Raw genomic sequence first — 85,093 nt, forward strand, 5'->3', positions numbered from 1 at the left:
CCAGGACGCCAAGAACTGCCTTGCCCATGCCCGATTGCTAGAGCAGATCGGCTGCGGGCGGAAACGCCCGGTTCCGTGACCGCGCCTGCCGGAGGATCATCTTGGCCCGTTACCTCGTCACCGGCGGCGCCGGCTTCGTCGGCAGCCACGTCGTCCTTGCCCTGCTCGACCGCGGGGATGAGGTGGTGGTGCTCGACAATCTCACCCAGGGTCACCGCGCGGCCGTGCCCGCAGGTGCGACGCTGGTGGAAGCCGAACTCGCCGAATCGCAACGCGTGGCGGAAGTCTTCGCCACCTGGCGCTTCGACGCCGTGCTGCATTTCGCCGCGCTGTCCATCGTGGGTGCGAGCATGCGCGAACCGCTGCACTACCTCGCCGAGAACGTTGCGAATTCGCTGCGCCTGGCCGATGCCGCCATCAAGGCCGGCTGCCTGCGCTTCGTGCTCTCATCGACCGCGGCACTGTTCGGCGACCCCGACCGTGTGCCGATCGACGAGGAATGCCGCATCGCGCCGTCCAACCCCTATGGCGACAGCAAGCGCATGGTCGAGGAAGGCCTCGCCTGGGCGGGCCGCATCCATGGGCTGCGCTACGCCGCGCTGCGCTATTTCAACGCCGCCGGATCCGACCCGGCCGGACGCGCCGGGGAGGACCACGACCCCGAGACGCATCTGGTACCGCTGGCGATCGACGCCGCCCTTGGCCGGCGCCCCGCGCTGACTGTGTTCGGGGAGGACTACGCCACACCCGACGGTACCTGCATCCGTGACTACGTTCACGTCACCGACCTCGCCCAGGCGCATCTGGCCGCACTCGCGCGGATCGAGGCGCATGGTTCCTGCCGCTACAACATCGGTAGCGGCAATGGCGCCTCGGTGAAGGAGGTGATCGCCGCGGTGGAACGTGTCGGTGGCCGGCCCGTGCCGCATAGCATCGGCCCGCGCCGCGCCGGTGATCCCGCCGTGCTGGTCGCTGCCAGCGATCGCCTGCGGCAGGAGACAGGCTGGTCGCCGCAGCACGGATCGCTGGACGAGATCGTGCGTACCGCCTGGGCGTGGCGGGAGGCGCATCCGCAGGGCTACGGCGACCGCCCGAGCTGCTGAGATTGCTGCGAATTCCTGCCATTGGAGCGCGATGGATGCGTATTCGTTCACCCACCACGCTCTAACTTGTTGTCTGGACTCACGATTCAGCCCTTCGGTGCAATCGCACCTGCGGCCATCGCACTCGCAACGTTCGTATTCCGCACTTGTCGGGGCTGTGGTCTAGTCTCGCGCGATGCCCGACGCGATCCAACCCGGCAGCCGTATTGCGATGTTCGACGACCCCGAGGCCTTCGGGGCGCATGTCCATCACGCGGTGGCCCGTGTGCTGCCTTTGAGCGCCGGCGGCTACCGGGCTCGGGTCACCCTGGTGCAACTGCCGAGCATCGGTCTTGCGATGGGTGAGGAGAGCCTTCCGCGCCTTTATGAATCCGAGACATCGCCGGACCGCATCTATTTCCGGCTGCGTCAAACCGCCGATCCGACCTCCCGTCTCAATGGCGTGGAACATCAGCCGGGACGCATCCGCATTCGGCGGCCCGGCCAGACGGTCGTCGACGTGTCGCCCGGCCCGGCGGTCATTCGCAGCATGTCTCTGCCCATCGCCGATCTCGCCGCGCGGGCCGATAGGACGTTCGGGAGACCGCCGCCCGTCCTGCTTGATGATTGCGTGCTGATCCGCCCGGCACCGGGCCGATTTGCGAGGCTGGCGGCGCTTCAGCGCGACGTATTCCGTCTCGCTGCTGAACGGCCGGCGGCGTTGGCGCACCGGCCGACCGCGGCAGCGCTTGACGCACAGCTTGGCGAGGCGCTTCTGGCAATACTGTTCGAATCGGCACCGGAACGCGACACGGCGGCCGCGTGCCGCGGCCATGCGATCATGGCGCGCGTGCTGGACCGGATCGGGGCAGAGCCGAACCACGCTTTCACCTTGGCCGAACTTTGCGGGGCTGGCGGCTGTTCGGCCAAGACGCTGGAGGTGCTTTTCCGCGCACGCATGGGCACAACGCCGAACCGCTTTCTTCGATTGCGGCGGCTATGGGCGGTCCGCAGGGCGCTGCTCGCCGCCGATCCGCGGATGGCGACCGTGTCCCAACTCGCGATGGATGGCGGCTTCTGGGAACTCGGGCGCTTCGCCGCGGTCTATCGCGCGCAGTTTGGAGAAAGCCCGTCCCAAACGCTGCAGCGGAGAGTCGATTCAGCGCGTCCCGAACACGTCTCACCCAGCCTGCGAAGGCCTGCGGCCTTGTCCTGATCCCGCCTTCCGTTGTTCTCTCGCCGAGATTAGGTTGATTCCGATGGCCAGGCGGCCTGCTGCTTTTCGAGCGCTGCGAATGCCCCGGCCATGACTTTCGGCCGGGCTGCGCAGCGCGATCCAATGTCGCCCGGTCGTCTCAGGTTTCGCCGGGATGCATCCCTCAACTCTGGAACCGGAACGCCCCCGCTGCCGGCGCGGCCTCACTCGCCGGCGCCGCGCTTGGCTGCTGTGCGACCTGCGCGCGCACCCGTTCCTCGATCTGCTTCAGCAGGTTGCCCATGCCGTTCACCATGCCCGGCAGCTGCGTCACCGGCACGCAGAGCATTCCGCAGGGCACCGCCTTCCCATCCGGCCCGGTCATCGCCAGGGTAATGCGGGCGACGCCGTGGGCCACCTGCGCTTCGATGACGCCGTCGGCGAAGACGGTCGGGCGGTTGTCGGACATGGGTCTGCTGGTTCCTATTGCTCGCGGAAGGCGCGGGTGAAGCTGTCGCGGATCGGCTGCGTGATGTAGCGCAGGAACGACCTTTCGCCGATCTGGATCATCGCTTCAACCGGCATGCCGGGCACCAGCTGCACGCCCTGCATGCGGGCCAGCTGTTCCTGATCGATCAGGATATGCGCGCGATAGTAGGTTGCGCGGGTGCGCTCATCCATCGTCACGTCCTGCGCGACGAAGGTGACATGTCCATGAAGATACGGCACTAGCCGTTGCTTGAAGGCCGGCAGCCGGACCTCGGCCTGCAGCCCGACATGCACCACGTCGATGTCGTAGGGCTGGACATTGACCTCGGCGACCAGCCGATCCTGCAGCGGCACCAGGTCCATCACCGGATCGCCGGGCCGGACCACAGCACCCACGGTGAAGATGCGCAGGTTCAGCACCGTGCCGTCCTCGGGGGCGAGGATGTCGCGTCGCACCGCGACGTCTTGGGCCGCGCGCAGTCGTTCCTCCACCTCGGCCAGCCGGACGCGGATCTCGCGGCGCTCGGCCGCGACCTCCTGCCGGCGCTGGCCAACGATGCTGGCTATGGTGCTGCGCGCCTCGGCGATGACCTGGGCGGCGCGGTCAAGCTGCGCCTGCAGATCCTCCCCCTGGCCCTCCAACGCCGCGGCGTTGCGCTGCAGCGCCAGCAGCGTGGGCAGCCGCTGGAGCCCCTGCTGGACCAGCACGCGGGTCATCTGCTCCTCCTGCCGGATCAGCGCGAGCTGGGCCTGCTGGGCGCGGATCTGGCCATTCGCGCCGGCGGTGATCGCCTCCTGCTGGCCGATGCGCGCTTCCTGCACCGCGACCTGGCTGATCAGCGCTGCGCGGCGCGCCTCGAACACCGCGGTCTGGCCGGCGATCGCGTCCTGCGCGCGCGGTTCGGTCGCGTCGCGCAGGTCGTCGGGGAAGGTAATGGTGCGGTCGTCGGCGAGTTCCGCCGCCAGCCGAACATCCTGTGCCATCAGCGCCCAGCGCTGGCTGCGCAGTGTCTCGACATCCGTGCCGGCGCGGATGTCGTCCAGCCGCATCAGCACCTGCCCGGCACGCACACGGTCGCCGTCGCGCACCAGGATCTCCCGCACGATGCCGCCTTCCAGGTGCTGGACCGTGCGGCGCGTGCCCTCGACCTTGATCATGCCTGGGGCGATGGCGGCCTCCGACAGCGGTGCGAAGGCCGACCACGCGGCGAAGCTGCCGGTGAAGATGGCGATGGCGATGAAGCCGAACAGCACGGTGCCGCGGGTGCGCGGCCGTGTCGCCACCTCGGGCGCCGCCGGCGGCGCGAGGGTCAGCGACGGCAGCGTCGGCCGGCGCGGCACCAGGTCCTGGTTGACCGCGGGCGGCGGCAGGGCGGGCGCGGGCTCGCTCATGCCTGTGCCTCCCGCCCTTCGGCGCCCGTGGCCGGGGCGGGGATCGGTGTCGGCTGGGCGGGCTTCATGATCTTCTTCAGCACCTCGGCGCGCGGACCGAACATCTCGACGGCGCCGTCGCGCATCAGCAGCACCTTCTCCACTCCCTGCACCAGCACCGGGCGGTGGGAGACGAGCACCACCGTGATGCCGCGGCGGCGCAGCTCATGCAGGGCGCGCAGCAGCGCGGCTTCGGAATCGCCGTCGAGATTCGAATTGGGCTCGTCCAGCACGATGAATTTCGGGTCGCCGAACATCGCCCGGGCCAAGCCGATCTGCTGGCGCTGCCCGCCCGACAGATGCTGGCCACCCTCGCCGATCTCGGTCTCATAGCCCTTCGGCAGGCGCAGGATCATCTCATGCGCGCCGGCAAGTTTCGCGGCGTCGTAGACCGCTTCGGTCGGTGCCTCGGCCATGCGGGCGATGTTGTCGAAGATGGTGCCGTCGAACAGTTCGACATCCTGCGGCAGGTAGCCGACATGGCGGCCGAAATCCTCCCGCTGCCATGTATGCACATCTGCGCCGTCCAGCCGCACCGCACCCGAGGCCGCCTGCAGCGTGCCGGTCAGCAGGCGGATCAGCGTGGTCTTGCCGGCCGCCGAGGGCCCGATCACGGCAAGGCTTTCGCCGGGTTCCAGCGCGAAGGCCACGCCCTTGACCACCGCGACATTGGTGCCGGGGAAGCCATAGGTGACGCGTTCGACCGACAGCTTGCCAATGGGCGGGGGCAGCGGCAGGCCGGGCGGGCGCAGCCGCGGCAGAACCAGGAAGGCCTGCAGCCGCTTCCACGATTGCCGCGCCTGCACCAGCTGCTTCCAGCCGCCGATCATCTGTTCCACCGGTGCCAGCGCCCGGCCCATGATGATCGAAGCCGCGATCGACGCGCCCGAGGTCAGTTCCTGCCCCAACACGAGATAGGCGCCGATGCCCAGGATGGCGATCTGCACCGCCAGGCGGAAGAACTTGGTCACGGCCAGCAGCGGCGCGGCGCGGTCCATCGCGCGGTTCATCGGCACCGACATCTCGGCCACGCTCAGCCGCCAGCGCGCCATGACGGCCGGCAGCATGCCCATGCTGTCGATCACCTCCGCGTTGCGCACGATCGATTCCGCCCGCCGCTGCGTGGTCATCGAGGCGGTGTTCGCCTCCCGCAGCAGCTTGGAGGTGGCGACCTCGTTGAACCAGGTCAGCCCCAGCAGCAGCGCCGCGCCGACCAGCGCGACCGTGCCCAGCACCGGATGCAGCAGGAAGATGACGAGCAGGAAGACCGGCACCCAGGGCACATCGTACAGCGACAGCGCACCGGGAGAGGCGATGAAGCTGCGGCACACCGCCAGGTCGCGCAGCGCCTCCATCCGGTAGGCGCGGCCGCGCAGCTGGCTTTCCACTGCGCGGGCGAAGCCCTCGGGGGCGACCTTCTCCTCGACCCAAGCGCCGACGCGTTGCATGACGCGCGACCGCGCGGCCTCGAGCATGGCGAGCAGGCCGACCGCGGTGATGGCGATCAGAGTCAGGTAGAGCAGCGTGTTGAGGTTGCGCGTCGCCAGCACGCGGTCGAACACCTGCATCATATAGAGCGAGACGGTCAGCTGGAGCAGGTTGACCACGCCGCTGAACAGGCCGACCGCGACAAACTGCGCCCGGCATGCCGAAACCGCGCGCGCAAGCGGCGTCTCGGTGGGCTTGCTCTCCCCGAGCAGGACCCTGGGATCAATGGCCATCAGTCAGTGCCTTCGCGCGTCGGTACGGCCCGGCATACCCCGGACCCGGTGTCATGTCTGCCACCATACGGGCCGCGCCGGCCCCCAGCGGAGTCATCGTGCCATGCGTTGGCGTAGGATTTCTCTAATTCATTCGGGCCGGCTAAAAAAGGCGCAGCTTCATGGATCGGGTGCTGGATGAGGTAACAAGCACACCATATCACAGGGTGTCCGGTGTGATGTGGATCACGCAACGAATTTTGCGCCGGACGGTCGTGTCCGGTGCGTGGCAGGGGGTTTTCTCATCGATGGACGTGGCTGAGCTACGGCACAGGGCGGCGGCAAACCCGGCTGATGGCCTGGAACTGACCATCCTGATGCCGTGCCTGAACGAGGCCGAGACGATTGGCGCCTGCGTTGCCAAGGCGATCGGATACCTCGCGCGCAGCGGCGTGGCGGGGGAGGTGCTGATCGCCGACAATGGCAGCACGGATGGCAGCCAGGCGATAGCCGAAGGGCTTGGCGCGCGGGTGGTGGCGGTGCCGGCACGCGGCTACGGCGCTGCGCTGATCGCGGGCATCGCGGCCGCCCGCGGGCGCTTCGTCATCATGGGCGACAGCGACGATTCCTACGATTTCACCGCGCTCGACCCCTTCGTCGCCAAGCTGCGCGAGGGCTACGCCCTTGTCATGGGCAACCGCTTCCTTGGCGGCATCAAGCCCGGCGCCATGCCGCCGCTGCACCGCTACCTCGGCAATCCGGTGCTCTCGACGATCGGCCGGGTCTTCTTCGGCGGCCCGGTGCGCGACTTCCATTGCGGCCTGCGCGGCTTCGACCGCGACGCCATCCGCGCCCTCGACCTGCGCGCGCCGGGCATGGAATTCGCCTCCGAAATGGTGGTCAAGGCGACCGTCCAGGGCCTGCGCGTCACCGAGGTGCCGACCACGCTCTCCCCCGATGGCCGCTCCCGCCCGCCGCATCTGCGCTCCTGGCGCGACGGCTGGCGGCATCTCCGCTTCCTGCTGGTGTTCTGCCCGCGCTGGCTGTTCCTCTACCCCGGCACCGCCCTGTTCCTCGCCGGCCTGCTCGCCATGGCGCTGCTGCTGCCCGGCCCGCTGCACCTGGGCGGCGTGACGCTCGACGTGCACACGCTGCTCTACGCCTCGGGCGCGATGGTCATGGGCTTTCAGGCGGTGCAGTTCTGGGTCTTTGCCCGCATCTACGGCGCCCAGCAGGGGGTGGTGCCTGAAGAAAAGCGCCTGACCGCCGCGCTGGAACGCGTCGGGCTGGAACCGGCGCTGATCGTCGCCGCCCTGCTGGTCGTCGCGGGCTTCGGGCTCGGCGTCGCGGCCGTGGTGGTGTGGGGCGCGCAGAGTTTTGGCCCGCTCGAAGGCATGGGCGCGATGCGGGTGGCGATCGGCTCGGTGACATCGATGATTCTGGGGCTGCAATTGGCCTTCGGGGCGTTCTTCGTCGCGCTGCTGGGGATGATGCGGGCAGGGGGGTAGCGCTGCCCGGCCGCGGGGGAACCGAAGGGGGCTTTGCCCCCTTCTGAACCTCCCCCACCAAGGACCTCAGTGGAGTGGGCACTGTCATGCATAATTACAGCGGTCTTGGGGCCACCATGACGGCACGGATGACAAACGCTCCGAGGCCGATGTGAATCGCATCGCTCGTCGGCGCTTTGGCGCGCCATTCCTCTGCGCAATTGCTGCCAGCCTCACGGTTGGCGCCTGTGCCTCATCTCCAGGTGCCTCGCTTCTTTCGACGCTCAGATCGCTATCTCGCGAATCGATACTCGAAGGCCAGACCGTCATCGAACGTCATCTCGCGGTCGAACTTCGCCAATCAACTAGAAACCCACAGTTCTATACCGCCGAAATAGATCGCCCGGATTTCGTGGGGCGGATAGAATATGAAGTTGGACGATCTAGGATTGATGGTAGTCGATCAGCTAGGTTAGAGATTTTTATTTCACAGCCGTGCGTCAAAATCCAAGAAGTAGATAATTTGTTCGGGAATCGTTTTATAAGAACTAACGATGGTATCCCGAAATCATTCGAAAGTAATTATAATGAAATTTGGTACGCTCTTGCTGAGCGTCCTGCGCGAATGATCTATTTTGGATTTTTAGGATATTCATGCTTGCAAGCGGTAATGATTATCGATGGTGATCCGGAGGCGGATAGAATGCTTGGTGTGTATAGGCAACGAATAAATTCTAGATGATTGTTGTTGAAATGAATAGAGGGGCGCGACTTATCTTTCATTCTAAAATTCAACAAGAAACGATGCGGCGCTTAACTTCCCTCGATCATGGTGCCCGCGCTCACCCCTTGAACACCACCCGCCGCGACAGCGCGAAGTTCGTGAACATCCCCGCGACCGACCCCGCCGCGACCCCCAGCACCGGATGCGCCACCACCACCGGCACCGTCGCCACCAGCACCGCATAGGTCCCGTAGTTCAGCGCGAACCCCACCAGATTAACCGCCACGAACAGCGCCCATTGCCGATGCACCGCCCCGCCGCCCCGCCCGCGAAAGGTCCAGGCTCGGTTCAGCGCCCAGGTCGCCGTCGCCGCCGCGACGTAGGAAATCGCCCGCCCCAGATACAGCCCCGCGCCCAGCCACAGCATCCCGTACAGCACGCCCGAATCGACCACGAAGCCGATCGTGCCGACCACGCCGAAGCGCACGAATTCCTGCGCCACCGCCGCGCGTTCCGCGCCGAGCAACCGAACCAGTACCGGGCCGACCAAGGGGATGTCAGACATGCGCGGCGGTGTAGGGCGGCGGCACGGTCTTGCCCAGCCGCGATGGCGGGTCCTATCTGCGACGACGCGGAGCGGGGGTTGGGCCGATGGTTGCGGTAATCGGACTGGGCAATATGGGCCTGGCGATGGTGCGGTGCCTTTCCGGCGCCGGCAGCCCACCCAAGGGCTGGGACCTCGACCCCGCGAAACGGGCAGCCGCGGCCGCGGCGGGCGCCACCACGCCCGAAACGCTGGCCGAGACGATTGCGCCGGTCACGATCCTGTCCCTGCCTCATGAGGCCGCCGTCGCCGCGGTGCTCGAGGTGCTGCTGCCCGCGCTGCCGCCGGGCGCGGTGATCGTCGATACCTCGACCCTGTCGCCCGGCGCGGTGCGCGGCTTTGCGCGGCAGGCGGCGCAGGCGGGCTGCGCCTATCTCGACGCGCCGGTCTCCGGCGGCCCTGCGGGCGCGGCCGCGGGCACGCTCGCCATGATGATCGGCGGCGATGCCGATGCGCTGGACCGCGCGCGGCCGGCCCTCGCGCTGCTGTCGGCGAAGATTCTGCATATCGGCGCATCGGGGGCCGGCCAGGTGGCGAAGCTGGTGAACAACCTGCTGGTCGCGACGCATCTGGTCGCCGCGGCGGAAGCGCTGCGCCTGGCGGGTGCCGCCGGCGTCAGGGCCGATGCGCTGCTGCCGGTGTTGAACGGCGCGACTGGGCGATCGGCGGCGACCGAGGTGAACTGGCCGCGCTGGATCGCCAGCGGTACCTTCGATTCCGGTTTTTCGGCGGGGCTGATGCGCAAGGATGTGCGCTTGGCCCTCGCCATGGCCGAGGAGGCGGGCGTGCCGCTCGACGTCACGGCACGCGCCGCGGCGGCCTGGGAGGCGCTGACCTCGGTGCCGGATTCCGCCGATTTCAACCGCGTGCCGGCGATGATCGCCGTGGGTGCGACGCCGTGATCGCCTTCGCCGCGCGCGAGGCGCTTCTGCAAGGCCAGGCCAACCTGCTCGGCGGCCGCGCCGGCAGCCTGGTCGATGGCGAGATCATCGAGGGCACCGGCCCGCGCATCGCGCTGACCGACCCGGCGACGGGTGCGGTGCTGCTCGACTACGCCGCCGCCGATGCCGCGACGGTCGCCGCCGCCTGCGCCGGGGCTGCCCGCGCGCAGCGGGACTGGTTCGCGCTGCCCGCCGCCGAGCGCGGCCGCCGCCTGTGGGCGATCGGCGCGCTGATCCGGCGCGACGCCGAGACCCTGGCCCGCATCGAATCCGCACAGTCCGGCAAGCCGTTGCGCGATGCGCGCGGCGAGGCCGCCCGCGTTGCCGAGATGGCCGAATACTGGGCCGGCTGGTGCGACAAGATCGAGGGGCGCACCGTGCCGGTGCCGCCCGGCCATACGGTGATCATCCGCCGCGAGCCCTATGGCGTGGTCCTGGCCGTCACGCCATGGAACGCGCCGCTGTTCACCGCCGGCTGGAACGTGTTTCCCGCGCTCGCCGCCGGCAATGCGGTGGTGCTGAAGCCGTCCGAATTCACGCCACTGACCTCGCTGGCGCTTGGCCTGCTGTGCATCGAGGCCGGGCTGCCGCGCGGCCTGGTGCAGGTGGTCTGCGGGCCGGGGCAGGGGACCGGGGCGGCGCTGCTGGCGGCGCCCGAGGTGGCGCGCGTCACCTTCGTCGGCAGCCCTGTCGGCGGCGCGGCGGTGGCTGCCGCCTGCGCCGCGCGCACCATCCCCTGCGTGCTGGAACTCGGCGGCAAATCCGCCAACATCGTGTTCAACGATGCCGATTTCGCCGCCGCCGTGCAGGGTGCGCAGCAGGCGATCTTCGCCGGATCCGGGCAGTCCTGCGTCGCCGGGTCGCGGCTGCTGGTGCAGCGTTCGGTGCATGACCGCTTCGTCGCGGCCCTGTCCGAGGCCGCCGCGCGCATCCGCATGGGCGATCCGCTGGATGCCGCGACCGAGATGGGGCCGGTCGCCAATGCGCGGCAATTCGCCCATATCCGCGACCTGATCGGCGCCGGTGCCTCCGCCGGCGGCCAGGTGATCGCCGCCGCGCCGCCGCCCGGCCTGCCTGAAACGGGCTTCTGGGTGGCGCCAACGCTGCTCGCCGGCCTGTCCAACGCCGACCGGCCGGCGCAGGAGGAGATCTTCGGCCCGGTCGTCGCCGCCATCCCCTTCGATGACGAAGCGGAGGCCATTGCCCTGGCCAATTCGACCCGCTTCGGTCTGGCCGGCGCGGTCTGGACACGCGATGTCGGGCGCGCCCATCGCGTCGCTGCAGCGGTGCGGGCAGGGACCTTCTGGGTCAATGGATACCGCACCATCCATGTCTCGGTGCCTTTCGGCGGCTTCGGCGCTTCAGGCTACGGGCGGTCATCGGGGGCGGAGGTGCTGGCGGAACTGACGCAGTCCAAGGCGGTATGGATCGACACGGCGGAGGCGCCGGCCCTCGGCTTCGGGCATCGCCCGGCTGGATACTGAACGACATGAACCGGGCGCATGAGGCCCCGCGGCCCGGTTCATTGCGCGATGCTGCGGTGCCGCTGGATCGCCGTCGCGCACCCCGCTAGGCTCCGCGCCAGCTTCACAGACCGGAGAACGTCCGAATGTTTCGACGCGACCTGCTGGCCGGCGCCGCGGCCGGTGCCGCCGCCACCGCCCTGCCGCGCTTCGCCATCGCCCAGCCCGCCGCGCAGCGAGTGATCAAATACGTCCCCCACGCCAACATCCCGAATATCGACCCCTTTACCAACACCGCCTTCATCGCCCGCGACCACGCCTTCCTGGTCTATGACCAACTGTATGGCATGAACGACAAGTTCGAGCCGGTGCCGCAGATGGTGCAGGGCCATGTGGTCGAGAATGGCGGCCTGCTGTGGCGCTTCACCCTGCGCGAAGGGCTGAAGTTCCACGACGGCACGCCGGTGCGCGGGCGGGACTGCATCGCCTCGATCAAGCGCTGGGGGCGTCGCGACGCCTTCGGCCAGGAACTGCTCGCCCGCGTGGCGGACATGACCGAGGACAGCGACCGCGTCTTCACCATCAAGCTGAACCGCACTTTCGCCAAGATGCTCGAGGCCTTCTCGAAGGTCACCACCTCCTGCCTGTTCATCATGCCGGAGCGGCTGGCGAATGTTGATCCGTTCACCAACATCGCCGAGGCCGTCGGTTCCGGCCCGTTCCGCTTCGTGCAGAATGAATGGGTGCCGGGCTCCTCGCTCGCCTATGTGCGCAACGCAGACTACGTGCCGGTGCCGAACGGCACGCCGTCGATGACCGCCGGGCCGAAGGTCGCGCATTTCGACCGCGTCGAGTGGAAGATCATCCCCGATGCTTCGACCGCCGCAGCCGCGCTGCAATCGGGCGAGATCGACTGGTGGGAACAGCCGACCGCCGACCTGTTCCCCCTGGTCGCGCGCAACCGCAACATCCAGGTGGATGTGATCAACGGTACCGGCCTGATCGGCATCTTCCGCCCGAACCACCTGACCGCGCCGTTCAACAATCCCGCGGTGCGCCGCGCGGTCATCACCGCGATCGACCAGATCGACTTCATGACCGCCGTGATCGGCGATTCGACGGTGCCCGGCTACCAGACGCTCAAGCGTGATGGCATCGGCTTCTTCGCGCCGGATTCGCCCTCGGCGTCCACCGTCGGGCTCGACCGCTACAAGAAATCGATTGATGCCGCCCGCGCCGAACTCCAGGCCGCCGGCGCGATGGGGTCCAAGCTGGTGCTGTTGAACGCGACCGATCTCGCCTCGATCAACGCTTCGGCGCTGGTCGGTGCGGATCTGTTCCGCCGCATGGGCTTCGATGTGGACCTGGTCAGCGCCGACTGGGGCACGGTGGTGTCGCGTCGCGCCAGCAAGAATCCGCTCGAGCAGGGAGGCTGGTCGGGCTTCTTCACCTTCTGGTCGGGCGTGGACCACTGGAACCCGGCGAGCCATGCCTCAATCCGTGGCCATGGCGACGCCGCCTGGCCGGGCTGGCCGACCATCCCGGCCATCGAAGCGCAGCGCAACGCCTGGTTCGACGCGCCGGACGAAGCCGCCGCCAAGGCCGCGACGACCGAGATGCAGCGCATCGCCTTCGATCAGGTGCCCTATGTGCCGACCGGCATGTACTACCAGCCGACGGCGTATCGGCGGAACCTGACGGGGATGCTGAAGGGCCAGCCGCCGTTGTTCTGGAACCTGCGGCGCGCGTAGACGCTGGCCCATGGGCGTGAAGTGATGGGAGAGGGGCGCTGCCCCTCTCCAAGCCTCTCCCCGCCAGGATGCCAGGGCACCCTGGACCGCCGGGACCTGGTGTCGGGCAAGGTTGAGGGGCCAATCGGAGAATCCCGGCTGCGGGCACCGAGCCGGTCGAATCCCGCGTTCCGTGCGCGGCGCATCCGCCGTCTCACCGCAAACCCTGACGCGCCCGACACCAAGCAGCGGTTTCCAAAGGGCCACTGCCCTTTGGTGGGGTGGCTTGGAGGGGCAAAGCCCCTCCAACCTTCCCCCCTTGCGCCGCCCCCCATGATGCGGCCAGAACAGCGCGCGCCAATCGGGAGGCCCGGATGCAGCGACGTCACCTACTGGCCGCAACAGCGGCTGCTGCGCTCAGTGGGCGCGCGGCGTTGGGGCAGGAGACGTCCGGTGCATCGCGCACGCTGAAATTCGTGCCGCAGGCCGACCTCGCCTCGCTCGATCCCATTGTCACCACCGCCTATGCCACGCGCAACCATGGCTTCCTGGTGTGGGACACGCTGTACGGCTTCAACCAGGATTACGCGCCTGAACCGCAGATGGCGGAGGGCCACAACGTCGACGCCGAGGGCAAGCGCGTTTCGATCCGCTTGCGTGAGGGCCTGAAGTTCCACGATGGCGAACCGGTGCATGCTGCCGATTGCGTTGCCTCCATCCGCCGCTGGGCGGCGCGCGACGCGATTGGCCAGGTGCTGCTGGCCCGCACCGAGGAGATCTCCGCCCCGGACGAGCGCACCATACTGTTGCGGCTGTCGAAGCCGTTCCCGCTGCTGTTCTACGCCCTGGCGAAGCCGGCCGCGCCGGTCTGCTTCATCATGCCCGAACGCCTGGCCGAGACCGACCCGACGCGGGCGATCACCGAGATCATCGGCTCCGGTCCCTTCCGCTATCTGCCCGATGAGCGCGTGCCTGGCCGCCTGGTGGCCTACGAACGCTTCGCCGACTACGTGCCGCGGCCCGAGGGCGTGCCGACCTGGACTGCCGGCCCCAAGCGCGCATTGTTCGATCGCGTGGAATGGCATGTGAAGCCGGACCCGGCCACCGCCTCGGAATCGCTGATCGCCGGCGATGTCGATTGGTGGGAAAATCCGACCGGCGAACTGCAGCCGGCACTGCGCCGCAACCGCAACATCGTCATGGAAATACCCGACCCGACCGGGCTGATGGGCATGGCCCGCTTCAACCACCTGCATCCGCCCTTCGACAAGCCGGCGATCCGGCGCGCGTTGCTCGGTGCGGTGGATCAGGCAGCCTTCATGACCGCGGTGATCGGTGCCGATCGCAGCCTTTGGCGCGACGATGTCGGCATCTTCCCGCCCGGCACGCCCTTCGCGAATGACGAAGGCCTCGGCGTGCTCGACGGCACGCGGGACTTCGACAAGGTGAAGCGCGAGATCGCCGAGGCCGGCTATGGCGGCGAGAAGGTGGTGCTGCTGGCCGCGACCGATTTCCCGACGCTCGCCGCGCTTGCCGAGGTGGGCGCCGAGACGATCCGCCGCGTGGGCATGGAGGTCGAGGTCGTCTCCGGCCCATGGGCCGAGCTGGTGCAGCGCCGTGCGCGCCGCGTCGCCCCGACCGAGGGCGGCTGGAGCATCTTCTTCACCGCCTGGACCGGGATCGAGACGATGACCCCCGGCGCCAACCAGGCCTTGCGCGGGACCGGGGAACGCGCCTGGTTCGGCTGGCCGACCATGCCGAAGATGGAGGAATTGCGCGCGCAGTGGTTCGACGCGCCGGACCTTGCCGCGCAGCAGGCCCTTGCACGCCAGGTCCAGGCCGAGGCGATGCGCGAGGCGCCCTACCTGCCGCTTGGGCAGTATTTCCAGGCCACTGCCTACCGGCGCGGCATTTCCGGCATGCTGAAAGGGCTGCCGCTGTTCTGGAACATCCACCGGGCCTGATGGATGGGTTGCCCATCGGCCTCGCGTGGTGGTCAGATGCGCCCCGATTGAACGGGCTGGGAGCCGAACATGAACCGTCGTGACCTGCTGAGGACCTCCGCCGCCGCGGGGGCCGCCGCTGCATTGCCGCGCTTCGCCACCGCGCAGCCTGCGCAGAACCGTGTCCTCAGGATGGTGCCGCAGGCGAACCTGACCAGCCTCGATCCGATCTGGACGACGGCGAACATCACCCGCAACCACGGGCACATGATCTATGACAGCCTCTATGGCCTGGACGCGAATTTCGCGCCGCAGCCGCAGATGGCCGAGGGCCATGTGCTCGACGACGGCGGCAAGATCGTCACCATCACGCTGCGCCCGGGGCTGAAATTCCACGACGGCGAACCGGTCCGCGCGCAGGACGTGGTGCCTTCGATCAACCGCTGGATGCGCCGCAATCCGTTCGGCCAGAAGCTCGCGACGGTGACCGACGCGATCGAGGTGGTCGATGACCGGCGCATCCGCTTCAAGCTGAAGAAGCCGTTCCCGTTGCTGTTCAAGGCGCTCGGCCAGGTGTCGAACAGCCCGGCCTTCATCATGCCGCAGCGCCTGGCCGAGACCGACGCGTTCCAGCAGGTGCGCGAGGCGATCGGCTCCGGCCCCTTCAAGTTCAAGGCGGATGAATTCAATTCCGGCAGCCTTGTCGTCTACGAGCGCTTCGCCGACTACAGCCCGACGCCGGTCGGCACGCCGTCGCTGACGGCCGGGCCGAAGGTCGCGCATTTCGACCGCGTCGAATGGAACATCATCGTCGATGCCTCGACCGCCGCGGCCGCGCTGCAGACCGGCGAGATCGACTGGTACGAGCAGCCGCCGCCGGAGATCCAGCAGCTGCTCGCGCGCAACCGCGGCATCGCGATCGAGGCGATCGACCCGCTGCCGCTGACCGGCATCCTGCGCTTCAACCACCTGCATGCGCCCTTCAACGACAAGAAGATGCGCCAGGCGATGCTTCCGGCGATCAGCCAGGAAGACTTCATGCAGTCGGTCGTCGGCACCGATGCGTCGATCTATCGCACCGGCGTCGGGCTGTTCACGCCGGGCACGCCGCTGGCGAACGATGCCGGGCTCGCGCCGCTGATGGGCCCGCGCAGCGTCGATCGCGCCAAGGCGATGATGCGCGAGGCCGGCTACACCAACCAGCCGATGCGTCTGATCGGGCCGACCGACATCCTCGCCCCATCGGCGATGACGCAGGTGGGGGCGGATCTCGTGCGCCGCCTTGGCTTCAACGCCGATATCGCATTGTCGGACTGGGGCACCACGGTGACGCGGCGCGCCTCGCGTGAGCCGGTGGAGCGCAACGGCTGGTCGATGCTGTTCACCTCCTTCTCCTCGGTCGATTTCGTCGATCCGGCGGCCCATTTCCCGATGCGCGGCAATGGCACCAATGCCTGGTTCGGCTGGCCGACCATCCCGCGGCTGGAAGAACTGCGCGACGCCTGGTTCGAGGCACCGGACCTGCCCACCGAGCAGCGCCTGGCGCGCGAGATGCAGACTGTGGCGATGGACGAACTGCCCTATGTGCCGGTCGGTGCCTATCTGTCGATGACGGCGATCAAGCGCAACCTGACGGGACGCGTGCCGGGTCTTGCGCTGTTCTGGAACATCCGGCGGAGCTGAGCGACATGGAACGCAGGACCTTTCTCGGCGCATCCGCCGGCATCGCCGCCGCCGGCGTTTCCGCCCCCGCCTTGGCGCAGGGGGCGGCGGCGCGCACGCTGCGCGTCATTCCGCAGGCGAACCTCACCAGCCTCGATCCGGTCTGGACCACGGCGGTCGTCACCCGCAACAACGCCTTCCTGATCTATGACCAGCTCTGCGCGCAGGACGCGAAGGGCGAGGTCAAGCCGCAGATGGTCGAGGGCTGGGAGACGTCCCAGGACGGCCTGACCTGGACCTTCACGCTGCGCAACAACCTCACCTTCCATGATGGGGAGAAGGTACTGGCGAAGGATTGCGTCGCCTCGATCGACCGCTGGCGCCGGCGCGATCCCTTCATGGGGGTGCTGTGGCCGAATGTCGCGGAGCTCGCCACGCTGGATGACCGCAAGTTCCGCTTCCGGTTGAACAAGCCGACGCCGCTGCTGATCATGGCGCTGGGGCAGACGCAGTTCCCCTGCTTCATCATGCCCGAGCGGATCGCGCAGACCGACGCCTTCCAGCAGATCCGCGAAACCATAGGCTCCGGCCCCTTCCGCTTCCTGCGTGACGAATGGAACCCCGGCCAGCGCGCGGTCTGGGCGAAGAACGAACGCTACGTGCCGCGGGAGGAGGCGGTGGACGGCCTCGCCGGCGGTCGCATCCCGCGCATCGACCGCGTGGAATGGACCATCATCAGCGATCCCGCGACCAGCGCCTCGGCGATGAGCACTGGCGAGCAGGATTACTGGGAATACCCGCTGCACGACCTGCTGCCACTGATGCGCCGGTCGCGCGACCTGGTGGTCGAGCAGCGGCTGATGGACGGCACCTACGGCATCTGCCGCTTCAACACGCTGCAGCCGCCGTTCAACAACCCGGCGATCCGCCGCGCCGTCGCCATGGCGGTCGACCAGCGCGACTACCTGCGCGCGGTCGCCGGCGACGACCCGGCCGGTTGGGGTGCGTGCGAGGGCGTCTTCACCTGCGACACGCCGCTCGCCAACGAGGTCGGCTCCGACCTGCTGAAGGTGCGCAACATCGATCGTGCGAAGCAGGCCTTGCGGGAGGCCGGCTACAATGGCGAGAAGGTCGTGCTGATCGCGCCGGGCGACTATCCGCAGATCAACGCGCTGTCGCTGATGACGGCGGACATCATCCGCCGGCTCGGGATGAACCTTGAGCTGATCTCGGCCGATTGGGGCACGCTGATCCAGCGCCGCACCAGCAAGGAACCTGTCGAGCGCGGCGGCTGGTCCATCATCCACACCACATCCTCCGGCCAGTCGCTCGCATTGCCGGTGATCAACCTGTTCCTGCGCGCCAATGGCGCCAATGCATGGTTCGGCTGGCCCGATGTGCCGGAGGTGGAGCGCCTGCGGGCCGAATGGGTGGAGAAGGGCGGCGACCCCGCCGAGGGGCGGCGCATCGGGGAGGCGCTGAACCGCGAGGCGATGCAGTCGATGTACTACATCCCGCTTGGATACTACTGGCAGCCTTCGGTCTGGCGGCGCAACGTCACCGGCGTTTTCCGAGCTCCGGCGACGGTGTTCTGGAACATCGGCAAGGGCTGACCGACGGGTTGGCACGGGCCATGCTCGGCAATCGCGGCAAGTGGGCCTGGTGACGGTCTGCCGTGGGCAAAGGGCCCGCGGCGACCCTGGTGGCGCGCTTATGAATGATGCAATGTGACCGTGAACCGGGCAGGTGAGGCTCCTGACCGGACGGCTTAAAGGGAGACGGTGAATGGACCGCAGGACGTTCCTCAAGGCCGGGGCCGGCGTGGCCGCCATCGGCGCGTCGGGAGGCGTTTCCGCCCCGGCGCTGTCGCAGGGGGCCAATGCGCGAACCCTGCGGTTCGTGCCGCAGGCGAACCTGGCGAATTTCGACCCGATCTGGGGCACCCAGTACGTGGTGCGCAACGCCGCGGTCCTGGTGTGGGACACGCTCTACGGCTTCGACGAGAACCTTGAGCCGCAGCGCCAGATGATCGAGGGCGAGGAGGTCTCGCAGGACGGCAAGACCTGGACCTTCAAGCTGCGCGACGGGCTGAAGTTCCATGACGGCGAGCCGGTGCGATCGCGCGACGTCGTTGCCTCGCTCACGCGCTGGATGCCGCGCGACCCGATGGGCCAGCTGCTGCGCACGCTGAACGAGGAACTGGTCGCGGTCGACGACCGCACCTTCCGCTGGCAGCTCAAGGCACCCTTCACCAAGATGAAGATGGCGCTGGGCAAGAACGCCACGCCGATGGCCTTCATCATGCCGGAGCGGATCGCCCGGACCGATCCCTTCACCCAGATCAACGAATATATCGGATCCGGTCCGTTCCGCTTCGTGCGTGAGGAATGGGTGCCGGGTGCCAAGGCGGTCTTCGCGAAGTTCGACGGCTACGCGCCGCGCAGCGAGCCCGCCAGCTGGCTGGCCGGCGGCAAGCGCGCGCTGGTCGATCGCGTGGAATGGGTGGTGATGCCCGACCCGGCCACGGCGTCCGCCGCGCTGCAGAACGGCGAGATCGACTGGTGGGAGAACCCAATCACCGACCTGGTGCCGGTGCTGCGCCGCAACCGCAACATCATGGTCGATATCGCGGACCCGCTGGGCAATATCGGGTCGTTCCGCATGAACCACCTGCATCCGCCCTTCAACAACGTGAAGGTGCGCCAAGCGGTGATGACGGCGCTGAGCCAGGAAGACTACATGCGTGCCCTGGTCGGCGACGACGCCGCGCTGTGGAAGACGCTGGGTGGGTTCTTCACGCCCAACACGCCGCTGTACACCGAGGAAGGCGGCGAGATGATGAAGGCCGCGAACCTCGAGCGCGGCAAGCAGTTGCTGCGTGAATCCGGCTACAACAATGAACCGGTGATCTGTGTCGTCGCGCAGGACCAGCCCATCACCAAGGCGTTCGGCGACGTCACGGCCGACCTGCTGAAGCGGCTCGGCATGAATGTCGATTTCGTCGCGACCGATTGGGGTACCGTCGGCCAGCGCCGGGCGATGAAGAACCCGCCGGGGCAGGGCGGCTGGTCGATGTTCCACACCTGGCATGCAGGCGCGGATGCCACCAACCCGATGATCTACAACGCCGTGCGCGCCAATGGCGACGGTGCCTGGTTCGGCTGGCCGAACATCCCGGGCATCGAGGCCGAAGTGCCGAACTGGCTCGCCGCGACGAACCTCGAACAGGAACGCGCGGCGATCGGTCGGCTCAACCGTGCGGCGGTCGAGAATGTGGTCTATTGCCCGACCGGCTTCTTCCTGGGCTACCAGGCGTGGCGGCGCAACGTCTCAGGCATCGTGAAGGGGCCGATTCCCTTCCCCTGGGGCGTCTCGAAGTCCTGATTCACTGACAGGTAACCGCGATCATGTTCGCCTATGTCGTCCGCCGAGTGCTTGCCACGATCCCCGTGATGGCGATCGTGGCGCTGTTCGTCTTCAGTCTGCTCTACATCGCCCCGGGTGACCCCGCGGCGGTGATCGCGGGCGACCAGGCGACCCCCGATGATGTCGAGCGCATCCGCCAGTCCCTCGGTCTCGACCGCCCCTATCTGGTGCGGTTCGGGGCCTGGGTCTGGGATATCGCGCGCGGCGATCTCGGGGTCTCCATCTTCACCAACCTGCCGGTCTCGCTGATGATCAAGCAGCGGATCGAACCGACGCTGTCGCTGATGATCGTCACGCTCATCCTCGCCGTGTCCATCGCGGTGCCGATGGGCGTGGTGGCGGCGTGGAAGGTCGGCACCTGGATCGACCGCGCGGTGATGGGCTTCGCTGTGCTCGGCTTCTCGGTACCGGTCTTCGTCGTGGGCTACCTGCTCGCCTACATCTTCGCGCTCGAACTCGATTGGCTGCCGGTGCAGGGGTATACCTCCTTCACGCAAGGCTTCGGGCCATGGATCCAGAACCTGATCCTGCCGGCCATCGCACTGGGGTCGGTCTATATCGCCCTGATCGCGCGCATCACCCGCGCGACCATGCTGGAAGTGCTGCAGCAGGACTACATCCGCACGGCGCGCGCCAAGGGTGCGGGGCAGCGTTCCATCCTGTTCCTGCATGCGCTGAAGAATGCGGCGGTGCCGATCGTCACCGTCATCGGCATCGGCATCGCGCTGCTGATCGGCGGCGCGGTGGTGACGGAAAGTGTCTTCGCCATTCCCGGCCTGGGGCGCCTGACCGTCGATGCGATCCTGCGGCGCGACTACCCGGTCATCCAGGGCGTCGTGCTGCTGTTCTCCTTCGTCTATGTGCTGGTCAATCTCGCGATCGACCTCCTCTACACCCTGTTTGACCCGAGGATCCGGTACTGATGGCCTCCGCTTCCGTCCTCAGCGCGGGCGATGTCACGGCGGCGAATGTCGCCGTTGCCGCACCGCTGCCCGACATCATGCCGCCCGTGAAGGCCCGCAGGGGCTTCTGGGGCTTCATGTACCGCAACCCGGCGATCGCCATCGGCGGCACCATCGTGCTGCTGATGGTGCTGATGGCGATCTTCGCCCCGCTGCTGACCTATGCCGACCCGACATCGCTCGCGCCGGCGCGGCGCACGCGCGAACCTTCGGCGCAATACTGGTTCGGCACGGACATGCTGGGCCGCGACGTCTATTCGCGCGTCGTCTACGGTGCGCGCGTCTCGCTGATCGTGGGTTTCGCGGTGGCGTTCTTCGCCTCCGTCGCGGGGCTGACCATCGGCCTGATCTCGGGTTTCGTGCGCTGGACCGACAGCATCATCATGCGCGTCATGGACGGGTTGATGTCGATCCCGTCCATCCTGCTCGCCATCGCGCTGATGGCGCTGACACGCGGGTCGGTCGGCAACGTCATCCTGGCGATCACGGTCGCGGAAATTCCGCGCGTGTCGCGCCTGGTGCGCGGCGTGGTGCTGTCGCTGCGCGAACAGCCCTACGTCGATGCGGCGGTGGCCGCGGGCACGCGCACGCCGGTCATCATCTGGCGCCACATCCTGCCCAACACAATCGCGCCGATGACTGTCCAGGCAACCTATGTCTGCGCATCCGCGATGATCGTGGAATCGATCCTGTCCTTCATCGGCGCCGGAACGCCGCCGATCATCCCGTCCTGGGGCAACATCATGGCCGAGGGCCGTGCCCTGTGGCAGGTGAAGCCCTACATCGTGTTCTTCCCCGCATTGTTCCTGTCGGTCACCGTGCTCGCCGTGAACCTGCTCGGCGACGGTCTGCGTGACGCACTCGACCCGCGTATGGCGAAGAGGATCTGACGCCATGGCGTTGCTCGAAGTCGAGAACCTGCAAACCCATTTCCGTGCGCAGGACGGCATCAATCGTGCCGTCGATGGCCTGAACTTCCACGTCAATGAACGCGAGACGGTGGCGATCGTCGGTGAATCCGGCTGCGGCAAGTCGGTCACCGCCATGTCGATCCTGCGGCTGATCCCGGAACCACCGGGCAAGATTGCAGGGTCCATCCGCTTCAACGGCCGCGACCTGCTGAAGCTGTCGGACCGCGAGATGCGTTCGATCCGCGGCAATGAGATCAGCATGATCTTCCAGGAGCCGATGACCTCGCTGAACCCGGTGCTGACCGTGGGCAAGCAGATCGGCGAGACGCTGCGCCTGCACCAGGGCATGTCGGCCAACCAGGCCGAGGCCCGCGCGGTCGAGATGCTGAAGCTGGTCGGCATTCCCGAACCCGAACGGCGCGTGCGCGAATACCCGCACCAGCTTTCGGGCGGCATGCGCCAGCGCGTGATGATTGCCATCGCGCTCGCCTGCAATCCGAAGCTGCTGATCGCGGACGAGCCGACCACCGCGCTCGACGTGACGATCCAGGCGCAGATCCTCGATCTGATGCGCGACCTGAAGAACACGGTGGGGGCGGCGATCGTCATCATCACCCATGACCTCGGCGTCGTCGCCGAGGTCGCCGAGCGGGTGATCGTGATGTATGCCGGCCGCAAGGTCGAGGAAGCGGCGGTCGAGAAGCTGTTCCGCAATCCGCGCCACCCCTACACGCAGGGGCTGCTGGGCTCGATGCCGAAGCTCGGTTCCTCGCTGACCGGCGATGAGACGCGGCTGCAGGAGATCCCCGGCCTGGTGCCCAGCCTCAAGCGCAAGCTCGATGGCTGCGTCTTCGCCTCGCGCTGCTCCTATGCGACCGACCTGTGCCGCACGGTCGTCCCAGGGCTCGAGGAAAAGGCCGAAGGCCACATCGCCGCCTGCCACTACGCCATCAAGGAGGCGGTTGCCGCATGAGCACCCCGATCCTCGAGGTCAATGACCTCAAGAAGCACTTCCCGATCCGTGGCGGCTTCTTCGGCGGCACCACCGGCTATGTCTATGCCGTGGACGGCGTGTCCTTCTCGATCGAGAAGGGTGAGACGCTCTCGCTGGTCGGTGAATCCGGCTGTGGCAAATCCACCGTCGGCAAGGCCATCCTGAAGCTGTTCGACATCACCGCCGGGCAGGTGGTGCTGGATGGCCAGCGGATCGACGACATGGCCTACGCCTCCCTGCGGCCGATGCGCCGGCGCATGCAGGTGGTCTTCCAGGACCCGTTCAGCAGCCTCAACCCGCGGATGCGGGTGCGCGACATCCTGGCCGAACCGATCCGCAATTTCGGCCTGGCCAAGGACAGTGCGGATCTCGACCGCCGCATCAACGAACTGATGGACCGCGTGCGCCTGCCGCGCGATGCGGTCGGCCGCTGGCCGCATGAATTCTCCGGCGGCCAGCGCCAGCGCATCTGTATCGCCCGCGCGCTAGCCGCCGAACCGGATGTGATCATCTGCGACGAGGCGGTCTCCGCGCTCGACGTGTCTGTGAAGGCGCAGATCGTGAACCTACTGCAGGATTTGCAGAGGGAACTCGGCCTGGCGATGCTGTTCATCAGCCACGACCTCGCCATCGTCGAGCACATGACGCACCGCGTCGCGGTGATGTATCTCGGCAAGATCGTCGAGATCGCACCGAAGAAGCAACTGTTCGCGGCTCCCAAGCACCCCTACACCGAGGCCCTGCTGTCGGCGGTTCCGGTGCCCGAACCAGGTGCGGCGCGTGAACGCATCATCCTCAAGGGTGACGTGCCCTCGCCGATCAACCCGCCCAAGGGCTGCCGCTTCCACACGCGCTGCCCATACGCCTTCGACCGCTGCCGCCAGGATGAACCCCTCCTGCGCCAGACGGAGGAAGGCCACTGGTCGGCGTGTCACCTGCATGACAGGCCGGATGCGGAGAACCCGCTGGCCGGTGCGCGCGGTGCCGCCGTCCTCGCCGTCCACCACTGACCCCGCCGCGCCGCCGGACACCGGCCCCGGCGGTGTCGGCCGGCTGGTCAGGCGCGCCTTCTGGGCCATCCAGGCCGTGGCGGGGCTCGGCCTGCTGATGGTCCTCGTTGGCCTTGTCATCGAGGAATCGTCGCCGGGGTCGCCGGCGTTGGCGATCCTGTCCGTCCCGATCGGCCTGCTGCCGGTGCTCGGTCCGGTATGGGCGATCGCCACGCCGGTCCTTGCCGTGCTGATGCTGCTGACGCGCAATCGGCGCCGTTCCAACGGCGACGCTTGACGCCGCCCCGGCCGGGGCGCGAGGCTTGCGCCCGCACCGCCGGGGCCTACATCCCCGGACACCAATCGCACGACTGAGGGAGACGCACGATGCCGCAGGTCACGCTGACCGTGAACGGCCAGACCCACACGGCGGAGGTGGAGGGCCGCACCCTCCTCGTGGAGCTCCTGCGGGAGACGCTGCGCCTCACCGGCACGCATGTCGGCTGCGACACCAGCCAATGCGGCGCCTGCGTCGTCCATATCGACGGGGAGAGCGTGAAGTCCTGCACCACCCTCGCCGTGATGGCGAACGGCGCGAACATCACCACCATTGAGGGCCTGGCCAAGGCCGATGGCACGCTGCACCCGATGCAGGAAGCCTTCCGCGAATACCACGCGCTGCAGTGCGGCTTCTGCACCCCGGGCATGGTGATGTCGGCGATCGACCTGGTGCAGAAGAACCCCGACGGGCTGACCGAACAGCAGATCCGCGAAGGGCTGGAAGGCAATCTCTGCCGCTGCACCGGCTACCACAACATCGTCAAGGCGATCGCCGCAGCCGCCGATGTGATGCACGGCAAGCGCAGCGAGATCGCGCGCGCGGCCCAGTAGGGGCCGCGCGTCGCGGGCGCTGACCGGCGCGCCCCAAGAACTGCCCGGCAATGACCGGCTCGACAGAACGCCCATAGGGAGAGGCGACATCCATGAACGCGGAAGTCCCGTTCGAAGGCATCGGTGCCAGCGTCCGCAGGAAGGAGGATTTCCGCTTCCTCCGCGGCCGCGGCGCCTATACGGCCGATTTCAACCGGCAGGGCCAGTTGCACGCCTGGATCCTGCGCAGCCCGCACGCCCATGCGCGCATCAAGTCCGTGGACACGGCCGCGGCGGCGAAGATGCCCGGCGTGGTCGCGGTCTTCACCGGCGCGGATATGGCGAAGGACGCGCTTGGCGGCCTGCCCTGCGGTTGGCAGATCCACAACAAGGACGGCTCGCCGATGGCCGAGCCGCCGCACCCGGTCATCGCGCATGACAAGGTGCGCCATGTCGGCGACCAGGTCGCCGTGGCCATCGCCGCCACGCGCGAACAGGCGCGCGACGCCGCCGAGGCGATCGTGGTTGACTACGACGTCCTGCCCGCCGTCGCGACGATGGACGCCGCGCTGAAGCCCGGCGCACCGGTGATCCATGACGGGGTCGCCGGCAACCTCTGCTACGACTGGCACATCGGCGACAAGTCGGTGCTGGATGCGGCCTTCGCCCAGGCGCACAAGATCGTCTCGCTGGATCTGGTGAACAACCGCCTGATCCCGAACGCGATGGAACCGCGCGCGGCACTTGGCGAATTCGACCAGACCTCGGGCGACTACACGCTGCACACCACCAGCCAGAACCCGCATGTGATCCGGCTGCTGATGGGTGCGAACGTCCTGCACATCCCGGAATCGAAGCTGCGCGTGGTGGCGCCGGATGTCGGCGGCGGCTTCGGCTCCAAGATCTACCATTATGCCGAGGAAGCCATCGTCACCTGGTCGGCCGGCAAGCTCGGCCGCCCGGTGAAGTGGACTGCCGACCGTACCGAATCCTTCATGTCGGATGCGCATGGGCGCGACCATGTGTCGAACGCGCAGCTGGCGCTGGACGCGAACGGCAAGATCCTCGGGCTGAAGGTGCACACCTACGCCAATATGGGCGCCTACCTGTCCACCTTCGCGCCCTGCGTGCCGACCTACCTCTACGCAACGCTGCTGGCCGGCACCTACACGACGCCGGTGATCTACTGCGAGGTGAAGGCGGTCTTCACCAACACTGTGCCGGTCGATGCGTATCGTGGTGCGGGCCGGCCGGAGGCGACCTTCCTGCTGGAACGGCTGATGGACGTGGCCGCGCTGGAAACCGGCATCGATCGCGTCGAGCTGCGCCGGCGCAACTTCATCCAGCCCGACCAGTTCCCGTACCAGACGCCAGTCGCGCTGCAGTACGATTCCGGCAACTACATCGCCACGCTGGACCAGGCGCTGGCCACCGCCGACTGGGCCGGTTTCGAAACCCGCCGCGCGGAAGCCGCCAGGCGCGGCAAGCTGCGCGGCATCGGCTGCTCCACCTACCTGGAGGCGTGCGGCATTGCGCCATCGGCCGTGGTGGGCAGCCTCGGCGCCCGTGCCGGCCTCTATGAGGTCGGCACCATCCGCGTGCACCCGACCGGCTCCGTCACCGTGCTGACCGGCGCGCACAGCCACGGGCAAGGGCATGAGACGACCTTTGCCCAGCTGGTCGCGGACAAGCTCGGCGTGCCGACCGCGCAGGTCGACATCGTCCATGGCGACACCGCCAAGGTGCCCTTCGGCATGGGCACCTATGGCTCGCGGTCGCTGGCGGTCGGCGGCTCGGCGATGATGAAGGCGATGGACAAGATCATCGCCAAGGGCAAGCGCATCGCCGCCCACCTGATGGAAGCCTCCGTCGACGACATCGAGTTCGAACGCGGTACCTTCCGCGTCGCCGGCACCGACAAGACCAAGGCGCTGGTGGACATCTCGGTGGCCGCCTATGTGCCCCACAACTACCCGATCGACGAGATCGAGCCGGGCCTGGAGGAGACCGCCTTCTACGACCCGAAGAACTTCACCTATCCCGGCGGCTGCCACATCGCCGAGGTCGAGATCGACCCGGAGACGGGCAAGGTCAGCATGGTGAACTTCACGGCCGTGGACGATGTGGGCCGCGTCATCAACCCGATGATCGTCGAGGGCCAGGTCCAGGGCGGCATCGCCCAGGGCATCGGCCAGGCGCTGCTGGAAACCTGCGTCTATGACGCCGATGGCCAGCTGCTGTCGGGCTCGATGATGGACTACACCATGCCGCGTGCGGACGACCTCGCACCGGTATCGGTGGCGACGCACACCACGCTGTGCACGCACAATCCGCTCGGCGTGAAGGGCTGCGGGGAGGTGGGCGCGATCGGCTCGCCCCCCGCCGTCATCAACGCCGTGGTGGATGCGCTGCGCGACTTCAACGTGAGGACCCTGGACATGCCGGCGACGCCGGCCAAGATCTGGGGCATCATCAATGGCGGCCGCCGGATGGCGGCGGAGTAGAGGGACAGCACCATGTACGATTTTGCTTACCACAAGCCCGCTACGGTCGCCGACGCCGTCAAGCTGCTGGCCGACCCTGATGCGAAGGCGGTCTCGGGCGGGCACACCCTGCTGCCGGCGCTAAAGCACCGGCTGAACAAGCCCTCCGCGCTGGTGGACCTGTCCGGCATCGCGGAGATGAAGGGCATCAAGCGCGTCGGCAATGCGATCGTCATCGGCGCGCTGACCCGCCATGTCGAAGTCGCGAACAGCGCCGAGGTGAAGGCCGCCATCCCGGCACTCGCCTACATGGCGTCACATATCGGCGACGTGCAGGTGCGCAACCGCGGCACCATGGGCGGGTCGGTGTCCAACAACGACCCGGCGGCCGATTATCCGGGTGCCGTGCTCGGCCTCGGTGCCACCATCCACACCTCCAAGCGCAAGATCGCCGCGGACGACTTCTTCCTCGGCATGTTCACCACGGCGCTGGAGGCGGACGAGATCCTGACCGCGATCGAATTCCCGATCCCGGATAAGGCCGGCTACGCCAAGATGAAGAACCCGGCCAGCCGCTACGTCATGGCCGGCGTCTTCGTCTGCAAGACCGGCGGTGCGGTGCGTGTCGCCGTCAACGGCGCCGCCCCCTGCGTGTTCCGCCAGGCGGATATGGAAATGGCGCTGTCGGCCAATTGGTCGGCCGAGGCGCTGGCCGGCATCAAGCAGGATGCCGAGGGCCTGAACGGCGACATCCATGGCAGCGCCGAATACCGCGCGCATCTGGTCGGCGTGATGGCCAAGCGGGCGATCGCCGCCGCCGGCTGAAGCCCCAGCACGCCAACCGCACATTGGGCCGGGCGGCAACGCTCGGCCCTTTTGCGTTCCGCCACGCCGCACGGCATGCTGCCCCCACAACCGGGAGCCGTCCGCCGTGGAGATCGACAACCCCGACGTCATCGCCGAGGCCCGTGCGGTCTTCGACCGCTACGAAACGGCCATCGCGACGAACGACGCCGAAATCCTCGACGCCTCCTTCTGGCCTGACCCGCGCACGGTACGCTTCGGCGTCACCGAGATCCTCTACGGCATCGATGCCATCCGTGCCTTCCGCGCGACGGTGAAGACCTATGCGCCGCGCATCCAGAAGCACATCCACATCACCGCCTTCGGCCGCGACTTCGCCTGCACGCATCTGGAATATGAACGCGTCGGCACCGGGCTGATCGGCCGCGAGACCAAGATCATGGTGCGCCTGCCCGAACACGGCTGGCGCGTCGTCTCCGCGCATGTCTCGCTTCTGGCGGGCCATGATCCCGGCCGCACGCAGAAGGGGTGACCACCATGGGCCAGACCATCGAGTGCTTCTACACGCTGTCCAGCCCCTGGATGTATCTGGGCGGCCCGCAACTGACCGACATCGTCCGCCGCCACGGCGCGACGCTGCTGCTCAAGCCCTATGATTTCCGCCTGGTCATCAAGCACACCGGCGGCATCCCGCTGCGCACCCGCCCGGAACCGCGGCAGGACTACCACGCGCTCGAACTAGATCGCTGGTCGCGCCACCTGAACATCCCGATCAATCTGAAGCCGAAGCACTACCCGCCATCGGACCAGCGCCAGGCGGGGCGGATGGTGATGGCCGCGCAGGGCCGGGGCCTCGATGCCATGGCGCTGTCGCAGGCGCTGCTGCGGGCCCTGTGGGTCGAGGACCGCGACATCGCCGACCCGCGCGTACGCGTCGCCGTCGCCGAGGAGGAAGGCCTGCCCGGCGAAGCCTTGCACCGGGAGGAGGAAAGCTCCTCCATCGAGGCCGAGTGGGATCGCAACAACCAGGACGCGGTCAAGCGCGGCGTCTTCGGTGCGCCGACCTTCTTCTGCGGCGACCTCTGGCTGTGGGGGCAGGACCGGCTGTTCTTCCTCGACAAGCACCTGGCCGGCGAACAGGTCCAGTCTGGCCCCTCCGCGAAGATCGGTAAGACACGCGCAGCATGACACGACACGTCGCGATCATCGGCGCCGGCATCGTCGGCGCCTGTTCGGCCGTCGAGGCACTCCGCAGCGGCCATCGGGTGACCATCATCGACCCGGCCAAACCGGGCGGGGAGCAGGCGGCCTCCTACGGCAATGGCTGCTGGCTGTCGCCCATGTCGGTGATCCCGCCGGCCTTCCCCGGCCTGTGGAAGAAGGTGCCGAAGTTCCTGATGGACCCGCTGGGGCCCCTGGCCATCCGCTGGTCCTATCTGCCGCGCGTCGCCCCCTGGCTAGTTCGCTACCTGCGCGCCGGCTGGACCTGGGACCGCGTGGAGGAAGCCGCACGAGCCCTGCGCCCCCTGGTGGTCGATGCCCCCGCGCTGCACCAGCGCCTGGCCGACGAAGCCGGCGTCGGCCATCTGATCGAACGCCGCGGCCTGATCTACGTCTATCCGACCCGCGCCGCCTTCGATGCCGAGTCGATGGCCTGGGAGATCCGCCATCGCGTCGGCGTGCGCTGGATGGAACTCGATGCGAATGAACTGCACCAGCGCGAACCCGACCTCGACCGCCGCTATACGTTCGGCGTGATGGTCGAGGAAGGCGGTCATTGCACGGATCCCGGCGCCTATACTGCGGCGCTGGTCGCCCATGCGGTGGGGCAGGGGGCGGAATTCCGCCCCGCCGCGGCCACCGGATTCGATATTGCCGGCGGCCGGCTCAAGGCGGTGCGCACCGACCGGGGCGACATCCCGGCCGACGCCGCGGTGATCGCCGCCGGGGCGCATGCCAGGCCGCTCGCGGCGGCCGCCGGCGATACCGTCCCGCTTGAGACCGAGCGAGGCTATCACGCCGAACTCCGCGACCCCGAGGTGTCGCCGCGCCACGGCCTGATGCCCTCGGATGGCAAGATGTCCGTCATGCGCACCGCGAATGGCCTGCGCTGCGCCGGCCAGGTGGAGATCGCCGGCCTTGATGCGGCACCGAACTGGAAGCGCGCCGAGATCCTGCGCGACCACCTGCTGGGCTGCTTCCCGGGTCTGCCGCGCAATCTGCCGGCCGAACGGGTGAAGGTCTGGATGGGTCACCGGCCGTCCATGCCCGATGGCAAGCCGTGCCTGGGTCCGTCGCGGGCCACCTCGGACATCATCCACGCCTTCGGGCATGGCCACACCGGCCTGGTGGCGGCTGCGCGCACCGGGCGGATCGTGGCGGAACTGCTGGCCGGACGGTCGCCGGAAATATCGATCGCACCCTTCGATGCGCGGCGATTCGCCTGATCCCGGCCCCGCGCAATTTCGCTCGCTTTCGCTTGGCTGGGGTGCCATCCTGACATGTAGCGCCCCTGCATCCCGCGGGGCCGCCTGATTTTGTGGACCTGCAGGAACGTGTCTGAATTCGACAACCAGGGTGGCACCGGCCCGATCGAGGCCGAGGTGAAATGGTACAACAGCCGGAAGGGCTTTGGCTTCGTCCTCGGCCCGGACGGTACCGACGTCTTCTTCCACGCCTCGGCCCTGACCGAGGCCGGGATCGAACCGCCGGACACTGGTGACAAGCTGGTCTGCGAGATCGGCACGGACCGGCAGGGTCGCCGTCTCGTCACCCGCATCGTGGAACTCAAGCGTGGCGAAGGCGGCGGGTCCGCCGGCGCGGGCGCTGGTGCGCGCCCACCGCGGCGTGACTTCGGCGGCGGTGGTGGTGGTGGCTTCGGCGATCGTCCCCCTCGGCGTGACTTCGGCGGCGGCGGTGGTGGCTTCGGCGATCGTCCCCCGCGGCGTGATTTCGGCGGCGGCGGTGGTGGCTTCGGCGACCGTCCCCCGCGGCGTGACTTCGGCGGTGGCGGCGGCTTCGGTGGTGGTGGTGGCTTCGGCGACCGTCCGCCGCGCCGCGACTTTGGCGGCCCGCCCTCCGGCGGCTTCGGCGACCGTCCCCCGCGTGCCTTCGGCGACCGTCCGCCCCGGCGCGATTTCGGCGGCGGTGGCCGCGACGAAGGCGGCCCGACCTACGACGTCAACGGCACGGTCAAGTGGTTCGACCAAGTCCGCGGCTTCGGCTTCGTGACGCCGGACGATGGTGGCCAGGACGTGTTCCTGCACTCCTCCGTCCTGCAGCGCGCGGGCAAGCAGGACGTCCAGCAGGGCGAGAAGGTCAACCTGGAAGTGCGTGACGGCCAGCGCGGCCGCCAGGCCGTGAACATGAAGGACTGACCCTTCGGGTCATCCACGGAAGGCCCCGCTGCCGCAAGGCGCGGGGCCTTTTTCATGACCGGCCGGGCCGATTGGAGCGTGACGGCCACAGGTGCGAATGCACCGGGGATCTGAATCACTCGATCAAACAATATGTCAGAGCGTGATAGGTGAACGAATGTGAACCAATCACGCTCTTAGCCGCCACCGTCCGGTGGCCGAAGAAATCCTGTCGCGATTAGCGATGCCTTCACCTTTGCGGGTCACAGTGGTGCCGAGACGGGAATATCCCGTCACCGTGAAGGGAAGATCCCGCAATGAGCCTCAACTCGGTGAATACGAACGTCGGCGCCATGGTGGCGCTGCAGTCGCTCAACCGCACGAATGAGGCGCTCAACGCAACGCAGAAGCGCGTCTCGACCGGCTTCCGCGTCTCCGATGCCAAGGATGACGGCGCGGCCTTCGCCGTGGCGCAGTCGGTGCGGGCCGATGTCGCGGGCCTCACCGCCGCCAATGAACAACTCGGTGGCACCAAGGGGATTCTCGACACCGCCCTGTCCGGCCTCACCAAGGTCTCCGACACTATGACCAAGGTGCGCGAGACGCTGGTCCGCCTGGCCGACGACACGCTCAACACCGACCAGCGCGCCCAGTATGAGGCCCAGTACGAGGCGCTGCGCACGCAGATCCAGAACTTCATCCAGGACGCGACCTACAATGGCCGCACCCTGCTCGACACCAACACCAGCAATGGTGGTGGCGACATCACCACCACGCGCAACGAATCGGGCACCACCTACACGCTGACCGCGGCCGATGGTGCGGGCACCATGGTCATCGCCGCCGCGCCGACCGATGCCGCGACGGCGCAGGCGGCCCTTGGCGCGGGTGGCGACTGGGCCTCGGTGAACACGCTGATCGCCGACGCACTGAATCGGTTCGGCTCCGACAGCCGCTATGTCGACGCCCAGATCGGCTACAATCGCGACAAGCTCGACGCGTTGGATGGCGGCCTGGGCTCGCTGATCGATGCCGACCTCGCGAAGGAATCGGCACGGCTGCAGGCGCTGCAGATCCGCCAGCAGCTCGGCACCCAATCGCTGTCCATCGCCAACCAGGCGCCGCAGTCGCTGCTGAGCCTGTTCAAGGGCTGATCAGCCGAAGCGTCGCGGCCGCAGCCCGGCGAACAGATAGGACGCGAGCGAGACCACATCATGCACCGGCAGGCCCAGCGCCGCCTGCAAGGCCGCCGCATAGGGCGGCATGTTGGTGCATTCCAGCACAATGGCGCCGACCTCGGGGTGCTTGGCCACCAGCGCGCGCCCCGCATCGATGATGTCCTGCTCCGCCGCCGCGGCGTCGAGCTCCGGCTTATCCTGGTGCACCAGCACGCGGTACAGTTCCCGTCCGCCCTCGATCCCCATCACCGGCGTGTCCGCCGCCATGCCGGCCGCGGCATAGTGCGCCGGGGTGAGCGACACCGGGCTCACGGTAATGACGCCGACGCGTTGGCCGGCCGGCAGCAGCGCCTCGACCCAGGGCACCTGCAATAGGGATGACGTCGCTACCGGCACGCCGACCGCCGCGGCGATTTCCTTCTGGAAAATGCACAGGAAGCCGCAGCTGGTGGTGATCGCCTCGGCGCCAAGGGCCACCAATTCCCGCGCCGCCGCGATGAAGTCGGGCAGCAGGCCGCGCGCGCCCTGCAGCACCACGCGTTCGGGCGTGGCGCCCGGCACCACGCGGTACAGCACCGGGAAGGGCCAGGTCGCGCCGTTGCCGATATCGCCCGGAATGCGCGGGAACCGCGTCTCCAGCATGATGATGCCGAGCGGGACGCCCTGGACGGGCTTCCCGCCGCGCGCATTCCGCGCGAGGCTTGGGGCAGGGAAGGAAGGGTTCATGGCTGGCGAGGCTAGAGCGTTTTCCGCCGCGGCGGAAATGGCGCCGGCCCGAGGCCCGATGCGCTCCGCCGATCGCGACGGCCCGGCGCAGGGGTTCGGACCGCTGCCCATGGAACGAACGCCCGGTGTCCCCACCCATGCCGAACCCCAGCCTTCCTCCGTCAACAAGGAGAACCGGGACCCATGATTCGACGCACCCTGCTTGCCGCGGCCCTTGCCGCCATCGTCGCCGCGCCCGCCATGGCGCAGGACGCCCCCTGGCCGAACCGGCCGATCACCCTGATGGGCGGCTTCCCCAATGGCGCCGGGACCGACATCTATGCCCGACGCTTGTCCGAACCGCTGTCGCGCGCGCTCGGCGTCCCGGTGGTGGTGGACAATCGCAGCGGGGCGGGCGGCAATATAGGGTCCGAATACGTCGCCAAGCAGCCGCCCGATGGCTACACCTTCCTGATCGGCACCGCCGGCACGCATGCGATCAATGCCTCGCTGTATCGGCGGCTTCCATTCAACGTCATCAACGACTTCACGCCCGTGGCGCTGCTCGGCGATGTGCCGAACGTGATGCTGGTGAACCCGGAGAAGCGCCCGAATTTCCGCACCTGCCAGGATGTGCTGGCGGCGGCCCGCGCACGGCCGCAGGCGGTCTCCTACGCCTCGACCGGCAATGGCGCCTCGACTCACCTGGCGGGCGCGCAACTGGCCACGGCGGCGCGGCTGGACCTGCTGCATGTGCCGTATCGCGGCCAGCCGGGCGCGATTGCTTCGCTGCTGGCCGGCGATACCGATGTTTTCTTCAACCAGACCGGTCCTTCGATGGGTCCGATCCGCCAGGGCCAGGTCCGCGCGCTTGCGGTGCTGACGCGCGAACGCCTGCCGGCGCTGCCGGACGTGCCCACCGTCGCCGAGGCCTGCGGCGTGCCGCCGATGGATACCTCGACCTGGTACGGCATCCTCGCCCCGGCGCATCTGCCGGCGCCGATCCTCACGCGGATGAATGCCGAGGTGAACCGCATCATCGCCACGCCCGAATTCCGCGAGTGGCTGATCCAGAACCAGGCCATCACCCCGCCCGTCGCGCCCAATTCACCTGAGCAGTTCCGCGAGACGCTGGTTGCCGACGTGGCGCGCTGGGCCGAAGTGGTCCGCACCTCGGGCGCGACCGTGGACTGAGCAATCTCCATCGGACGCTCTCGGCCGGCCGCCGGCCGAACGCCGTGCGGCGCCTTCGGGCGTCGCCGACCGCGTCGCGCCGCGCTGCCGGCCGCGGCGCCGCGCCCTTACCGATGGCGGCCATGCGTCGGCCGCCCTGGGTCTGGCGCTTCCAGCAGGGTTAGAAGAGGCGCCATGCTTCGCTCCGCATCCGATCCGCATGGACGCTGGCACGCCGCCCGGGCCACGGCGCGGCGCTGGCTGCGCGCCGAGGCTAGCGAGACGCAACTCGGCCTGACCCTGACCTTCGTCGCAGGCGCCATCAACGCCGGCGGTTTCATGATCGTCGGCCAGTACACCTCCCACATGTCGGGCATCGTCTCGGCCATGGCCGACCATGTCGCGCTGGGGATGGGCCAGGTCGTGCTGGCGGGGCTGCTGGCGCTGGCCTCCTTCATGGCCGGGGCGGCGCATTCCGCCTGGCTGATCAATCTTGGCAGGCGGCTCGGCTGGCGCAGCCGCTATGCGTTGCCGCTGCTGGTCGAAGCCGCGCTACTGCTGGCCTTCGGCATCATGGGCGCGCTGCTGCCCGCCGAACTCGTCGCGATCCCGGTCGTGCCCCTGCTGTGCTTCCTGATGGGCGTGCAGAATGCCTGCATCACCAAGATCTCCGGGGCACGGATGCGCACCACCCATGTCACCGGCATCGTCACTGACCTCGGCATCGAGATCGGCAAGCTGACCTACTGGAACGCCGATGCCCGCAGCGATGCGCCGAAGGTGTTCGCCGACCGCGCGAAAATGCGGCTTCTGGCCGGACTTCTGGCCTGCTTCACGGTGGGCGGCGTGATCGGGGCCCTGGCCTTCGCTCGAATGGGGCTTGCCGCCTGCATGCCACTCGCGGTGGTGCTGCTGATCCTGGCCAACGCGGTGATCCCGGCCGAGGCCGAGTAGTCGGCTCGGCTCGTATCGGTGGTCTATTCGCTGTGCTGTCGGACCGAGAGGGGCGTCGCCCCTCTCGGGCTCACCCCACCAAAGGCCAGTGGGCCTTTGGAAACCGATACCTGGCGCCGGGCACTACTGTTGGGTTCATCGCCTTGACCAGCCTATGCGCGCGGTGCGGGTGTCTGATGCCCAGCGCCAATTGACGGCATTCCAAATGCCCCAGGCATTTGGCGGGCCGGCGCCCTTGCAACCTTCCTTCACCGGCGCCCGCGAACTTACGCGGCGACCAGCCGCCCACCCTCCACCCGCAAACCGCGGTCATGGAACTGCGCCACAGCCGGGCGATGCGCGATCGACACCAGCGCCGTGCCCGGCAGCCTCTCCTTTAACCTCGCGTAGAGTCGTTCCTCCGCTCCCGGATCGAGGCTCGCCGTCGCCTCATCGAGGAACAGCCAGTCCGGCTTCAGCAGCAGTGCGCGGGCCAGTGCGAGGCGTTGCTGCTCGCCACCCGATAGCCGCTTGTCCCACGAATCCGCCTCGTTCAACCGCGGCACCAGATGGCCGAGCTCCGCCGCCTCGAGCGCTTCGGTAACCTGCGCATCGGTGAAGCCGGCCTCATCCTCGGGATAGCAGACCGCGCGTTTCAGGCTGCCGAGCGGGATATACGGCCGCTGCGGCAGGAACAGCGCCCGTCCATTCGCCGGCATCGACACACGTCCGGATCCGAAGGGCCAGATGCCCGCGATGGCGCGGAACAGCGTCGACTTGCCGGACCCCGAGGCGCCGGTGATCACCACCGCCTCGCCCGGCGCGACCTCGGCACTTCCGCCTTCGATCAACCGCCGCCCATCTGGCAGGGCGAGCGTGACATCGTCGATCACCAGCCCCGGCTGCGTCCCCTTGGCCGCGATCGGCCCGGTGCCGGCGGTCCGCGCGGTGGCGACGGCGCGGGTGAAGCCGGTCAGTCGTTCCACGGTCGCGCGCCATTCCGTCAGGTCGCGATAGTTCTCGACGAACCAGGACAGGGATTCCTGCACCTGGCCGAAGGCGCTCGATGTCTGGATCAGCCCGCCCAGCGGAATCCGCCCGGCGAAATAGGCGGGCGCCGCGACGACGATGGGGAAGATGCTCGCCACCTGGCTGTAGCCGACGCTGAACAGCATCAGGCGCTTGGTCGCGGTCATGATGGACCACCAATTCTCCATCAGCGCGCGGAAGCGCATGGTCAGGCCGCGCTTCTCGTCGGCCTCCCCGCCATGCAGGGCGATGCCCTCGACATTCTCGCGGAAGCGCACCAGCGCGTAGCGGAAATCCGCCTCGACCTTCTGTTGGTTGAAGTTCAGCCGGATCAGCGGCCGCCCGATCAGATGCGCGAGCCAGGTGCCCGCCAGCGCATAGACCAGCGCCACCCACACCATGTAGCCCGGGATGGTGACGCCCAGGATCGTCACCGGCCCCGACAGCGACCACAGCACCAGCACGAAGGACCCGAGCGTCACCACCGAGCGCATCAGCCCCAGCCCGAGCGTGAGCGTCTGGCCGACGAACATCCGCGCATCCTCTGCGATGCGCTGGTCGGGGTTGTCGGTCTCCGGGTCGGTCAGCGCCATGCGGTAATAGGCGCGGCCTTCGAGCCACTGCGTCAGGTAGATCTCGGTCAGCCAGCGCCGCCAGCGGATCTCCAGCGCCTGGCGCAGATACAGCGCATAGACCGCGATCAGGATGTAGAGCGTCGCGACCAGGGTGAAGGATGGCAGGAAGCCGTCCTCCTCGGTGCTGTGCCAGGTGAACAGCAAGGCCGTGAAGGCCGCCGAATCCTTCGCTTCCAGCGCGTTGTAGAATGCCCGCTGCCAGAAGGTCAGCACCACCGTCATGCCCACCAGGGACAGGTTCAGCACGATGACGGCGGCAAGCAGCCCGCGCGCCGCCCAGCGATCCTCGCTCGACCAATAGGGCCGCGCGAGCGCCCAGGCTTCGCGCAGGAAGGGACCAACCCGCCGCATTCAGAACTCTCCTTCAGCCGTGCCGCAGCCGGTTCTCGAAGTCGCCGAGCCACTCCATCACGCGGGCCCGGTTCACCCCGAAATCCGACCGGCCCAGCAGGCTGCGTGAATAGAGCCACAGGCCGGTGCCGCCGCCGCTTGGCGCCAGCTCCGCCACCACGATGTCGGGGTAGTTCATCAACCGCGACCGCACCACCCACTGCGCCTGGAGGCGGTCGTGATAGTCGGCGAGCGGATAGGTCCGCGGCTGTGCCGCGGCGACAGCGCGGATCGCATCGAAACCGGCCTGCGGCGTTACCGGGAATGGGTCGCGATGCAGGTGCCCGATGCCCGGCGCCGTGGTCGGCGTCAGCAGGCAGGTATTGGGAGTTGTCGGCAGCACCAGCGTCGCGAAGTCGACCGGCTGCGGCGGCGGCACGCCATTGGCGCCGCGCGAGAACAGCAGCTCGATCATGGCTTCGCGCGCAGGCGGATCACGCCGCGGATCTCAGCCTCGGGGTCGGCCGGCTTTCCCTTGCGCAGGATGTCGATCTGCCCCTCCCGCGCCAGCAGCGTCGCCTCCCGCCGGATGCGGGTCAGCAGCGACTGCCAGTTCTCGGTAGCCAGGGCGCGCGCGACGTCCTCGGGCGTGAAGCTCTTTTCCGGCCCATGGGCGACGGCCTGGGCGAGGATTGCCTCGCGGATGGCGGGTTCGCTCATGGCGCGAGCCAGGTGGCATCGGCCACCCCGTCGGCATCCCAGGTGAAGCGCGCGCGACGGTGCCCGGCAGGGTCCAGCAGCAGCCAGTCGAGGCTTTCGAAGCGCAGCACCACGGCAGCGAAATGCGCGCGGCCGCCGAAGGGGTCGCCGGGCGCGTCGGGCGGTGCGGGCAGGGGCGTGCCGGGCTGGTGGGCGGTGGCATAGGTCATGCGGCTGGTCTCCCGGCTGGCGGCCCAAGCCGCCTCGGCGATGGTGTCGTCATGATGCAGGCTGGCGTGGCCAGCCAGCCGCAACTGCAGCCGCGCTGCCGGATCGTATCCGTGCAGTGCAACGCGGGGGTCGGCGGCCAATTCGGCCACCTTGGCGCTGCGGCGGTCGGTGTGGATATGCAGGATGCGCGTCCGGGCATCGACATGGCGCAGCACGACGCTGCGCAGCGATGGTGCGCCATCCAGGCCGCAGGTGGCCAGGGTTGGCGTGTGGAAGGCGCTGCGGTGGTCCTGGACGCCGTTGGCCAGGGCAGCAAATGCCGCGGCCAATGCCGCATCCAGCGTCGCGGGTGGGGTGCGGATCATCCCCGCGGGTATGCCGCCATCCCGCAAGGACGCAATCCCCATTGCATGGAATCGGCGGCCCTGATGGCGGAAGATTGGAGGGGCTTTGCCCCTCCAAGCCACCCCACCAAAGGCTTAAGGCCTTTGGAAACCGTCACCTGGTACGGGGCTCGACGGTCAGGATCGGTGCCCGGATTCGGTCTTCTGCCCGCCGTCGCGGCTTCGCCAACCCGGCACCAAGTCGAGGTTTCCAAAGGCCTTAAGCCTTTGGTGGGGGAGGTCCGGAGGGGGCAAAGCCCTCTCCGGTTCCACCGGGCGGCGCCCCTGCGGATCCGTCAGGCGAATTCCCGCTCGACGCGCGGCCCCGGCGCGGGGATCGCCGCGATTTCGCGGATGATCTTGCGGCGCACCGCCCCGGCGAAGGATTCATACCCCTCGGCCACCATCAGGAATGCGCCCGGCCCGCCGATCACCTCGTCGCGGTAGTATTCGTCCACCGGCGGCAGGCCGGCGAGCAGCGCGGCCGGCTGCGGGCTGCGGTCGAGCACGGCGAGGCCATTGATCACGATGTCCTTCGCCAGCGCCTCGGCCCGCGCGGCCGACAGTGGCCGGCCGGAATTGTTCACCCCGTCGCCGGAGATATCGACGACGCGGCGCAGCCCTTCGAAGCGCTGGCCGAACTGGTTCGCCGCATAGTCGATGGCGCCGGAGATCGAGGTGTAGAGGTAGGTCTCGCGCGACGCGGCATCGAGGGCGCGGGCGAAGCGCTCGCAGCTCGCAGGGCCATCCAGCCGCGCCCAGGGCACCAGCGTGTGCTGGATGTTCCAATCCGACCAGACGAACAGGGTGACGGCGATGGCACCCATCGGCCCGCCGGCGATGCCCTCGGCCAGGCGTGGGTCCCGAAAGGCCTCGGCATAGCCCTTCATCTGCATCTCCATCTCCTCGTTGTCGACGGAGCGGGAGACGTCCACGGCCAGCACCAGTTCGACATCGACCTCAGTCGAGGCGCGTGCGTTACGGCCGGTGATCAGCGCGGGGGTGGCAAGGCCGGCAGCAAGCAGCAGGCGGCGAGAGACTGGACGCGACATCGGTACCCTCCTGTAGGGCCGTGTTGGGGGGTGCAGTCCTTCCCGTCCGCCTCCGTCACCGAAGCTTTCTTATGATGCACAAATACGGAACGACGTTGTGCGACGCAACATAAATCTCAGCAATGCTGTCATAATATGCCAGCGAATAGAGCAACTGTGGCATGCGCGACACGACCCATGCCGCCGCTTGCCTTTCTTTGCGGCGCCTGCCGATCATTGCGCGCGAATGAATTCATCCATCGGGCGATATCCCGGCACTGGCATGCAACCCCCTCATGTGTGACGCTGGTCCGTCAGATCCGAAAGATCACGCCATGCCTGCCTTGACGCCGCCCGATCCGATGGAAGCCGGTGGGGGCGTCGACGCGGCCCGCATATATGCCGATCTGCAGAATGATTGGGCCGGCTTCAGCGGCGAGGAGCAGCGGCTGATCCTGATGGTGCGGGAGCTGTTTTGGCAGGCCGATCTGCACACCAACGCGGTCACCCTGTATGGCGGCTCCAGCGTGTTCTGCGGCGGGCACGTCGAAGTCGATGATGGCGGCGTGCTGTACTCGCAATGGCGCGCGGCACTCGACGCGCAGTTCTTCATGGGCGGCGAGCGGATCAGCAGCCACACGAGCACCCATGCGCAGTACGAGATCGCCATGCCGACCGGCTGGGGCACGCATCTGTTCGGCGTGCGCAATGGCGGCACCTGGTTCCAGAACGAGACCTACGCCATCACCACCACCTGGGGCGACTATTTCGGCCATGTCGGCACCACCGTCGAATATGGCGGCAGCAAGCTCCTGGCGGCACTCGGCGTCGGCACGGTGCAGAACATCGGTGCCAAGGGAAAGTCGCCGCTCGACGACGCGCATCCGCTGCGCCTGCCGGCGGCCTGGTGCAATGCAAACCTGGATGCGTTGATCGGCCAGTTCGGCTGGTAGGGCGCGGGCCCTCCGATACCCGCGGCCACTACTCAAGACCGGTGGTAGGAGGGCTTGTCGGATCCTCGGTCGACGGCCGCAAACCTCCGGATTGCTTGGCTTTCGCCGGACTACCGGCGGGCCACATTCGTGGCCTCGGTCCAAGTCCAGACGTCGGGCCGTTGGTATCAGGGGCCGTTTGGAAACGCGCCTCTCGGCCCGGTTCCAAACAGACGTTCAGAAACCCCCACCGGCGGCGAGCCATGCGGCTTCATCCGCTGTGCTTGGGCGCCCCATCGCCACATTGCGATGCGGGAAGCGCCCGAAGCGGGCGATCACGGCGCGGTGCCGCCAGGCGTAGTCGATCGTCCCGTCTTGCCTGGCCATACGCGGGTCGTCGCGCAGCCCTTCGAATAGCGCAACCGAGAGATCCTGGTCCGCCATCGCCTCCGAATGCTCGAAGGGGAGGTACAGGAAGACCCGTTGGGTCGGGGTCAGCCCGACATCGATGCGCCGCCCCAGCACGGCGTCGCGCGCGATGTCCCGCATCATCGGGTCGGCGGCAAACGCTTCGGCGCTGCCGCGATGCAGGTTGCGCGGGAACTGGTCCATCAGGATGGCCAGCGCCAGCACGCCGGCCGCGCTGTCCCGCCACGACGCCAGCGCATCGGTCCGCGCGACGGCGGCGAGGTCGCCGTAGCGGGCGCGGATCTCCGCATCGAAGGCGTCGTCGCGCTTGAACCAGGCGTCGCGAAAGGTGTCGGGCCCGTCGGCGAACCAGAAGGCCAGGACATTGAGCGGCGTGGTCAAGCGAGCGCCCTTTCCAGCAGGCGGACGGAATGCAGCGCGGGCCGGCCTGCGAGATCGGCGATCTGGTGCCGGCAGGACGTGCCGTCGGCGACGATGAAGGCGGCGGGCGCAGCGGCACGCACCGCCGGCAGCAGGGCGAGTTCCCCCATCGCCTTCGATGTTGCCAGCGTTTCCGCCTGGTAGCCGAAGGCGCCTGCCATGCCGCAGCAGGATGACGTGATCGGCGTGACGGTCAGCCCCGGGATCCGCTTCAGCAGTGCCACAGCGGGCGGGAAAGCGCCGAAGGCCTTCTGGTGGCAATGGCCGTGGATATGCGCCTCGCCATGAACGGGCTTGAGCGCCAGCACGGCCTTCTCGCGTTCGAGGAACTCGGACAGCAGGAAGGCGCGCGCGGCCAGCGCGCGGGACGCATCGCCTGGCAGCAGCGCGAGGAATTCGTCGCGCAGCGTGGTGAGCGAGGATGGCTCGATGCCGATGACGGGCGAGGCGTAGTGCGACAGCGCCGCGAGCGTTCGGTGCGCCTCGTCGCGCGCGCGATCAACAAGGCCGGCCGAGAGCAGCGTGCGTCCGTCATCGAGCGGTCGGGTGCCATAGGCCGGGCGCGCGACGGCGGGATCGTAGCCGGCCGCGCGCAGCACCCGTGCGGCAGCGCGCAGATTCTCCGGCTCGTAATAGCGGTTGAAGGCGTCGGGCAGCAGGATGACCTCGCGCTCACGGCCATCCGGGGCGCGGAGTTCGTCGTCATGGAAGGCATTCCAGACGAAACGGGGCAGGGATCGCTCGGCGGCGATGCCAAGCAGGCTTTCGGCCAGGGCGGCGAGGCCCGGCACCCAGTTGCGCGCATTGGCCGTCGGCGGAAACAGCGACGCCCAGCGCGCCCAGCGTGGCATCGTCGCGATGATGCGCTCGCGCCAGCCGATGCCGTGCTGCTTCGCGCGCGCCGCCAGCACCTCGATCTTCATCCGCGCCATGTCGACGCCTGTCGGGCATTCCCGCTTGCAGCCCTTGCAGGAGACGCAGAGTTTCAGTGCCTCGGCGACCTCGTCGGAGGCCAGTGCGCCAGGGATCTGCTGCGTCAGGGCGAGCCGCAGCGTGTTGGCGCGCCCGCGCGTCAGGTGCTGCTCGTCCCGCGTCGCGCGGTAGGACGGGCACATGACATTGGCGTCGAACTTCCGGCAGGTGCCGTTGTTGTTGCACATCTCGACCGCGCTCAGCAGCCCGCCGAGCGGCCCTGGATAGTCCGACCAGTCGAGCGCCGGCGTGATCGCCGCATCCGCCGTGTATTCGGGCGCGTAGCGGAACAGCGTGCGGTCATCCATCTTCGGTGCGCGCACGACGCGGCCGGGATTGAGCAGCGCGTTCGGGTCGAAGTTGTCCTTCACTTCCTCGAAGGCGCGGGCGATGCGGCTGCCGAACATCGGTTCGTTGAATTCGGATCGCACGATGCCGTCGCCATGTTCGCCGGAATGCGATCCCTTGTATTCGCGCACCAGCGCGAAGCATTCCTCGGCGATGACGCGCATCTTCCGCACGTCCTCGCCATCCTTCATGTTCAGCACCGGGCGGACATGCAGGCACCCGACCGACGCATGGGCATACCAGGTGCCCTTGGTGCCGTGCTTCGCGAAGACGTCGTTCAGCCGTTCGGTGTAGTCGGCAAGGTCTTCCAGACCAACCGCGCAATCCTCGATGAAGGAGACCGGCTTACCGTCGCCCTTCATCGACATCATGATGTTGAGGCCAGCCTCGCGCACCTCGGCGATGGCCGCCTGGAAGCCGGCTTCCGTCGCGCGCACCACGGCGTCCGGATAGCCGAGATCGGCCATCATTTCCTCAAGCCGGTCCAGCGCCTGCAGCAGCGGCGCCTCGTCATGCCCGTGGAACTCGACGATCAGCAGCGAGTCCGGCTCGCCCTTCACCATGCGGTCGATAGTTGCGCGATAGATCGGGATCGACCGGCCGAGGTCGATCATCGTGCGGTCCACCAGTTCCACCGCCTCGGGGTTGAGCGTCACCAGGTGCTGGGATGCCGCCATCGCCGCGCGGAAGGTCGGGAACTGGCAGATGCCCAGCGTCTTGCGCGGCTTGATCGGCCACAGCTTCAAATCCAGCGCCGCCGAGAACGCCAGCGTCCCCTCCGACCCCACCAGCAGCCGCGCGAGGTTCCCGCGCCCCTCCGCCCGTGCCGCCGGCGTCAGGCTTTCGATGTTGTAGCCGCCGACGCGGCGTAGCTGATGCGGGAAGCGCGCCGCGATCTCCTCCGCTTCCCGCGCTCCCAGCGCCCGCAACCGCTGGATCAGTTCCGCTGTCGGGGCAGGGATGTCGCCGCCGAGATTGTCCGGCAGATCCCGGAAGGTGAAGCGCGATCCATCGGCCAGCAGCGCGTCGATCGCCGTGACGTTGTCCGCCATCAGCCCGTAGCGGATCGACTTCGACCCGCAGGAATTGTTCCCCGCCATGCCGCCGATCGTGCAGCGCTGCCAGGTGGAGGGATCGACCGGAAAGAACAGCCCGTGCTGCTTCAGCGCATCGTTCAGCGCGCCGAGCGTGACGCCCGGCTGCACGCGCGCGCGCTGTGCCGCCGCGTCCACCTCGATCACGCCGCGCAGGTACTTCGTGCAATCGAGCACCAGCGCGCGGTTCACCGTCTGCCCGCATTGGCTCGTCCCGCCGCCACGCGGCAGCACCGGGATGCCCTCCTCCCGGCACAGCGTCATCGCCGCCTGCACGTCATCCAGGTTGCGCGGTACCAGCACGCCATAGGGCTCGATCTGGTAGATCGAGGCATCCGTCGCGTAGCGCCCGCGATCGGCGGCGGAGAACAGCACCTCGCCTTGCGTCTCGCGCCGCAGGCGTTCGGCGAGCCGGCTGTCGCCGAGGCTCGGGCGGGTCGTGACATTCATCGATGATCATCCTGCGGCAGCAGGACGAGCGGTGCCTCGGCCTGCCGGGATTCAAGAAGGTGGTGGGCGCGCGCCGCCTCCTGCATCGGCAGCGCGAGGCCCGTCTCGGCGCGCAGCGCGCCGGTGGCGAGCACATCGAACAATGCTGTGGCCATCGCTTCCAGCGCCGCGCGCTCGGCGATGTAGTGGAACAGGATCGGCCGCGTCAGGCTGTTGGACTTCGCTGCCAGCCGCTGCACCTGGAACGGCGGCACCGGGCCGGAGGCCTGCCCGAAATTCACCAGATGCCCGCGCAGCGCGAGGCAGTCGAGCGACCCGTCAAATGTATCCTGGCCCACCGAATCATACACGGCATGCACACCGCGCCCGTCGGTGATGCGGCGCACCTCGGCGGCGAAATCCTGGCGCCGGTACAGGATCGTATGCGTGCAGCCGGCGGCGCGTGCGACCTCGGCCTTCGCATGCGTGCCGACCGTGCCGATCACCGTCGCACCCAGATGCGCCGCCCATTGGCACAGCAGCCGCCCGACGCCGCCCGCCGCGGCATGCACCAGGATGGTCTGCCCGGCCTGCACGCGATGCACCTGGCACAGCAGCATCTGCGCCGTCAGTCCCTTGAGCAGCACGCTGGCGGCGAGGTGATCCGACATCCAATCCGGCAGGCGCAGCGCGAGGGCCGCCGGCAGCACGCGATGCGACGCATAGGCGCCATACCCGCCGGTGACGTAGCCGACCCGATCGCCCGGCGCGAAGCCAGTCACGCCGGGGCCGACAGCCTCGACCACGCCGGCCGCCTCGATCCCCGGCACGCCGGGCAGCGGCAGCGTCCGGTACAGCCCCGACCGCACATAGCAGTCATGGAAATTCACGCCGACCGCGGTCTGGCGCAGCAGCAGCTTGCCGGGGCCGGGGGCAGGGACCTCGATCGCCTCCGGGCGCAATACCTCTGGTCCGCCGTGCTCGCGGAGCATGATCGCCTGCGCCATGGTATCGCCCCTCCGCCACGCCGTTCCGGACGGCGCGAAACTAGCGGCGATGTGGCCCGCTGTCCGATCCATAATGCTCATCGGCGGGACAAGCGCTGCTCATCGCCGTCGCACCGTTGCCCGGCCGGGACGATCCGGGCAAGACTGTCGCATGCCCCGCTTTCGCCTCTCCCTCGGCCCGCTGCGTGCCAGCCTCGCCGCCGGGCGGGAGGGCGCGGAGTTCCGCTTCGGCGTCGGCGGCCCGCGCTGGCAGCGATGGTACCAGAGCATGGCCGCCCGTCGCCGTGCCGTGCGGGAGCAAGCAACGAAAGCGCCCGAACCGGCCGCGTTCGAGGGCGCAAACGCCGCGCTGCGTCGCCGAATCGCCACCGTCCCCTGGTACCACGCCATCGACCTCGGCGACGGCGTCGTCACCCCCGGCATCTTCGACCATCGACCGCTGATCGACCGCTATGGCCTGCCGGAGTCCCTCTCCGGATTGCGCGTGCTGGATATCGGCACCTTCGACGGCTACTGGGCCTTCGAATTCGAACGCCGCGGCGCCGCGGAGGTGATCGCCATGGACATCGCCACCTTCGGCGATGCCGATTTCCCACCCCCAGCCCGCGCCCGCATGGACCCAGCGGCGCTCGCCGAGGACACCGGCCGCGGCTTCACCATCGCCCACGACGCCCTGGCATCCCGCGTCACCCGCCGCACCGGCAGCGTCTATGCGCTCGACCCTGCGGAATGGGGCCAGTTCGACCTGGTGCATCTCGGCAATGTGCTGGTCCATCTGCGTGACCCCGCACTCGCCCTGCAACGCATCCTCCCGCTCGTGCGCGGCCGCCTGATGGTCAGTGAGGCGATCGACCCCGACCTCGAAGACCTTGAAGGCATGGGACCGCTGCTGCGCTACATCGGCGCCGAGCAGGACTGCAACTGGTGGCGCTTCAACACCGCCGCCATCGAGAAGATGCTGCGTGACGCCGGCTTCGCCACCGCCACCACCACCGCCCGCTTCCGCCTGCCGGTGAAGGGCGGCGCGCGGGACCTGACCCAGGCGGTGTTCATCGCCACCCCTTGAGCCCCGCGGCGCGCAGGCATCGCCCGCGCTCATGGCGCTGACGCGCCGAACTCATTTGGCGCCACGCGCCGCCTGGCGCATGAAGCGCAGCGAGAGAGGGAGCCCAACCCATGGCCTACTACCAGTCCAAGCCCACCGCCGGCCGCCACTTCCTGCAGATCCCCGGACCCACCAACGTTCCGGACCGCGTGCTGCGCGCCATGGACCACCCGACCATGGACCATCGCGGCCCGGATTTCGGCCGCTTCGGCAAGCAGCTGCTGGAGAAGGTCCGCCACGTCTTCAAGACGCAATCCCACGTCGTGATCTACCCGGCGTCGGGCACCGGCGCCTGGGAAGCGGCGCTGACCAACACGCTGTCCCCCGGCGACCGCGTGCTGATGTGCGAGACTGGCTGGTTCGCCCATCTGTGGCAGGAAATGTCCGGCCGCCTCGGCATCGTCACCGACCTGGTGAAGACCGACTGGCGCCGCGGCGCGGATGTCGCCCAGATCGAAGCCCGCCTGCGCGAGGATAAGGCGCACGCCATCAAGGCCGTCTGCGTCGTCCACAATGAGACCAGCACCGGTTGCACGTCGCGCATCGACGAAGTCCGCCGCGCCATGGACGCCGCCGGCCACCCCGCGCTGCTGCTGGTGGACACGATCTCCTCGCTCGGTTCCATCGACTACCGCCACGACGAATGGGGCGTGGACGTCACCGTCGCCGGTTCACAGAAAGGCCTGATGCTGCCCCCAGGCCTGTCCTTCAACGCGATTTCGGCCAAGGCCCTAAAGGCATCCGAGACCGCGAAGCTGCCGCGGTCCTTCTGGGACTGGAGGCCGATGCTGGCATCCAACGCCACCGGCTACTTCCCCTACACGCCGGCGACGAACCTGCTCTACGGGTTGGACGCGGCCGTGGATATGCTGCTCGACGAAGGCCTCGACAACGTCTTCGCCCGCCACGACCGCTTCGCCGAAGCCACCCGCCGCGCCGTGCGGCACTGGGGCTTCGAGATCCAGTGCGCGGATCCGCGGCACTACTCCTCCGCCCTGACCGCCGTGCGCCTGCCGGAGGGGCATTCCGCCAACGCCCTGCGCGCGACGATCCTCGACAAGCACAACATGTCGCTCGGCAACGGGCTCGGGCAGCTCAACGACGTGGTGTTCCGCATCGGGCACCTCGGCGACTTCGGGGATTTGTCGCTGGTCGGCACGCTCGGCGGGGTCGAGATGGGGCTGCGCGAGGCCGGGGTGCCGTACAAGGCCGGCGGGGTGCTGGCGGCGATGGACTACCTGTCGGGGAATGCGTGACAGGAAGGTCGGGGGAGGAGACCTCCCCCGAATCCCCCTCCCTTTTCTGGCTGGGCCGCACCGGAGGTGCCGGCGCGGCGGCGTGTGCGGGGGGGCGGATGCGATGACGGTTGACGAGTTCCGACGCAGCCTGGCCGAGGCAGCCCCACCCGCCGGGCTGCCCGCGCCGCTGCTGGCGCTGTGGTGGGATGCGCGCGGAGACTGGAACCGCGCGCATGAAGCCGCCCAGGCTGGCGAGGATTCGGACAGTGCCTGGGTGCATGCGTATCTGCATCGCAAGGAAGGGGACCTGGCGAACGCGGGGTATTGGTACAGGCGGGCGGGGAAGGTGGTGGGGAAGGGGGCTTTGGAGGAGGAGTGGGGGATGATTGTGGAGGGATTGGTTACCTGAGATGGCGGCCTGGCGCCGTGGTTTACATCTGGGTTGTTGGTTGACAAAATTCTCAAAATGCCCAACGATGCTCGCTGGTAACCGCTTGATGGGGCAGCCGTGGCAAAGAGCTATCCTTGGGAATATCATCCTCATCTGACCGAAGATCGCATTGTCGCGGTCGCATGCTTGATCGTCGATGGACGTCAGGCGGCGGTTGAGCGGTTCGATGAGGAGGCTGGCGACAACGGCTGGACGCTCGGCTGCTGTGCATTCCAGTATGGTCGCGCTCGCATTCTGCGCGCGGTCGATGACGGCACCCATGATTGGCTCGGCGTTATCGACCGAAGCCTGCAACTCATCTTCACAATCGGTGAGGTTCCGGTCCGCATTTATCGCGGGGAGGCGGAGGAACCCACCATCCGTACGATGCGCCAAAGCCGCAACGAACTGCGCCAGCTCGGATTCTCGTTTGATGATCGCGACGAAGGACACGACCTTGCGTACCGCTTCGCCATCGAGACTGATATCGATGGCAGCGTGCTCGCTGTGAAGTTCGTTGGCCTGCGCGGTGAAACGGCGACCCTTAACTGGGACGTGCCGATCGCAGCCGGTCTGCGCTCGGGTGCGGTGGGGCGACCGGCAACAGAGACTGTCGAACTCGACGCTCCGACAATCGGCGTTCGCGAGCGCGAGATCAAGACAGGCGACTAACTCCGTGAGAGCGGCGGGGAATAGTAATGGGAGCTATCGTATTCCACGGCGAGCGCCTTCGGCTTGCTCGGGTCGCGCTCGGGTTGACGCTTGATCAACTCGGTATGCGCGTGAGCGCGACGCGGCAGTACCTTAATCAACTCGAACAGGGCATCAAGTTGCCGACGAGCGAGATGCGGGATGCGCTAGCCGATGCCCTTGGGGTTGCACGGCACTTCTTCACGATGCCTGTAGCAGGCGGCATCCGGCCGGAGCAGTGTCACTTTCGCAAGCAGCGCACGACGCCTGTATCCGTCGTGAGCCAAGTGATTGCGCGCGGCACGCTCCTGGACGGGTTTGTCAGCAGACTGGACCGTGAGCTCGATTTGCCGCCGGTGTCGTTTCCGGACATTTCCGTGGTGAACATCCGCGACGTTGAAGATGCGGCTGATGCAGTTCGCGAGTATTGGCGTCTCGGTACTGGGCCAATCTCCAACATGATGCGCGTGGTCGAGAATGCGGGTGCGGTGGTAAGTTTTTTCGGCGGTGTATCGGAGCGCGTTGATGCGCTGTCGATTGACTGCGTGCGGCCCATGATTATCCGCAGTGAGGCCAAGCCTGCGGCCTGTCGTCTCCGTTTTGACCTAGGGCACGAAGCCGGGCATCTTATTATGCATCGCGGCCTCCAGACGGGTGACAAGGAGACCGAGGATCAAGCCAATCGCTTTGCGAGCGCTTTCCTGCTGCCACGCTCTTCCTTCGTGCATGAGTTTCCGCGTGGTCGCTTCCTCGACTGGACGGCGATCTACGAGTTAAAGCTTCGCTGGAAGGTCTCCGCTGCCGCGATCCTTCGACGCGCCTATGACTTGCGGATGTTGTCGGCCGACCAGTACCGCACCGGATATATCCATTTGAGCAAGACCGGGCAGAAGAAACTCGAGCGGTATGACGACATGATTCCGGCCGAGGCCCCTGAGCTTCTCTCAAAGGCGATCAGCGCGCTTGAGGCGACTTATCGCGGATCGGTGGCGAGGCTTATGGAAGAAAGTGGGCTAAGCGCAGATATGTTCAATCACGTATCTGGTTTGCGTCTTCCGGAGATAAATAATAACGATAATAATGTAGTTCCTATTCGATTTTTTATTTAGTGGATATGTTCAGTGCTTACTATGCTAGATTCGCTTCAGCTTCGAGCCACCTCTCACAAAACCCCACCACATCCCCCGTCTGAAACGCCCCCACCCTCTCCATCACCACCTCAAACGGCCAATCCCACCACGCAATCGCCGCCAGCTTCGCCGCGATCTCCCGCGAAAACCTCTCCCGAATAACCCTTCCCGGCACCCCGCCGACAATCGTGTACGGCGCCACATCCTTCACCACCACCGCCCCGGCCGCGAGCACCGCCCCATCCCCCACCGTGACGCCAGCCAGCACGGTCACCCCATGCCCAATCCACACGTCATTCCCGATCGTCACCCGCGCCGCCCGCCGCGCCTCAAAGAACGCCGCATCACGCTTCAACGACGCATCATAATACTCCGGCACATACGTAAACCTGTGCAGCGACGGCCGCTCCATCGGATGGTTCGGCGGCCCGATCCGCACATGCGCCGCGATCGCGCAGAACTTCCCGATCGTCGCATCCGCCACCTGGCAGTCATGCCCGAGATAGCTCGCATCCCCGATCGTCGAATACTCGACCGCGCTCCGCTCCAGCACCTCGCAATGCGCGCCCAGCACCACCTCGCGCAGCTTCACGCTCGGATGCACGAACGTCTCGGCGAGCTTCGCCCGCGCCACACCCTGGTCCATCGAAACCACTCTCAAAGCAGCGAGGGAATGCCCGGCGCCGGCAGCGCGATCTCGCTCGTGAGAAACTCCTGCAGTTCCTTCCCGAATCCGCTGTCGCATTCCCACGGCGCATCCGGCGGCGATGCCATCGAAGGCACGATCACCCCCGCCCCGGGCGGGAACCGCGCCGAATCCAGGATGCCGAGGTTGAACCCCAGGCTCGGCAGCATCCGCGGTTCGCGCAGCGGCGTCGGCGCCGGCCCGTAGAAGCCGAAATAGGTCACCGGCAGCGGCAGCCCGCAGGCATTCTCCCACCGCTCGCCCGGCTTCAGCTTGGCGAAATACGGCACCGGCTCGGATTCGAACTTCCGTCCCTCGGGCGGCGTCGGCACCCACTTGCCGACCACCACGCGATCGCCCGACCCCCGCGCCGCGAACAGCAGCGCCGGGTCGCGGTCCCGGATGCCGGTATTGTCGGTCGCGAACAGCACCGCGGCGACGAAGATGTCCCGGTCGCGCGTGTTCACCACCGTGACGTCGAGGTACAGCGCCTCCCGCGTCAGCGCCCTGATCGTGACCGAAAGGCTCGCCATGATTCCGTCCTGTCCTCAGTACCGTGGGCGCTGGTATTCGTGCGGGTTCTTGCTGATCCCCTGGTCGTCGAAATCCTTGCGCAGCTTGTTCTCGGTATAGGGATTGTTGGCATAGGGCCCGAGCCCCACCGCCTGCTGCTCATACCCCGGCGCGGAATACGTGTTCCCGTCCGCACCCGTGTAGTTGCTGGTCGCCTTCACATTGGTGCCGTGCACATCGTGGTCGGCGTGGATCAGCTCATGCCCCAGCCCGATCGCGGGGTCGCGCGTCTGGTCCGGCCGCCCGTTCAGCTTGTCCTTGTCGGGGTTGAAATGCACCACGGCATCCGTCCCCGCGCCCGGCGCGCCGGTCAGGGGATTGGTGTAGCCCGCGCCGTCCTCGGAATTGGTGCCGTCGGTGCTCTGCTTGATGGTGGTCGTGTGCGGCGCCGCGTCCAGGCTCTGCAGCAACCCAAGCCCGGTCGGCGTCGAGGCCAGCTTGGCCAGCGCGATCATCGTCTTGAGCTGGAATTCCGGCGACCCCTCCAGCTTGATCTGCGACTTCCCCGACAGGATCTTCGCCAGCAGCGCCGCCGCCGGGCCGCCCCCGCCGCCGCCCCCGCCGCCTGCGCCGTCGCCCACGAATACGGTGAAGCAGCCGAGGATGATGATGCCGCCATGCGCGCAGTTATCGAGGATGCGCGCCTGCGGCATCTTCATCGTCATCACCGTCGCCGAGCCCTTGGCGATCATGTCCGGCGGCCCGACGCACACGCACATGTCGGTCACCCGCGCGGCCGGGAGCTTGCCGATCAGCACGGTCGGCGCGCCGGGGCCCGCGATCGGCCCGCCGACATGGGGCACCAGCACCGTGAACATCGGGCAGATGTGCATGTCGGTCAGCCGCGCGGCGGGAAATCCGACCATCTCTCTCCGTCTCTCCGTCCCATGGCAGTCTCACGGCCCACGGCGCCGCCCGCAAGCGCGGCGCGTCACAGGCCCCGAAGCGTTGTCACCCCAACCCGCCTGGCGCACCCTGTCCGCCGACGGAGGAGAGCACCAATGCCGGCACCCATCCAGGTCTGGACCTGGCCGACCCCGAATGGCCACAAGGTCCATATCCTGCTCGAGGAACTGATAGACCAGGGCAGGGGCATCCCCTACGAAGTGGTTCCGGTCGCGATCGGCAAGGGCGAACAATTCCGCCCCGAATTCCTCGCCATCACGCCCAACCACCGCATCCCCGCCATCATCGACCCCGAAGGCCCCGGCGGCGTCCCGCTCAAGCTGTTCGAAAGCGGCGCGATCCTCATCTACCTGGCCGAGAAGGCCGCCAGCCCGCTGATCCCGGCCGACCCGGCCACACGCTACACCGCCCTGCAATGGCTGATGTTCCAGATGGGCGGCGTCGGCCCGATGTTCGGCCAGTACAACCACTTCGCCAACTACGCGGCGGAAAAGCTGACCTACGCCATCGAACGCTACACCAACGAGGTCGAGCGCCTGCATCGCGTGCTCGACAAGCGACTGGCCGAATCGGCCTATCTGGCGGGGCCGGACTACTCGATCGCCGACATCGCCACCTTTCCCTGGATTCGCAATGCCGAGCGGCGCAACGTTGATCTCGGTCAATATCCCAACGTGTTGCGCTGGCACGATGCCATCGCCGCCCGCCCCGCGGTGAAGCGCGGCGTCGCGGTGCTCGCGGAAAACCAGCGCCGCGGCACGATGACCGATGCCGAACGGGACATCATGTTCGGCAAGACCCAGTTCGCGGCGCGCTGAACACGCGCCCGGACCAACAGGAAACGCCAGGTTCGCATGGCCGAGATCGACCACATCGTGATTGGCGCCACCACCCTCGCGGATGGCGCCCGCTACATCGAGGAAACCCTCGGCGTGAAGCCCTCCAAGGGCGGGGCGCATGCCGGCCTGGGCACCCACAACCTGCTGCTGGGCCTGGGTGCCAATTGCTACATGGAGATCATCGCTCCCGATCCAGGCCAGCCGGAACCGGCCCATCCGCGGCTGTTCGACCTCGACGATGCCGGGTTGCGCACCATGCTCGAAGCCGAACCCCGGCTGATCGCCTACGTCGCGGCCACCCCCGCGTTGGAACCGGTTGTCGCGCGGCTCGGCGCCTCCCATGCCGGGGAGATCCGCACGATGTCGCGCGGCGACCTGCGCTGGCGCATGGCCTGCCCGCCGCAGCGGCAGGACATGAACAACCTGATCCCGGCGCTGATCCAGTGGGATGGCGAACGCGCGGCAAAGCACATCAAGGATTCCGGTTGGCGCCTCACCTCGCTCGAAGCCGAGCATTCCGACACCCAGGCCCTGCACGCCGCCCTGACGGCGCGTGGCCTGACGGATGCGGTGAAGATCCGCCCCAGCCCGCAGACGCGCCTGATCGCCCATTTGCGCCACAAGGACGGGCGAGAGGTGACGCTGACCAGTGCGTAGGTTCCTTTGACCTGCAAACGTCGGGCGGCTTGCATCCCAGGGTCCCCTGCACCTTGCGCAGCGTCGCGCATGGGGCCCATCCGGGGGCCTCGGCTTCGCCCAGCGCACCGGTGCACTGGGGGCGGCTGTCGGACTGGACGCGGTCTTGGTGCGCGCCTCTGGACCGGGCACGTGTCTTGATCCGCATGGCAGGGCGGTGGTCCGTCCCTCGCCCTTCGCCGGCAGGGGCGCCGTCACATTCGGGGCCAGACCACGCCACGGCGCGGCAACGGCGTTCAGCCCGCCGGGCGGTAGCGCCACACGCTGGCCGGCGGGACGTTCAGTGGTGTCCAGGCCTCGCGCCGCGCCGTCAGCCCCAGGGTCCGGTACGGCAGGGGGGACGTGATGCAGTAGCTGTACAGCAGGAAGCCGCGCCCCGGGGCCACCGACTCCACGGCATCGACGAAGCGGCGCTGCTGCTCGGTCGGCAGCAACACCAGCGGGATGCCGCAGATCGCGGTGCCGACGCGCCCATGCAGTGCCTTCGGCAGCGCCTCGGACAGGGCGAAGGCATCGCCCTCGATCACCGTCACGCCAGGCAGGGTGCGCGCCAGGTGGCGCGCCATGTCCGGCACGATTTCGACCACCACCAACCGGTCCGGCGGCACGCCGCCATCCAGCAGCGCGCGACTGACCGCCCCGGTGCCGGCACCGAGTTCCACCACCACCTGATCCCCACGGCGTTCGACCAGCGCGGCGATTCGCCGCCCCAGCGCGGGGGACGACGGCACCACGGAGCCCATCTGCAGCGGATTGGCGGCCCAACGGCGGAGAAACAGCCCGAATCCGCCCTCCCGGACTCCGGATGGACGGTCCTCGATGGTGTTGCCCGACATCCGCTGCTCCATGACTATAATGTGACGATTCAAGGGCTTGTCACCCGCATGGTGATAGGTCCCGTTGCCGGGGCTGGCCAGTTACGGTTGGATGGCAGCGCACGGAGAGAATCGGCGTGACGGCGCGCGTCCTGGTAGTGGATGACATCCCCGCGAATCTGCGCCTGCTCGAGGCGAAGTTGCGGGCCGAGTATTTCGAGGTGGCGCTCGCCGCCTCGGGGCCCGAAGCCCTGGCGCTGACCTCCGCCTGGGCGCCCGATGTCGTGCTGCTCGATGTGATGATGCCGGGCATGGATGGCTATGAGGTCTGCCGCCGCCTGAAATCCCAGGACAGCACCGCCCATATCCCGGTCGTCATGGTCACCGCGCTGACCGATCAGGCGGAGCGCGTGCGTGGCCTCGAAGCCGGCGCCGACGACTTCATCTCGAAGCCGGTTGACACCGCCCTGCTGTTCGCCCGGCTGCGCGCGCTGCTGCGCATGAAGCAGGTGCTCGACGCCTGGCGCGTGCGCACCGAGACGACGCGCGAGCTCGGCTTCGAATCGCCCATTCCACCGGCGGAGGATTTCTCCACCGCCCGGCTGCTCCTCGCCGGCGGCCTGCCGGAGGAAGCCGCCGCCGTCGCCGCCGCGCTGGCCGCCGATGGCATGATGGTCGAACACGCGGCGGATGAGGCAACCGCCTGGGACCGGTTGCAGGATGCGGCGCATGACCTTGCGCTGCTGTGCGTGCCGCTGGCCGGCGGCGATGCGTTGCGTCTCGCCTCCCGGCTGCGGGCCCATGGCGACATCCGCGACCTTCCGCTGATCCTGCTGGCCGGGGAGGACCAGCGCCACGCCGTGCTGCGCGCCTTCGACCTCGGCGCCTCCGACCACGTCATGCGCCCGATCGACCCGCCGGAACTGCGCGCGCGCGTGCGCAACCAGTTGCGCCGCCGCCGCTACCAGGAATTGCTGCGCGACAGCCTCGACCGCTCGCTCGAACTCGCGGTGACCGATTCGCTGACCGGCCTGCGCAACCGGCGCTATGTGCGCCGGCATCTCGAATCGCTGCTGCGCACCGGCGCGACCGCCACCATCCTGCTGATCGACGTGGACCGGTTCAAGCCGCTCAACGACCGCTACGGCCACGCAGCCGGCGATACCGCCCTCAAGGAGGTCTCCGCCCGGCTGCGCGAGCACCTGCGCGCGGTCGATGTCGTGGCGCGCTACGGCGGGGAGGAGTTCCTCGTCGTCATGGCCGGGGCAGGCGATGAGGAAGGCGCGGCGGTTGCCGAGCGCCTGCGCGCCGCCATCGCCGACCGCCCCGTGATGGCGGGCCCGCTCGCGCTTTCGGTCACGGTCAGCATCGGCTTGGCCGTCGCCCGCGGCCAGGCGGCGGCCGATGGGCTGATCGCCGTGGCGGATGCCGCGCTGTACCGCGCCAAGGAGGCCGGGCGGAACCGTGTCGAAGTCGCGTCGGCCGAGGATTGGGGCGCCCAACCCGAGTAGTGCGCGCAACGACAAACGGGCGCCGCCCGAAGGCGCGCCCGTCCGAATGCCGGCAATCGAGGGCGGGTCAGGCCCGCCCGCGGATTACTTGATCTTGGCTTCGCGGAACACGACGTGCTTCCGCGCCACCGGATCGTACTTCTTCTTTTCCATCTTCGCGGTCATCGTACGGGTATTCTTCTTCGTGACGTAGAAGTAGCCCGTATCGGCGCTGCTCACGAGACGGATGAGGATGGTATTCGACTTCGCCATGACATGCTCCATGGCCCGCGGGCGAGTGGTCCCCGGGGCGCGAGAGCGCGCAAACTAGCGACCGGGACGGCGCAGTCAAGCAAGACCGGTAGGGTAGGGGTGAAATTCCGGCCGGCACGGGGCGAGGAGGGACTTGGAGGGATGCAAACCGTCCCGCCGGGACCTGCCGCCCCCTGGACAGCGGGCGCTCGTCGCCGCGCATGATCGTTCCGCCAATACCGGTCGCCCGTCTGCCTGGCATTCGCGATGGCGGCCTGGACAGCGCAAATCGTCCCGCGCAATTCCATCCGTCCCGCCGCAGTTCGGATCCTGGGCGCCCCCCCGTGCGAACAGCCCCAAATCCCGCGGTCCAGGGACCCGCTGGTCCCTGGCGGGGTGGTTTGGAGGGGCAGCGCCCCTCCAACATTCGCGCCTTCGAAACGCGCCGCCCTCGGTCCCCCCTATTGCGGCATGGCGGCCGCCTCCGCCGCCGGGTCCACCGCCAGGGCGCGCGCCACCGCCAGGTCCGTGTCGGACACATCGCCGGCCAGGCAGGTCGCGCGCAGGGCTTCCGCCTCCTCTGCGCTCACCGGGTGCCGCAGGGCCTGCTGGCGGGACTGCGCCGTGCGCATCGGCCGAATGCCCGCACGCAGCTGAGCCAGGCCTTCGGCCGCCCCGCCCACCGTGCACAGGCCCGGCAGCACGCCGATGCCCTGCAGCGGCCAGCCGGCCGGCATGATCAGTCGCGACCAGCTCATCAGCAATTCACCGCCATCGGGCAGCGGCACCACCAGCTGGACCAGTCCCTTGCCGGTGGTGGCGGTGCCGACCACCGCGGCGCGGCCGCGATCCGCGAGGGTCGCGGCGACGATCTCGGCCGAGGAGGCGGTGCGCCCGTCCACCAGCACCACCAGCGGCCGGTCCTCCGCCAGGTCGCGTCCGGCGGTGACGTAGATGCGGCTTGCCTCGGGGTGGCGCCCGACCGTGCGAAACGCCTCCCCCGGTCCGAGGAAAATGTCGGTGACCGCGGCCGCCTGCGACAGCAATCCGCCCCGGTTTCCCCGCAGGTCGAGTACGACGGCCCGCGGTGCCGCCTGGCTGAAGGCACCGAGCAGGGCGGCCGCCACCTGGCGTTCGGTCTGGGCGGAAAAGGACGGTATCCGGATGACCAACACGTCGTCGACCCGTTCGGCGGTCACCGGGTTGCCCGGGGGCAGGACGCGGCGGAGCGTCACCTCCTGGCGCCGGCGGCTGCGTTCGATCAGCAGAACGACGTCGGACCCGGCGCGCCCTTCCAGCAATCCCGCCGCGCCGGCGGCATCGCGCGGGCGCAGCGTGGTCCCGTCGATGGCCAGGATCCGGTCGCCGACCACCAGCCCCGCCAGGGCCGCCGGCCCGTCATGGGCGATGGCGGCGATCACCGTGCCGGCACCCCGCCCGGGCGCGAGGCGCAGCCCAAGCCCGGCCTCGCCTGTTCGCCGTTCGCGCGCGGCCTGGGCTTCTTCCGGCGTGATATAGCGGCTGAACGGGTCGAGGTGGTTGAAGATCGCCTCGAAACTGTGCCGGATCAGCCCCGAGGCGCCGGCAGCGCGCAGCGTCGCCGAGGCATTCCAGCCCGCCTGCTGGAACAGCGTCAGCCGGTCGGCCGCGGCGCCCCCGGCCGCCGCGAAACCTTCGCCTTCGCCGCGCACCGGCAGGCCGCGCGACAGGAGTGCCCGCTCGCCCTGCATCAGCCGGACGGTGCCGCCGGTGCGCTGGATGGCGAGTTGCGGGTCGATATCGGTCATGCCGGTAAGCGACCAGATGAGCAGGTCGGCCGGCGTGGCGGCTTCCAGGTGGCGTTCGAGGATGGCGGCGAAGCCGGCGCCGAGCACGAGCCGCATCTCGTCGCGCGGATAGGCGCCGGTGCGCGAGATTTCCTGCGCCGCGGCGATGCCCGGCAGCAGGACCAGCACCAGCAGCAGAAGCAGGATCAGGACCGGCGGGCGCGCGGCTTTCCCTTGGGTGCGGGCCGTCCGCGCCCGCGCGATGGCATTCCCTGCATCAGGTGGAAGACCATGCCGCCGGTGCGTGGTGTCGCCTCGGCCAAGCGGGCCTCCACGGCGTCGCCCAGCCGGAAGATCATTCGTGTCCTGCGACCGGCCAGAGATTGCGTGGCCTCGTCCAAATCCCATCGGTCGTCCGGCAGAGATCCGAGCGGGACGATCCCGCTGGCCCCGTTCTCCTCCAGCGTGACAAACAGGCCGAAGCGAGTCACCCCGGAAATACGTGCCGCGAAGGATTCTCCGACCCGTTGTGCCATATGCGCCGCGAGGTAGCGGTCGACGGCATCGCGTTCCGCCGCGGCGGCGCGGCGTTCGGTCGATGTGATGTGCTCGGCGGTGTCGGGGAAGCGCGCGGCTTCGTCCTCGATCAGCCCGTCCTTGCCGAGTTTCAGCCCGCGGATCAGCGCGCGATGCACCAGCAGGTCGGCGTAGCGGCGGATGGGCGAGGTGAAATGCGCGTAGCGCGGCAAGGCGAGGCCGAAATGCCCGAGATTGTCGGGCGAATAGGCCGCCTGCGACTGGCCGCGCAGCACGGCCTCATTGACCAGGCGTTCCTCCGGCAGGCCGCGCACCTTCTCGAGCACGCGGGCGAAGTCGCGCGGATGCAGCCGGTCGCCCTGCGGCAGGGTGATGTCGAAGGTGGCGAGGAACTGCCGCAGACCTTCCAGCTTCTGGTCCGATGGCCGGTCGTGCACGCGGTACATGCAGGGCTGGACGAGGCGTTCCAGCTCCTCCGCCGCGCACACATTGGCGGCGACCATGAATTCCTCGATCAGTCGGTGCGCATCGAGTCGCGCGCGCGGCTCGACCGAGGCGACGCGGCCCTGCTTGTCCAGCACCACCTTGCGTTCCGGCACGTCGAGGTCGAGCGTGCCACGCTTCTCCCGCGCGCCGAGCAGGGCGCGGAAGGCGCCATACAACCGGCCGACATGGCCTTCGGGCAAGGCGGCGGGGTCGGTGCCGGCATCGGCGGCGGCCTGGACCTCCTCATAGGTCAGTCGCGCGGCGGAGCGCATGATGCCGCGCCCGAAGGCGTGGGCATGCTTGCGGCCTTCCGAGTCGAAGCGCATCTCGACGAACAGGCAGCCGCGGTCTTCCGCCGGGCGCAGGCTGCACCAGCCATTCGACAGCGCCTCGGGCAGCATCGGGACGACGCGGTCGGGGAAATAGACCGAGTTGCCGCGCGCCCAGGCCTCGCGATCCAGCGCGGAGCCTGTGGTGACGTAATGCGCGACATCGGCGATGGCGACGAGGACCTTCCACCCGCCACCTTCCGGTTCGGCAAACACCGCGTCGTCGAAGTCGCGCGCATCCTCCCCGTCGATGGTGACCAGCGGGATCTCGCGCAGATCCGTGCGGCCATGGGCGGCGACACCGCGCGCGCGCTCGGCCTGCTGCACCGCCTCGGCCGGGAACACGTCGGGGATGCCATGGGCATGGATACAGACCAGCGAGACCGAGCGCGGTTCGCCCATCACGCCGAGCCGTTCGACGATGCGCGCAGGTTTGGGCCCGAAATGCCGGGTGGAGGGCAGGGGTTCGGCGAGCACGATCTCACCGGGCTGCGCGCCGGATTCCTCGCCGCGCGGCACCTCCCACACGCCCTTCTGGCGGCGATCGGTGGGGATGATGCGGCCTTCCTCGAAGACGCCGAGGATGCGGGCCGGCGGCGCCCCGCCGATGCGCTTGAAGGTGCGGCCTTCGTACTTGCCCGGCCCGATCGGCTTCAGCCGGGCGAGCACCTTCTCCCCCGCCGTCAGCGCCGGCTTCCCGGCCGGTTCGGGGTGCATGTAGATGACCGGCGGGCGGCCCTCCCCGCGCCAGCCGACCGGGCGGGCGATCGGGTCGCCATCGGGGTCGGTGCCGGTGATCTCGACCGGGGCGATCTCCGGCAGGCGGGATGGCGCGATGATGGCGCGCTTGCCGGCCGGCGTGGCGCTGCCCTCGGCGGCGAGTTCGCGCAGCAGCAGGCGCAGGTCCTGGCGCTGGTCGGCGGTCAGGCCGAAGGCGCGGGCGATGTCGGATTTGGTGACGCGCCCGGCGGCGGTGGCGAGGAAGTCGCGCAGCGCCGACTTGCTGGGCAGCGATGCGGGTTCATCCGGCCGTGCGGCGGCGCGGCGGCGGGAACTGGCCTGCGGGCGCGCATTGGGTGGGGCAATGACGGCCGCATCGGCCGGCAGCCTGTGCGGCCGCTCGGCGCGACGCGCGTCCGGCGGCGCGGCGGCGGGGGCGAGGTCGTCCTTTTCCCAGCCGTTTGGCGCGTCCTGCTGCTGCGTTGGGGCGCGGGGCCGGGCGCTCTTGCCCGTCCGCGCCACCTTGCCGCCGCCGACGGTCTTTCCCGTCCGCGCGCGCGCCTTGTGCCCCTTGGGCGGCGGCCCGCGGCGGACCATCAGCGGGCGGACTTGCCGGCGGGCTTGGCCTTGGCCGGAGCCTTCGCCTTGGCCGGGGACTTCGGCTTTGTGGGCGCCTTCTTGGCGGCGGCCTTGCGCGCCGGGGCCTTGGCCGCGGGCGCCTTGCGGGCGGGTGCCTCGCCATTGGCTGCCTTCTTCGCGGCGGCCTTGGGTGCGGCCGCCTTGCGCCCGGCCGGGCCGCGCGGCTTCAGCGCCTTGCCCTTTTCCGCCAGCAGCGCGACGGCGTCCTCAAGGGTGATGTCCTCCATCGCCACGTCGCGCGGCAGGTTGGCGACCGTCTTCCCGTGCTGGGCATAGGGGCCGAAGCGCCCCTTGCGGACGCTCACCGGTTCCTTGTCCTTCGGATGCACGCCGAGTTCGCGCACACGCGCCCGCGCATCGGCCAGCAGCACCAGCGCCCGGTTCATGCCGACGGTCAGCACGTCGTCATCCTTGTCGAGCGACTTGAACACCGTCCCGCACCGGACATAGGGCCCGAAGCGGCCGAGTCCTGCGGTGATCTCCTCCCCGGTTTCGGGGTCGAAGCCGATGGCACGCGGCAGGGAGAGCAGCCCGAGCGCCTGATCCAGTGTGACAATATCGGGCGTCACACCATTGGGAAGGCTGGTTCTTCTCGGCTTGGTCGGCTTGCCCTTGGCATCCGTGCCTGGCTCGCCGAGCTGGATGTAGAAGCCATAGGGCCCGCGCTTCATCGTCACGGCCTGGCCGGTCACGGGGTCGGTGCCCAGTTCCTGCTCAGCCGGCGCAGCACCTTCGCCCTCGCCGGAATCGACGCCGAAAGGTCGCGTATACCGGCATTCGGGATAGTTCGAGCAGCCGATGAAGGCCCCCGTCCGCCCGAGCCGCAGCCCCAGCCGCCCATTGCCGCAGGTCGGGCAGACCCGCGGGTCGGTTCCGTCGGCGCGGGCGGGGAACATGTGTGGGCCGAGATCTTCGTCCAGCGCATCGATCACGTCGCGGATCTTGAGGTCCCGCGTGGCTTCGACCGCGGCGGAGAACTCCGACCAGAAGGCGCGCATCACCGCGCGCCAGTCAGTCTGCCCGGCGGAGATCTCGTCGAGCTTCTCCTCCATCGAGGAGGTGAAGCCGGTATCCACATACTTGTCGAAGAACCGCACGAGGAAGGTCGTCACCATCCGCCCGAGGTCCTGGGCGATGAAGCGGCGCTTTTCCAGCGTGACGTATTTCAGGTCCTGCAGGCGCTGCAGGATCGAGGCGTAGGTCGAAGGCCGCCCGATCCCCAGCTCCTCCAGCCGCTTGACCAGCGAGGCTTCCGAGAAGCGCGGCGGCGGCTGGGTGAAGTGCTGGCTGGCGGTGATGGCGCCGCGCTTGAGCGGGTCGCGCTCGGCCATCGGCGGCAGGATACGGCTGTCGTCATCCTCGGCGGCGCCGGCTGCGGGGGCGATGCCGGCGCGCGCATCGGCGGCACGGTCGTCCTCATCTTCGCGGTACAGCTTCAGGAAGCCATCGAAGGCCACGACCGAACCCGTTGCACGGAAATGAATCTTGCCATCCGCGCTGGCGATGTCCACCGCCGTCTGGTCGAGTTCCGCCGACGACATCTGCGACGCCACGGCGCGCTTCCAGATCAGCTCGTACAGCCGCGCCTGGGCGCCATCCAACTCGCGCGCCATCGCCTCGGGCGTGCGGGTCACATCGGTCGGGCGGATCGCCTCATGGGCTTCCTGGGCGTTCTTCTGCTTCGACTGGTACTCGCGCGGCGTCGCCGGCATGTAGTCGGGGCCGAAGGCGTCCTTCACATGGTCGCGGATGGCCGCGATCGCCTCCCGCGCCATGGTGACGCCGTCGGTCCGCATGTAGGTGATGTGCCCGGCCTCATACAGCGCCTGGGCGGTGCGCATCGCCTGCTGCGCGCCCATGCCCAGCTTGCGCGATGCCTCCATCTGCAGGGTCGAGGTCATGAAGGGCGGCGGCGGATTGCGCCGGGTCCGCTTCTTCTCGACCGATGCAACGGCGTAGGTCGCGGCTTCCGCCGCCGCCTTGGCACGGTTCGCGGAGCCGGCCTCATGCAGGTCGAACTGGTCGAGCTTCTTCCCGTCCAGATGGGTCATCCGCGCCGTGAACGGCGCACCCGCCGGCGTCTGGAACTTGCCCTCGATGGTCCAGTATTCGCGCGCCTTGAAGGCCTCGATCTCGGCTTCGCGGTCGGAGATCAGCCGCAGCGCGACCGACTGCACGCGACCGGCGGACCGCGACCCCGGCAGCTTGCGCCACAGCAGCGGCGACAGCGTGTAGCCCACCAGGTAGTCCAGCGCGCGGCGCGCCAAGTAGGCATCGATCAGCGGCACATCCAGCTCGCGCGGATGCGCCACCGCATACTGCACGGCCCGCTTGGTGATCTCGTTGAAGGTGATGCGCTGCACATCCTTGCCGCGCAGAGCGCCCCGCTGCCCCAGCATGTCCTTCACATGCCAGGAGATCGCCTCGCCCTCGCGATCCGGGTCGGTGGCCAGCCACAGCCGCTTGGCCCCCTTCAGCGCGGTCGCGATCTTGGAAACCTGCGCTTCCCCGCGCCCATCCTTGCCCCAGACCATCGCGAAATCCTGGTCGGGCAGGACGGCACCGTCCTTTTCCTCCAGGTCGCGGACATGGCCGAAGGACGCGAGCACGGTGAAATCCCGCCCGAGGTACTTCTCGATCGTCTTCGCCTTGGCCGGCGATTCCACCACCACAACATCGGACATTCGGTCGAATCACCCGTTCGGACTGCGCATGACGCGGTGGCCGGGCAGCAGTTCCACCCGGCCTTCGAGCTCCAGATCCGTCAGCAGAGCCTGGAGTTCAGGGGGGGTCAGGTGGCAGCGGCGAAGCACCTCGTCAACCGATACTGGTGACATTCCAATTAATTCAATGATTTCGGCGCTCCCTTCCGGGGGCGGTCCAAGGCCATCCGACGCGGTTTCGTCGCTGTCCGGCAGGGTCCGGGCCATCCGAGCCGGGTCGAACAGCGGCCCGGCGCGCGGCACGTCCGGCAGGTGGTCGAGCACGTCCTCGGCGGTCTCGACCAGATGCGCGCCCTGCCGGATCAGGTCGTTCGACCCCCGGCAGCGGGGGTCGAGCGGGCTGCCGGGCACCGCGAAGACCTCCCGCCCATGCTCCAGCCCCAGCCGAGCGGTGATCAGCGTGCCCGACCGGTGGGCGGCCTCCACCACCACCACGCCCAGCGACAGGCCGGCGACGATCCGGTTTCGCTTGGGGAAATGCCGGTTCTGCGGCGCGGTTCCCAGCGGGCTTTCCGCTACCACGGCCCCGCGCTCGATCATCCGCGCGACCAGGGCCGCATTCTCGGGCGGGTAGGGCACATCCACCCCACCCGGCAGCACGGCGATGGTCCCGCCCGACCGCAGCGCCCCTTCATGCGCCGCGGTGTCGATGCCCCGGGCCAGGCCCGACACCACGGTCAGCCCCTTGGCCGCCAGTGCCTCCGCCAGTTCCTCCGCCACCCGGCGCCCGGCCGAGGAGGCGTTGCGCGCCCCCACGATCGCCACCGCGGGTGCTGCCAGCAGCGAGGCATCGCCCAGCACCGCGATCACCGGCGGCGCATCCGGCAGCAGCGCCAGCAGGGGCGGGTAGAGCGGGTCATCGAGGAACACGAACCGCCCGCCCAGGGTCGCCAGCGCCGCGAGTTCCTTCCGTGCTGCCGACTCGGCTGGCGGGACATAGGGCGTGGCCCGCCTGGCCGACAATGCCGGCAAGGCGGCCAGCGCCTGATCCGCGTCGCCGTGGCGGGCCAGCAGGCGACGAAAGGTGAGGGGGCCGATGCCCTCCGTCCGGGCCAACCTCAGCCGGGCAAGGCTCATGATGCCCACCTGCCGGCGGCCACGGCCTGACGGCCCGGCGGAACGATGGCTTGGCCAGGCAGGCTGGCGGGACGGATACAGGCCGGTCGCGGCCTCGGGGATGCAGCAATCACGCGAGAAATATAGTCTGTTGTTCAATCAAAAGGCGATAACGCGCAGGCCATCCCTCGCTCTCTTTGTGTTCGACAGGTCGGCAAAGCCCTGCGCCGACACGGCCCCGCAACGGCGCCGCGGGGGCGCGCCAGGATGCGCCGCGCCGGCCGCGCGTTCAGGCCTTCAACCCCTTCACCGCATTGGCCGTGGCACTGATGGTGATGCCGCCCGTCGCGTCGGCCGTCAGCCTGTCATGGACGCGCCGGCGCAGCGCCTCGACGGCTTCGGGCGTCTGACCCTCGAGCGTCGCGACCATCGCCGGGCCCTGGATGCTGGTGGTCCAGAAGATGTCGAAATCGGGGAAGCGTCGGGTCACGGTGATCGACCGTTGCTCGATCTCGCGCAGCCCGGCATCCGCCCAGAGCGCCCGCATCGTCTCCCGCCGCGACGCGTCCGCCGACGGCGGCATCGGCACCGCCATGCCGGCGGCGCGCATCTCCTCCTGGATGACGGCAATGGGAAAGCCGCCACCCGCAAGGTCCCATGAATAGGCCGCGACGATCCCGGCGGGTGCCACGACCCGCGCCATCTCCGCCACCCCCTTTGCCGGATCGGGCACGAAGAACAGCACCAGCGCCATGATCGCCGCATCGAAACTGTCATCGGCAAATGGCAGGTCCATCGCGCTGCCCTGCCGCAGCCGGGCTGGCCGCCCCGCCAGCCGCCCGCGCGCGTAATCCAGCTGCGCCGGCGACGGGTCGATGCCGTCCACCGAGGCCGGCGCGCAGCGATCCAGCAGCATCGCCGTCGAGGCCCCGTTGCCGCAGCCGATATCGGCCCATCGCAGCCCGGGCGCGGGTGCCACCCAGTCGAGGAACACATCCCCCGCCAAGCGGCTCCAGCCGCCCATGAACCGCTCATACGCCGCCCCGTCGGCGAACACGATGGGAGGATCGGCCATGGCCCTGCTCCTGTTCGGCCACGGCATGACGACCGCGCGCCCGCTTGCCATGTTGCGCCTGCCGCGCGCTAACCTCCATCAAATCACGCGCGCCTCGGGGGGCACCATGCTGACGGATCGCTACGGCCTCGCCGTCTCCACCACCTCCGTTGCCGCGCGCGACGCCTATGGGCGGGGGCTCGACCTGCTGCTGATGCTGCATGCCGGCGTGATCGACGCCTTCGACGAGGCCATCGCCGCCGATCCCGGCTTCGCCTTGGCGCACGCCGCCCGCGCCCATGTGCTGGCGATGTTCGCCGATGCGCCGGGCGCGCGCGCCGCGCTCGATGCCGCAGAGGCGCTCCGGCCTGGCGTCACCGACCGCGAGGCCAGCCAGATCCGCTTCTTCCGCACCATGATGACCAGACCCGTCGCAGCCAGTGTCGCGGCGCTGGAGGAACATCTCGCGCAATGGCCGCGCGATGCCATCGTGCTGAACACAACAGCCAGTCCGAACGGGCTGCTGGGATCCTCGGGCATCGTCGGGCAGAAGGCCCGGCTCGTCGCGCTGATGGCCGGCCTCTCGCCGCATTACGGCGCCGATTGGTGGTTCGATTCCTCATATGCCATGGCACTGAATGAGGACGGCCAGCGCGACGCCGCCCGGCCGCTGGTGGCGCGGTCCCTCGCGCAGCAGCCGGCCAGCGGCTGGATCGCTCATTCCCAGGCGCATCTGTTCTATGAGGATGGCGAACCCGAGGCGGCACGCGCCTTCCTGGCGGAATGGCTGAAGACCTACCCGCGCGGTGGCATCATGCATGGCCACCTGCATTGGCATCAGGCGCTGGGCGCGCTGGCGGGAGGCGACCTGGCGGAAGCCGCGCGGCTGTATCGCGAGGCCTTCTCCCTGGCCGGCCACAGCGGGCTGCCGCGCCAGAAGCTGCAGGATGCCGTGTCCTTCCTGTGGCGCATGGAACTGGCCGGCGCCCCGCGCGATGACGCGGCCTGGCGCGAGATGCACGATTTCGCCGTCAGCCACTTCCCGAAGGCGAGCCAGGCCTTCCCCGACCTGCATGTGGCGCTGGCGCACAGCGTGGCCGGCGACGGGGCGGTGCTGGAGGCACGCATCCGGCAGATGGAGGACATGGCCCGTGCCGGCCGGTACCCGTCCGGGTCGGTCATCCCCACGGCGGCGCGCGCCTTCATGGCATTCCAGAAGCGCGACTTCGGCACGGTGATCGACCTGCTGGAACCGCTGCTGGCCGAAAGCGAACGCATCGGCGGCAGCCGGGCGCAGACCGACCTGGTGGAATTCACGCTGCTGAAGGCGTGCGTGGAGGCGGGGCGGTTCGAGGATGTGCGTCGGCTGGTGGGGGCGCGGCGGCCGGGGACGGCAGGGGTGTTGGTGGCGGGGGTGCATTGAAGGCTGGCAATGGCGCCGGCCGCGGCCTGCGCGATGCGGGAGGCACGGCGGAGCGATGACCGTCAGGACGAGGCGCCGCTGGTGCCCGAAGGACAAGCGCTACGTGCTCGCGATCGAGTATCAGCCTGGCTTTGTGAGCCGCTTCATCTGGGGCTGCATCACATGCGGCGTGTCCGACATGCTTCTCGCATTTCAGGGCCGGACCTACGTGTGCCCCGCCTACGGCGCGGAGACCTTGACGAGGGAGCCAGTCGCCAAGGGTGCCGGTACGGCGCGGACTGGCCCGTGAACGGCCCCGCGGCCACGCGGCGCCTAGGGTATTTGCGCCTGCCTCGCCTTCAGCGCCTTCGTGCGTCCGCTTCCGCCTCGGACATTCAGGTCGGAATATCCCGCTCGGCGTGCAGCACGCGCCAAGCATCGATGTCGGCACGCTCGGCCCGATGGACGACGCGATAGGGAAAGCGGCGCAACTATCGAGCGCAGAGCCGGTCGAGGCGCAGATACGCGGCAAGCCAGGTCTGGGATGCCTTCCGATGCACTGCAACGCCGCCTGCACCGCATCGATGAAGGCAAACGCCACGGCTGCGCCCGCTTCGGTGACGTCGTGTTCAGCCGATACTCGTCGCCTGGGCTGATCGTCAGCAGCGGCGGCCCCTGTCCCGCGGCGAGCGCATCGGCGTCGCTACGGCAGCAGCGTCGTTGCTTCGGCCCAGAGCAGCCGCACCAGTTTCCCTGCCGGCAGGCTCCGGCCCAGGGCTACGCCTTGCCCGCCGCTCGCCGCGGTCAGCGCCGCCGCCGCGGGATGCGCCTTCCGTGCGGCATCGCCGAGCGCCCATTGTCGCGGGAAGGGGGCGGTCGGGGCATCGATGAAGACATCGGTCAGAGGACTTCGCCGATTGCGGCTGACCCGGCCCGTGGCGGCGCGGTTCAGCACCATGTCCTCCGCCCGCGCATCGGACAGCGCCGCCATCCAGCCAGGGCTGATCGCCGCTTCCGGTGTTCGGAGGAGGGCCGTGCCGAGTTGTACCGCGCTCGCGCCGAGTGTCAGCGCCGCAGCAATGCCGCGCCCATCCATGATGCCGCCGGCCGCGATGACCGGGATGGAGACGGCATCGGCCACCTGCGGCAGCAGGGCGAACAGCCCGACCAGCTGGTCACCGGCCGCTGCCGCCTGGTGGGAACTGCGGATGCCGCCCGCTTCGAAACCCTGCGCGACCACGGCTGCGGCTCCACTGGCTTCGACCAGCCGGGCTTCCGCGACCGTCGTCGCCGCGGCGAACCAGGGAATGCCCCGGGCCTTCAGCCGCGTCGCGACTGTCGATTGAAAGACGCCAAGCACGCAGGACGCGATCGGGGGCGCCAGATCCAGCAGCGCCTCGACTTGGGCGTCGAAGTCGGGGGCGTTCTCGATGGCGTCAGGCGTCGGTCCGTCAGCGCCTGCGATGCGACCGAGCGTGGCGCGCACCGTCGCATCAATGGCCGGGTCGGGCGGCGGCGCCGGCTCCATGATGCCGAGGCTCAGCTGGAAGGTGCCATTGCTGAGCGCGCGGAATGCCGCGACGCGGCCACGGATCGAGGCGGCATCGTCCCGCATGCCGCCTATGCCGCCAAGTCCGCCGGCAGCGGCCACTGCCGCGGCCAGCGCCGGCGGCGAGGCAACGGCCACGGGTGCCTGAAGGATCGGGACACGGAGACCGAAGGTGGCACCGAAGCGGCCGGCACGCTCTCGGCCGGACAGTCGCCTGAGAACACCGGGTTCGTCCATGCGGGTCAATTCCTGCCAGCGCGACCGGCCGGTGAGGCCGTGCCGCCGCCGCGAAATTCTGTCCCGGGTGCTGCGGCCTCGCAACGAAGCGCTGATGGCGTGCGGTCCCGGACCTCGATGGCTGGGACCGCACGCCATCCTTCGCCATCGCCGCCCGACGCTGAGCCGCCGGCCCATGCTGGAATTGCCCGGCATCAGGCAAATCTTGCATTGGCCAAACGTTCTCTATATGTTCCTGGCGCATGCTCTTTGAAACTGCCAAATCAGCATCCTCCCCAAGGACCGCCTGGGCTGTCTCGCTGAACATGCCGGTGGCCGGCGCCAGTTGACGGTTTCCAAAGGCCTCGGGCCTTTGGTGGGGTGGCTTGGAGGGGCAAGGCCCCTCCAATCATCATCCGTGGAATTTGTCCAAAACCGACACCCCGCGCGCTGATGTATCCGCGCGCTACTTCTGCCCGATCTTCGGTTCCGTCCCGGCCAACAGCCGCCGGATGTTCCCTTCGTGCTTCCAGAAGATCAGCAGCCCGACCAGGAGTGCCAGCAAGGCGTGCTCGGCATCCGACAGGATCAGCGCCAGCAGCGGCGCCGACCCCACTCCGATCAGCGTCGCGGCGGAGGAAATACGCGTCACCTTCGCCGCCACCAGCCACACCGCCATGCAGGCGAGGCCCACCGGCCACATCGCCGACAGGCAGACGCCGAGCGCGGTGGCGCCGCCCTTGCCGCCCTTGAAACCCAGCCAGACCGGCATGGTGTGGCCGAGCACCGCGGCGGTGCCGGCCACCAGATCCTGGTCCCCGGCCAGCCAGCGCATCAGCAGCACCGCCGCGACGCCCTTCAGCGCGTCGAGCAGCAGCGTCGCGATGGCGAGGCCCTTGCGCCCCGTCCGCAGCACATTGGTGGCGCCGATGTTGCCCGACCCGATGGCGCGGATGTCGCCGAGCCCTGCTGCGCGCGTCAGCAGCAGCCCGAAGGGGATCGACCCGATCAGGTAGCCGCCGACCAGCGCGACGGCGAAGCCGATGGACGGGTCGGTGATCATGCCCCGAACACCCGCCGCCCGGCCTTCCAGGTGCCGAGCACGCGCCCTTCCAGCGCCCGCCCGTCGAAGGGCGAGTTCTGCGCCTTGCCCGGCAGTTTCCCGGCCTCGACCTTCCAGCCGCGATCCGGGTGGAACAGCACCAGGTCAGCCGGCGCGCCCTTCGCGAGCCGCCCGCATGCAAGGCCGAGCAACGCCGCCGGCTTGCAGGTCAGCAGCCCCAGCGCGGTGGTCATCAGCAGGTCCCCGCCATGCACCCGCGCGAGCGTCACGCCCAGCAGCGTCGCCAGCCCGGTGCCGCCCGCCGCGGCCTGCGCGAAGGGCAGGCGCTTGTCGTCCGTGTCATGCGGCTGGTGGTCCGACGCCACCGCATCCAGCGTGCCGTCCGCCAATGCCGCAACCACCGCCTGGCGGTCGGCTTCCGTCCGCAGCGGCGGCGACAACTTCGCATAGGTTCGGTAGTCGCCGATCGCCGTCTCGTTCAGGTCGAAATACGGTGGCGCGGTATCGGCCGTGACGCGCAGCCCCTCCGCCTTGGCGGCGCGGATCAGGTCCAGTGCCGCGCCGGTCGAAACATGCGCGAAATGCACATGCCCCCCGGTGATGCGCGCCAGCGCGATGTCGCGCGCCACCATCATCGCTTCCGCCGCTGGCGGGATGCCCGGCAGGCCAAGCCGCGTCGCCAGTTCGCCTTCCGTCGCGGCGCCGCCCTGCGCCAGGGACGGGTCCTCCGGGTGCTGCACCACGAAGGCGCCGAAGGCCCGTGCATAGGACAGCGCGAGGCGCATCGTCCGCGCCGACCCGATAGCCTTCGCGCCATCGGTGAAGGCGATCGCCCCGGCTTCCTTCAGCAACCCGAATTCTGCCAGTTCCTTGCCTGCGCAGCCGGACGTCGCGGCGCCATAGGGCAGCAGGCTCACCGACCCCGTCGCCTCGCCGCGCCGGATCATGAAGGACAGCAGCGCGGGATCGTCCAGCGCCGGGTCAGTATCGGGCAGTACGCAGAGCGTCGTGATCCCCCCCGCCGCCGCAGCGACCGCCGCCGAAGCGATGGTCTCGCGATGCTCGGCCCCCGGTTCACCGAGGCTTGCGCGCAGATCGACCAGCCCGGGGGCGAGGCAGGCGCCAGCGGCGTCCAGCACCTCCGCCCCTTCCGGCGCGGTCAGCCCGGCGCCGAGATCGGCGATCGCGCAGTCCCGCACCAGTAGGTCGCCTGGCCCATCCAGGCCGGTTGCGGGGTCGAGCAGTCGGGCACCGGTGATCAGCAGGTCGCGCATGGGTCCCGGTTATAGACGCGCCGCCGATTCCTGCCACCGGTCGCCAGCGCGTGATTGACAGCGCCGGAACGAAACGCTGCCCTGGTGCCGACCCCGGGTGACGCCGATGCCGCTGCTCAACACCGGCCAGGGCTATGGCAGCCTGACCAAGACACTGCATTGGCTGGTGGTCGCGCTGTTCACCTTCCAGATCGTCTCGGCGCTGACCATGACACGGCTCGGCGACGATGCCGGCGCCGGACGCGACGCGCTGTATAACTGGCACAAGACGCTCGGCCTCGTTGCGCTCGGCGTCGCCCTGCTGCGCCTCTGGGCCCGCCGCGCCGGGGAATTGCCGCCCTGGGCGCCGGGCCTGACGACCTTCGACCGGCGTGTCGTCCACCATGCCGAACGCACGCTGTACCTCGCCATGTTCGTCATGCCTGTCAGCGGCTTCCTGTACGTCATGGCCGGCGGCTATGGCGTGCTGTTCGCCGGGGTCTTCGCGCTGCCCAATCCGATCGGCCGCTGGCCGCTGCTGGCCGAGGCGGCGAAGCTGGTCCATCTCGGCGCGGCCATACTGCTGGGCGTGGCGCTGGCGGCGCATCTTGGCATCGTGCTGCGCCACACCGTCATCCTGGGCAATCGCCTGGTCCACCGGATGCTGCCCGCCCGGCGATAGCAACCCGCGGCCCATGGCGGGCGTTCTTCGAGGCTAACGCCAGGCGGAACGATCCGCGGGCCATGCCATCCGAAAGGACCCACCCATGCCGCTGCCGGAGTGCATCGACAATCTGCGCCGGCTGGTCGGGGAGAACCCGTCCTTCCAGCGCCGTGTCTGGGTCATGCAGCGCATCGGCTGGGCGCTGATGGGGGCCCTGGTGCTCCTGGGCCTCGCCGGTGGGTTGGGTGGCGGGCCGCTGAGCACGGCCGAGGCCGTCTCGCCCGATGGCGCGTTGCGCGTCCGCCATGACGCGGTCGCCCGGCAGGACAGCGCGACGCGCTGGCGCATCGCCCTGCCGCCCGGCAGTTCGCGCGTCACCATCGCCTCCGAGGCACTGTCCTGGCTGGAGGTGGTCAACATCCAGCCGGCACCCGCCCGCCAGACCCACGATGGACGGGCACTGACGCTGCAGTTCGACGATGCCAGGCTGGCCACGCTGACGGTCGAGCCGCTGCTGCCGGGCCGGGCGGAGGTCACCATCGCCGCCGGCCACGCCCGGGCCGCCTTCCGCATGCTGGTCCTGCCCTGACGATGGAGACCGTCCTGAAGGCCTGCGGGCTCTATCTCGCGCTGCTGGTCCTGTTCCGCATCACCGGCCGGCGGTCGCTGCAGCAGACCACCACCTTCGACCTGGTGCTGCTGCTGGTGATCGGCGAGGCGGCGCAGCCCGCGCTGATCGGCAACGACAATTCGCTGACCACCGCGGTGCTGGCCGTGGCGACGCTGCTGTCCTTCGACGTCGCCCTGTCGCTGCTGAAGCGCAGGGCCGGGTCGCTGGAACGCGTGCTGGAGGGGCAGCCGACCATCGTCGTGATGCGCGGCGTCCCGCTGCTCGACCAGATGCGGCGCGCCCGCATCGATGAGGCCGACGTCCTGCAGGCCGCACGCGAGCGCCAGGGCATCCTGCACATGTCCGATATCGGCCTCGCCGTGCTCGAGGCGAATGGCAGCATCTCGGTGATCCCGGCCGAACGCCTGGTGCCCGACGGCGCGCCGGCCTGACGCCCGCGGCGTCAGCCCAGGCTGAATACGTCGCGGTCGGGGTCGTCGAGTCCCAGCAGCCAGCGCTGGAACATCTGCGCGGCGATGACGCTGAAGGTGATGCCGTTGCCGCCATAGCCCAGCACGGCGAAGCAGCGTTCCGCACCTGGTACCGGGCCGATCGCCGGCAGGCCGGTGGCGCTGGCACCGAAGCAGCCGGTCCAGGCGAAATCGACCCTGTCGTCGGCCTCGGGCAGCAGCCGCGCGAGCTTGCGCCGCAGCGTCTCGATCTTGCGGGGGATCAGGCCGTCGCGGGTCTTCGCATCGGCGACGTCCTCATCCTCGCCGCCGATGACGATGCGGTGGTCGAGCGTGGTGCGCAGGTAGAGATACGGATCCGCGGCCTCCCAGATCAGGCAGCGGGATGGCCAGAGCTGCCTTCGCTGCGGCCAGGTCGCCATCGCCCAGGTCGAGACCACCTTGTAGCCGCGCGGCTTCAGCATCTTCGCCAGTTCGTAGCCGGTGGCCAGCGCGACATGCTTCGCCTTGACCTCGATGCCGCCGGGCAGCGCCAGCGTCACGCCCTGGCGCGTCGCCACGATGTCCTGCACATCGGCGGGCGCGAACAGCCGGGCGCCCCGTTCGGCGGCCGAACGCCACAGGCCGCGCGTCAGCTTGACCGGGTCGGCTTCCGCCGCACCGCCCGACCAGACCGCGCCTGGCCGGTCGATGCCGGCCAAGCCGCGCAGTTCCTCGGCGTTCAGGTATTGCGAACGCAGGCCGATCCGCGCCCGCGCCTCGGCTTCCCGGCGCAGTCCAGCGACGTCGAGGACATCGCCCGGCAGATAGGCCGTGTGGCGATCCCGAAAGCCGCATCGCAGGCCGAGATCGGCGATCCGCCCGCGCAGCGCATCGACCGCAGCGGCGGACCGCCACCAGGCCCGCGCCGCGCGGTCCTTGCCGATGCGCGCGGTAAGATGGGTCAAGGGCGTGTCGAGTTCGAATTGCAGCAGCGCCGTGCTCGCGGCCGTCGAGCCGAGGGCGAAGCCGCGACGGTCGAGCACGACGACGGAGCGCCCCGCCGCCAGCGCCGCATCGGCGAGCAGCGCGCCGGAGATGCCGCCACCGATGATCGCGACATCCGCGACCAGGCTTTCGTGCGGCGCCGCGCCGAGACCGCCACGCGCGCCTTCAGGCAGCCAGACCGGGGTGCCCGTGCGCAGGTCGCGCGATTGCGTCGCCGAATTACCCCACATGGGCCGCCTCCCTTGGATCCAGTGGAGGCAACGCCGGCGGGCGGCGGATGTTGCGGGTGACAGGCCAACCCCGTGCTCCTGCTCGCTGGAACTGGTCGCGGTCGGATGGCACGATGCGGGCGGCGTGACGATGCCCGTGCCGGAATGCCGGGAGCAGGCGGTGTGAACGCATGGGACCGCAACACCCCATTCGTTCGCCACGACCTTGGAAGGCCCCACGATGCATCGACGTTCCCTGCCGGCGCTGTCCGCCGCCCTGCTCACCACGCCCGCGCTGGCGCAGCAGCCCTGGCCGACCCGGCCAGTGCGCATCGTCGTGCCCTTCGCCGCGGGCGGCAGCACTGATGTCTCGACGCGGCTGCTCGCGCCGCGCATGCAGCAGGCGCTGGGCCAGCCGGTGGTGATCGAGAACCGTGGCGGGGCAGGGGGCACGCTGGGGTCGGACGCCGTGGCGAAGGCCGCGCCGGATGGATCGACCTTCCTGATGGGGACGATTTCGACCCATGTGCTTGCGGTGGGGCTGTACGGCGCGCGGCTGCCCTACGACCCCGAGCGGAATTTCGTGGCCGTGGCACCGACCGTGCTGGTGCCGATCTGCATCACCGTCCATCCCTTGCTGGGTGTGGCGGACCTGGCTGGGCTGATCGCGCTGCTGAAGTCCAATCCTGGGCGGTATGCCTATGGCACCGGCGGCGCGGGCGGGTCGGCGCATATCGGGGCGGTCGCGTTCCTCAACGCCATCGGGGCGGAGGCGACGCATGTGCCCTATCGCGGCAGTGGGCCGATGCTGACGGACATGCTGGCCGGGCAGGTGGCGATGTGCTTCGACACGCCCGCGCTGATCGCCCCCCACCACGCGGCGGACCGGCTGCGCTGTCTGGCGGTGGCGACGGCGGCGCGGTCCCCATTGATGCCGGACGTGCCGACCAGCGCGGAGGCCGGGCTGCCGGGCTACCGCGCCTATTCCTGGTTCGGGGTGTTCGCGCCCGCGGGCACGCCGGCCGCCATCGTCGCGCGGATGAACCAGGCGGTGCGGGAGGCGGTGCTCGACCCCGCCAACCGGCGTCGGCTGGAGGAGCAGGACCTGCCGCCGATCATCGAAGGCAGCCCGGAGCAGTTCGCGGCCTTCCTGCGCAGGGAGTTGGCGACCTGGGTGCCGCTGGTCAGGGCGAGCGGGGCGACGGCGGATTGAGAGGCGCGGGCGTCAAATCCTTCGCCATGAATACCCGCGCGAAGCCCGACTGCTCCGCCCGATGCGTCTCGGCGAAGCCGAGGCGTTCATACAGCGCGATGTTCCGCACCATCTTCTCATGTGTGTAGAGCCAGACGCGCCGGTGCCCGCGACGGGCTGCCTCGGCCTCGGCGAAATCCATCAGCGCGCGGCCGAGGCCGGTGCCCTGCGCGGCGGGCGAGACCGCGACGTTGTCGACCAGCAGGCCGGTCGGCGTGTCCTCGATGACCAGGGCACCGAGCAGCGCGCCGTCCCGGTCCACCACCCAGGCCTGATCGGCGGCAATGCGGGCGGCGAAGTCGTCGTTCATCGGCGCGGGTTCGCGGCCGATCGCTGGCACCCAGGCCGCGTAGGACGCGCGGACGAGGTCGCGCAGCGCGGCGGCCTCGTCCGGCCGGGCGCGGCGCGGCGCCATCACCGGTTGCGCGGCAGCCGCCGCGCCAGGATATCGAGCACCGCCATCCGGCAGGCGACGCCCATCTCCACCTGTTCGCCGATCACCGAACGCGTCGGGTGGTCGGCGATGGCGCTGTCGATCTCGACACCACGGTTCATGGGGCCGGGGTGCATCACGATGCTGTCCGGCTTGGCGACGGCGAGCTTCTCGGCGTCCAGGCCGTAGAAGCGGAAGAACTCGCGCGCCGAGGGGACCAGCCCGCCCACCATGCGTTCGCGCTGGAGGCGCAGCATCATCACCACATCGGCGCCTTCCAGCCCCTTCTTCATGTCGGTGAAGACCTCGACGCCCAGCCGGTGGGCATCGGCCGGGATCAGCGTGGGCGGGCCGACGATGCGCACCCGGCTGCCCATGGTGGTCAGCAGGTGGATGTTCGACCGGGCGACGCGGGAATGGGTGATGTCGCCGCAGATCGCAACGACCAGACCCTCCAGGCGCCCCTTGTGGCGGCGGATGGTCAGCGCATCCAGCAGAGCCTGGGTCGGGTGTTCATGCGTGCCGTCGCCGGCATTGATCACCGCGGCATCGACCTTCTGCGACAGCAGCGCCGGGGCGCCCGACTGCGCGTGGCGGATCACCAGCAGGTCGCATTGCATGGCATTCAGGGTGGAGGCGGTGTCGAGCAGAGTCTCCCCCTTGTTCACCGACGACGTGCTGACGGACATGTTGATCACGTCCGCACCCAACCGCTTGCCGGCCAGTTCGAAGCTGGTCCGGGTCCGCGTGCTGTCCTCGAAGAACAGGTTGATCAGCGTGCGGCCCTTGAGCAGGTCGCGCTGCGTCTTCCCGCTGCGGTTCAGCAGCGCATAGGATTCGGCGAGGTCGAGCAGGTCCCCGATATGGGGGGGCTCGAGGCCCTCGATGGCGAGGAGGTGTTTGGAGGGATGTGACACGGCGGGATTCTAGGCCCCCGGCGCGGATTCGGCCAGCGGGGCCGCCAGGGCCGCGCGCAGGAGATCGGCCTGGGTCTCCTCATCCTGCCGCACCCGCCCGGAGCGTGCGATGCGTTCGCGGCCATCCCGGGCGACCAGCATGACCCGCCAGACGGGGTCGCCCTCATCATCCTTGCCGGGCCGCAGTTCGACCTGGACCGAACCGGGCGGGAAGGTCTCCACCTCCCGCGCCAGCATCGACCGGCGATGGATGGCCACGCCGCCGGCCGCATCCACCACCAGGCGTAGGCATGGGCTGGCGAGCACCTGCGCGGTCACCGGGATGCCCACGAGCCAGAACGCGGCCAGCACGCCGTATTGCAACTCGGCCGGCTGGGATGGATGGGGGCCGTCACGGCTCATGACCATCGTCATCAGCGCGAGGAAGCCCATCCAGATGCCCATGAAGACCCAGGCGGCGATGGCGGAGCGGTCGCGGATCACCATGACCGGAGCCACGCCGTTCAGCACGGCAGGAAAATCCAATTGAACACGTAGCCCGGCGTGCCCGCGTCGTGCAGTCGCGGCAGGTCCTCCAGGCGCAGCGGCAGCGGGCCGTCCGGACCGGCCACATGCGGTCGGTAGCCGAGCGCCGAGACTTCCGCGATCGCGCCGGCGATCGGGCGATGGAGGTGCTTTTCCTCCATCTCGATGATCAAAACGGGGCGGCAGCGGGCAATCAGCGCCGCGGCACCGCGCAGCACGGCATGTTCATGGCCCTCGACATCGATCTTGATGAGGCCGACATCGCCGGTCTCGACGTCGTCCAGACGGCGCGTCGGCACCCGGACAGCGCCATAGGCGCAGGTCCCGAGGCTGTCATGGGCCAGGGTGGCACCCTGGTTCGAATAGCCCTTCCGGCGGCGCGGAATGCGCAACTCGGCCACGCCGGATTCGTCCGACAGGGCATAGGGCATGGCGGTCGCGCCAGGGCCTAGACGGGCGGAGAGTTCGGCGAATAGTTTCGGATTCGGTTCGAAGGCCCGAACCGCGAGGGAATGGCGGCGCAGCATCTCGGTCCAGACCCCGCGATTGGCGCCGGCATCGACGGAGATCCGAGCCGGATCGGCGAGCATCGGAACCAGCCGCAATTCCCGCTCGCCGCTGCGCAGCGCCTGGAACAGATCCCAGCGCAGGGCCAGGCGAGGCGGGATGCAGGCGCGGCGGATCCGCTCCTCGAGGGAAACGGGCGGTATCCAGGCCGCTTGCGGAGGCCGGCCGGCCGTCGGGACACTATCGCCTTTCATCTCGTTCGGCATCCGTCGCATAGGCATCAGGCCGTGACGCATCCAAGGCGGATTGTAGCATATATGCCGCCGCCGCGCGATCGACGGCTTCGGCGCGGCGGGCCCGGGTCAGGTCGGCCTCGGTGATCAGCATGCGATTCACGGCGGCGGAGGAAAGGCGTTCGTCGAACAGGGCGCAGGGCAGGGCGGTCGCTTCCGAAACGGCGCGCGCCCAGTCCTTCGCCGCCTGGGCCGCCGGGCCCATGGTGCCGTCCATCGACAGGGGCAGGCCGACGACCAGGCCGGCGGCACCCTGTTTCGATGCGATGGCGGCGATCTCGGCGGCATTGGCGGCGAGCTTGCCGCGCTTGATGGCACCATAGGGGCTGGCCAGCATCAGCGTGACATCCGACAGCGCGACGCCGATCGTCTTGGTGCCGGGGTCGAGGCCGATCAGCCGCGCATGGCGGGGCAGGGCGGCGCGGAGGTCCTTCAGGTTGATGATGGCCATGCCGAGGCTTATGGTCCGGCCCCCGTTCCCCTGGAAGAGCATTGATGTCACTCGATACCGCCACCGTGCGGCGCGTCGCCGCCCTTGCCCGCATCCGCCTTGAGGAAGACGAGGTCCTCCGTGTCCAGGGAGAGCTCAACGGCATCCTCGGCTGGATCGAGCAACTGCAGGCGGTGGACACCGACGGCATCGAGCCGATGGCCGGCGGCACGCCCGAGGGCATCGCGGCGATGCCGCTGCGCGACGACGTGGTGACCGATGGCGGCCAGGCCGCGAAGGTCCTGGCCAATGCCCCCGATCGCGAGGGCGAATATTTCGGCGTGCCGAAGGTGGTTGAGTGATGCATCCGACCGATTTCACCCTGGCCGGCGCTGTCGCCGCTCTGGAGGAAGGCGTCATTTCCGCCGAGGAGCTGACGCGCGCGCATGTGCATGCGACCCTGGCGCTGAACCCGAAGATCAATGCGCTGATCACAGTGACGGCGGACCAGGCGATGGACGCCGCGCGCGCTTCGGACGCCCGTCGCAAGCGGGGCGAGGCCGGGCCGCTGGAGGGCATTCCGCTCGCCATCAAGGATCTGTTCTGCACCGAGGGCGTGCAGACCACGGCCGGGTCGAAGATCCTGGAAGGCTTCATCCCTCCCTATGAGAGCACGGTGACGTCGCAGCTGAAGCGCGACGGGGCGGTGTTCCTCGGCAAGGCGAATCTTGATGAGTTCGCGATGGGGTCGTCGAACCTGACCTCTGCCTATGGCGGCGTGTTGAACCCGTGGAGCCGGCGCAACGACCCCGATGCGCGGCTGGTCCCTGGCGGGTCGTCAGGTGGATCGGCGGCGGCGGTGGCGGCGCGGATGGTGCTGGGTGCCACGGGCACCGACACCGGCGGGTCGATCCGCCAGCCGGCGGCCTTCTGCGGCATCACGGGCATCAAGCCGACCTATGGGCGGTGCTCGCGCTTCGGGATCGTGGCCTATGCGTCGTCGCTCGATCAGGCGGGGCCGTTCGGACGCACGGTCGAGGATTGCGCGATCCTGCTGCGGTCCATGGCCGGCTTCGATCCGAAGGATTCGACGAGCGCGGACCGGCCGGTGCCGGATTTCGCGGCCGCCTGCGGGCGTTCGGTGAAGGGGCTGCGGATCGGCGTGCCGCGCGAATACCACATCGACGGGATGCCCCCCGAGATCGAGCGCCTGTGGCGGCAGGGGCTGGACTGGCTGAAGGAAGCGGGGGCGGAGATCGTCGATATCTCGCTGCCGCATGCGCAGTATGCGCTGCCGACCTACTACATCGTGGCGCCGGCCGAGGCGTCGTCGAACCTCGCACGGTATGACGGGGTGCGGTTCGGCAAGCGGGTGGCGGAAGCGGGGTCGGATCTGCGCGACCTGTATGAGCGGACGCGCGCCGCCGGCTTCGGCCCGGAGGTGCGGCGGCGGATCATGATCGGGACCTATGTGCTGTCGGCCGGATATTACGATGCGTACTACCTGAAGGCGCAGAAGGTACGCGCGCTGATCGCGCGTGACTTCGCACAGGCGTGGTCGAAGGTGGATGCGATCCTGGCGCCCGCGACGCCGTCCGCCGCGTTTGCCGAGGGCGAGAACAGCGACGATCCGGTGCAGATGTACCTGAACGACGTATTCACGGTGACGGCGAACTTGGCTGGCCTGCCGGGGCTGTCGGTGCCGGCGGGTCTCGATCCGCAGGGGCTGCCGCTGGGGTTGCAGGTGCTGGGGCGGCCGTTCGACGAGGAGACGGTGTTCGCCGTCGGCGCGGCGCTGGAACGCGCGGCGGATTTCAAGTCGCTTCCCAGCATGAGGGCAGGGGCATGAGCTACACCGTCGACGGCGAAACCGGCCCCTGGGAACTGGTCATCGGGCTGGAAGTCCACGCTCAGGTCGTGTCCAACGCCAAGCTGTTCAGCGGAGCCGCGACGGAATTCGGCGCCGAGCCGAACAGCCAGGTGTCGTTCATCGATGCCGGCTTCCCCGGCATGCTGCCGGTGATCAACCGCGAATGCGTGGCGCAGGCCGTGCGCACCGGGTTGGGGCTGAATGCGCAGGTGAACCTGTGGTCGCGCTTCGACCGCAAGAACTACTTCTACGCGGACCTGCCGCAGGGCTATCAGATCAGCCAGTTCGCGCATCCGATCATCGGCACCGGGCAGGTCGAGATCGCATTGCAGGACGGCACCACCAAGGTCATCGGCATCACGCGGCTGCATCTGGAACAGGATGCGGGGAAGTCGATCCATGACCAGCACCCGAACAAATCCTTCATCGACCTGAACCGCTCGGGTGTCGCGCTGATGGAGATCGTGTCGGAGCCCGACATGCGATCGCCCGAGGAAGCCGGTGCGTATCTGACGAAGCTGCGGCAGATCCTGCGCTACCTCGGCACCTGCGACGGCAACATGGAGGAAGGATCCATGCGCGCCGACGTGAATGTCTCGGTCCGCAAGGCGGGGGAGGGGTTCCGCACGCGCTGCGAGGTGAAGAACGTCAACTCCATCCGCTTCGTCATGCAGGCGGTCGAAGCCGAGGCGCGGCGCCAGATCGAGGTGTGGGAATCCGGCGGCGAGGTGAACCAGGAAACCCGCCTGTTCGACACAGGCCGCGGCATCACGCGGTCGATGCGGTCGAAGGAGGATGCGCATGACTACCGCTACTTCCCCGACCCCGATTTGCCGCCGCTGGTGATCGAGCAGTCCTGGGTCGATGCGCTGAAGGCCGCATTGCCGGAACTGCCGGATCAGCGGCGTGCGCGCTACGTCAACGACTACGGCGTCACGCCGTATGACGCGCATGTGCTGACGCTGGAGAAGGAAACGGCCGCCTACTACGAGGCCGTGGCCAAGGGCCGCGACGCGAAACAGGCGGCGAACTGGGTGATGGGCGACCTGTTCGCCGCCATCAACCGCACCAAGACTTCCATCGCCGAACCGCCGGTGTCCGCCGCCGATCTCGGTGCGCTGCTGGACCTGATGGCCGACAACACGCTGTCGGGGAAGCTGGCGAAGGAAGTCTTCGAGGCGATGGTCGAGACCGGCCGCGCCCCCGGGCTGATCGTCGAGGAACGCGGCCTGCGCCAGGTGACGGACACCGGCGCGATCGAGGCGGTGATCGACGGCGTGCTCGCCGCCAATGCCGACAAGGTCGCGGAATACCGGTCCGGCAAGGACAAGCTGTTCGGCTTCTTCGTCGGCCAGACCATGCGGGCCATGCAGGGCAAGGGAAACCCGGCCTTGGTCAACGACCTGTTGAAGCAGAAGCTGTCCTGAGCGGTTCGGCAGGGCTGGGCTCCGGGACGCCTCCCGGGAGTGTGCCCAGCGCGTCCTGCCCGGCGCCAGGTGATGGTTTCCAAAGGCCCACTGGCCTTTGGCGGGGTGGTTTGGAGGGGCGGCGCTCCTCCAACCTTCAATCGCACGCCTGAGTTCTTCCCCTGACCTCCCGCCCCATGCTTCGCTCCGCCGCGAACGACCCCAGGGGGCGATGATGGCTGGCGAGTCGGACGGGCAAGGTGCAGTGCCGAAGGCGAACCACGCCTACACGCTGGTGGTGGCCGAGCGGGCGGCTGCACTGCTGCTGCTTGCGCTGCTGCTGTACGGCGTGGGGCGGATCCTCGAGCCCTTCGCCCTGGCGATCGCCTTCGGGGCCTTCATCGCCATCGGCACCTGGCCGGCGCGCGCTGCGCTGGTCGCGCGCGGCCTGCGGCCCGGCATCGCGTCGGTGCTGATGCTCGTCGTGCTGATCCTGGCGGTGGCGTTGCCGGCGACGCTGATCGTGCCCGATCTCGGCGACCAGGTGGTCGGCATCGTCCAATTGGCGCGCGGCGCGCTTGAACGGCTGTCGCCCACGCCGCCCGCATGGCTGACCGACCTGCCGGTGGTGGGGACGAGTGCCGGACGGCTTTGGACGCAGGCCGGCGCGCTGCGCGACAACTTTTCCGAGGTGGTGCGGCCCTATAGCGGGGCGATCGCGTCGATGCTGATCGATATGGGGCAGGCGGCGGCGGCAAGCCTGATGCAGTTGTTGCTGTCGCTGCTGGTCGCCGCGATGTTCTGGACCAGCGGCGATACGCTTGTCGCGCAGCTGCGCGAGATTGCGGGCCGGTTGGGCGGGCAGACCGCGGTGGATTCCATCGATGCCGCCGGCGGTGCGGTGCGCGGCGTCGCCTGGGGCGTGGTGGGCACTGGGCTGCTCCAGGGGGTGCTGATGGGGCTGGGCCTGGCGATTGCCGGCGTGCCGGGTGCGGTCGCACTCGGGTTTCTCGCCATGGTTTTCTCGATCAGCCAGGTGCTGGGGCCGTTGATCATCGTGACCTGGATCGGCGCATCGGTCTGGCTTTACGGGCAGGGCGATACGGGCTGGGCGATCTTCATGTTCGTCTGGGGCTTGGTGCCGGTCTCGGGCAGCGACAACATCGTCCGTCCGCTGCTGATCCAGCGTGGTAGTGCGATGCCGCTGGCGCTGATCATCATCGGGGTGTTCGGCGGGCTGATCTCCTTCGGTTTCCTGGGGCTGTTCATCGGGCCGGCGCTGCTGGCGGTCGCGCACGGGTTGCTGCAGGCCTGGCGGCAGGCCGGGGCGGCGGTGCGCGCGCCTTAGCGCGGTGGACGGGGCGCGCCGGCCATGCGACTCCTCGGTCCAGGAACGGACGAGGATGCTGACGCATGGCCATCGAGCTTTGGACCTGGAACACGCCGAATGGGCGCAAGATCAGCGCGGCGCTGGAGGAGATGGGGCTGCCCTACACGGTCAGGACCGTGAACATCTCGAAGGACGAGCAGTTCAGCCCGGAATTCCTTGCCTTCAGCCCCAACAACCGCATCCCCGCGATCAAGGACCCCGATGGGCCGGATGGCCGCCCGATCACGGTGTTCGAGAGCGGGGCGATCCTGCTGTACCTGGCCGAGAAGACCGGCAAGTTCCTGCCGGCCGACCTGCGCGCGCGGGTGCCCGTGTATGAATGGCTGATGTGGCAGATGGGCGGCTTCGGGCCGATGCCGGGGCAGGTGCATCACTTCATGATGCGCCCCGATGGGCCGGCGAAGGATTACGGGCTCGAACGCTATGGCAAGGAGACGCTGCGACTGTATCGCGTGCTCGACAAGCAACTGGAGGGGCGCGATTTCGTCGCGACATCCGGTGAACCCTCGATCGCGGATTTCGCGATTCTGGGCTGGGCGTGGCGGCATGAGCGGCATCTGCCGACGCAAGGCAAGGCGATCAGCGACTACCCCAATGTGGCGCTCTGGTACGCGACGATGATGGCGCGGCCGGCGACGAAGCGCGGATTCGAGGTGGCTTTGTCGTAGGTGTGCACGGCGGTCGGCGCGGGATGTTTGACGGCCCGCGCCCCCGCCGGTAGAAGCGGCGCCTGCAACGCCGTGTGACTTCCACTCCTGCGGAGGGGTGGCCGAGTGGCCGAAGGCGGCGGTTTGCTAAACCGTTATAGGATGTCAAGTCCTATCGTGGGTTCGAATCCCATCCCCTCCGCCAGTTCCTTGACCTTCCAGATTTTATTTGTAATATCAGAGACTTACTGGACCCTCCGACAGGGCATTCCCCCTCACGCTCCCCCTCACGGTTTCCCCCTCACATTCCTGCCGCCCGAGATGGGCAGCCGTGGCGACTGATACGCATTCCGCCGCCACGACGGTCTCTGCGGAGAGGGGTTTGCGGCGCGTGGCGCCCACGGCATCGCCGCAGTTGTGTTTTCCTCTCCGTGATACCAGATGTAGTGGTGTGGCGGTTGGAGCAGGCACTAAATGTCCGCATCTCGGGCACTCGGTCGGGACCAGCACGACGACTTTCGGCGCCAAGTCGAGGAAACGCGGCGGTCGCTGACCGCGCACTTCGAACGCGGCGACCCCGTGACGGCACTTAGCGTCGAGCCGAACAGGCCGCTGGACGTCCAGGACTTCGCGTTTGTCGGAAAGACGCCGGAACAGAAGCACCGCGAGAGCTACTATCGTTGTTCCTTTTGTCAGACCGAACGCAAGTTCGGCGGGGGCCGTATCGTCATCTCCCGGAGTGACCGCCGGTTGCGGCTGATCGGCGACGAGTGCTGGGAAACCCACATCAATCGCGACCGCTTCGAGGCCGAGGCGGCAGACTACCGCGCATATACGAGCCGAGTGGCATTCGAGAACATCAAAGGCCCGCTCCGCGACGAAGTAACGCGGATCATCGGTGGTCTTGTGCGAGCCATGGATCGGCAGGGCAACGCATTTGAGTTTGTCGCCGACCTCCCGCGCATGATGCGAGCGGCCGCGCCTGAGTTCCAGCGGGTAATCCGCGACGCATACACTCGTGCCGGGCACCTCACAGTCGAGCGGCTAGTGATCGTCGATACGAGCTTCCGCGAAGCCCTGCGTCGCGACGACGGACGACCCGACTTGAAGCGTGAGCCGAAGCGCCGTTGGGAGACGGTGTCGGTCGGTCAGTTAGGCGGTTTGTCGGCCCTGTTCGAAGTGCGGTCCCCCTGGTCGGACGGGAACGCCGCACGGGTCGCGATTATCGACGCTAAGCGCGTAATCGAGGACACCGCGTGGGAACTTCTGACAGACCGCCAAGCCGGGATGAAGCTGCGTCAAGTGCGAGAACTGTTGGCGGGAGCCGCTTCCCAGCTTGAACGATGCCGTGCCGCCTTTCGGGATGCCTCGGCGCTTCTCTCGCTGTCCAGCCTGAGCGCCTTGTCGGCTTGGATGAACGACCGGGACTGCGAACTGGGCTACGAGAGGGCGACGGAAATCCGCGTCACACAATCGGGGTTTCGCGTAATCGGCGCGGGAAGCGCCCTAGGTCATGTGGACTCTAGGGATTCCCTGGCTGATGGAAGCATGATTCAAAGCTGCCTTTTGGAGGCGGCGGATGGGCGTGCTGGATCGGTTGATCCTGGATGACGCGGCGTGGGCGCGGATGGCGCCGC

79 protein-coding genes and 1 tRNA gene (1 of these 80 only partly in view) are annotated in these 85,093 nt (G+C 68.6%); 47 read left to right on the top strand and 33 right to left on the bottom strand.

What is annotated here, in order from left to right; genetic code table 11:
• A protein-coding gene (mepA, locus tag AAFN86_RS03185) for a penicillin-insensitive murein endopeptidase (RefSeq protein WP_347541763.1) crosses the window boundary here: on the bottom strand, positions 1-28 show its 5' portion. Its footprint begins 809 nt before the window's first position; only the first 28 of its 837 coding nucleotides appear in the window; the start codon lies at positions 26-28; the stop codon falls past the left edge of the window.
• 73 nt (positions 29-101) lie between these two features.
• Here mepA and galE point away from each other — a divergent pair, with 73 nt between their 5' ends.
• The gene (gene galE / locus AAFN86_RS03190) at positions 102-1,103 is read left to right on the top strand and encodes a UDP-glucose 4-epimerase GalE (RefSeq protein WP_347541764.1); all 1,002 of its coding nucleotides are present in this window, start codon (positions 102-104) and stop codon (positions 1,101-1,103) included.
• Between the two features lie 175 nt (positions 1,104-1,278).
• Positions 1,279-2,298: a helix-turn-helix domain-containing protein gene (locus tag AAFN86_RS03195; protein WP_347541765.1), complete on the top strand. Its 1,020-nt coding sequence runs from the start codon at positions 1,279-1,281 to the stop codon at positions 2,296-2,298.
• 163 nt (positions 2,299-2,461) lie between these two features.
• Here AAFN86_RS03195 and AAFN86_RS03200 read toward each other — a convergent pair whose 3' ends face one another.
• The 3 genes from AAFN86_RS03200 to AAFN86_RS03210 are packed head-to-tail and all read right to left on the bottom strand — an operon-like array spanning position 2,462 to position 5,918.
• Positions 2,462-2,746 carry a hypothetical protein gene (locus AAFN86_RS03200; protein WP_347541767.1) on the bottom strand — a complete coding sequence of 95 codons (285 nt, stop codon included), beginning with the start codon at positions 2,744-2,746 and terminating at the stop codon, positions 2,462-2,464.
• A gap of 14 nt (positions 2,747-2,760) precedes the next feature.
• On the bottom strand, positions 2,761-4,158 hold the full coding sequence (locus tag AAFN86_RS03205) for an HlyD family type I secretion periplasmic adaptor subunit (RefSeq protein ID WP_347541768.1): 1,398 nt from the start codon (positions 4,156-4,158) through the stop codon (positions 2,761-2,763).
• Positions 4,155-5,918 carry a type I secretion system permease/ATPase gene (locus tag AAFN86_RS03210; RefSeq protein WP_347541769.1) on the bottom strand — a complete coding sequence of 588 codons (1,764 nt, stop codon included), beginning with the start codon at positions 5,916-5,918 and terminating at the stop codon, positions 4,155-4,157. The genes AAFN86_RS03205 and AAFN86_RS03210 overlap by 4 nt, the downstream gene beginning before the upstream one ends.
• A 287-nt stretch (positions 5,919-6,205) precedes the next feature.
• On the opposite strand from AAFN86_RS03210, the gene AAFN86_RS03215 reads away from it, so the two are divergent.
• Both AAFN86_RS03215 and AAFN86_RS03220 read left to right on the top strand, forming a co-directional pair.
• Positions 6,206-7,405, top strand: a complete 1,200-nt coding sequence (locus AAFN86_RS03215) for a glycosyltransferase family 2 protein (protein WP_347541770.1) — start codon at positions 6,206-6,208, stop codon at positions 7,403-7,405.
• Positions 7,406-7,556: 151 nt separating this feature from the next.
• Positions 7,557-8,126, top strand: a complete 570-nt coding sequence (locus AAFN86_RS03220; protein ID WP_347541771.1) for a hypothetical protein — start codon at positions 7,557-7,559, stop codon at positions 8,124-8,126.
• Between the two features lie 100 nt (positions 8,127-8,226).
• Here AAFN86_RS03220 and AAFN86_RS03225 read toward each other — a convergent pair whose 3' ends face one another.
• Positions 8,227-8,673 (bottom strand): GtrA family protein, encoded by a 447-nt coding sequence (locus AAFN86_RS03225; RefSeq protein ID WP_347541772.1) that lies wholly within the window; start codon positions 8,671-8,673, stop codon positions 8,227-8,229.
• A gap of 86 nt (positions 8,674-8,759) precedes the next feature.
• Between AAFN86_RS03225 and AAFN86_RS03230 the strand changes: the two genes are divergently transcribed.
• From AAFN86_RS03230 to AAFN86_RS03325, 20 genes are all read left to right on the top strand, one after another.
• Positions 8,760-9,614, top strand: coding sequence for an NAD(P)-dependent oxidoreductase (locus tag AAFN86_RS03230; RefSeq protein WP_347541773.1), 855 nt, complete (start codon positions 8,760-8,762; stop codon positions 9,612-9,614).
• On the top strand, positions 9,611-11,137 hold the full coding sequence (locus AAFN86_RS03235) for an aldehyde dehydrogenase family protein (RefSeq protein WP_347541774.1): 1,527 nt from the start codon (positions 9,611-9,613) through the stop codon (positions 11,135-11,137). Before AAFN86_RS03230 ends, AAFN86_RS03235 begins: the two co-directional genes overlap by 4 nt.
• A 125-nt stretch (positions 11,138-11,262) precedes the next feature.
• Positions 11,263-12,867, top strand: coding sequence for an ABC transporter substrate-binding protein (locus AAFN86_RS03240; RefSeq protein WP_347541775.1), 1,605 nt, complete (start codon positions 11,263-11,265; stop codon positions 12,865-12,867).
• 353 nt (positions 12,868-13,220) lie between these two features.
• Entirely contained in the window at positions 13,221-14,810 is a 1,590-nt protein-coding gene (locus AAFN86_RS03245; protein WP_347541776.1) for an ABC transporter substrate-binding protein, read from the top strand.
• A gap of 69 nt (positions 14,811-14,879) precedes the next feature.
• Positions 14,880-16,472 (top strand): ABC transporter substrate-binding protein, encoded by a 1,593-nt coding sequence (locus tag AAFN86_RS03250; RefSeq protein WP_347541777.1) that lies wholly within the window; start codon positions 14,880-14,882, stop codon positions 16,470-16,472.
• Positions 16,473-16,477: 5 nt separating this feature from the next.
• Positions 16,478-18,064 carry an ABC transporter substrate-binding protein gene (locus AAFN86_RS03255; protein WP_347541779.1) on the top strand — a complete coding sequence of 529 codons (1,587 nt, stop codon included), beginning with the start codon at positions 16,478-16,480 and terminating at the stop codon, positions 18,062-18,064.
• A 172-nt stretch (positions 18,065-18,236) separates the two neighbouring features.
• The gene (locus AAFN86_RS03260) at positions 18,237-19,835 is read left to right on the top strand and encodes an ABC transporter substrate-binding protein (protein ID WP_347541781.1); all 1,599 of its coding nucleotides are present in this window, start codon (positions 18,237-18,239) and stop codon (positions 19,833-19,835) included.
• A gap of 23 nt (positions 19,836-19,858) precedes the next feature.
• Positions 19,859-20,800, top strand: a complete 942-nt coding sequence (locus tag AAFN86_RS03265) for an ABC transporter permease (protein WP_347541782.1) — start codon at positions 19,859-19,861, stop codon at positions 20,798-20,800.
• Positions 20,800-21,729, top strand: a complete 930-nt coding sequence (locus AAFN86_RS03270) for an ABC transporter permease (RefSeq protein ID WP_347541783.1) — start codon at positions 20,800-20,802, stop codon at positions 21,727-21,729. Before AAFN86_RS03265 ends, AAFN86_RS03270 begins: the two co-directional genes overlap by 1 nt.
• A 4-nt stretch (positions 21,730-21,733) precedes the next feature.
• Positions 21,734-22,723, top strand: coding sequence for an ABC transporter ATP-binding protein (locus AAFN86_RS03275; protein WP_347541784.1), 990 nt, complete (start codon positions 21,734-21,736; stop codon positions 22,721-22,723).
• Entirely contained in the window at positions 22,720-23,754 is a 1,035-nt protein-coding gene (locus AAFN86_RS03280; protein WP_347541785.1) for an oligopeptide/dipeptide ABC transporter ATP-binding protein, read from the top strand. Before AAFN86_RS03275 ends, AAFN86_RS03280 begins: the two co-directional genes overlap by 4 nt.
• Complete coding sequence (locus AAFN86_RS03285; protein ID WP_347541786.1) at positions 23,696-24,031, top strand: hypothetical protein; 336 nt, start codon at positions 23,696-23,698, stop codon at positions 24,029-24,031. Before AAFN86_RS03280 ends, AAFN86_RS03285 begins: the two co-directional genes overlap by 59 nt.
• Positions 24,032-24,120: 89 nt before the next feature.
• Positions 24,121-24,624: a (2Fe-2S)-binding protein gene (locus AAFN86_RS03290; RefSeq protein ID WP_347541787.1), complete on the top strand. Its 504-nt coding sequence runs from the start codon at positions 24,121-24,123 to the stop codon at positions 24,622-24,624.
• A 92-nt stretch (positions 24,625-24,716) separates the two neighbouring features.
• The gene (locus tag AAFN86_RS03295; protein ID WP_347541788.1) at positions 24,717-27,107 is read left to right on the top strand and encodes a xanthine dehydrogenase family protein molybdopterin-binding subunit; all 2,391 of its coding nucleotides are present in this window, start codon (positions 24,717-24,719) and stop codon (positions 27,105-27,107) included.
• Positions 27,108-27,119: 12 nt separating this feature from the next.
• Complete coding sequence (locus AAFN86_RS03300) at positions 27,120-27,911, top strand: xanthine dehydrogenase family protein subunit M (RefSeq protein WP_347541789.1); 792 nt, start codon at positions 27,120-27,122, stop codon at positions 27,909-27,911.
• A gap of 106 nt (positions 27,912-28,017) precedes the next feature.
• On the top strand, positions 28,018-28,422 hold the full coding sequence (locus tag AAFN86_RS03305) for an AtzH-like domain-containing protein (RefSeq protein WP_347541790.1): 405 nt from the start codon (positions 28,018-28,020) through the stop codon (positions 28,420-28,422).
• A 5-nt stretch (positions 28,423-28,427) separates the two neighbouring features.
• On the top strand, positions 28,428-29,078 hold the full coding sequence (locus tag AAFN86_RS03310) for a 2-hydroxychromene-2-carboxylate isomerase (protein ID WP_347541791.1): 651 nt from the start codon (positions 28,428-28,430) through the stop codon (positions 29,076-29,078).
• Positions 29,075-30,337: an FAD-binding oxidoreductase gene (locus tag AAFN86_RS03315; RefSeq protein WP_347541792.1), complete on the top strand. Its 1,263-nt coding sequence runs from the start codon at positions 29,075-29,077 to the stop codon at positions 30,335-30,337. The genes AAFN86_RS03310 and AAFN86_RS03315 overlap by 4 nt, the downstream gene beginning before the upstream one ends.
• Before the next feature lie 108 nt (positions 30,338-30,445).
• Positions 30,446-31,267, top strand: coding sequence for a cold shock domain-containing protein (locus AAFN86_RS03320; protein ID WP_347541793.1), 822 nt, complete (start codon positions 30,446-30,448; stop codon positions 31,265-31,267).
• A gap of 296 nt (positions 31,268-31,563) precedes the next feature.
• Positions 31,564-32,400, top strand: coding sequence for a flagellin (locus AAFN86_RS03325; protein ID WP_347541794.1), 837 nt, complete (start codon positions 31,564-31,566; stop codon positions 32,398-32,400).
• Here AAFN86_RS03325 and AAFN86_RS03330 read toward each other — a convergent pair whose 3' ends face one another.
• The gene (locus tag AAFN86_RS03330; protein ID WP_347541795.1) at positions 32,401-33,150 is read right to left on the bottom strand and encodes an aspartate/glutamate racemase family protein; all 750 of its coding nucleotides are present in this window, start codon (positions 33,148-33,150) and stop codon (positions 32,401-32,403) included. It lies immediately after the preceding gene.
• Positions 33,151-33,333: 183 nt separating this feature from the next.
• Here AAFN86_RS03330 and AAFN86_RS03335 point away from each other — a divergent pair, with 183 nt between their 5' ends.
• Positions 33,334-34,323, top strand: a complete 990-nt coding sequence (locus AAFN86_RS03335) for a tripartite tricarboxylate transporter substrate binding protein (RefSeq protein ID WP_347541796.1) — start codon at positions 33,334-33,336, stop codon at positions 34,321-34,323.
• A gap of 174 nt (positions 34,324-34,497) precedes the next feature.
• On the top strand, positions 34,498-35,256 hold the full coding sequence (locus AAFN86_RS03340; protein ID WP_347541797.1) for a YoaK family protein: 759 nt from the start codon (positions 34,498-34,500) through the stop codon (positions 35,254-35,256).
• Positions 35,257-35,522: 266 nt separating this feature from the next.
• Here AAFN86_RS03340 and AAFN86_RS03345 read toward each other — a convergent pair whose 3' ends face one another.
• From AAFN86_RS03345 to AAFN86_RS03365, 5 genes are all read right to left on the bottom strand, one after another.
• Positions 35,523-37,250, bottom strand: a complete 1,728-nt coding sequence (locus AAFN86_RS03345) for an ABC transporter ATP-binding protein/permease (protein ID WP_347541798.1) — start codon at positions 37,248-37,250, stop codon at positions 35,523-35,525.
• Between the two features lie 13 nt (positions 37,251-37,263).
• Complete coding sequence (locus AAFN86_RS03350) at positions 37,264-37,704, bottom strand: DUF1499 domain-containing protein (RefSeq protein WP_347541799.1); 441 nt, start codon at positions 37,702-37,704, stop codon at positions 37,264-37,266.
• Complete coding sequence (locus AAFN86_RS03355; RefSeq protein WP_347541801.1) at positions 37,701-37,949, bottom strand: DUF3253 domain-containing protein; 249 nt, start codon at positions 37,947-37,949, stop codon at positions 37,701-37,703. The genes AAFN86_RS03350 and AAFN86_RS03355 overlap by 4 nt, the downstream gene beginning before the upstream one ends.
• Entirely contained in the window at positions 37,946-38,524 is a 579-nt protein-coding gene (locus AAFN86_RS03360; RefSeq protein ID WP_347541802.1) for a pyridoxamine 5'-phosphate oxidase family protein, read from the bottom strand. The genes AAFN86_RS03355 and AAFN86_RS03360 overlap by 4 nt, the downstream gene beginning before the upstream one ends.
• 314 nt (positions 38,525-38,838) lie before the next feature.
• Positions 38,839-39,594, bottom strand: coding sequence for a DUF1194 domain-containing protein (locus tag AAFN86_RS03365; protein WP_347541804.1), 756 nt, complete (start codon positions 39,592-39,594; stop codon positions 38,839-38,841).
• A gap of 314 nt (positions 39,595-39,908) precedes the next feature.
• Between AAFN86_RS03365 and AAFN86_RS03370 the strand changes: the two genes are divergently transcribed.
• A complete protein-coding gene (locus tag AAFN86_RS03370; protein WP_347541805.1) occupies positions 39,909-40,526 on the top strand; it encodes a hypothetical protein in 618 nt (205 codons plus the stop codon).
• A gap of 216 nt (positions 40,527-40,742) precedes the next feature.
• On the opposite strand, the gene AAFN86_RS03375 is transcribed toward AAFN86_RS03370, so the two are convergent.
• The 3 genes from AAFN86_RS03375 to AAFN86_RS03385 are packed head-to-tail and all read right to left on the bottom strand — an operon-like array spanning position 40,743 to position 45,204.
• The gene (locus tag AAFN86_RS03375; RefSeq protein WP_347541806.1) at positions 40,743-41,315 is read right to left on the bottom strand and encodes a DUF924 family protein; all 573 of its coding nucleotides are present in this window, start codon (positions 41,313-41,315) and stop codon (positions 40,743-40,745) included.
• Entirely contained in the window at positions 41,312-44,218 is a 2,907-nt protein-coding gene (locus tag AAFN86_RS03380) for an FAD-linked oxidase C-terminal domain-containing protein (protein ID WP_347541807.1), read from the bottom strand. Before AAFN86_RS03380 ends, AAFN86_RS03375 begins: the two co-directional genes overlap by 4 nt.
• On the bottom strand, positions 44,215-45,204 hold the full coding sequence (locus AAFN86_RS03385; RefSeq protein ID WP_347541808.1) for a quinone oxidoreductase: 990 nt from the start codon (positions 45,202-45,204) through the stop codon (positions 44,215-44,217). Before AAFN86_RS03385 ends, AAFN86_RS03380 begins: the two co-directional genes overlap by 4 nt.
• Before the next feature lie 151 nt (positions 45,205-45,355).
• Here AAFN86_RS03385 and AAFN86_RS03390 point away from each other — a divergent pair, with 151 nt between their 5' ends.
• The 5 genes from AAFN86_RS03390 to AAFN86_RS03410 all read left to right on the top strand — a co-directional run bounded on the left by AAFN86_RS03390 (position 45,356) and on the right by AAFN86_RS03410 (position 49,776).
• Positions 45,356-46,270 carry a class I SAM-dependent methyltransferase gene (locus tag AAFN86_RS03390; protein WP_347541809.1) on the top strand — a complete coding sequence of 305 codons (915 nt, stop codon included), beginning with the start codon at positions 45,356-45,358 and terminating at the stop codon, positions 46,268-46,270.
• A 110-nt stretch (positions 46,271-46,380) separates the two neighbouring features.
• Positions 46,381-47,565: an aminotransferase class V-fold PLP-dependent enzyme gene (locus AAFN86_RS03395; RefSeq protein ID WP_347541810.1), complete on the top strand. Its 1,185-nt coding sequence runs from the start codon at positions 46,381-46,383 to the stop codon at positions 47,563-47,565.
• Between the two features lie 103 nt (positions 47,566-47,668).
• Complete coding sequence (locus AAFN86_RS03400) at positions 47,669-47,956, top strand: hypothetical protein (protein WP_347541811.1); 288 nt, start codon at positions 47,669-47,671, stop codon at positions 47,954-47,956.
• A 99-nt stretch (positions 47,957-48,055) separates the two neighbouring features.
• Complete coding sequence (locus AAFN86_RS03405) at positions 48,056-48,649, top strand: hypothetical protein (protein WP_347541812.1); 594 nt, start codon at positions 48,056-48,058, stop codon at positions 48,647-48,649.
• A gap of 26 nt (positions 48,650-48,675) precedes the next feature.
• Complete coding sequence (locus AAFN86_RS03410) at positions 48,676-49,776, top strand: XRE family transcriptional regulator (protein WP_347541813.1); 1,101 nt, start codon at positions 48,676-48,678, stop codon at positions 49,774-49,776.
• Positions 49,777-49,795: 19 nt separating this feature from the next.
• Here the strand turns inward: AAFN86_RS03410 and AAFN86_RS03415 are convergent, their stop codons facing one another.
• Genes AAFN86_RS03415 through AAFN86_RS03425 form a run of 3 tightly spaced genes read right to left on the bottom strand, consistent with a single transcriptional unit; the run spans position 49,796 to position 51,921 of the window.
• Positions 49,796-50,443, bottom strand: coding sequence for a DapH/DapD/GlmU-related protein (locus AAFN86_RS03415; protein WP_347541814.1), 648 nt, complete (start codon positions 50,441-50,443; stop codon positions 49,796-49,798).
• Positions 50,444-50,454: 11 nt separating this feature from the next.
• Positions 50,455-51,015: a hypothetical protein gene (locus tag AAFN86_RS03420; RefSeq protein ID WP_347541815.1), complete on the bottom strand. Its 561-nt coding sequence runs from the start codon at positions 51,013-51,015 to the stop codon at positions 50,455-50,457.
• Between the two features lie 15 nt (positions 51,016-51,030).
• Positions 51,031-51,921, bottom strand: coding sequence for a M91 family zinc metallopeptidase (locus tag AAFN86_RS03425; protein ID WP_347541816.1), 891 nt, complete (start codon positions 51,919-51,921; stop codon positions 51,031-51,033).
• A gap of 135 nt (positions 51,922-52,056) precedes the next feature.
• On the opposite strand from AAFN86_RS03425, the gene AAFN86_RS03430 reads away from it, so the two are divergent.
• Together AAFN86_RS03430 and AAFN86_RS03435 are read left to right on the top strand one after the other, a co-directional pair.
• On the top strand, positions 52,057-52,779 hold the full coding sequence (locus AAFN86_RS03430) for a glutathione binding-like protein (protein WP_347541817.1): 723 nt from the start codon (positions 52,057-52,059) through the stop codon (positions 52,777-52,779).
• Between the two features lie 36 nt (positions 52,780-52,815).
• Entirely contained in the window at positions 52,816-53,457 is a 642-nt protein-coding gene (locus tag AAFN86_RS03435; RefSeq protein ID WP_347541818.1) for a VOC family protein, read from the top strand.
• A 275-nt stretch (positions 53,458-53,732) separates the two neighbouring features.
• Here AAFN86_RS03435 and AAFN86_RS03440 read toward each other — a convergent pair whose 3' ends face one another.
• Entirely contained in the window at positions 53,733-54,332 is a 600-nt protein-coding gene (locus AAFN86_RS03440) for a phosphoethanolamine methyltransferase (protein WP_347541819.1), read from the bottom strand.
• 116 nt (positions 54,333-54,448) lie between these two features.
• On the opposite strand from AAFN86_RS03440, the gene AAFN86_RS03445 reads away from it, so the two are divergent.
• Positions 54,449-55,822 (top strand): PleD family two-component system response regulator, encoded by a 1,374-nt coding sequence (locus AAFN86_RS03445; RefSeq protein ID WP_347541820.1) that lies wholly within the window; start codon positions 54,449-54,451, stop codon positions 55,820-55,822.
• Positions 55,823-55,906: 84 nt separating this feature from the next.
• Here AAFN86_RS03445 and rpmG read toward each other — a convergent pair whose 3' ends face one another.
• The 6 genes from rpmG to AAFN86_RS03475 all read right to left on the bottom strand — a co-directional run bounded on the left by rpmG (position 55,907) and on the right by AAFN86_RS03475 (position 65,384).
• Entirely contained in the window at positions 55,907-56,074 is a 168-nt protein-coding gene (rpmG, locus tag AAFN86_RS03450) for a 50S ribosomal protein L33 (RefSeq protein WP_188966603.1), read from the bottom strand.
• Between the two features lie 440 nt (positions 56,075-56,514).
• A complete protein-coding gene (locus AAFN86_RS03455; protein ID WP_347541821.1) occupies positions 56,515-58,008 on the bottom strand; it encodes a S41 family peptidase in 1,494 nt (497 codons plus the stop codon).
• A gap of 17 nt (positions 58,009-58,025) precedes the next feature.
• Positions 58,026-60,488: a ribonuclease R gene (gene rnr / locus AAFN86_RS03460; protein ID WP_347541822.1), complete on the bottom strand. Its 2,463-nt coding sequence runs from the start codon at positions 60,486-60,488 to the stop codon at positions 58,026-58,028.
• Positions 60,488-63,214 carry a type I DNA topoisomerase gene (topA, locus tag AAFN86_RS03465; protein ID WP_347541823.1) on the bottom strand — a complete coding sequence of 909 codons (2,727 nt, stop codon included), beginning with the start codon at positions 63,212-63,214 and terminating at the stop codon, positions 60,488-60,490. Before topA ends, rnr begins: the two co-directional genes overlap by 1 nt.
• A 9-nt stretch (positions 63,215-63,223) precedes the next feature.
• A complete protein-coding gene (gene dprA, locus AAFN86_RS03470) occupies positions 63,224-64,330 on the bottom strand; it encodes a DNA-processing protein DprA (RefSeq protein WP_347541824.1) in 1,107 nt (368 codons plus the stop codon).
• Between the two features lie 268 nt (positions 64,331-64,598).
• Positions 64,599-65,384: a class I SAM-dependent methyltransferase gene (locus tag AAFN86_RS03475; RefSeq protein WP_347541825.1), complete on the bottom strand. Its 786-nt coding sequence runs from the start codon at positions 65,382-65,384 to the stop codon at positions 64,599-64,601.
• Between AAFN86_RS03475 and AAFN86_RS03480 the strand changes: the two genes are divergently transcribed.
• Positions 65,383-66,786, top strand: coding sequence for a hypothetical protein (locus AAFN86_RS03480; protein WP_347541827.1), 1,404 nt, complete (start codon positions 65,383-65,385; stop codon positions 66,784-66,786). The two genes, AAFN86_RS03475 and AAFN86_RS03480, sit on opposite strands and share 2 nt — an antisense overlap.
• Before the next feature lie 682 nt (positions 66,787-67,468).
• Here the strand turns inward: AAFN86_RS03480 and AAFN86_RS03485 are convergent.
• From AAFN86_RS03485 to AAFN86_RS03495, 3 genes are all read right to left on the bottom strand, one after another.
• Positions 67,469-68,551 carry a nitronate monooxygenase gene (locus AAFN86_RS03485; RefSeq protein ID WP_347541828.1) on the bottom strand — a complete coding sequence of 361 codons (1,083 nt, stop codon included), beginning with the start codon at positions 68,549-68,551 and terminating at the stop codon, positions 67,469-67,471.
• Positions 68,552-68,996: 445 nt separating this feature from the next.
• A complete protein-coding gene (gene plsY / locus AAFN86_RS03490) occupies positions 68,997-69,593 on the bottom strand; it encodes a glycerol-3-phosphate 1-O-acyltransferase PlsY (RefSeq protein ID WP_347541829.1) in 597 nt (198 codons plus the stop codon).
• Positions 69,590-70,867, bottom strand: a complete 1,278-nt coding sequence (locus AAFN86_RS03495; protein ID WP_347541830.1) for a dihydroorotase — start codon at positions 70,865-70,867, stop codon at positions 69,590-69,592. The genes plsY and AAFN86_RS03495 overlap by 4 nt, the downstream gene beginning before the upstream one ends.
• A 106-nt stretch (positions 70,868-70,973) precedes the next feature.
• Here AAFN86_RS03495 and AAFN86_RS03500 point away from each other — a divergent pair, with 106 nt between their 5' ends.
• From AAFN86_RS03500 to AAFN86_RS03510, 3 genes are all read left to right on the top strand, one after another.
• Positions 70,974-71,528 (top strand): cytochrome b/b6 domain-containing protein, encoded by a 555-nt coding sequence (locus AAFN86_RS03500; RefSeq protein ID WP_347541831.1) that lies wholly within the window; start codon positions 70,974-70,976, stop codon positions 71,526-71,528.
• Between the two features lie 85 nt (positions 71,529-71,613).
• Complete coding sequence (locus AAFN86_RS03505) at positions 71,614-72,099, top strand: hypothetical protein (protein WP_347541832.1); 486 nt, start codon at positions 71,614-71,616, stop codon at positions 72,097-72,099.
• 2 nt (positions 72,100-72,101) lie between these two features.
• Complete coding sequence (locus AAFN86_RS03510) at positions 72,102-72,572, top strand: YetF domain-containing protein (RefSeq protein WP_347541833.1); 471 nt, start codon at positions 72,102-72,104, stop codon at positions 72,570-72,572.
• Positions 72,573-72,583: 11 nt separating this feature from the next.
• On the opposite strand, the gene AAFN86_RS03515 is transcribed toward AAFN86_RS03510, so the two are convergent.
• Positions 72,584-73,807: an FAD-dependent oxidoreductase gene (locus AAFN86_RS03515; RefSeq protein ID WP_347541834.1), complete on the bottom strand. Its 1,224-nt coding sequence runs from the start codon at positions 73,805-73,807 to the stop codon at positions 72,584-72,586.
• 220 nt (positions 73,808-74,027) lie between these two features.
• On the opposite strand from AAFN86_RS03515, the gene AAFN86_RS03520 reads away from it, so the two are divergent.
• A complete protein-coding gene (locus tag AAFN86_RS03520; protein WP_347541835.1) occupies positions 74,028-74,999 on the top strand; it encodes a tripartite tricarboxylate transporter substrate binding protein in 972 nt (323 codons plus the stop codon).
• On the opposite strand, the gene AAFN86_RS03525 is transcribed toward AAFN86_RS03520, so the two are convergent.
• From AAFN86_RS03525 to ruvX, 5 genes are read right to left on the bottom strand one after another with little or no spacing between them, the layout of a single operon-like run.
• Positions 74,971-75,453: a GNAT family N-acetyltransferase gene (locus AAFN86_RS03525; RefSeq protein WP_347541836.1), complete on the bottom strand. Its 483-nt coding sequence runs from the start codon at positions 75,451-75,453 to the stop codon at positions 74,971-74,973. The genes AAFN86_RS03520 and AAFN86_RS03525 overlap by 29 nt on opposite strands.
• Positions 75,453-76,388 (bottom strand): aspartate carbamoyltransferase catalytic subunit, encoded by a 936-nt coding sequence (locus tag AAFN86_RS03530; protein ID WP_347541837.1) that lies wholly within the window; start codon positions 76,386-76,388, stop codon positions 75,453-75,455. The genes AAFN86_RS03525 and AAFN86_RS03530 overlap by 1 nt, the downstream gene beginning before the upstream one ends.
• A gap of 9 nt (positions 76,389-76,397) precedes the next feature.
• Complete coding sequence (locus tag AAFN86_RS03535; RefSeq protein ID WP_347541838.1) at positions 76,398-76,898, bottom strand: hypothetical protein; 501 nt, start codon at positions 76,896-76,898, stop codon at positions 76,398-76,400.
• Complete coding sequence (locus tag AAFN86_RS03540) at positions 76,892-77,674, bottom strand: FkbM family methyltransferase (protein WP_347541839.1); 783 nt, start codon at positions 77,672-77,674, stop codon at positions 76,892-76,894. Before AAFN86_RS03540 ends, AAFN86_RS03535 begins: the two co-directional genes overlap by 7 nt.
• The gene (gene ruvX, locus AAFN86_RS03545; RefSeq protein WP_347541840.1) at positions 77,661-78,164 is read right to left on the bottom strand and encodes a Holliday junction resolvase RuvX; all 504 of its coding nucleotides are present in this window, start codon (positions 78,162-78,164) and stop codon (positions 77,661-77,663) included. The genes AAFN86_RS03540 and ruvX overlap by 14 nt, the downstream gene beginning before the upstream one ends.
• Positions 78,165-78,208: 44 nt before the next feature.
• On the opposite strand from ruvX, the gene gatC reads away from it, so the two are divergent.
• The 7 genes from gatC (at position 78,209) to AAFN86_RS03580 (ending at position 85,067) form a co-directional block, all read left to right on the top strand.
• Positions 78,209-78,505: an Asp-tRNA(Asn)/Glu-tRNA(Gln) amidotransferase subunit GatC gene (gene gatC / locus AAFN86_RS03550; protein ID WP_347541841.1), complete on the top strand. Its 297-nt coding sequence runs from the start codon at positions 78,209-78,211 to the stop codon at positions 78,503-78,505.
• Entirely contained in the window at positions 78,505-79,992 is a 1,488-nt protein-coding gene (gene gatA, locus AAFN86_RS03555) for an Asp-tRNA(Asn)/Glu-tRNA(Gln) amidotransferase subunit GatA (protein ID WP_347541842.1), read from the top strand. Before gatC ends, gatA begins: the two co-directional genes overlap by 1 nt.
• Complete coding sequence (gene gatB / locus AAFN86_RS03560) at positions 79,989-81,440, top strand: Asp-tRNA(Asn)/Glu-tRNA(Gln) amidotransferase subunit GatB (protein ID WP_347541843.1); 1,452 nt, start codon at positions 79,989-79,991, stop codon at positions 81,438-81,440. Before gatA ends, gatB begins: the two co-directional genes overlap by 4 nt.
• 244 nt (positions 81,441-81,684) lie before the next feature.
• The gene (locus AAFN86_RS03565; protein ID WP_347541844.1) at positions 81,685-82,767 is read left to right on the top strand and encodes an AI-2E family transporter; all 1,083 of its coding nucleotides are present in this window, start codon (positions 81,685-81,687) and stop codon (positions 82,765-82,767) included.
• Between the two features lie 65 nt (positions 82,768-82,832).
• Positions 82,833-83,477 (top strand): glutathione S-transferase N-terminal domain-containing protein, encoded by a 645-nt coding sequence (locus AAFN86_RS03570; RefSeq protein ID WP_347541845.1) that lies wholly within the window; start codon positions 82,833-82,835, stop codon positions 83,475-83,477.
• A gap of 91 nt (positions 83,478-83,568) precedes the next feature.
• Positions 83,569-83,661 (top strand) — tRNA-Ser (locus tag AAFN86_RS03575).
• Between the two features lie 269 nt (positions 83,662-83,930).
• Complete coding sequence (locus AAFN86_RS03580) at positions 83,931-85,067, top strand: hypothetical protein (RefSeq protein WP_347541847.1); 1,137 nt, start codon at positions 83,931-83,933, stop codon at positions 85,065-85,067.
• Positions 85,068-85,093: the final 26 nt, after the last annotated feature.

The organism is Roseomonas sp. CAU 1739, from assembly GCF_039839775.1.
Taxonomy (GTDB): Bacteria; Pseudomonadota; Alphaproteobacteria; order Acetobacterales; family Acetobacteraceae; genus Neoroseomonas.

Bases quoted from the DNA above. Each gene is read 5' to 3' on its own strand.
- AAFN86_RS03195 (WP_347541765.1), top strand. From the start codon at position 1,279: ATGCCCGACGCGATCCAACCCGGCAGCCGTATTGCGATGTTCGACGAC.
- AAFN86_RS03200 (WP_347541767.1), bottom strand. From the start codon at position 2,746: ATGTCCGACAACCGCCCGACCGTCTTCGCCGACGGCGTCATCGAAGCG.
- AAFN86_RS03205 (WP_347541768.1), bottom strand. From the start codon at position 4,158: ATGAGCGAGCCCGCGCCCGCCCTGCCGCCGCCCGCGGTCAACCAGGAC.
- AAFN86_RS03210 (WP_347541769.1), bottom strand. From the start codon at position 5,918: ATGGCCATTGATCCCAGGGTCCTGCTCGGGGAGAGCAAGCCCACCGAG.
- AAFN86_RS03215 (WP_347541770.1), top strand. From the start codon at position 6,206: ATGGACGTGGCTGAGCTACGGCACAGGGCGGCGGCAAACCCGGCTGAT.
- AAFN86_RS03225 (WP_347541772.1), bottom strand. From the start codon at position 8,673: ATGTCTGACATCCCCTTGGTCGGCCCGGTACTGGTTCGGTTGCTCGGC.
- AAFN86_RS03230 (WP_347541773.1), top strand. From the start codon at position 8,760: ATGGTTGCGGTAATCGGACTGGGCAATATGGGCCTGGCGATGGTGCGG.
- AAFN86_RS03240 (WP_347541775.1), top strand. From the start codon at position 11,263: ATGTTTCGACGCGACCTGCTGGCCGGCGCCGCGGCCGGTGCCGCCGCC.
- AAFN86_RS03245 (WP_347541776.1), top strand. From the start codon at position 13,221: ATGCAGCGACGTCACCTACTGGCCGCAACAGCGGCTGCTGCGCTCAGT.
- AAFN86_RS03250 (WP_347541777.1), top strand. From the start codon at position 14,880: ATGAACCGTCGTGACCTGCTGAGGACCTCCGCCGCCGCGGGGGCCGCC.
- AAFN86_RS03255 (WP_347541779.1), top strand. From the start codon at position 16,478: ATGGAACGCAGGACCTTTCTCGGCGCATCCGCCGGCATCGCCGCCGCC.
- AAFN86_RS03260 (WP_347541781.1), top strand. From the start codon at position 18,237: ATGGACCGCAGGACGTTCCTCAAGGCCGGGGCCGGCGTGGCCGCCATC.
- AAFN86_RS03265 (WP_347541782.1), top strand. From the start codon at position 19,859: ATGTTCGCCTATGTCGTCCGCCGAGTGCTTGCCACGATCCCCGTGATG.
- AAFN86_RS03270 (WP_347541783.1), top strand. From the start codon at position 20,800: ATGGCCTCCGCTTCCGTCCTCAGCGCGGGCGATGTCACGGCGGCGAAT.
- AAFN86_RS03275 (WP_347541784.1), top strand. From the start codon at position 21,734: ATGGCGTTGCTCGAAGTCGAGAACCTGCAAACCCATTTCCGTGCGCAG.
- AAFN86_RS03280 (WP_347541785.1), top strand. From the start codon at position 22,720: ATGAGCACCCCGATCCTCGAGGTCAATGACCTCAAGAAGCACTTCCCG.
- AAFN86_RS03285 (WP_347541786.1), top strand. From the start codon at position 23,696: ATGCGGAGAACCCGCTGGCCGGTGCGCGCGGTGCCGCCGTCCTCGCCG.
- AAFN86_RS03290 (WP_347541787.1), top strand. From the start codon at position 24,121: ATGCCGCAGGTCACGCTGACCGTGAACGGCCAGACCCACACGGCGGAG.
- AAFN86_RS03295 (WP_347541788.1), top strand. From the start codon at position 24,717: ATGAACGCGGAAGTCCCGTTCGAAGGCATCGGTGCCAGCGTCCGCAGG.
- AAFN86_RS03300 (WP_347541789.1), top strand. From the start codon at position 27,120: ATGTACGATTTTGCTTACCACAAGCCCGCTACGGTCGCCGACGCCGTC.
- AAFN86_RS03310 (WP_347541791.1), top strand. From the start codon at position 28,428: ATGGGCCAGACCATCGAGTGCTTCTACACGCTGTCCAGCCCCTGGATG.
- AAFN86_RS03315 (WP_347541792.1), top strand. From the start codon at position 29,075: ATGACACGACACGTCGCGATCATCGGCGCCGGCATCGTCGGCGCCTGT.
- AAFN86_RS03325 (WP_347541794.1), top strand. From the start codon at position 31,564: ATGAGCCTCAACTCGGTGAATACGAACGTCGGCGCCATGGTGGCGCTG.
- AAFN86_RS03330 (WP_347541795.1), bottom strand. From the start codon at position 33,150: ATGAACCCTTCCTTCCCTGCCCCAAGCCTCGCGCGGAATGCGCGCGGC.
- AAFN86_RS03335 (WP_347541796.1), top strand. From the start codon at position 33,334: ATGATTCGACGCACCCTGCTTGCCGCGGCCCTTGCCGCCATCGTCGCC.
- AAFN86_RS03340 (WP_347541797.1), top strand. From the start codon at position 34,498: ATGCTTCGCTCCGCATCCGATCCGCATGGACGCTGGCACGCCGCCCGG.
- AAFN86_RS03345 (WP_347541798.1), bottom strand. From the start codon at position 37,250: ATGCGGCGGGTTGGTCCCTTCCTGCGCGAAGCCTGGGCGCTCGCGCGG.
- AAFN86_RS03350 (WP_347541799.1), bottom strand. From the start codon at position 37,704: ATGATCGAGCTGCTGTTCTCGCGCGGCGCCAATGGCGTGCCGCCGCCG.
- AAFN86_RS03355 (WP_347541801.1), bottom strand. From the start codon at position 37,949: ATGAGCGAACCCGCCATCCGCGAGGCAATCCTCGCCCAGGCCGTCGCC.
- AAFN86_RS03360 (WP_347541802.1), bottom strand. From the start codon at position 38,524: ATGATCCGCACCCCACCCGCGACGCTGGATGCGGCATTGGCCGCGGCA.
- AAFN86_RS03365 (WP_347541804.1), bottom strand. From the start codon at position 39,594: ATGTCGCGTCCAGTCTCTCGCCGCCTGCTGCTTGCTGCCGGCCTTGCC.
- AAFN86_RS03370 (WP_347541805.1), top strand. From the start codon at position 39,909: ATGCCTGCCTTGACGCCGCCCGATCCGATGGAAGCCGGTGGGGGCGTC.
- AAFN86_RS03380 (WP_347541807.1), bottom strand. From the start codon at position 44,218: ATGAATGTCACGACCCGCCCGAGCCTCGGCGACAGCCGGCTCGCCGAA.
- AAFN86_RS03385 (WP_347541808.1), bottom strand. From the start codon at position 45,204: ATGGCGCAGGCGATCATGCTCCGCGAGCACGGCGGACCAGAGGTATTG.
- AAFN86_RS03390 (WP_347541809.1), top strand. From the start codon at position 45,356: ATGCCCCGCTTTCGCCTCTCCCTCGGCCCGCTGCGTGCCAGCCTCGCC.
- AAFN86_RS03395 (WP_347541810.1), top strand. From the start codon at position 46,381: ATGGCCTACTACCAGTCCAAGCCCACCGCCGGCCGCCACTTCCTGCAG.
- AAFN86_RS03400 (WP_347541811.1), top strand. From the start codon at position 47,669: ATGACGGTTGACGAGTTCCGACGCAGCCTGGCCGAGGCAGCCCCACCC.
- AAFN86_RS03410 (WP_347541813.1), top strand. From the start codon at position 48,676: ATGGGAGCTATCGTATTCCACGGCGAGCGCCTTCGGCTTGCTCGGGTC.
- AAFN86_RS03415 (WP_347541814.1), bottom strand. From the start codon at position 50,443: ATGGACCAGGGTGTGGCGCGGGCGAAGCTCGCCGAGACGTTCGTGCAT.
- AAFN86_RS03420 (WP_347541815.1), bottom strand. From the start codon at position 51,015: ATGGCGAGCCTTTCGGTCACGATCAGGGCGCTGACGCGGGAGGCGCTG.
- AAFN86_RS03425 (WP_347541816.1), bottom strand. From the start codon at position 51,921: ATGGTCGGATTTCCCGCCGCGCGGCTGACCGACATGCACATCTGCCCG.
- AAFN86_RS03430 (WP_347541817.1), top strand. From the start codon at position 52,057: ATGCCGGCACCCATCCAGGTCTGGACCTGGCCGACCCCGAATGGCCAC.
- AAFN86_RS03435 (WP_347541818.1), top strand. From the start codon at position 52,816: ATGGCCGAGATCGACCACATCGTGATTGGCGCCACCACCCTCGCGGAT.
- AAFN86_RS03440 (WP_347541819.1), bottom strand. From the start codon at position 54,332: ATGTCGGGCAACACCATCGAGGACCGTCCATCCGGAGTCCGGGAGGGC.
- rpmG (WP_188966603.1), bottom strand. From the start codon at position 56,074: ATGGCGAAGTCGAATACCATCCTCATCCGTCTCGTGAGCAGCGCCGAT.
- rnr (WP_347541822.1), bottom strand. From the start codon at position 60,488: ATGGTCCGCCGCGGGCCGCCGCCCAAGGGGCACAAGGCGCGCGCGCGG.
- topA (WP_347541823.1), bottom strand. From the start codon at position 63,214: ATGTCCGATGTTGTGGTGGTGGAATCGCCGGCCAAGGCGAAGACGATC.
- dprA (WP_347541824.1), bottom strand. From the start codon at position 64,330: ATGAGCCTTGCCCGGCTGAGGTTGGCCCGGACGGAGGGCATCGGCCCC.
- AAFN86_RS03480 (WP_347541827.1), top strand. From the start codon at position 65,383: ATGGCCCTGCTCCTGTTCGGCCACGGCATGACGACCGCGCGCCCGCTT.
- AAFN86_RS03475 (WP_347541825.1), bottom strand. From the start codon at position 65,384: ATGGCCGATCCTCCCATCGTGTTCGCCGACGGGGCGGCGTATGAGCGG.
- AAFN86_RS03485 (WP_347541828.1), bottom strand. From the start codon at position 68,551: ATGGACGAACCCGGTGTTCTCAGGCGACTGTCCGGCCGAGAGCGTGCC.
- plsY (WP_347541829.1), bottom strand. From the start codon at position 69,593: ATGATCACCGACCCGTCCATCGGCTTCGCCGTCGCGCTGGTCGGCGGC.
- AAFN86_RS03495 (WP_347541830.1), bottom strand. From the start codon at position 70,867: ATGCGCGACCTGCTGATCACCGGTGCCCGACTGCTCGACCCCGCAACC.
- AAFN86_RS03500 (WP_347541831.1), top strand. From the start codon at position 70,974: ATGCCGCTGCTCAACACCGGCCAGGGCTATGGCAGCCTGACCAAGACA.
- AAFN86_RS03505 (WP_347541832.1), top strand. From the start codon at position 71,614: ATGCCGCTGCCGGAGTGCATCGACAATCTGCGCCGGCTGGTCGGGGAG.
- AAFN86_RS03510 (WP_347541833.1), top strand. From the start codon at position 72,102: ATGGAGACCGTCCTGAAGGCCTGCGGGCTCTATCTCGCGCTGCTGGTC.
- AAFN86_RS03515 (WP_347541834.1), bottom strand. From the start codon at position 73,807: ATGTGGGGTAATTCGGCGACGCAATCGCGCGACCTGCGCACGGGCACC.
- AAFN86_RS03520 (WP_347541835.1), top strand. From the start codon at position 74,028: ATGCATCGACGTTCCCTGCCGGCGCTGTCCGCCGCCCTGCTCACCACG.
- AAFN86_RS03525 (WP_347541836.1), bottom strand. From the start codon at position 75,453: ATGGCGCCGCGCCGCGCCCGGCCGGACGAGGCCGCCGCGCTGCGCGAC.
- AAFN86_RS03540 (WP_347541839.1), bottom strand. From the start codon at position 77,674: ATGAAAGGCGATAGTGTCCCGACGGCCGGCCGGCCTCCGCAAGCGGCC.
- ruvX (WP_347541840.1), bottom strand. From the start codon at position 78,164: ATGGCCATCATCAACCTGAAGGACCTCCGCGCCGCCCTGCCCCGCCAT.
- gatC (WP_347541841.1), top strand. From the start codon at position 78,209: ATGTCACTCGATACCGCCACCGTGCGGCGCGTCGCCGCCCTTGCCCGC.
- gatA (WP_347541842.1), top strand. From the start codon at position 78,505: ATGCATCCGACCGATTTCACCCTGGCCGGCGCTGTCGCCGCTCTGGAG.
- gatB (WP_347541843.1), top strand. From the start codon at position 79,989: ATGAGCTACACCGTCGACGGCGAAACCGGCCCCTGGGAACTGGTCATC.
- AAFN86_RS03570 (WP_347541845.1), top strand. From the start codon at position 82,833: ATGGCCATCGAGCTTTGGACCTGGAACACGCCGAATGGGCGCAAGATC.
- AAFN86_RS03580 (WP_347541847.1), top strand. From the start codon at position 83,931: ATGTCCGCATCTCGGGCACTCGGTCGGGACCAGCACGACGACTTTCGG.